A 115,343-nucleotide genomic window follows, 5' to 3' on the forward strand; every position below is an offset into this window, starting at 1 on the left:
GTGCAGATGCTGCTCGGCCACAGCGACCTCTCCACCACGCAAATCTATACCCACGTCGCCCGCGCCCGCCTGCAAGACCTGCACGCCAAACACAACCCACGCGGCTGACACATCTCTAATGTTGGAACACTAACCTGTGGCGAGGGGATTTATCCCCGTTCGGCTGCGCAGCAGTCGCAAACCCGGCTGGCTCGGTTTTGCGTGAAGATCGCGATGGATGGTTTTAGGGCTGCTTCGCAACCCAGCGGGGATAAATCCCCTCGCCACAATAATGTGTGTCAGCCATATATGGTTGTGGGTCAGTTGTACAAGCATGCAGCTGTGTCAGTTACACATGAATGTATGGCGACAGGCGCATTCGGCCACCGTGGCCTTATGTGTTAGGCTTTGCCGGTTTGCACGATGGACGGTTATGACCCGGTGTTCCGGCACGGGCGTTCTGATCGTTTCATTTGTCCGCCTTCAGGAGTTCTCATGCGTCTGACCCAGATTTTCGCCGCCGCAGCCATTGCGTTGGTCAGCACCTTTGCCGTCGCCGATGACGCGGCCGACAAAGCCATTCGTAAAAGCCTGGAAAATCTCCAGCTCGAAGTCCCGGTAGAGACCATCACCGCCAGTCCTTTGCCAGGCATGTACGAAGTCAAACTCAAAGGCAGCCGCGTGCTCTATGCCAGTGCCGATGGCCAGTACATCGTTCAGGGTTACCTGTTCCAGCTCAAGGACGGCAAACCGGTCAACCTGACCGAAAAAACCGAACGCCTGGGCGTCTCGAAACTGATCAATGCCATTCCGGTCGCCGAAACCGTGGTCTACCCGGCCATCGGCGAAACCAAATCGCACATCACCGTGTTTACCGACACCACCTGTCCGTACTGCCACAAGCTGCACGCCGAAGTGCCAGAGCTGAACAAGCGCGGCATCGAAGTGCGTTATGTCGCGTTCCCGCGCCAGGGTTTGAATTCGCCGGGTGACGAGCAGCTGCAAGCCGTGTGGTGCTCGAAAGACAAGAAAGCCGCCATGGACAAGATGGTCGATGGCAAGGAAATCAAGGCCGCCAAATGCGATAACCCGGTTTCCAAGCAGTTCGCCCTCGGTCAGTCGATCGGCGTGAACGGCACACCGGCCATCGTTTTGGCCGACGGACAAGTCATTCCGGGCTACCAGCCTGCGCCACAAGTCGCCAAACTGGCGCTGGGCGCGAAGTAATTCGCATCGTCACGGTCAGCCGTGACGATCATGGCCCGGCAGCGACATCGCCGGGCCATCAATAGAGAGCCGCGAGCACGCGGTTGTTTTCCGGCCGACCCCGCGTCGGCCGTTTTATGGGGAGTTCACAGTGAATCCGGTCAAAGTAGGCATCTGTGGGTTAGGGACCGTCGGTGGCGGTACCTTCAACGTACTTCAGCGCAACGCCGAGGAAATTGCTCGACGTGCCGGGCGTGGAATCGAAGTGGCACAAATTGCCATGCGCACGCCAAAGCCTCAGTTCCAGACGACCGGTATTGCGATTACCAACGATGTCTTCGAAGTGGCCACAAACCCTGAGATCGACATCGTCATAGAGCTGATGGGCGGCTACACCGTTGCCCGCGAGCTGGTACTCAAGGCCATCGAGAATGGCAAGCATGTGGTCACCGCGAACAAGGCTCTGATTGCCGTTCACGGTAATGAAATTTTCGCCAAGGCCCGCGAGAAGGGCGTGATCGTGGCGTTCGAAGCGGCCGTGGCCGGTGGCATTCCGGTGATCAAGGCGATCCGCGAAGGCCTGTCCGCCAACCGCATCAACTGGGTCGCCGGGATCATCAACGGCACCGGCAACTTCATCCTCACCGAAATGCGTGAGAAGGGTCGTACCTTCGAAGACGTGCTGGCCGAAGCGCAGGCACTGGGTTACGCCGAAGCCGATCCGACCTTCGACGTTGAAGGCATCGACGCCGCGCACAAGCTGACGATTCTGGCTTCCATCGCGTTCGGCATTCCGCTGCAATTCGACAAGGCTTACACCGAAGGCATCACCAAGCTGACCACCGCCGACGTCAATTACGCCGAAGCGCTGGGCTACCGCATCAAGCACCTCGGCGTGGCACGCAGCACTGCCGCCGGCATCGAGCTGCGCGTACACCCGACGCTGATCCCGGCCGATCGTCTGATCGCCAACGTCAACGGCGTGATGAACGCGGTGATGGTCAACGGTGACGCCGCCGGTTCGACGCTGTTCTACGGTGCTGGCGCCGGCATGGAGCCAACCGCTTCGTCGGTGATCGCCGATCTGGTTGACGTGGTTCGTGCCATGACTTCCGACCCGGAAAACCGCGTGCCGCACCTGGCCTTCCAGCCGGACTCGCTGTCGGCCCATCCGATCCTGCCGATCGAAGCCTGCGAAAGCGCCTACTACCTGCGTATTCAGGCCAAGGATCACCCAGGCGTGTTGGCGCAGGTGGCGAGCATCCTCTCGGAGCGCGGCATCAACATCGAGTCGATCATGCAGAAGGAAGTCGAGGAACACGACGGTCTGGTGCCGATGATCCTGCTGACCCACCGCGTGGTCGAGCAGCGCATCAACGACGCCATCGCCGCCCTCGAAGCGCTGGCCGGCGTGAATGGTCCGGTCGTACGGATCCGCGTCGAGCACTTGAACTAAGTCGTTGTCCTGCATCGGCCCCGTAAACGGGGCCGTTGTTGTGAACACTCTCCATTGGAGTCAGTCATGCGTTACATCAGTACCCGCGGCCAGGCACCGGCCCTGAATTTCGAAGACGTCCTGCTGGCTGGTCTGGCGACCGACGGCGGTCTGTACGTTCCGGAAAACCTGCCACGTTTCACCCAGGAAGAAATCGCTTCCTGGGCCGGCCTGCCGTATCACGAGCTGGCCTTCCGGGTGATGCGCCCGTTTGTCACCGGCAGCATTCCGGACGCCGATTTCAAAAAGATTCTCGAAGAAACCTACGGCGTGTTCTCGCACAGCGCCGTCGCGCCGCTGCGTCAGTTGAATGGCAACGAATGGGTGCTGGAGCTGTTCCACGGCCCGACCCTGGCGTTCAAGGACTTCGCCCTGCAACTGCTCGGTCGTCTGCTCGACTACGTGCTGGAAAAACGCGGCGAGCGCGTCGTAATCGTTGGCGCCACCTCCGGTGATACCGGTTCGGCCGCCATCGAAGGCTGCAAGCACTGCGAAAACGTCGACATCTTCATCTTGCACCCGCACAACCGTGTGTCGGAAGTGCAGCGTCGCCAGATGACCACGATTTTCGGCGAGAACATCCACAACATCGCCATCGAAGGCAACTTCGATGACTGCCAGGAAATGGTCAAGGCGAGCTTCGCCGACCAGAGCTTCCTCAAAGGCACGCGTCTGGTGGCGGTGAACTCGATCAACTGGGCGCGGATCATGGCCCAGATCGTTTACTACTTCCACGCCGCCCTGCAGTTGGGCGGTCCGGCGTGTTCGGTATCGTTCTCGGTGCCCACCGGTAACTTCGGCGACATCTTCGCCGGTTACCTGGCGCGCAACATGGGGCTGCCGATCAACCAGTTGATCGTCGCCACCAACCGCAACGACATCCTGCACCGCTTCATGAGCGGCAATCAGTACGTCAAGGAAACCCTGCACGCCACGCTGTCGCCGTCGATGGACATCATGGTCTCGTCGAACTTCGAACGCCTGTTGTTCGACCTGCACGGTCGCAACGGTGCCGCGATCGCCGGCCTGATGGATTCGTTCAAGCAGGGTGGCGGTTTCAGCGTCGAGCAAGAGCGCTGGACCGAAGCCCGCAAACTGTTCGATTCGCTGGCCGTGGATGACGCACAAACCTGCGAAACCATCGCAGAAGTCTACGAGCAGACCGGCGAAGTACTGGATCCGCACACCGCCATCGGTGTCAAAGCTGCGCGTGAATGCCGTCGCAGCCTGGATATCCCTATGGTCATCCTGGGCACCGCTCACCCGGTGAAATTCCCTGAGGCCGTAGAGAAAGCCGGTGTAGGAAAAGCGCTCGAACTACCTGCACATCTTTCTGATTTGTTTGAGCGAAACGAGCGCTGCACCGTTCTGCCAAACGAGCTGAAAGCCGTGCAAGCCTTTGTCAGCCAGCATGGCAACCGCGGCAAGCCGCTTTAAGCCTGCAAAAGCTGTCACATTTTGAAGCCCGTCTCCTGACGGGCTTTTTTGTTTCTGCTGCCACACTGCTCGGGTTTTCACCCACGAAGGACGGGTGAGTCGATCACGAAGGAAGTGGCAATGTGGTTTTTTCGAAATTTGAAGCCGGCGACGGTCGGGCTGTTTGTATTGGCAATGCTGGGGTTCATGCGCTGGGGAGTGGCGGCACAACTGATGCTGCACGATGTCGAGGGCAGCAAGTTTCTGCCCGTGGAACTCGACGCCAGGGAGCGCCAATGGATCCGCGACAACCCTCGGATCATCGTCGCATCGGTGCAATATCCGTTGTACCTGTTCCAGGATGAACATGCTCACTGGAGCGGCTTGAACAACGAAGTGCTCCAGCGCATCAGCGCCATGACGGGGCTGCAGTTCGTGCATCAGGAGTCGTTCTCCACCGATCACATGCTCGAGCGGCTTGAGAAGGCCGAAGCGGACATCAGCACGACGTTGGCGATGAGTGATGAACGCAAAGTGTTTCTGGATTTCAGCCACGCCTTTGGCGGCGCCGGTTGGGTGTTTGTCGGCCGAGTCGGTGAGCCGCCGGTGCAGTCGCTGGAACAATTGGCCAAACGCGTGCTGGTTCTGCCGAGCCGCCACGCACTAGAAGGCATCATTCGGCGCGACTATCCATCGATCGAGATCCGCTCGGTCAAAACCTACGCTGAAGCGCGGGCGTTGGTCGAAAGCGGCGAGGCGTACGCCACCATCGAAAACGAAATCGGCGCGCAATTGTTTCCCTCGGGATTGCTGCGCGTCGGCGAACTGCTGGAGGGTAAATGGGAAGCCGATCACCTGGCCGTGCGCAAAGGCCAGCCGGAGCTGTTGAGCATCCTCAACAAGGCGCTCGAGGCGTTTCCTGCGGCGGAGCTGCGTGCCATTCGGCTCAAGTGGCTGGACGGCGTCTCCCCGACCCCGGCACCTTCGATCTGGCAGCGGATCACGGGTTGGGGCTGTTGGGCAATGACCGTCATTGGCCTGTTTGGCGTGCTGTCGTTGATCTGGAATCGCCGCTTGAGCGCCGTGATCAAACAACGCTGCCAGGCCGAAAAAGACCTCGGCGATCAGTTAGCCTTTCAGCATGCGCTGATCGATTCGATGCCCGATCCGATATTTGTCCGCGACTTGCACGGGCGGTTGATCATGTGCAATCGCAGTTACGAAGAGGCGCTCCTGGTGCGATTCGATCAAGTGCAGGGGCGCTCGCTGCCGGAGGTCGATGCGCTGCCCAAGGCAACGGCGCTGATGTTGCACGATGAATTCATGCAGCAATTGCGCACGCGCAAGACACGCTTCAGTAATCGGCAGCTGCAGTTCAAGACCGGTCCTCGCGATGTCTATCAATGGACGGTGCCGTTTTACAGTGCTGATGGGCAGCTGCGCGGTCTGCTCGGAGGCTGGACCGATATTACTCATCGGCGGGTGAGCACGCCGGGTCGGCATCCTTGGTGAACTTGGGAAAAGTCCTATAAGACGCGACTACTTTTCCGATGGGAGGCTGAGGACGGCTGCCCTAGAGTGAACGGCATCTGCGGTGAGAGTCCGCACCTGCCGTTTCCGAGGTTGCTCATGCGCTCGCTCAAAGTCCTGATTCTTGAACACAACCCCTTTCAATTGATGGCGCTGCACCAGATGCTCAATGCCATCGGTATCTACAACGTGCTGACCGCGCCTTCGCTGGCCGCAGCCTTGTGTTCTCTGGGGCACCGAGGCGCGGTCGATATCGCGATCTGCGATCCGCAACTCAAGGGCGGTGATGGCGTCGCATTGATTCAGCATCTGGCGGTCGAGCGGCAAGCGCGAGCGCTGGTTCTTCTCGGTACGGTCGCACCCAGCCTGCAGAACGACCTCGAGCGCTTATTGCAGCAACACCCCCTGCAATTGCTCGGACGTTTGCAGACCCCGGTTTCAGCCGTACTCATGCGTGATTTGCTCGACCGCTACCTGAACGCCCTGCATCAGCCACTGGAGGTCTGAAGCGCGGCGTTATTTTTCTGTCATCTTCACCGTGCATGCTCTGCAAGACCGGTGACGCTCCACGGAAGGAGCCATTGGCAGGCAGAACTTTCTTCTCGGGCCGGTGGTCATTTATTGTGAACACGCCCCAGGCACTATGTTTTCGGACTAATGAGTGGAGATCGAGATGGAAAGTATCAGTCTATTGCTCGGTGAGGCTCTGAGCCCGTATCAAGTGACGTTGACCCCTCGTGGCAGCCATGGCGAATGCCTGGTGACCCTGAAGAACAGCAACGGCGCCATTGTGGTCGAACGCGAATTCAATCAGGCGCAGTTGAGCGACAAGCGCTTGCTGACTGATGTCGTCGACGGTTTGCACCGTGACGTGCTGATCGCCGAAGGGCGACTGGAACCCTGTGTGATTGCGGCATTGCGCAACGCGGCGCTGGATAAACGTGCGGCGCTGTAAAGATGAAATATTTTTTGTGGGAACCTTCCTGCATCCCTGTCAGTCAGACCCAGTAACAGCAGGATCAAGCATTGTGCTCCGGTGCTTGTCGCTTGCTGCTACTGGTCTTTATGTAGGCCACGTTTAACCCCGAGTCGTCTCCCCACTTCTCGGGGTTTCTTTTGTCCGGCGTTTGCCTATTGCGCGGCTTGATGCTCGAAAAATGTACGGGCTTCCTGCAAATAATCCTCACGTCGGTCGGGGTCCAGCCATGCGGCGTAGAGCTGATTCAAGTGTTCATGGGGCAGGGTGCGCAGCAGATGATTGATCTCGGTAATCGCCTGACGCCCCTGCGTAGTGTCGGAACAGGCGACATAACCTGACAGGTATTTGCCGTTGCCCTGGATCGGATAGAACTCCAGTTCATCTTCATTGATCTGCGCCTGTTTCGCCTGATAGCGAATCTCCGGCCAATAACCCAGCACCACCTGCAGCCGACCCAGGCGCTGCATCGATAGCAGATTGGTCAGGGCATCGTTGCCGTAATGTGCGGTCAGCGCGGCGCTGGGCGCTTGATGCAACAGGCTGTCGATGAATTCGCCATAGCTGCGTTCCGCCACCACCCCGACTTTGCGTTCGGTAGCGGCCAGCAGCGCCGACAGATTCACTTCACCGTTGACCAGGTACGGTTCGAGCACCGAGCGATCTTGCTGGCGCACCACCAGGCCGTTGCCGACAGCGCGAATCGCCGGGATCGAATACGCCACCCACTGCGCACGTTCCTTGTTCCACAACAGCGCGGGATCGCAGGCGAACGGGTTTTCGTGGAGCATTTGCAGACCACGGGCGCGGTTGACCCGCATCAGCGTGTGTTCGTATTGCGGCATGCCGGCGATCAGCAGCGGCATCAATTGGTCGATCACGCCCTGGCCCTTTTTCGGGCCTTCGAAAATCGTCAGGGGCGGCAGGTCGCGCAGCAACCAGATCAACGTCGGCTTAGCCTGTGCCCCGGTCGACAGGGCCAGCAGAAACAACAGGCCGAACAGCCGCCACGTCCACCAATGGTGGGCGCGGTTGGCGTGCGATGTCTGCCGGCGCTTCAGCTTAAATGGCTCCGTCTTCGCGCAGGCGAGCGATCTGTGTCTCGTCATAACCAAGATCGTTGAGTACCTGCGCATTGTGTTCACCGAGCTGCGGTCCGACCCATTCGGAGGAGCCCGGTGTCTCAGAGAGTTTCGGCACAATGCCGGGCATCTTGAAGTCCTTGCCGTCCGGCAGCTTGGCGTGCAGGAACATTTCCCGAGCCAGGTATTGCGGGTCATTGAACATGTCTTCGGCGCTAAAGATCCGGCTGACGGGCACATCGGCCTGATTGAGCAGGTCGAGCACCGTTTGCAGCGGTTGCGAATTGACCCAGCGATCGATCACGCCGTACAACTCGTCGCGGCGATTATCGCGGCCGTCGTTACTGGCCAGCGTCGGATCATTGGCCAGATCGTCGCGGCCGATGATCAGCATGAAGCGCTTGAAGATCGCATCGCCATTGGCGCCGATCTGCACATGCTTGCCGTCGGCGCTGGTGTGAATCGAGGAGGGGGTGATGCCGGGCATGATGTTGCCGGTGCGCTCGCGGATAAAACCGAACACGTCGAACTCCGGCACCATGCTTTCCATCATCGCGAAGATGGCTTCATACAAAGCGACATCAACCACCTGCCCAGTGCCGCCGTTGACCTCACGATGACGCAGCGCCATCAGCGCACCGATCACGCCCCACAGTGCGGCAATCGAGTCGCCGATGGAAATCCCGGTGCGCACCGGTGGGCGGTCTTCGAAACCGGTGATGTAGCGCAAGCCGCCCATGGATTCGCCAACCGCACCGAAGCCTGGCTGATCTTTCATCGGCCCGGTCTGGCCGAAGCCGGACAGGCGCACCATCACCAGTTTCGGGTTCAGCGCGTGCAGGGTTTCCCAACTCAGACCGAGTTTTTCCAGGACGCCGGGGCGGAAGTTTTCGATGAGAATGTCGGCTTCACTGAGCAGTTTTTTCAGGATCGCCAGGCCATCAGGATGCTTGAGGTTAAGCGTCAGCGACTTCTTGTTGCGCGCCTGCACGAACCACCACAGTGACGTGCCTTCATACAACTTGCGCCACTTGCGCAGCGGGTCACCGCCGTCCGGCGATTCGATCTTGATCACTTCGGCGCCGAACTCGCCGCAAATGCGCGAGGCAAACGGCCCGGCGATCAACGTACCCAATTCAATGACTTTCACGCCGCTGAGCGGCTTGTTGGCGAACGGCATACTGAATCCTGTAGGACAAGGCTGTGCGGATACAGCGTTTTAACATAGCCGGCTGTCAGACGCCGCAGGTTGATCGCCATCAATTCGATGATTGCCTACCGCATCGGTTAGACTTGCCGACTTTCCTCGTATCAAGAAGCCCGTTCATGGCCCAGCCGTCCACTACCTACAAATTTGAACTGAACCTCACCGACCTCGACCGCAGCGTCTACGAGAGCGTCAAGCAGACCATCGCCCGTCACCCTTCGGAAACCGAAGAACGCATGACCGTGCGGCTGCTGGCCTACGCGCTCTGGTACAACGAGCAGTTGTCGTTTGGTCGCGGTCTGTCAGACGTGGATGAACCTGCGCTGTGGGAAAAGAGCCTGGACGATCGCGTTCTGCACTGGATCGAAGTCGGCCAGCCAGACGCCGATCGCCTGACCTGGTGCTCGCGCCGCACCGAGCGCACCAGCCTGCTGGCCTACGGCAGCCTGCGCGTCTGGGAAACCAAGGTGATCCCGGCGATCAAGAACCTGAAAAACGTCAACATCGCTGCCGTCCCGCAGGAAGTGCTGGAAACCCTGGCCAAGGACATGCCCCGCGTTATCAAGTGGGACGTGATGATCAGCGAAGGGACGATCTTCGTCACCGACGACCGTGGTCAGCACGAAGTCCAGTTGCAGTGGCTGCAAGGTGAGCGCGGCTGATCCCGCGCCTGTAGCTGATTAATCCCACGTATTAAAGAGAAGTCTCCGTCACCCCATGCGTATCGAACCTCGTCAACTGCCTGCCACTCTGCCGTTTCTCGGTGATATTCCGCCGCTGCTGACCCGCCTGTATGCGGCGCGGGGCGTGCAGTCCGAGGCGGAGCTGGACAAGAGCCTGGCGCGGTTGATCCCGTTCCAGCAGCTCAAGGGCATTGATGCGGCAGTGGACTTGCTGGTGACGGCGCTGGAGCAACGCCAGCGCATCCTCATCGTCGGCGACTTCGATGCGGACGGTGCGACGGCCAGCACGGTTGGCATGCTTGGCTTGCGCTTGCTCGGTGCGGCGCACGTTGATTATCTGGTGCCGAACCGCTTTGAATATGGCTACGGCCTGACCCCGGAAATCGTCGAAGTCGCTTTGACTCGCGAGCCGCATTTGCTGGTCACCGTCGACAATGGTATCTCCAGCGTCGAGGGCGTGGCGGCGGCGAAAAAGGCCGGGCTCAAAGTGCTGATCACCGACCACCACTTGCCCGGCGAAGAATTGCCGCAGGCCGATGCGCTGGTCAACCCGAACCAGCCCGGTTGCGAATTCCCCAGTAAGGCACTGGCCGGCGTCGGGGTGATTTTTTATGTGTTGATGGCGTTGCGTGCGCGGTTGCGCAGCCTCGGCTGGTACGAGAACAAGCCGCAGCCGAACATCGGTGAACTGCTTGATCTGGTCGCGCTGGGCAGCGTTGCCGACGTGGTGCCGCTGGACGCCAACAACCGGATTCTGGTGCATCAAGGCCTGGAGCGAATTCGCGCCGGTCGCGCACGGCCGGGGATCAAAGCGATTCTTGAAGTGGCCAAGCGTGACGCCACCCGCATCACCTCCACCGATCTCGGTTTTATCGTCGGCCCGCGCCTGAACGCTGCCGGTCGTCTGGATGACATGAGCCTGGGCATCGAATGCCTGCTCACTGCCGACGCCAACGTTGCCCGGGAAATGGCCGCGCAACTGGACGGTATGAATCAGGATCGCAAATCCATCGAGCAGGGCATGCAGCGTGAAGCGCTGGCGCAGCTCAAGGACTTGCCGGTGGAGTCGATGCCGTTTGGTCTGTGCCTGTTCGATCCGGAGTGGCACCAAGGCGTGATCGGTATTCTCGCGTCGCGGATGAAAGAGCGTTATTTCCGTCCGACCATTGCCTTCGCCGATGCCGGTGATGGCTTGCTAAAGGGCTCGGGGCGCTCGGTGCAGGGCTTCCATATTCGTGACGCGCTGAGTGTGGTTGCGGCACAGCATCCGACCCTGATCGCCAAGTACGGTGGTCACGCGATGGCCGCCGGTCTGACCTTGCCGCAAGAGAATTTTCCGCTGTTCGCCGAGGCATTTGACGCTGAGGTGCGTAGGCAACTTCGCGAAGAAGACCTGACCGGGCGCATGCTCTCGGACGGCACGCTGGCGGTGGAGGAATTCCACCTCGAACTGGCCCGCGCCCTGCGCCATGCCGGGCCTTGGGGGCAGCACTTCCCTGAGCCGCTGTTTCATGGCGTGTTCCAGTTGGTTGAGCAGCGGGTGGTCGGTGAGCGGCACCTGAAAGTGGTGCTGAAGAGCGAGTGTGGCTCGGTGAAACTGGACGGTATTGCGTTTGGGATTGACCGGGATATCTGGCCGAATCCGACGATCAAGTGGGTTGAACTGGCTTATAAGCTCGACGTTAACGAGTTTCGGGGTAATGAGACCGTTCAACTGATGATTGCTCATATCGAACCGCGCTGAAGATCAAAAGATCGCAGCCTGCGGCAGCTCCTACATAGAAGTGCGCTCTGTAGGGGCTGCCGCAGGCTGCGATCTTTTCTTGAATTTCCCCCGATCCCCCGTTGTCGACTAGGCTCTAAGCACTGCTTGATTGGCCTTGTGACGTCTTGTCGAATTTTTTGCCCGCGGGGGCGGGTGCTGCACCTTTTTCCTGTCACTCGTCGACTATTCAAACAGAACCCTGGAGCCTGCCCACTGATTTGAGAGGTGCCCCATGAGTCTGCTGCTTGAACCCTTCACCCTTCGCCAACTGACCCTGCCCAACCGCATCGCCGTCTCGCCGATGTGCCAGTACTCCAGCGTCGACGGCCTGGCCAACGACTGGCACCTGGTACACCTCGGCAGCCGCGCGGTGGGCGGCGCCGGTCTGGTATTTACCGAAGCTACGGCGGTCACGGCCGACGGGCGGATCACCGCCGAAGACCTTGGCCTGTGGAACGACGAACAGATCGAACCGCTGCAACGCATCACTCGCTTCATTACCTCCCAAGGCGCGGTCGCCGGCATTCAACTGGCCCACGCCGGGCGCAAGGCCAGCACCCATCGGCCGTGGCTCGGCAAGCATGGCAGCGTTAAACCCGATGACGGCGGCTGGACTCCGGTCGGACCGTCGCCGATTGCCTTTGACCCGCAACACACGCAACCGAAACAGCTGGATGAAGGGCAGATTGCCGACGTCATTCAGGCGTTTGTCGATGCCGCGAAACGCGCGCTCAAGGCCGGCTTCAGTGTGGTTGAGGTGCATGCGGCGCATGGGTATCTGCTGCATCAGTTTCTCTCGCCGCTGAGCAACCAGCGCCGCGATCAGTACGGTGGTTCGTTTGAAAATCGTATTCGTCTGGTGCTGCAAGTGACTGAGGCAGTGAGGGCGGTTTGGCCGGAAGAGTTGCCGTTATTTGTTCGCGTATCGGCCACCGACTGGGTGGAGGACGGCTGGAATCCGGATGAAACCGTGGAGCTGGCGCGACGCCTGCACACGCTTGGCGCCGATCTGATCGACGTATCTTCGGGCGGCACCGCAGCGAATGCCGAAATCCCCGTCGGGCCGGGTTATCAGACGCGCTTCGCCGAGCGCGTACGCAAAGAGTCAGGCATCGCCACCGGCACTGTGGGAATGATTACCGAGCCGGCGCAGGCTGAGCATATTCTGCGCACCTGTCAGGCCGACATCATCTTCCTCGCCCGCGAGCTGCTGCGTGATCCGTACTGGCCGCTGCATGCCGACGATGATCTGGGTGGACGCAAAGCGGTGTGGCCGGCGCAGTATCAGCGTGCGACGCATCGGGATCAGCCGATTCATGAGTCTGATTTGCGCGATTGATTAAGTAGCGATGAAGCAAAAAGCCCCGGGCAGTGATGGCCGGGGCTTTGTTTTGTCTGATGGGCTTCTGTTGCCGCACTGCCGCCATCGCTGGCAAGCCAGCTCCCACAATGGTTGACGTTGAATACGGGTTTTGTGTATCGCACCGAACCTGTGGGAGCTGGCTTGCCAGCGATGAGGCCCGTCCAGGCGCCTCAACCCCTCAAGGGTATTTGCGCTTATCCGGCGCCGGCGGGAAGTACTGGTACAACCACGTCTCGCTCAACGTGCGATCGTTGGTGCGAATAAACAACCGCAGCTCCACCGGCTCCACACTGTCACTGGTCGGGTACCAGTCGAACAGAATCCGGTAACCCTTGATGTCATCCAGCACCAGCACGCTGAAGTCCTGCACCTTGCCGTTCGAGCACGTCACCACCGGCTCAATCCCGGTGCCCTGCGGCAATCGATCCAGGCCGCCACCCGTGAAATCCACAGCAAAACGACGCGCCCACACCGGCGGGTAATGCTCGCCCGGTGCCCAACCCTCAACAAAACCGCCCATCCCGGAACGAGTTGCCTGCACCCGCGCCAACGGCGTGCTCACCGGCGGCAAAGCGCTCCAGTAAAGCTTGTAGCCGTAGTTCAGCGAATCACCGGCAGCCACCGGTTTCTTCGGTGTCCAGAACGCCACGATGTTATCGAGCGTCTCGCCAGTCGTAGGGATTTCCAGCAGATCGATAGAGCCTTCGCCCCACGCAGTGGTCGGTTCTACCCACAGGCTCGGACGCTTGCTGTACCAGTCGACGGTGTCTTGATAGTTGGCGAACTCATGGTCGGTCTGCACCAGACCGAAACCTTTCGGATCGGTATCGGCAAACGCGTTGAATTGCAGAGTCGCCGGGTTGTTCAGCGGACGGCAGATCCACTCGCCGTTGCCGCGCCACATTGCCAGGCGATCCGAGTCGTGGATTTGCGGGTGAATGGTGTCGCACATGCGCCGTTCGTGGTTGCCGCAGCTGAACATGCTGGTCATCGGCGAGATGCCCAGTTGCTCGATGGCGGTGCGCGCATTGATGTGTGCGTCGATCTCCATCACCACGCGCTCGGCCTGGCAATCGATATCAAAACGGTAGGCGCCGGTGGCACTCGGCGAGTCGAGCAGGGCGTAGACCACAAAACGTGTGGCGTTCTGATCCGGCGTCTCGAACCAGAACTTGGTGAAGTCAGGGAATTCTTCGCGTTTCTTGGCGTAAGTGTCGATCGCCAGACCGCGTGCGGAGAGGCCATATTGGCCAGACGCATCCACTGCACGGAAATAGCTGGCGCCGAGGAACGACACTACGTCGTGGCGATCGAGTTCTGGCGCCTTGAACAGCTTGAAGCCGGCAAAACCCAGGTCGCCTTTCAACTGTTGAGTGTCAACCGAGGTGTTCTCGTAGTTGAACAGTGCCGGGCGGAAATGCACTTCGCGCGCAGTGCGGGTCTTCGGATCGACGCTGTACATGCGCACCGGCTGGCGGAAACCCATGCCAACGTGGAAGAACTGCACGTCGAGCTGGCCCTTATTCTCCTTCCACAACGAATGATTGCCGTCGTAGCGGATCGCGTTGAAATTCTGCGGCGTCATGGTCGCCAGCGTCGGCGGCAGCACCTGTTTAGTGTCCTGATAGGCACTGCCAGCCAGTTGCTTGGCCTGGCGCTTCAGCGCTTCGAAGTCAAACGCCTGCGCCTCGCCATCAGCGGCGCCACCACTGGCCGCCCATGCGCGGGTCGCCAGCAGGCCGGTGGCCGAAAGACCGGTGTAAGCCGCAATGGCCATGGACGCTTTGAGCAAATTCCTGCGGTGCATAAATACAACCTGTCGTGTGCAATCCCGCGCCGTTCCTGGCACGTGCTGGATCAGAAATAACGGTTCGGACAAGCCTTCGGCCAAACGCAACGGACTATAAACAGATGCCGGCTAGCTTAAACGGTTCGCTCGCAATGCAAAATTCGTTGCTTCACTGCGCCAGTGTGTCAATGAAACAAGACATGTCGGTTAAAAATCTGACAGGACGTTCTGATTTACACGGCATATCTGCTTTTCTTGACTAATTACTCTAAAAACCGCTTTTCAGCGGCGAATTTATTTCTATTCTATGGGCATGGCCGGCGCGATCCATTTGGCCGGCAGGGCACACGGCGCTGCTGTAAGGGGCAGGGCGATGTGGTGTTTAAGCAATTCTTTGCAGTACTAGAGAAGGACATCGTCCATGGCAAAAATACAAGGCATCACCGACATGCTGGGCATCTTCCCCTGCCTGGGCAGCGGACGCAGAAGGCGCCGGTTGAGCTCTGAGGAACTGAAACTGGTGGAGCGCTATCGGGAGCTTTCGGAAAGTGACCGGATCGCGATGCGGTATCTGGTGGATGCGATGCGGAGTGTTTCGCGGTTTTAACGCTGGGGTGGGCACCGTGAAAGCCATTTGGCTTTTACGGTGGCCTGATCAATCAACCTACTACTGAACCTGTGGCGAGGGAGCTTGCTCCCGCTGGACTGCGCAGCAGTATCCTGCTTTTTCAAGAGGGGCCGCTATGCGACTCAGCGGGACGATTCGACAACCTCCCTCGCCACAGGTTTTTTGTTCAACCGGGCCGCTGATTTCGCCGCCAAGAAGAAGCCTATCGGCTAGCCATCCAAGACGCCAAGTCAGCTCTGTCGACACCTGCTGTAGGAAAGCGGGCTTGTCTATGAAGGCAGCATCTGTAGGAAATGCCTGATTTTGCAGTGTCGGCGGCAACCGACCGCCCAAGCCGTAGTTTTTCCTTTATCTATTCGGATCCACGGAATGAACTGCAGGTTTCTCCATGTTGATCGAGTTTTCGGTGTCCAATTTCCGCTCATTCAGGGACAGGCAAACGCTCTCCATGGCGGCGAGCCCTCTTCTGAGCAAATCACGCAACACATTCAAAGCGTCCACGAATGCGGAGGAGCTTCCGGAACTGCTCAAGGTCGCTGCGATTTATGGCCCGAATGCGTCCGGCAAGTCATCGTTGATTCGAGCGATGGGCATCGTCGGGAGTTTATTGGCGATACCCGCTGACACGATGGATGCCGCGTTACCCGTTTCAGCGTTTCGCTTCGACGAAACATTGAAAGATGAGCCCAGTGCTTTTGAGTACGACTTTGTTCAAGGTGGTTTGCGCTATCGATTTGTCCTCGGTTTAACGGCGCAACGGATTGTTCACGAGCAATTGCTCTGCTTTCCACAAGGAAAAGAGACGTTGCTGTACAGACGTCAGGTTGATGCGCAAGGCGAGCATTATCTTTTCGGCGAAACCCTTGAGGGTGGCAAGGAAGTCCATCGCGCCTGGCAGCGTTTGACCAGCCCCAAGATGTTGTTTCTCGCACAAGCAGTGATTCACAGCAGTGAAGAACTGATGCAACTGCGCTTACCATTCTCCTGGTTTCAAAGTGGTCTGCTGGTGATTGAGCAGAACAACATGCCCGGTTTATCCACAGCGTCGATTCGTTTTTTGCAAATGGTTAAAAGCCATACGAGCGACTTGCGTGATTTTCTCTGCGCGCTGGATATTCCGGTATCAGCGATTCAACTCAGCCCGGATGATGCTGTTTCGGCTGCGGATAACAGAAAACTCACGCTGAAGGAGTTTATTGCCGCCGCGCAACGGGACAAGCTGACGCTCACGCACTCGAGTATGTCGAGTGAAGCCGAGTTTGATTTTTCGGAAGAGTCTTGCGGCACAAAGAACCTGATCGGTTTCTGGCTGCCGTGGTTCATGATGAATCAGGCCGGTGGCAGTGGCGTTCTCAGTGTCGATGAGTTGAGCAGCAGTCTGCACCCTGAAATCGTCGCCGATTTGATCGCCCGACATCTGGACAACGGGCTGAATACGCAACTGATCTTCACCACCCACGACACCCATCTGATGAATGAGAAAATTCTACGTCGTGATCAATTCTGGATTACAGAGCGCGATGCTCACGCTGCCACGCATCTGTTTTCCGTGCACGACTTTGAAGGTCAGGAAAGCGAGGACGTCGAGAAGCGCTACTTCGAAGGCCGCTACCGCGGATTGCCGCTGATAAGGCGGGGCTGACAATGGTGAGCTCGAATAAGTCGTTTGATCGAAAAGCCTCACGCTTCAAGCCGCAACCCAGTGTGTTGGTGCTCTGCGAAGACAGCAAATCGGGTAAGCGTTATCTGGAAGAGGCGGCACTGCACTTTCGTGCCCGGGCACAGGTTGAAGTCGTCCACTGCGGTGTGACCCACCCAAGCGGCATCGTCGATCGAGCGATGAAGCGACAAGAGTACTTCGACAAAGTCTTCTGCGTCTTGGATCGCGATACTCACCTGTGCTTTGAGCGTGCATTAAGTGAGGCGAAATCGCATCCAAAAATCACCGTCATTGCGTCGTATCCATGCTTTGAATTTTGGCTTCTTTTGCACTTTGGCTTTAGCCGAAAACCTTTCAGATCTGCCGGGAAAAACTCTCCGGGTGATCTAGTGAGCAAGAGTTTGAGGACTAAGCCTAATATGGCGAATTATGAGAAGGGTAAAGCCATCAGCTATTTTGCTCAGTTGCTGGGTGAGCCGTTTCATCGGGCAAGAACGCTGGCGCCGAAAGTACTAGAAGACGTGGTGGCCAGTGGCGAGCCTAATCCCAGTACCGAAATCCATTTGTTGATGGATGTATTTGAAGCGTTGTCCACGCCCCAACGGATCTAGCACCGTGAACCGTGCCCGCATCCCTGCGGGCACGTGAATCAATCTTAGCGACTCACCTTCCAAGCATCTCCAGCCGGCGCCTTGCCATGGTCATACGGCTTGCCAATCCACATATAAACCAAGCCCAATCCAATCACGATCGCCGTGCTCAACACCATCGCATAGTTCACATACCACGCCGCGTCCGGCGTGCGTGGCCAGGCCATGTTGATGATTGCGCCAACGCCGTACACCAGCGCGCCAATGTTCACCGGCCAGCCCCATGCGCCGAGGGTGAATTTGCCGCTCGGTTTCCAGCCTTTGCTGCGGGCATACAGCGCGGCCAGGACGATCATTTGGAACGCGAGGTAGATGCCGATGGCGGCGAAGCTGACGATGGTGGCCACCGCGTCTTGCAGGAAGAAACCGAGGGCGATGATCAGGGCCGGCAGGACGCCGGACACGAACAGTGCGGCAACCGGTACTTGGGTTGTAGGAGAAATCTTTTTCAGCAGTCGGCTGCCGATGACCATTTCGTCGCGAGCGTAGGAGTACAGCAGACGGCTCGCCGCTGCTTGTAGGCTGATGACGCAGGAGATGAAGGAAATCATCACCACGCCCATCACTACTTTCGAACCGACCGGGCCGAAGGCATTGTTGAGGATGGTAGTGACCGGGTCTTTGTCGGTGCCGTTGATCACTGCTTGCATGTCGGGCACAGCGAGGATCAGCGCCAGGCAGGCGAACATCGCCGCGATGCCGCCGATGTAGATGGTCATGCGCATGGCCACCGGGATTTTTGCGCTCGGGTTCGGGGTTTCTTCGGCGACGTCGCCGCAGGCCTCGAAGCCGTAGTAGAGGAACATCCCCGCCAACGACGCGGTGAGGAAGGCCGGCAGGTATGAGCCGTCGACGCTGATGTCGAAGGTGTTGAACAGCACGCTGAGCGGTTGATGGCGTTCGAACACCAGCAAGTAAACGCCAACGATCACCGCGCCAACCAGTTCGCAGAGGAAGCCGAACATGGCGATGCGCGCCAGCACTTTGGTGCCGCTGAGGTTGACCAGTGTGGCGAATAGGGTCAGCACCAGGGCGATGACGATGTTGGTGTTGTTGCTTGGCTCAAAACCAAGCATGGCGGCCAGGTACGGGCCGGCGCCGACCGCAACGGCAGCGATGGTCACGCAAAGGGCGATGGAGTAGATCCAGCCGACCATCCATGCCCATTTCTTACCGACCAATCGGCGTGCCCACGGGTAAACGCCGCCGGAAATCGGGAACTGCGAAACCACTTCGCCGAAGATCAGACATACCAGCAATTGGCCGCAACCAACCAGCAAGTAGGCCCAGAACATCGGTGGGCCGCCGGCGGCGAGGCACAGGCCGAAGAGGGTATAAACCCCTACGACCGGTGACAGATAAGTGAAGCCCAAGGCGAAGTTTTCCCACAGGCTCATGCTGCGGTTGAAGTTCGAGGTGTAGCCCAGTTTGCGCAGTTGTTCGGCATCGCTATCGGCAACGGCTGTGGCGAGATCGGGTGAGGAACTCATGTGTGTTTTGCTCCGTGAAATCGGCAGATTTCGGATGGCCGAGGCCGTGGCGGGGCCATGCAGGCGCCGTCCGGTTCGGTAGTTGTTGTTTTGGTTTCGGTGAAGCCTGGTGGTGAATCGCCGACATCATCCGTGTGTCGCGGAAAAGATCGCAGCCTGCGGCAGCTCCTACAGGGGAGCGGCGTCCATCATGTAGGAGCTGCCGCAGGCTGCGATCTTTTCGCCGTTAATGCTTGAACATCACATGCCGAACCGTGGTGTAGTCCTCCAGCCCATACATGGACATGTCCTTCCCGTAACCGGACAATTTCTGACCGCCATGCGGCATTTCGCTGACGAGCATGAAGTGCGTGTTCACCCACGTGCAACCGTACTGCAAGCGTGCCGACATGCGATGCGCGCGTCCTACATCCGCTGTCCACACCGAGGACGCGAGGCCGTAGTCCGAATCGTTGGCCCATTCCAGCGCCTGCGCTTCATCGGTGAATTTGGTCACCGAGACCACCGGGCCAAACACTTCGCGGCGAACGATTTCGTCGTCCTGCTGCGCATCGGCCAACACGGTTGGCTCGAAGAAGAAGCCGTTACCATCAACAGCCTTGCCGCCAGTGATCAAACGAATGTGCGACTGCGCCACAGCACGCTCGACAAACCCGGCAACACGATCGCGATGCTGTGCAGTGATCAACGGACCCAGCTCAGTCGAAGGATCGTCCTGCAAACCGTACTTTATGCTGCTGACCGCCGCGCCGAGCTTCTCGACGAACTTGTCGTAGATGCCTTGTTGCGCATAAATCCGGCACGCCGCCGTGCAATCCTGCCCGGCGTTGTAGAAACCAAACGTGCGAATTCCTTCCACCGCCGCATCGATATCGGCGTCGTCGAAGATGATCACTGGCGCCTTACCGCCCAGTTCCATGTGCATGCGTTTGACGCTGTCGGCAGTGCTGGAAATGATATTGGCGCCCGTAGCGATGGAGCCAGTCAGCGAAACCATGCGCACTTTCGGATGCGTAACCAGCGGACTACCAACGGTAGGCCCACGACCAAACACCAGATTGAGTACGCCAGCCGGGAAGATTTCCGACGCCAGTTCGGCCAGACGCAACGCGGTTAGCGGGGTTTGTTCCGAGGGCTTGAGCACCACGGTATTACCGGCGGCCAGCGCCGGGGCGATTTTCCAGGCGACCATCATCAGCGGGTAGTTCCACGGCGCGATGGAGGCGATCACGCCGACCGGGTCGCGACGGATCATCGAGGTGTGGCCGGGCAGGTATTCGCCACCGGCCGAACCGCTCATGCAACGGCTGGCACCGGCGAAGAAACGGAACACGTCGGCAATCGCCGGGATCTCGTCGTTGAGCGCGGCGCTGTAGGGTTTGCCGCAGTTGTCGGATTCGAGTTTGGCCAGCTCTTCGCCGTGGGCTTCGATGGCGTCGGCGAGTTTGAGCAGCAGCAGCGAGCGGTCTTTCGGCGCGGTTTGCGACCAGTTGGCGAAAGCGTTGTCGGCGGCGCGTACGGCAGCGTCAACCTGGGCTTCGCTGGCTTCGTTGATTTCTACCAGGACTTCGCCACGCGAAGGATTGAGCACCGGTTGCGCCGGGCCTTCGCCGGTGACCAGTTGGCCGTTGATCAAGAGTTTGGTTTGCATGTCTGTTGTCCTCTTTATTGTTCTGTCGAAACCGAACCCCCGTAGGAGCTGCCGAAGGCTGCGATCTTTTGATGTTGCTGTTGAAGATCAAGATCAAGATCAAGATCAAAAGATCGCAGCCTTCGGCAGCTCCTACATGGGGTTGGGTTTGTGGTTATTCGGTTATTTGCCGCCGCTGCCGGCGACGCTTTCGCCACCACGCGTCAGGTAGTACGCGCCGAGGATCGGCAGCATGGTCACCATCATCACCAGCATCGCGACGACGTTGGTCACCGGCACATCCCGTGGTCGGCTCAGTTGATTGAGCAGCCACAACGGCAGCGTGCGCTCATGCCCGGCGGTAAACGTGGTGACGATGATTTCGTCGAACGACAGCGCAAACGCCAACATGCCGCCGGCCAGTAACGCCGAGCCGAGGTTCGGCAGAATGATGTAGCGAAAGGTCTGCCAGCCATCGGCGCCGAGATCCATCGAGGCCTCGATCAAACTGTGCGAAGTGCGGCGCAGGCGGGCGATGACATTGTTGTAGACGATCACCACGCAGAAGGTCGCGTGGCCGACGATGATGGTGAACATCCCCGGCTCGATCCCCAGCGTCTTGAACGTCGCCAGCAGCGCGATCCCGGTGATGATCCCCGGCAGCGCAATCGGCAAGATCAGCATCAGCGAAATGCCCTGCTTGCCGAAGAAGTCACGGCGATACAGCGCTGCCGATGCGAGCGTGCCGAGCACCATCGCAATCAACGTGGCGATCGCTGCGATCTGCAATGAAAGCTTGATCGACTCCAGCACATCCGGCCGCGAAAAAGCCACGCTGAACCAGTGCAACGTGAAGCCTTTCGGCGGAAAGCTGAACGCGGCTTCTTCGGTGTTGAAGGCGTAAAGGAAGATGATCAGGATCGGAAAGTGCAGAAACACCAACCCGCCCCAGGCTGCGATTTTCAGGCCTAGAGAGGCATGCCCTTGTGATGAAGAGTCAGAGCGCATCGAAAGCCCCCAGTCGTTTGACGATGGACAGGTAAACCGCGATCAACACAATCGGCACCAGCGTGAACGCCGCCGCCATTGGCATATTGCCAATCGCACCTTGCTGCGCGTACACCATGCTGCCGACGAAGTACCCCGGCGGCCCGACCAGTTGCGGCACGATGAAGTCGCCCAAGGTCAGCGAAAACGTGAAGATCGAACCGGCGGCAATCCCCGGAATCGACAGCGGCAAAATCACCTGCATAAAGGTCTGACGCGGCTTCGCACCAAGGTCAGCGGAGGCCTGCAGCAGCGACGGCGGCAGACGTTCCAGCGACGCCTGAATCGGCAGGATCATGAACGGCAGCCAGATGTACACAAACACCATGAATCGCCCGAGGTGCGAGGTCGACAGAGTGCTTCCGCCCACCCCGGGAATCCCCAGAATGAACTGCAATACCGGCTCCAATCCCAAGTGCTGCACAAACCACTGCGCCACGCCGCCCTTGGCCAGCAGCAACGTCCACGCATAGGCCTTGACGATGTAACTGGCCCACATCGGCATCATCACCGCGATGTAGAAAAACGCCTTGGTCTTGCCCGTGGTGTAGCGCGCCATGTAGTAGGCGATCGGGAACGCGACGATGGCGCTGGCGATCGACACGACGATGGCCATGCTCAGCGTGCGCAGGATGATGTCGAAGTTCGATGGCTGAAACAGCGCGGCAAAATTCGCCAGGGTCAGGTCAGGAGTGACCGCCATGGTGAAGTCGTCGAAGGTGTAGAAACCCTGCCACAACAGCACCAGCAGCGAGCCGAGATAAATCGCGCCAAACCACAGCAGCGCCGGCACCAGCAGCATCGACAGATACAGGTTCGGCTTGCGGTAGAGCAGGTTGGAAAACCTGCGCAACGGCGGCGATGCAGTCATCGCGAGCGTGCTCATATCAAACCCCGCTCGCCACGGTGTCGTGCAGCGGAATCATCGCTTCCCGCGCCCAACGTGCGCTCAGGCGCTGGCCGGTCTGGTGTTGTGCGCTGCTGTCGATCCACTGGTTGTTGGCGTGACTGATGCTGAGGGTCTGGCCGTTCTCCAGCTTCAATTCATAACGGGTGGCGCTGCCTTGGTACTGGATGTCGTGGAGCAGGCCGCTGACTTCGATTTCGTGACTGGCGAGTGGGCCTTCGGCGAAACGCACGTGTTCCGGACGGATTGAAAACGGCTGCGGGTGACCGCTGATTTCACGCGCCAGATCGCCGCGAATCACGTTCGAAGTGCCGACGAATTCAGCCACGAATGTAGTGGTCGGCTTCATGTACAGATTGCGCGGCGTGTCGACCTGTTCGATGCGACCCTTGTTGAACACAGCGACGCGATCAGACATCGACAGGGCTTCGGTTTGATCGTGGGTGACGAAGATGAAAGTGATGCCGAGCTGGCGTTGCAGCTTCTTCAATTCGCTTTGCATTTGCTCGCGCAGTTTCAGATCGAGCGCACCCAAAGGCTCATCGAGCAACAGCACGCGCGGGCGATTGACCAAGGCGCGGGCGAGGGCGACGCGCTGGCGCTGACCGCCGGACAACTGCACCGGTTTGCGCGCGCCGTAACCGCCGAGGGCGACCATGTCCAAGGCTTCTTCGGCGCGTTCATGCCGTTCGGTTTTGCCGACGCCTTTGACCTTCAAACCGTAGGCGACGTTGTCGAGGACGTTCATGTGCGGGAACAGCGCGTAATCCTGAAACACCGTGTTGACGTCACGCTGGTACGGCGGCAGACCGGCTGCTTCAGCGCCGTGAATGCGGATCGAGCCGGCGCTCGGTTGTTCGAACCCGGCGATCAGGCGCAGGCAGGTGGTTTTGCCCGAGCCGGAGGGGCCGAGCATGGAAAAGAACTCGCCGTCCTCGATATCGATGGAAACCCGGTCAACGGCCTTCACTTCGCCGAACTGTCGGGAAACGTTGGTGAACTGGACTGCAAGCGTCATGGTGCGGTGCTCCGGTAAAGCGGGCTTTCAAAAAAAGTCGTGTGTGCGTCGAAAAGATCGCAGCCTGCGGCAGCTCCTACAGGAGAGCGGTGCCATTGATCGTTCCCACGCTCTGCGTGGGAATGCAGCCTGTGACGCTCTGCGTCATTTCATGCGAATGGACGCGGAGCGTCCGGTGATGCGTTCCCACGCAGAGCGTGGGAACGATCGGCACGTAGGCAGGTGTCAGCGGCCGCCCATGATCGCGATGTAGTCCTGCGTCCAGCGGCTATACGGCACAAATTTGCCACCTTCAGCCTGCGGGGTTTTCCAGAAGGCGATCTTGTCGAACTGGTCGAAACCGTTGGTCTTGCAACCCTCAGCGCCAAGCAATTCGCTCTCCTTGCACGCCGCTGGCACGGCTGGCAACGAACCAAACCACGCCGCCACATCGCCCTGGACTTTCGGTTTCAGCGACCAGTCCATCCACTTGTACGCGCAGTTCGGGTGCTTGGCCTCAGCGTGCAACATGGTGGTATCAGCCCAACCCGTGGCGCCTTCTTTCGGAATGGTCGACGCGATCGGCTGCTTTTCGTTCATCAAACCGTTGACCTGATACGGCCACGCGCTCGACGCCACCACGCCTTCGTTTTTGAAGTCGCTCATCTGCACCGTGGTGTCATGCCAGTAGCGGTGGATCAGCGGCTGCTGCGCGCGCAACAGATCGAGCACGGCTTTGTACTGGTCTTCGGTGAGTTGGTACGGGTCTTTGATGCCCAGTTCAGGCTTGGTCGACTTCAGATACAGCGCCGCGTCGGCGATGTAGATCGGGCCGTCATACGCCTGCACGCGGCCCTTGTTCGGCTTGCCATCGGGCAGATCCTGCGCGGCAAACACCACGTTCCAGCTGGTCGGCGCGGTTTTGAATACGTTGGTGTTGTACATCAACACGTTCGGGCCCCACTGGTACGGGGTGCCGTAAGTCTGGTTGTTGACCACGTACCACGGCGCGTCTTTGAGGCGCGGGTCGAGGGTGTTCCAGTTCGGGATCAACGCGGTGTTGATCGGTTGCACACGCTTGCCGACGATCAATCGCAGCGAGGCATCGCCCGACGCGGTGACCAGGTCGTAACCGCCCTTGGCCATCAGGCTGACCATTTCGTCAGAGGTGGCCGCTGTCTTCACGTTGACCTTGCAGCCGGTTTCCTGCTCGAAACCGGTCACCCAGTCATAGGCTTTATCGCTCTCGCCACGTTCGATGTAACCCGGCCACGCAACGATATCCAGCTGACCTTCGCCAGCACCGACAGCCTTAAGCGGCTCGGCAGCTTGCAGGCTGGCGCTGGCCAGCAGGGCCGTGGTGATTGCACTGAGCAGTGCGGTCTTGTGCACGAACATGGTTGAACCCTCTTCTTTAAATTATGGTCGGGGCAGTTGTGAACGCGGTGAAGCATGCCGTTGGCGGCTTGTTATTAGCGTAGTCAGAGATGCTGGCCGTGGCGGGCCATGATGTGCCGCACCACGCTGTAGTCCTGAAGCGAATCACTGGATAAGTCTTTGCCGTAACCGGAGCGTTTCAGCCCGCCGTGGGGCATTTCGCTGACCAGCATGAAATGGCTGTTGATCCACGTGCAGCCGTATTGCAGACGCGCGGCGACCTGCATCGCTTTGTCCAGATTCTGCGTCCACACCGACGAGGCGAGGCCGTACTCGGAATCGTTGGCCCAGTCGACGGCCTGCGCGAGTTCGTCGAAGCGAGTCACGGTAACCACCGGGCCGAACACTTCGCGCTGGACGATTTCATCGCTCTGTTTGCAACCGGCGAGCAAAGTCGGTTGATAGTAGAAACCGGCGCCGGAATGCACCGCCGCGCCGGTCACTCGCTCAATGTGCGGCTGGCCGAGGGCGCGTTCGACGAAACTGGCGACGCGGTCGCGCTGGCGGGTGCTGATCAGCGGGCCGATCTCATTGTCGGCGTCACGTTTGCCGGCGAAGCGCAGGCTGCTGACGGCGGCGCCAAGTTCGGCAACCAATTTGTCGTGAATCCCGGCCTGCGCGTAGATCCGGCAGGCGGCGGTGCAGTCCTGCCCGGCGTTGTAGTAACCGTACGTGCGTACGCCATCGACCACGGCTTGAATGTCGGCGTCGTTGCAGACGATCACCGGGGCTTTGCCGCCGAGTTCGAGGTGCGTACGTTTCAGGGTTTTGGCGGCGGCCTGGAGGATTTTCTGCCCGGTGACGATATCGCCGGTCAGCGAGACCATGCGCACCTTGGCGTGGCCGACCAAATGGCTGCCGACGCCTTCGCCGCCACCGCAGATGATATTGATCACCCCGCGCGGAAGGATTTCGGCCAACGCTGGCGCCAGTGCGAGAATCGACAGCGGCGTATGTTCGGACGGCTTGAACACCAGCGTGTTGCCGGCGGCGAGGGCCGGGGCGATTTTCCACGCGGCCATCATGATCGGGTAATTCCACGGCGCAATTGAGGCGACCACGCCAATCGGATCGCGACGCACCATGCTGGTGTAGCCCGGCAGGTATTCGCCGCTGAGCTGGCCGGTCTGGCAACGCACGGCGCCGGCGAAGAAACGGAACACATCCACGGTCGCGGTCAAATCATCCTGACGTGCCAGGTGCAACGGCTTGCCGCAGTTCAGCGATTCGAGGCGGGCGAGGTGATCGGCGTGTTTTTCGACGGCGTTGGCGATGTCGAGCAATAGGTTTGAACGTTGCTGCGGCGTGGTGCGCGACCATTCGGCGAAAGCGCGGTGGGCGGCGAGGATGGCGGCTTCGACTTGCTCGGTGCTGGCCTCGGCGATGTGCGTGAGAATTTCACCGGTGGCCGGGTTGATAATCGGCTCGACAAAACCTTCCCCAGCGACCAATTCGCCGTCGATCAACAACGCGGTACACATCGGGGTCTGCGCGCCAGCCATTTTCCGCGATCTCTTTTCTTGTGTGGCCATTGTTGCTCCCTGATATCGGGAGCCGACCGTCTTATAGATGCAGCAAGACTAGTGCGCGGCTCCGAGGTCGACAAATTCTAAATACTGAAGGCAGCATTCGATTAAATAGATGGCTTGCGCCCGCCGTGGGGTTGTTCGCGGGCGACGGTCAGGAATGGATCGACGAGAGCGGGGCGCGCGGTGCCACGGCGCCAGGCCAGGCCTACGTCGAGGGTCTGGTTGAGGTCGGCGATGGGCCGCGCTTCGATGATGTCGCCCTCCAGTGACCAGGGGCGATAAGTCATGTCTGGCTGGATCGATACGCCCAAACCCGCCGCTACAAGGCTCCGCACCGCTTCGGTTGAAGCGGTTCTCAGGGTGATCTTCGGTTGCAGTCCGGCGCCGCGCCACAGGCGTTGGGCGTTGCGATCCATTTCATCGACGTTGAGTTGAATCAACGGCTCGCGGGCGACGTCGGCGAGGTTGATGCTGTCGTGCTCCAGCAATGGATGCTGGGCCGGGAGCCACAAACGGTGCGGCGAGTGGGTCAATACTTCAGTTTGCAAGGCGTGGCGATCTTCGAGGTTGGAAAGAATCAAAACGCCAACGTCGATCTCGCCGCTGACCAGCAAATGCTCGATGTACGGGCGCTCGTCTTCCATTACGCGGATCTCGACATTGGGATACGCGCGCTGAAAACGGGTAAGCAGATCCGCCAGGTAGTAACCGGCAACCAGACTGGTCACGCCGACGATCAACTGCCCGGCGACCTGATCGGTGCTCTGCTGCAGGCTGCGTTTGGCGTTGTCCACCGTTGCAAGAATCAGGTGCGCCTGGCGCAGGAACTGATGACCTTGGTGCGTAAGAGTCATGCCTTTGGCGTGACGGCTGAACAGGCTGACGCCAATTTCCTCTTCCAGTTGCTGGATCGCCAAGGTCAGGGTCGATTGGGAAATGAATGCGGTTTGCGCGGCGGCGGAGATCGAGCCGGTCTCGGCCACAGCGATGAAGTGACGGATCTGACGCAGGGTCATCATGACGAGGCTACCCAGTGGGCGGTTTTTATAGATTGGCTTGAGTGTATATCTATTTTTACGAAGGATAGTCCGCTGCCGAGCAACATCTGGAAGCACACTCGAATTCAGGGCAGGGGCACTTTCGAACTAGGCTGAGGGCCTTATAGATCCGGATAACCCCTGTTTGGAGGCGGAACATGAACACCCGTGGATTGCTCGATCAACTGCTCAAGTCCGGTCAGGATCTGTTGCAGAACAAGGCCGGTGGCACGCAGAACAAACAGGCTACCGGTGGCCTGGGCGGTTTGCTTGGCGGCGCTTCTGGCTCCGGCGGTCTCGGCAGTCTGCTGTCAGGCGCAGGTGGCGGTGCGTTAGCGGCTGGCGCGATGGGCTTGTTGCTCGGTAACAAGAAAGTGCGCAAGGTCGGCGGCAAAGTCGCGATTTATGGCGGCCTCGCGGCGCTGGGCGTGCTGGCTTACAAGGCTTATGGCAACTACAACGCGCAAAAAGGCACCGCCCCACAAAGTGAACCGCAGACCCTCGATCGTTTGCCACCGGCGCAGGCCGAACAACACAGCCAGGCCATTCTCAAGGCGCTGGTTGCTGCCGCGAAGGCCGACGGCCACATTGATGACCGCGAACGCGAACTGATCGAAGGCGAATTCACCAAACTCGACAACGACCAGGAACTGCAACACTGGCTCCACGCCGAACTCAACAAACCCCTCGATCCCACAGACGTTGCTCGCGCTGCGAGTACGCCGGAGATGGCGGCAGAAATGTATATCGCCAGTGTGATGTTGGTGGATGAGGGAAACTTTATGGAGAAGAGCTACCTGGATGAACTGGCGCGGCAATTGAAGCTGGAGCCGGGGTTGAAGGTGGAGTTGGAGAAGCAGGTGCGACAGTCGAACTGAGGCGCTACATCATCCGGGCCGATGAACGTCATCAAAATCATCGGCCTTCGGAGTAGCAACTATGCCTTTCGCTTCTTGAGCGCGGTAATACGCCTCAATCGTCAACGATGGATCGATACGCGCTTTGACGATGCAAGCTTCCTTTTGCCATGGATACTCTTGCAGTTGCTTGGACAGAGTTTTCAGGCCGCCTGTGGCCCATCCTTTTTCTGACTGATCTCTCCATCGACGTGGGTTGCGGCCTGTTTTTACATCATGGGCCGCAGTCACGGGATCAAGATGGCGACTTTGCTCAAGCGCAGGCAGGTCAGGCAACGGCTGTGTGACATCCATGTAACGCTGCAGACAATCCCAAAACGCGAGTGCGTTCGACTGATCCAATCCCAGCGAGTGAACCTTGGTCGCCAAGCAAATTTTGTTATCCGTATAACGGTGATGCAACCACAGAGCATAGTCATGGGAGCCAAAGCCATTAGGAAGCAGTTGAAGCACTGGGTCAAACTCTTCAAACGGTGCAACGAATAGCTGACGGAAGCGCCTTTTGAATCTGAGCATGCCATCAGTTCGATTGAACTCGCTGCCATCATGCGTGCTGATTTTGCTATGAGTCCACAATAATGCGTCGGTGCCGAGAGAGGCTACGAAATATAGAAAGGCGCCTGCCCATAGGGCGATACACATTGAGTTTGCACTGAATAATGAGCCTTGCATCCAATAGGTAGTCATTGCACCGGCTACAAATCCCAAGATTTGCATGTAGTGAGCAAATTTATTTCCCTTCATGAATAACACGAGAGAGGTGAGCATCAAAATGGCGGTGGAAATACCAATGAACGCACCTCCTGCAGTGCCAGGGTTGCCATATCCTAGCTCTGCTCCTATAGAACCAAAGACCCCTAGAACCCACGGTGCCCAGATGAACGAATAGCAAACAAGCTTAAGTACGAAAAAAGAATGGGCGACTTTGCTGGAGTTTTGAAATTTCCAGCGTTTATTGCTGCAATAGGTTTCTTCGTCGTGATCGCTTTTTTTATCCCTGACCAAGAGTCTGATAGTTTCAAGTTGAGAACTGACTTCTACCTCCGGCTCTAAATTAGCGTAATTGCCAAACGCCAAGTGAGTGTTAAACATCCCGGTCCGGTTTGCATCTTCCGTGCTGCGAGGTGGTGGCAAAGGTTTTTTGCTGTTGCTTCGATATGCTCCATTCGCATAGATTTTATCTAGTTCAGTAATCATACTTTAGACTCGATTGTTTCAATCTGCCAATAAGCGGGTGCATCCTCGGGAGGAATGTTATCCGGAGGTGTTTGGCGATCTTTAATAGTAAATGCTTTCCATTTTTTTGGACTAGGTTGAGGCAGCACTAAAATATCTTCTGTTTCGTTAACGCTGAGTTCAAATTGCGCGCTGATTTTAAGCCCCTCAGTCATTTCGAAGCTGTAGCGTTGCAGTGGAGTGAGGTGCGCAACGGGAAGGCTAGGTGACAGAATGTACAGTACGCTGGTCGCATCGAGTGGTAAGGCAGAGATCTTTGGATTAACCGCCGGTACACGGTTATACCGTTTGACAGCTAATAATCCAGACCTCTCTAGTTTGCTTTGGAATTCCTGTGCGATTAATCGGAACTTTTTATCATTTTCAAACATTGACAATAGAGGTGAACTCAAAACTACAGCCCAGTCATTGTCATTCAGTAATTGCTTTTCAGGAAGCACGCATTCCAGTGCTGAGTCAGGCTTTTTTGACCGATTGTTATCTGCGCTTTGTAATGCGATTCGGTGAGCGGTAGGCGCCTTCTTGCGCCATTCAGATAAACGCTCAACAAAGATTTGGGGTCTCCCGATGATGCCAAGAAGTTGCTGGTAAGCTATTTTCTGGTCTTTTAAATGTGTAAAGATATCACTCTTGCCAATGAGGCTGTCTAACATTCCCGCCTCGGCAAATTGAACGCCAAAAGGGCCTTTTTTTACGATAATTTCAGTATCGCTGTCAGTGAATATATTCGCAGCAATTGTGCCGCCGATAGTCATTACTACGCCAGCAAGCAAGATGTATGGATTTACAATCAGGCCTAATCCATAAGCGCCCCACAGGCCACTGCCAACTGCAACAACTCCATACGCTGCGGCTGCATCAGTATCGCCTTGACTGAATGATCGGTAGCTGTCCCATCCACCAAGCACCGCTCCTCCAAGCGTTGCAATACCACCTACCGAGCGGAGTAATGGTAGTTTTGAACTACCCGTTTGATTTTTTAAGTTTCGCGCCCAGTTTGTAGAGATTTTTGCTATGTCAAATCGCGGCTTGGTTAACTTTCGCTCCATCGTTGAGCCGAATAGTAGCTTGCTGTGACTTCCCAGTGCTGCGGATAAATCCAGTGTTGCGCTGGCTATTCCTGCGCTGCCTCGAAGTGCCTCATTGCTGGCGCTAAGGTCTTTGTAAGCTTTTATCTGTGCCCAAATATTATATGTTGCAAACGCTACCATTAATGTTGGTATTGCTTTGTTTTTTTCCAGAGCTTGTGTTGTTGAGCTCATTTGTAAACGAAAGGCGCTGTAGCTTGCCAAGTCTGGATGGTCTTTTGGTATTGCAATTACAGTTAAATTCGGCAAGCTGGGACGTGACGAACGACCTGTTCGTGGACTTGTGCTACCTAAAATTTCACCTGATTGATTATGCAGCGTCGCATAGCGATAACTTTTTCTCGTTAATGCCTGGCGTTCGACTTCAGTGAGTCCGCCGCGCAAACCAGCGCCTTGTACACCAATAACGACATAATCCTGTGCGAGCGCTTGGCCTTGTTGCATCAGTTTTATTGTTGCTACTTTTGGGAGCAGTGCTGAAAGTGTCGAGAATGCGGGCGTGAATATCCGGTCAAGCTGAATTTTTGAGGCGTCTTGAGATATTCGGCTAATTTGCGCTACTACGCTTGCACCAAAATTATCGAATAAGTCAGCGAGAAAATAAATGAAACCCTTCCCCGCACTTGGCTGATCCACTGCCCCGGTCAACGTAGATGTCAGGATCAAAGTACTTAGCCCGGTCAATGCTGGGTCGGGCGCTTGGGGGGTTTTTCTAAGTTTGATAATTCGTTTTATCGTTTCTGGAAGCTGCTCCTGATTTTTTGCTAATAACAGTGAGCCAAGCGGGTGCTCACCTTTCAATATGGACTCGCAGATGCGATTTGAGGACGCAGTAATCTCTTTGTATCCTTGGCCGGTGTACATTGCATCGCAACGATTCGGTAATTGATTGAGCGCCTCAAGTATTTCGGTCATTAAGCTGTAAGGCTCTAAGAGACCCTCATCATTTCTATAACACCAGTCGAGAAGGACTGTATGCAATTTTTTGTTAGTTACGTCAATAAGGCGAGACAGTAGTGTTGCCAATTTATCTCGACATTTTTTTCGCTCGTTTTCGAATACCACACTCTGTAATTTGGGCAAATCGACCTTGTCTTTTAAATCGGCTAATGGCCCTGCGAGCGCGCTGTACAAAACCTGAGCATATTGTCCATGTTGCTGATGGGGAACAAGAGCATTCAGAGTCTGCAGATAATCAACACATTCGCGAATTTGCGCCGTCGCGTGGCGCACTTCGTATAACGGATCGTCGAGAATCATCCCAATCAGATGCGGGTAACCACGCAGTCCGTTTTGGGTTAGCAAATCCTCTCCTGCCTCTAGGGTCGGTAGAGCCGGCGGTGGCGTGCGTTTGATTTTTTGAGCAAGTTCTTCTTTGCGCTTTTGCAGCTTCATGATTAACGCATCGGGTTTAAAGGCTGCGAAGTCCGGCGTGAACTCCGCGGGATCTTCCATCGCTGCTTCAATGCTGAAATCCCGAGAGCGCAGACCCTTGGTCAGTTTTTTGATCGGAGTTGCGGGATGAATCTGAGTAGCTTTCCAGTGCGTGGTTTCACCCGCTGTTGCCGCCCAAGCGGAGGCCATATTTTGGCTACGGGCCTTTATGCGGTTTGGGTCTTCTTCCAGCCAGGTGATGTATTCCCACGTCCATGAGACTTCACTGAACGCCATGCTCAATTGTCGACCGACAAAGCGGCCTTGAAGGAACATCGGTACCAGTATCAGTTGCTGCTTGACGCCCACCGGCTCGCGGTTATCGGCGTTGCCTTTTTTTTCTGCGACTTTACGCCAATGGGTTAAATCGACTTCGGACAGTTGCCCTTTGCCGTCGGTGACCAGTTCACGCCACACCTTGTTGTTCTGAAAAACGTAGACGCGTCCCGCACGTGGTACACCGCCCTGAAGAGTTTCATTGAGCTTGTCGTGTCCCGGCAGGCGGGCGAGAGGTGTGATCGCAAGCAAGGTGTTTTGCTGGTACTTGTCCAGCTCTTCGGTGGTCTTCGCGTCCACCATGATCGGAATCTGCAGTTTGCCGCCATCGGTACGATCCACGCTAAGTGCCAGCCGCGATTTTTGATCGTTCTCGTAGTCGGTCTTCTTGCGCGTCCCTTCAGTGATGGACTTGTCCTTGAACTCACTCATGCCTTGTCCTCTGGCCCCAGCAATTGCAATTGGCTACCTAAATCGGGATCTCCCCACACATCGACGATGAGCGCTTCTTTGCCCTTTTCGCTGGTGGTTCTCGGTGCTGCCGTGTTGATAGGGGCATTCCCCAGCGTTTTCCCCACGGGCGCGGTGTCTGCCGGCTTGGGAGGGACAGGAAGTATTGCAGCAGCGCCTGTTCCGCTTCCGGGCCCACCTCCGGAGTTCAGGTTGATCACCGGCCCGCTCAGTGTAACGCCACCGGCATCGATCTTGATAAAGCTGCCCCCACCGATCAGCGTCAGCTCTGCTCCCGCTTCCAGCACGACCTTGATGCCACTATCAAGGTGAATTTCCTGCCCCGCATCCATGAACTGCCCGGTCCCAATCTTGATGTGCTGATTCACCCCCACCGTCAGGTGATCACTGGCCTGCGCCTCAACCTTGCGATCTTCATAAACCGTGTGATGTTCTTCAGCCTTGAACTCGCTGTAGCTGTTCTTTTCAACGGTGTCGTGCCGCTCGTTGCCCACCCGAATCTTCTGGTCGTGCTCAATGTTTTCATCCCAATCCCGCTGGGCGTGCAGATAAATCTGCTCCTGACCTTTTTTGTCTTCGATGCGCAGTTCGTTGTAACCGCCACCGCCCATCGAGCTCAGGGTCTTGAACGTGCTGCGCGTCTTGTTCGCCGGCAGTGCGTACGGGACGGTGTTTTCCTTGTGGTACAGGCAGCCGCTGATCAGCGGCTGGTCGGGGTCGCCTTCGAGGAAGGTGACCAGCACTTCCATGCCGATGCGCGGGATGGCGATGCCGCCGTATTGGGCGCCGGCCCAGGCGCTGGAGACGCGTAGCCAGCAGCTGGTTTTGTCGTCGGCCTGGCCTTCGCGGTCCCAGTGGAACTGGACTTTGACGCGGCCGTATTCGTCGCAGTGGATTTCTTCGCCTTTGGGGCCGGTGACCACGGCGCTCTGGCTGCCGAGGATTCTTGATTTGGCGTGGCGCAGAGGCGGGCGGTTGGGCACGTCCCACGGCGTGGCCTGGAAGCGGTTGCGGTAGCCCTGGTGGAAATCGTCTTTGAGGGCGGTGGTGTCGCTGGTCACCGATTCTTCCAGCACTTGCGGCTGTTTGCCTTCGTGGTGGACTTCGGTGAGCAGCCAGAGGTCGTTCCACTTGGCTTTCGGGTGTTGGGTCAGGGCGAGGAAATGGCCGCTGACCAGCAGCGGTTGGTCGCTTTTGCCTTCGGCCAACTGGAAGTCGCTGCGGTGGCGTTCGAGGGCGCGTTTGGCCAAGTGTTTGCCGCGCGCGCGGTCGATGAAACGGCCGGGGTAGTCGTAGTCCTCGAGGTCGGGCAGGGCGTCGCCACGCTGTTCGCTTTCGAGGGTGAGGCGCGGTTTTTCGAAGTCGTAATCGCGGCGCGTGGTGCGGCTGGTGCGGGTTTCCAGGCGCAGGTCGAAGCGCTTGATCACCGGGTCGCTGGCGACCATGCCGGAATCTTGCTGGTAGGCCACGGGCTGAAGTTTCGGGAACACCGTCTGGTCATCGCCGAAGATCAGTTTGTGCGCCGTGGCGCTGTGCTGGAAGTGGTAGTGAATGCCTTCTTCTTCGCACAGGCGCTGGATGAAGTCTAGGTCCGATTCGTCGTACTGCACGCAGTAGATGCGCTCAGGGTAGACCGCGCCGGTCTGGAAAGCGTAGGCATTGCTCTGGATGCCGTGTTCTTCCAGCACCTGGCTGATGATTTTCGGCACACTGAGGTTCTGGAAGATGCGCTGGTTGATGCGGTGCGCGAGGTACGCCAGTTGCGGGCGCAGGGTCAGCGAATAACGCGTCAGGCGTTTGCCCGAATCGCCCTGCGCGGCGCGGTAGATTTGGCCGTGGATGCCGCTGCCGTCGGGCGACAGTTGCAGAAAGGCCGGTTTGTGCAGGAGGGTTTCGAGGTCCAGCGACGGTTTTTCACTGACCAGTTCCACCTCGAACACGAAGGGCTGGCTGATGGCTTCCCGGCCTTGCAGGGTAAACACCTGAAAGTCGGCGGGGAGACCTTCGATGGTCAGGGCAAAGTGGGTTTCATTGGCCGGCGCGAACATCCGTTGTTCCTCGTGCTGTACAGCGGCGCTCGTCGACGGCCGCGAAAGCGGGTCAACGTACGCGAAATTCTGGAAGGCGAAAACAACATCGACCAGCAGAGCTGGCCGATGTGTGAAGCGATCAGCCGTAATTAAACGACTGGAGCACGCCAGTCATCGGAACCCGAAGTACCGGATACTTCGTGGGTCCAGGTGATTTTACGGTAGGTGAACTGCACTTCTTCCAGGTGGGTGAAGTGCGAGTTGCCTGGATCCTGGCAGTTGTGCATTTTGTTGTTGATGGCGACGATGATCGCGTCTTCCAGTTTGGTGGTGTAGTAGTGCTCTTGAGTACCTTGAGCCGAAGTACGGAACCACTGGATAACGATTTCGCTCATGCGCTCGCCCGAAGTCAGAGCAGCTTGCAGCAGCGGCGAAGCCTTGTCGTAGACCTTGGTGATCACAACTGGCTTGTGAACGCGTTGGCCGGTTGGCTGACCGGATTGCGGGTCACGCGGGATGATCACGTCGTGGCTGAAAGCCTGAACCATCACTTGGTCTTCGTGGCCTTCCTGGTAGGTGTTGCCTACGGAGTCAGCGGTGAATGCGCCTGCAGTGATCAGGCCTTGTTTTTCGCCGGTAACCGACATGTACGCTGGTGTTGCCATGGGGTGCTCTCCTTGCGGAATAATTTAAGGTGCCCGGGAGGCGAAATCGCCCGGTGGGTGCCTGACTGTTATCAAGGACCATGCCAGCTTTTGCCAAGTCCCCGGCAGCCGGGGGTTAGACTGCTCTAGCCTGCGGCTTTGCAGTTTTTTGGCAGGCGAAACAGGGTAAAAGTGCGCAAGAAGTTGCGCAGTACTGCGCAACTTCTTGCGCACTCGTCTGTAGGCCACGTGGGACGTGGGCTGTAGAGGAATTGATGGGTGAAAATTGAAAACAAGTGCGCAACTTCTTGCGCACAATGGCTCGTGGCCACCATCGCGAATAAACCGTCCGTTCAGAAATGACCGATCCAGCGCCCCTTTCTACCAGTCTGTCACTGGCCAGTTGACCTTCGCTTGCTGGAAAGTCCCAAGCCAGAGCCCGTGCCGGTTTAGCCGCGGCGGGTGCGAGGGTTAAAAAGCGTCTTATAAATGAAACACCGCCCTCGGCTATACTCCCCGCATTTCGACCTAGGCACGAGGAATCACTGTGAAGAACTGGACGTTGCGCCAACGCATTTTGGCGAGCTTTGCGGTGATTATCGCCATCATGTTGCTGATGGTGGTGCTGTCGTACTCGCGACTGTTGAAGATCGAAGCCAGTGAAAACAGTGTCCGCGACGATGCGATTCCCGGTGTCTATTACAGCTCGATGATTCGTGGTGCCTGGGTCGACAGCTATCTGCAGACTCAGGAATTGCTCGGCCTCAAGGAAGGTCAGGGCATCAGCAGCGAAGACGCTGCCGAGTACAAATCCTTTGAGAACCGTCTGCAGGAGCAGATGGAGAATTACCGCAAGACCATGGCGACCGACGAGGACCGTAGCGAATTCGCCGCCTTCGTGAAGTACCACGATAACTACATGCAGATTCAGGACGCGGTGCTTGATTTGCACAAGCGCAATCTGGAAGCCGATGCGGTGAAGCTGTTCCACGAGAAGCTCACGCCGGCGTGGTACAGCGGTCGTACGAAACTCAACGACATCATCGGCGAAAACAAGAAAGTTGCCGATCAGGCCATGGCCAATATCGACGATGCCGTGGCCGCGGCCAAAGTCAGCATGTTCGTTTCCCTGCTGGTTGCGGTCTTGGCTGCCGGTCTCTGCGGTTTGCTGCTGATGCGCGCGATCATGGCGCCGATGAACCGCATCGTGAAGATCCTCGAAACCATGCGCACCGGCGACCTCAGCTCGCGCCTGAATCTCGACCGCAAGGACGAATTCGGCGCCGTCGAAACCGGCTTCAACGACATGATGACCGAGCTGACCTCGCTGGTGTCCCAGGCCCAGCGCTCGTCGGTGCAAGTGACCACGTCGGTCACCGAAATCGCTGCCACCTCCAAGCAACAACAAGCCACCGCTACCGAAACTGCTGCGACCACCACTGAGATCGGCGCGACCTCCCGCGAGATTGCTGCCACCTCGCGCGATCTGGTGCGCACCATGACCGAAGTATCGACCGCCGCCGATCAGGCTTCGGTACTCGCCGGTTCCGGCCAGCAAGGCCTGGCGCGCATGGAAGACACCATGCACTCGGTGATGGGTGCCGCCGATCTGGTCAACGCCAAACTGGCCATTCTCAATGAGAAGGCCGGCAACATTAATCAGGTGGTGGTGACCATCGTCAAAGTCGCCGACCAGACCAACCTGCTCTCGCTCAACGCCGCGATCGAAGCGGAGAAGGCCGGTGAGTACGGTCGCGGTTTTGCCGTGGTCGCCACCGAAGTGCGACGTCTGGCGGATCAGACCGCTGTCGCCACCTATGACATCGAACAAATGGTTCGCGAGATTCAGTCGGCGGTATCGGCCGGTGTGATGGGCATGGACAAATTCTCCGAAGAAGTGCGCCGCGGCATGTCCGAAGTGCAGCAGGTCGGCGAGCAGCTGTCACAGATCATCCATCAAGTGCAGGCGCTGGCGCCGCGGGTGTTGATGGTCAATGAAGGCATGCAGGCCCAGGCCACTGGCGCCGAGCAGATCAACCATGCGCTGGTGCAGTTGGGCGATGCCAGCAGCCAGACCGTCGAGTCGCTGCGTCAGGCCAGTTTCGCCATCGACGAACTGAGCCAGGTGGCCGTCGGGCTGCGCAGCGGCGTTTCGCGATTCAAAGTCTGATGAGCGACATCATCGCCAAACGCGGTGCCGCGCCCGTGGCGAAGCCGGCGCTGTTCCTGCTGTTTCGCATCGGCAGCGAGCGTTACGCCTTGCGCGCCACCGAAGTAGCGGAAGTGCTGCCGCGCCTGCCATTGAAAGCGATTGCCCGCGCGCCTCAATGGGTCGCCGGAGTGTTCGCCTATCGCGGCGCGGTGGTGCCAGTGATCGACCTCAGCGCGCTGACGTTCGGCCAATCGGCCGAGGCGCGCACCAGCACGCGGCTGGTGCTGGTGAACTACCGCCCGGACGCCACGCAAGCGGCGCAATGGCTCGGGCTGATCCTCGAACAGGCCACCGATACCCTGCGCTGCCATCCGCAGGAATTTCAGCCTTACGGTCTCGATAACCGTGAGGCGCCGTACCTCGGCCCGGTGCGCGAAGATGCGCAAGGGCTGGTGCAATGGGTGCGGGTCAATGACTTGCTCGATGAGTCCGTGCGTACGCTGTTGTTCCCCAATCCACCGCTGGACCCGGCGCAGCTTGAGGCGCAGCCATGAGCAGTGATCAGCGCTTTTTCGACTTCCTCAAGGAACGCATCGGCCTTGATGTGACCTCGGTTGGCCCGGCGATCATCGAGCGCGCGGTGCGGCAGCGCACGACGCTCTCGCAGGCCGCGCATGCCGATGAGTATTGGCAACTGCTGCAAGGCTCGCGCGATGAACAGCAAGCGCTGATCGAAGCAGTGATCGTCCCGGAAACCTGGTTTTTCCGTTACCCGGAATCGTTCGCCACCCTGGGCAAGCTGGCGCGAAATCGCCTCAACGAGCTGAATAACATGCGCGCCTTGCGCATTCTCAGCCTGCCGTGTTCCACCGGCGAAGAACCCTATTCGATTGCCATGGCTTTGCTCGATGCCGGGCTCAAGCCGCATCAGTTCAAGGTCGATGGCATGGACGTCAGCCCGCTGTCGGTAGAAAAGGCGCGGCGGGCGCTGTACGGCAAGAACTCGTTTCGCGGCCAGGATCTGGACTATCGCGAACGGCATTTCAGCGCCGAGCAGGACGGCCATCGGGTCAATGAAAATGTCCGTGAGCAGGTGCGTCTGCAAGTCGGCAATGTGCTTGATCCGGCGCTGCTGGACAGCGAGCCGGCGTTCGATTTTGTGTTCTGCCGCAACCTGTTGATCTATTTCGATCAGCCCACGCAGAAGCAAGTGTTCGAAGTGCTCAAACGCCTGACGCATGTCGACGGCGTGCTGTTTATCGGCCCGGCCGAGGGCAGTCTGCTCGGGCGTCTGGGCATGCGTTCGATCGGCATCCCGCAGTCTTTTGCGTTCAGTCGTCATAGCGATCCGCATCCCGAGCCGCTGCCGACGCCAAAACCTGTCACGTTGCCGATCAGCCCAGCGCCACGCAGCCCGTCGCCGCCTCCGGTGCGCAATCGGCCGTTCAGCGCAGTAACGCCACTGCCGATCACCCGCAACAGCGCCAACCCGGACGCGGCAGCATTGCTGGCGAACATTGCCGCGCTGGCCAACGAAGGCAAAAGCGCCGAAGCACGCGCCGCGTGTGAACAGTATTTGCGCAGCCATGAGCCGGTGGCTCAGGTGTTTTACTGGCTCGGCCTGCTCAGCGATGTCGCCGGGCTGACCCTCGAAGCCCAGGGTTTCTACCGCAAGGCGCTGTACCTTGAACCGCAACACCCCGAAGCGTTGATGCACCTGGCCGCGTTGCTGCAGGCCCAGGGCGACAGCGCCGGTGCCAGACGATTGCAGGAGCGCGCTGCCCGCAGCGGCCGCACCGCCGACAGTGAGCGTAAACGATGATCGCGTCCGACACCTTGAACGTCACCCACGAAGACGCCCGGGCCATCGACGATTGCTGGAACCGCATCGGCATCCACGGTGACAAGTCCTGCCCGCTGCTCGAAGAACATATTCATTGCCGCAATTGCTCGGTGTATTCCGCCGCCGCCACGCGTCTGCTCGACCGTTACTCGTTGCAGCAGGATGAGCGCGATCCGGTGGCCAGCGCCGTCGAAACGGATGTGAAAACCCGTTCGCTGCTGATGTTTCGCCTCGGCGAAGAATGGCTGGGGCTGGCCACGCGCAGTCTGGTCGAGGTCGCGCCGCTGCAGGCCATTCATTCCTTGCCGCATCAGCGCTCACGGGCGTTGCTCGGCGTGGCCAATGTCCGCGGCGCGCTGGTGGCGTGTCTGTCGCTGGTTGAATTGCTTGATCTGGACGGCAGCGCTGCACCGGCCAGCAGTGGGCGAATCATGCCGCGCATGTTGATCATCGCCGCCCATGGCGGGCCGGTGGTGGTGCCGGTGGATGAGGTCGACGGCATACATGCCATCGACGAGCGCATCCTTGATGCCGCCTCGCAATCCGGTGAGCAAGCCAGTGCCAAATTCACCCGTGGCGTTTTGCAGTTTCGCGGTCGCAGCCTGCGTTGGCTGGATGAAGAACAGTTGTTGTCCGCCGTGACCCGGAGCCTTACATGACCCCCGAGCAAATGCGCGACGCCTCATTGCTGGAGCTGTTCAGCCTCGAAGCCGAAGCGCAGACCCAAGTGCTCAGCGCCGGGCTGCTGGCGCTGGAACGCAATCCGACCCAGGCCGATCAACTCGAATCGTGCATGCGTGCGGCGCACTCGCTCAAGGGCGCGGCGCGGATCGTTGGCATCGACAGCGGTGTCAGCGTCGCGCATGTGATGGAAGATTGCCTGGTCAGTGCGCAGGAAGGGCGGTTGTTGCTGCGCCCGGAACACATCGACGCGTTGTTGCAGGGCGCCGATTTGCTGATGCGCATCGCCACCCCTGGCAGTGCGCCGCAGCCGAGCGATATCGAAACGTACGTCGCGTTGATGGGGCGCCTGCTCGATCCATCAGCGCCGCCCGTGCCCGTGGCGGCACCGCTCATGGCCGAGTTGCAGCTTGAAGCGCCGCCCGCGTCTTCTATAGACGTGCCGGTCGAACCTTCCGAGCAGCCACCGTCACGCAAAGGCAAACGTACCACTGAGGGCGGCGAACGCGTTTTGCGCGTTACCGCCGAACGCCTCAACAGCCTGCTCGATCTGTCGAGTAAATCGCTGGTGGAAACCCAGCGCCTCAAGCCGCATCTGGCGACCATGCAGCGCCTCAAGCGCATGCAGAACAACGGCCTGCGCGCACTGGAAAACCTCAACGTGCACCTCAAGGAACACGCGCTGAGCCTTGAAGCGCTGGAGGCGCTGGAAGATGCGCGGCGCTTGCTCGCCGAGTCGCAACAACTGCTGAGCGAGAAAAACGCCGAGCTCGACGAGTTCGCCTGGCAGGCCAGCCAGCGCGCGCAGGTGCTTTACGACACCGCATTGGCCTGTCGCATGCGGCCGTTCGCCGATGTGCTCAGCGGCCAAGTGCGCATGGTCCGTGACCTCGGTCGCAGCCTCGGCAAACAGGTGCGCCTGGAGATCGAAGGCGAGAAGACTCAAGTCGATCGTGACGTGCTGGAGAAGCTCGAAGCGCCACTGACCCATTTGCTGCGCAACGCGGTCGATCACGGCATCGAAACCCCGGAGCAGCGACTGCTCAAGGGTAAGCCGGAAGAAGGCCTGATCCGCTTGCGCGCCTCGCACCAGGCCGGTTTGCTGGTGCTGGAGCTGAGCGATGACGGCAATGGCGTTGATCTGGAAAAGGTTCGCCGCAGCATCGTCGAGCGGCAGTTGTCCCCAGCGGAAACGGCGGCGCAGTTAAGCGAAGAAGAATTGCTGACGTTCCTGTTCCTGCCGGGTTTCAGCCTGCGCGATACGGTCACTGAAGTGTCCGGTCGCGGTGTCGGGCTCGATGCTGTGCAACACATGGTTCGGCAACTGCGCGGCGCCGTGGAGTTGGAGCAGACGGCGGGCGAGGGCAGTCGTTTCCATCTCGAAGTGCCGCTGACTTTGTCAGTGGTGCGCAGTCTGGTGGTGGAAGTCGGTGAAGAAGCCTATGCCTTCCCGCTGGCGCACATCGAACGCATGTGCGATCTGGCCCCTGAAGACATTGTCCAGGTCGAAGGTCGTCAGCATTTCTGGCACGAAGGTCAGCATGTCGGCCTGGTCGCGGCCAGCCAGTTGCTCAACCGCCCGGCGAGTCAGAACAGTGGCGAAACCCTCAAGGTCGTGGTGATCCGCGAGCGTGATGCCGTCTACGGCGTGGCAGTCGAGCGCTTCATCGGTGAGCGCACGCTGGTGGTCTTGCCACTCGACGAACGTCTGGGCAAAGTGCAGGACATCTCCGCCGGGGCCTTGCTCGACGACGGTTCGGTGGTATTGATTGTCGACGTCGAAGACATGCTGCGGTCGGTGGACAAATTGCTCAATACCGGTCGCCTCGAGCGCATCGCCCGTCACGGCAATCAAGCCGCCGAGGCCGCGCGCAAGCGGGTGCTGGTGGTCGACGACTCGCTGACCGTGCGCGAGTTGCAACGCAAGCTGCTGCTCAACCGTGGCTACGACGTCGCGGTGGCGGTGGACGGCATGGACGGTTGGAACGCATTGCGTTCGGAGGACTTCGATTTGCTGATCACCGACATCGATATGCCGCGCATGGACGGCATCGAACTGGTCACCTTGCTGCGCCGCGACAACCGTCTGCAATCGCTGCCGGTGATGGTCGTCTCGTACAAGGATCGTGAAGAGGATCGCCGCCGTGGCCTGGACGCCGGGGCGGACTATTATTTAGCCAAAGCCAGTTTTCATGACGACGCCCTGCTCGATGCAGTGGTCGAGCTCATCGGAGGAGCGCGGGCATGAAGATCGCAATCGTCAACGACATGCCAATGGCGGTGGAGGCCCTGCGTCGTGCATTGGCCTTCGAGCCGGCGCATCAGGTGGTCTGGGTCGCCCGCAATGGCGCCGAGGCGGTGCAACTGTGCGCCGAAAACACCCCGGACCTGATCCTGATGGATCTGATCATGCCGGTGATGGATGGCGTCGAAGCCACTCGCCGGATCATGGCCGAAACCCCGTGCGCCATCGTCATCGTAACCGTCGACCGCCAGCAGAACGTCCATCGCGTCTTCGAAGCCATGGGCCACGGCGCGCTGGATGTGGTCGACACCCCGGCCCTCGGTGCCGGCGACGCACGGGAAGCCGCCGCGCCGTTGCTGCGCAAGATCCTCAATATTGGCTGGCTGATCGGCGACAAGGCACCGCGCTCGCGCCCGGCACCGACACCGCAGCGCAGCTCGGGCTCGCGCCAGCGACTGGTGGCGATCGGTTCATCGGCGGGCGGCCCGGCAGCGCTGGAAGTGTTGCTCAAGGGTTTGCCCCGGGACTTCTCGGCGGCGATTGTGCTGGTGCAGCACGTCGATCAGGTCTTTGCCGCCGGCATGGCTGAATGGCTGGCCAGTGCCAGCGGCCTGGATGTACGTCTGGCCCGCGAAGGCGAGCCGCCGCAAGCCGGCGCGGTGCTGCTGGCCGGCACCAACCATCATATTCGTCTACTCAAGAACGGCACGCTGGCCTACACCGCCGAACCGGTCAATGAGATCTATCGGCCCTCCATCGACGTGTTTTTCGAAAGTGTCGCCAGTTACTGGAACGGTGATGCGGTCGGGGTTTTATTGACCGGGATGGGACGCGACGGCGCGCAAGGGCTTAAGCTCATGCGCCAACAGGGTTACCTGACGATCGCGCAGGATCAGCAGAGCAGTGCGGTGTATGGCATGCCCAAGGCCGCCGCTGCGATCGATGCCGCCGTAGAAATTCGCCCCTTGGAAAAGATAGCGCCACGATTGCTGGAGATTTTCCCCAAATGAACCGACTTATCCGCAATCCTGGCCCGCGCAGTACTCAGGTGACCGCCCATGAATGACTTACAGATCGACGACATTAAAACCGACGAAAACGCCGCCATGGTGTTGTTGGTGGACGATCAGGCGATGATCGGCGAAGCCGTGCGCCGTGGGCTGTCGAACGAAGAGAACATCGACTTCCACTTCTGCTCCGACCCGCATCAGGCCATTGCGCAAGCGGTGCGGATCAAGCCGACGGTAATCCTCCAGGATCTGGTGATGCCCGGCCTCGACGGCCTGAGCCTGGTGCGCGAATACCGCAATCACCCGGCGACCAAGGACATCCCGATCATCGTCCTGTCGACCAAGGAAGACCCGTTGATCAAGAGCGCGGCGTTCTCCGCAGGGGCCAACGATTATCTGGTGAAACTGCCGGACACCATCGAACTGGTGGCGCGCATCCGTTATCACTCGCGCTCGTACATGACGTTGTTGCAGCGGGATGCGGCGTACCGCGCGCTGCGGGTCAGTCAGCAGCAGTTGCTCGACACCAATCTGGTGCTGCAACGACTGATGAACTCCGATGGCCTCACCGGGTTGTCCAACCGCCGCCACTTCGATGAGTACCTGGAGCTGGAGTGGCGCCGTTCGCTGCGCGATCAGAGTCAGTTGTCGTTGCTGATGATCGATGTTGATTACTTCAAGTCCTACAACGACAGTTTTGGCCACGTTGAAGGCGATGAAGCGTTGCGCAAGGTCGCCACGGCGATCCGTGATGCCAGTGCGCGGCCGTCGGACTTGCCGGCGCGTTACGGCGGGGAAGAATTTGCGCTGGTGCTGCCGAACACCTCGCCGGGTGGTGCGCGGTTGGTCGCGGAGAAGCTGCGCCAGACCGTGGCCTCGCTGAAAATCCCGCACAACACCCCGGCGGATGGCGCGAGCCTGACCATCAGCATCGGCCTGGCAACCATGGTGCCGCAGTCGGGCAGCGATTGCCGCCTGCTGATCTCGGCCGCAGACCGGGGCCTGTACCTGGCCAAAAACAATGGCCGTAACCAGGTCGGCATCGAATAACCACCGCAATCCTCTGTAGGAGCTGCCGCAGGCTGCGATCTTTTGATCTGTTTTTAAAATCAAAGTCAAAAGATCGCAGCCTTCGGCAGCTCCTACAGGTGAAGTGTGTCAAGTGAATCACCCCCACAGCCGCCAGACGGGCTGCCGTCCCAGCCTGTTTACGGTATACTCGCCGGCTTTCAAAAGTTCGCCAACGAGTGCTGCCCGTCATGGAAATCAACCCGATCCTGAACACCATCAAGGACCTGTCCGAGCGCTCCGAAACTATTCGGGGGTATCTTTGACTACGATCAAAAGCATGAGCGTCTGACTGAAGTCAATCGCGAGCTTGAAGATCCGAGTGTCTGGAACAAACCTGAATACGCCCAGGAGCTGGGCCGCGAGCGTTCGGCGCTGGCGCAGATCGTCGATACCCTCGATGAACTGAACGCCGGCCTGGCCGATTGCCGCGATCTGCTGGACATGGCCGTCGAAGAAAACGACGAAGGCGCAGTGGGCGATGTCGTCGCCGAGCTGGCCCGTCTCGAGGAAAATCTGGCCAAGCTGGAATTCCGCCGCATGTTCAGCCATGAAATGGACCCGAACAACGCCTACCTGGACATCCAGGCCGGTTCCGGCGGCACCGAAGCCCAGGACTGGGCCAACATCCTGCTGCGCATGTACCTGCGCTGGGCGGATAAACGCGGTTTCGACGCGACCATCATGGAACTGTCGGCCGGTGAAGTCGCCGGTATCAAAGGTGCGACCGTGCACATCAAGGGCGAATACGCCTTTGGCTGGCTGCGTACCGAGATCGGCGTACACCGTCTGGTGCGCAAGAGCCCGTTCGACTCCGGCAACCGTCGCCACACCTCGTTCTCCGCGGTTTTCGTCTCGCCAGAGATCGATGACAAGGTGGAAATCGAAATCAACCCGGCAGACTTGCGGATCGACACCTATCGTTCCTCGGGTGCCGGTGGTCAGCACGTAAACACCACCGACTCGGCCGTACGTATCACTCACGTACCGACCAACACCGTGGTCAGCTGCCAGAACGAACGTTCCCAGCACGCCAACAAAGACACCGCCATGAAAATGCTGCGGGCCAAGTTGTACGAGCAGGAAATGCAGAAACGCAACGCCGCGTCGCAAGCGCTGGAAGACACCAAGTCCGACATCGGCTGGGGTCACCAGATTCGCTCGTACGTGCTCGATGCGTCGCGGATCAAGGATCTGCGCACCAACATCGAACGCAGCGACTGCGACAAGGTACTCGACGGCGACATCGACGAATACCTGTATGCCAGCCTGAAATCAGGGCTGTAAAAGACGCAATACAGGGCGACTGATTCACCTCGATCCCTGTAGGAGCCAGCCTGCTGGCGATCCCCGGGCCGCAAGGCCCGGAGGCAATGAACCTGATGGAATATCTAAAGACATGAGCGACCAACAACTCGACCCGCAAGCCCTGCAACAGGAAGAAAACTCCCTGATCGCCCTGCGCAAGGAAAAGCTGGCTGCCGAGCGCGCCAAGGGCAACGCCTTCCCGAACGACTTCCGCCGCGAAAACTACTGCGAAGATCTGCAGAAGAAATACGCGGACAAGACCAAGGAAGAGCTGGCAGAGGCTGCAATCCCGGTCAAGGTTGCCGGTCGCATCATGCTCAACCGTGGCTCGTTCATGGTGATCCAGGACATGACCGGTCGCATCCAGGTCTACGTCAACCGTAAAACCCTGTCGGAAGACACCCTGGCCGCGGTGAAAACCTGGGACATGGGCGACATCATTGCCGCCGAAGGCACCCTGGCGCGTTCCGGCAAGGGCGACCTGTACGTTGAAATGACCCACGTACGTCTGCTGACCAAATCGCTGCGTCCGCTGCCGGACAAGCACCACGGCCTGACCGACACCGAACAGCGCTACCGTCAGCGCTACGTTGACCTGATCGTCAACGACGAAGTGCGCCAGACCTTCCGCGTGCGTTCGCAAGTGATCGCGCACATCCGCAGCTTCCTGATGAAGCGCGACTTCCTCGAAGTCGAAACGCCGATGCTGCAGACCATTCCTGGCGGCGCCGCAGCCAAGCCGTTTGAAACCCACCACAATGCGCTGGACATGGAAATGTTCCTGCGTATCGCCCCGGAGCTTTATCTGAAGCGTCTGGTGGTTGGTGGTTTTGAAAAGGTTTTCGAGATCAACCGCAACTTCCGTAACGAAGGCGTTTCGACTCGTCACAACCCTGAGTTCACCATGTTGGAGTTCTATCAGGCGTACGCCGATTACGAAGACAACATGGACCTGACCGAAGAACTGTTCCGTGAACTGGCGCAGCTGGTTCTGGGCAGCACCGACGTGCCGTACGGCGACAAGGTGTTCCACTTCGGCGAGCCGTTCGTACGCCTGTCGGTGTTCGACTCGATCCTCAAGTACAACCCTGAGCTGACTGCCGATGATCTGAACGACATCGACAAGGCCCGCGCCATCGCCAAGAAGGCCGGTGCCAAGGTGCTGGGCTTCGAAGGTCTGGGCAAGCTGCAGGTGATGATTTTCGAAGAGCTGGTCGAGCACAAGCTGGAACAGCCGCACTTCATCACTCAATACCCGTTCGAAGTGTCGCCGCTGGCGCGTCGCAACGACGACAACCCGAACGTCACCGACCGTTTCGAGCTGTTCATCGGTGGCCGTGAAATCGCCAACGCCTACTCCGAGTTGAACGACGCGGAAGACCAGGCCGAGCGCTTCATGGCGCAGGTGGCCGACAAGGACGCCGGCGACGACGAAGCCATGCACTACGACGCCGACTTCGTTCGCGCGCTGGAGTACGGCATGCCGCCAACGGCCGGTGAAGGCATCGGCATCGACCGTCTGGTGATGTTGCTGACCAACTCGCCGTCGATCCGTGATGTGATCCTGTTCCCGCACATGCGACCGCAAGCGTAAACGTTTCAGTTAAAAAGCCGCCTAAAACAGGCGGCTTTTTATTGCCTGTCTGGTACAAATGTATCAATTGGTTAATTTCGCAATAGCAGAGGAAGTTCTGTCGTGATGGGTGCAATAGCTCAAGAAGGTGCAGCGGGTATCGCCACTGCGGTCGCTGAAAGCGTTCAGTACCAGGGCCGCAAGGCCAGCCGACAGGGCAGTGAGCAGCGTCGCCAGGACATTCTCGACGCGGCGATGAGGATTGTCGTGCGTGACGGCGTGCGTGCGGTGCGCCACCGTGCGGTGGCCGCCGAGGCCGGTGTGCCGCTGTCGGCGACGACCTACTACTTCAAGGACATCGATGACCTGCTCACCGATACCTTCGCCCAATACGTTGAGCGCAGCGCTGAATACATGGCCAAGTTGTGGGTCAACAACGAAGGCTTGTTGCGTGAGATGGTGGTCAGCGGCGACGGCAGCCCGGAGTCGCGCTCGCAACTGGCTGACGATATTGCGCGGCTGATGGCCGATTACGTGCACCGGCAATTGATTAACCGCCGCGAGCATTTGATGGCCGAGCAGGCTTTCCGTCAGGAAGCGCTGCTCAACCCGCGCCTGGCAATTCTGGTGCGTTCGCATCAGCAGATTCTGTTGCAGGGCACCTGCCAGTTGTTCCAGGTGCTGGGCTCGCGCGAACCGCAACAGGATGCCAAGGTGTTGACGGCGATTATCGGACGGATGGAATATCAGGGCCTGCTCAACGACGCCGAGCCTTTGGCCGAAGAGGACATGCTCGGCATTCTGACGCGCTACATGCACCTGGTGCTCGCATCGGTCTGACCACAAGATCGTTCCCACGCTCTGCGTGGGAATGCCGCCGGGGACGCTCCGCGTCCCTCCGTCGACATGACGCAGAGCGTCAGTGGATGCATTCCCACGCAGAGCGTGGGAACGATCGATCACCATGAGGGCGGCCAATGTTCATAGGGAGTATTGAATGAAAGCCTGGCGTGGCGTGCTGATCGCCTTGTCGTTCCTGCTGCTCAGTGGCTGTCTGGTGACGTTCAAGGAACCGCTGGCCGCCAGTGAACCGGCGCCCAAAGGCCTGCTCGGCAAATGGTCGAGCACCAATGCCTGGGGTGAGCCGATGAACCTTGAGCTGACGCGCCTGGGCAATGATCGCTATCAGGCGGTCACGTATTTCAAAGCCAAACCCCACGAACGCGAAGCCTATCCGTTCACCGTCTCGCGCCATGGCAGCCGCTGGTATCTGTCGGCGAAAGTCCCGGCGCAGTATGGCGGCCACTTCACCATCGCCGGTTTCGAACTCACCGATAAACACGAATTGGTGGTCTATAACCTCGATCTCGAACAGATCAATCAGGCGATCAAACAAAAAGCCCTCGACGGTCAGGCCTTCCAGACCGACGATGGCGACGGTGTGCAAGTCGACAGCAACCTCGACAAAGTCTTTGCTTACCTCGACGATCCGGCCAATTCCGATGTTTTCGTCGAAGCCGTGCGCTACCAGCGCCAGGCCCGCGCCCAATAATTCATTACGTCAGGTTTTCTACAGGAGTTTCGGGTGGACGATTACCAGCAGACGATACGCATGTTGTCCGACCGCATTGTGCTGGCGCAGACGCCGATCCGTGTCCTCGACGCGGTCAAGTGGGACGAGAACATCCGCAAGGGTTTTCTCAAGGCCAAAGGCAAGGAAATGCCGGCGATCGACCGCGACTACTACCTCAATCGACCACTGAGTTTCGATTCGAGCAAGGTCAAACTGGAATTCCAGAACATCGAGCGCGACATCACCCGCCAGCTCGGCCAGTTCAACCCGGTCGGGCAGATCATGCGGCGCATGTGCAAGGAATACCGCATGGTCGTGCGCATGCTCGAAGCGCGCGGCACCGAGGATTTTGGCCTGATCTCGCAAGAGTTGTATGGCGCCGCGTCCGATGCGTTCCACGCCGGCGACCCGACCCTGGCCGACCTTGGCCTGATGATGTCCGACTACCTCAACAACATCGACGGCCGTGGCGATCTGAAGGACGAGCCGAAAACCCTCACCGCCAAAGACGCCGTACACCTGCTGCAGACCCGTCTGAACAAAGTCTTCGGTGAGGCCGAGGAAACCATTCGCGTGTTCGAGTCCGACGGCATCGTTGCCGACGCGGCGGCGGGCGCCGACTACATCAAGATCCGCACCGACGCGATGTTCAACGATCGCGACGTGCGCGCGCTGGAAGTCCACGAAGGGCTGGTACATGTGGGCACCACGCTTAACGGCCTGAACCAGCCGATCTGCACATTCCTGTCGAAAGGCCCGCCGTCGTCGACGGTAACGCAGGAAGGCCTGGCGATTCTGATGGAAATCATCACCTTCGCCTCTTATCCGAGCCGCCTGCGCAAACTGACTAACCGCACCCGCGCCATTCACATGGTCGAGGAGGGCGCCGATTTCTTGCAGATTTTCGAGTTCTTCCGCGAGCAGGGCTTTGAAATGGCGGAAAGCTACGGCAATGCCAGTCGGGTGTTCCGTGGATCGACGCCGACGGGGCTGCCATTCACCAAAGACTTGTCCTATCTCAAGGGCTTTATCATGGTTTACAACTACATTCAGTTGGCCGTGCGTAAGGGCAAGCTTGAGCAGATCCCGCTGTTGTTCTGCGGCAAGACCACGCTGGAAGACATGCGTACCTTGCGCCAGTTGGTGGATGAAGGATTGGTGGTGGCACCGAAATATCTGCCGGATCAGTTCCGCGATTTGAATGCGTTGTCGGCGTGGATGTGCTTCTCCAACTTCCTCAATCACTTGAGCCTGGACCGGATCGAAGCCGACTACTCCAACATCCTTTGAGCAACTGATATTCCCTGTGGGAGCTGGCTTGCCAGCGATTGCAATCTGTCAGTCAATATTGATGCTGGCTGATCCGCCGCCATCGCTGGCAAGCCAGCTCCCACAGGGTTATTCGTTGTTCCCTGAATCGTTTTGCCAATTTCCTTTGCGAGGTTTCACCGGATGAGAATCCTCGGCATTTTCTGCCTGCTCCTGACCCTCGGCGGTTGCAGCTCGTTATTGTTCTACCCCGAATCGGGCCAGATCTTCACCCCGGAAAAAGCCAAGCTCGAATTCCGCACCGTCACGCTGGTCACCGCCGATGGCCTGAAGCTCAATGCCTGGTGGCTGCCGGCCAAACCCGGTGTCGAGGTCAAGGGCACCGTCCTGCACCTGCACGGCAATGGCGGCAATTTGCCGATGCATCTCGGCGGCAGTTGGTGGTTGCCAAAAAACGGCTATCAGGTGCTGTTGGTGGACTATCGCGGTTATGGCCTGTCCGAGGGCAAGCCGAGTTTGCCGGCGATCTATCAGGACATCGACGCCGCGTTCGCCTGGCTCGACAAGGCGCCGGAAGTCAAAGGCAAACCGCTGGTGCTGCTCGGCCAGAGCCTTGGCGGTTCGATGGCAGTGCATTGGCTGGTGCAACATCCGGAGCGGCAGAAGCAGCTGAAAGCGCTGGTGCTCGACGGCGTACCCGCCAGCTATCGCAGCGTCGGCCAATATGCGCTGAGCACCGCGTGGCTGACCTGGCCATTCCAGGTGCCGCTGTCGTGGCTGGTGCCGGACGGCGACAGCGCAATCAACTCGATGCCGCAGCTCAACGGTGTGCCAAAGCTGATCTTCCACAGTCTCGACGATCCGCTGGTACCGCTTTCCAACGGCATCCGTCTGTATCAAGCTGCGCCGCCACCGCGCGTGCTGCAACTGACTCGCGGCGGCCACGTGCAGACCTTCGGCGACCCGGTGTGGCGCCAGGTGATGCTGCGCTACCTCGATGATCCCGAGCATTTCAACGGCCTGCGCCGTCTCGGCGAAATCCCCAATTACCCGACACCCCCGAATTCTGAAGATGAGAGTCCGCAATGACTGAAGAACGCAACGCCATCCCGCTGATCATCACCGGTATCTGCAGCATCCTCGGCACCGTCGGGGCGCTGTGGTATTACGGCTACCTGCACTTCGCCAAACCCGAGGATGCGCTGCTGCTCAACGAATTCACCATGCTCAAGACTGTGCCGGGCGAAGACTACAAAGTCTCGCTCGACCCGGCGCCGCAAGTGGCGCAGTGCATTGATGGGGTGTTGGTGTTGTTTGATACCGAGCAGAAGGGCCTGACGGGCGTACTGATCAATGCGCAGAAAAAAGCCGTGCGCTGCATGGGCGAAGAGACCCCGCAAAAACTCCAGCCATAAACGCAAAAGATCGCAGCCTTCGGCAGCTCCTACAGGAAACGCATTCCAATGTAGGAGCTGCCGAAGGCTGCGATCTTTTGATCTAAAAAAGCCCCGCGTGACTCAGTCAGGCGGGGCTTTCGCGTTACAGCAGGACGCTTAGTTCGAGCTGACTGCCGAACGCGGCACAACCGGCTGGTTGTCGTTGGAAATGGTCACTTCCACACGACGGTTCATCGCACGACCCGACACGCTGCCGTTCTCGGCAACCGGGTATTCCTTGCCGTAGCCCTGGGCAACGATGCGCGCTGGATCAACGCCCATTTTCACCAGAGCAGTACGCACGGAATTGGCACGACGCTCAGACAGCGTCTGGTTGTGGCTCGCAGTACCGGTGCTGTCGGTGTAACCCTCGACAATCACTTTGCGATCCGGGTTTTCCTGGAGGAACTGCGCCAGTTTGTTGATGTTGACCAGACCGCTGGATTTCAGGTCAGCACGGTCGGTGGCGAACAGTACGTCACCGAAAGTCACCAGCGTACCGCGATCGGTCTGCTTGGCGTTCAGGCTGTCCTGCAGCTGTTTGATCTGCTGATCGCGAGCATCCAGACGTGCCTGGGCACGTTGGGCAGCGGCGTTCTTCAGATTGTTTTCAGCGGTGCGCAGGGCGATGGTCTGCTTGGCCACTTCTACGCGCTGATTGGTCAGGTAAGCCAGTTGGTCAACCTTGGCCGCGTCCTGCTTGTCCAGATAAGCCTTGTCGGCCTTGTCCAGGTAATCACTGGCGTCTTTGGTTTCCAGCGCTGCGACTTTGCTCGCTTGCGGGTTGGCTTGCAGACCAGAGTAGTTGGTGCGCGCGTTTTCCAGATTCGGGTTAGGTGGGGTCGAGCAGGCAGCCAGAGCGACACTTGCGGCCAGAAGAGCGGGGATCATCAGTTGCTTACGCATAATTTTTCGTCCTTTCTATCGATAAAAGTTTCAGCGTTGCGATCGGGATGCGCGCTTACTGCACAGTGCGCTGACTTTCCTGACGCAGTTCCTGAACACCTTTCTGGGAATCCTTGACAGCCTGTTCGGCTTTCATCGCCTGAGCCTTGCGTTCAGCGACGCGAGCGTCCCATTCGGCTTGCTCGGCGAGGGTGCGCGCTTCGTCATACTTCTTGTCGTGCATGGCGATTTCGGCTTGTTTCAGTTTGTCCTGCGCTTGCTTCATTTCGACCGCCGCGAACTCGGTACCGCCAGCGCTGACTGCGCTGTTGACTGCCGATTGGGTCACGGCGTACTGCTCGGTCGGCGGGTTACCGGCGCAACCGGCCAGTACAAAGCTGGTACCGATTGCCAGGGCAGCCAGTTTCAGACCGCGCAGGTGGGTAAACGAGGTTTGGTTTTTCATGGTCTTCAACTCCATTAGGCATCTCCTGAAAACAACTAAATCCATCCTGGTCGAGGAGCCGAAAGCGTCGTATCCAAGCGCGTTTTTGAAACGCTCGTTCCAGGCGTGGTTACAGCTTCCGACCGGAGGCGTTTTTCAAAAGTTCAGAAAAGATGGCCTATCGCCTAAATAATTTTTGACCGAATGGACAAGGCTCTGGGACGGGAACTTTGGCGGGCTGAAGCGGTACGCGCGGGGAGAAATCAGACAATTCCAGATGGAAACATAACCCTGTAGGAGTGAGCCTGCTCGCGATAGCGTCATGTCAGACGACAACAATATTGAATGAAAAACCGCTATCGCGAGCAGGCTCACTCCTACAGTTTGATCTGTGTTGGGTCAGTGTTTTTGCTTGCCGGCAGCGGCCGAGAGGTCATGCAAATGGCGGCGCGACAGCGCGAGAAACCGTGGCGTAGGCCCGACGTCTTCGTACAGCGGATCACCTTCCTCATCCGTCGCCACCACCGTCGAACCCTTCACATACGGCAGGCTCGCTTCAAACTCTTCAAGGGCGGCGCCGATCAGTTCGCCGAGCAGTTCTTCGGCATGCCGTTTAGGGTACATCTCGGCAATCGCTGCCAGTCGCGCAGCCGCTTCAACGTCCAGATGAATCGTGTAGCCAGTGTCAGTCAGGCGACCTTTGGCGTTTTCTTCCCAATGCTGGGCGAGTTCACGAATTTTCATGATGACCTCATTTCGCACCTGCTCATGGCAGGTCTGGGTGAGTGTCCGCCGGGGCCGGCGGCAAGCCGTTGTACGGCTTACTGTTGAGACTAGCTTTCGGCCACAAGGTTTAAAGTCCCTTGGTCGGATGCTTGTAAGAAGCGCCGTAGAGCGGCACTCTCTAGGTCATGCACTCGTTTCTAAGCCGTCCGGATTACTGCTGGGGAATTGCTGATGACCGATATTGATGCACGCTTGCGCGAAGACGTTCACCTGCTCGGAGAGCTGTTGGGCAACACCATTCGAGACCAGTACGGCGAGGCGTTCCTCGACAAGATCGAGCAGATTCGCAAGGGCGCCAAGGCCGATCGCCGTGGCTCGATGGACGCTGAACTGAGCGCCAGCCTCAATCAATTGAGCGAAGACGAACTGCTCCCGGTGGCGCGTGCGTTCAACCAGTTTCTCAATCTGGCGAACATCGCCGAGCAGTACCAGTTGATCCATCGGCGCGAAGAGTCGCAGCCGGCGCCGTTCGAGTCCCGCGTGCTGCCTGAGTTGCTCGCGCGTTTGCGCAACGAAGGCCACAGTGCCGAATCGCTGGCGCGGCAACTGGCGCGACTGGAGATCGAACTGGTGCTGACTGCGCACCCGACCGAAGTCGCACGCCGCACGCTGATCCAGAAGTACGACGCGATCGCCGCGCAACTCGCCGCCCAGGATCATCGCGACCTGACCAGCACCGAACGCGAACAGATTCAAAACACCCTGCAACGCTTGATTGCCGAAGCCTGGCACACCGAAGAAATCCGCCGCACACGACCGACGCCGGTCGATGAAGCCAAATGGGGTTTCGCCGTGATCGAGCATTCGCTGTGGCAGGCGATTCCCAACCATATGCGCAAGGCCGACAAGGCCTTGTTTGAAGCGACCGGCCTGCGCTTGCCGCTCGAAGCTGCGCCGATTCGCTTCGCGTCGTGGATGGGTGGCGACCGTGATGGCAACCCTAACGTCACCGCTGCGGTAACCCGCGAAGTGTTGCTGCTGGCGCGCTGGATGGCCGCCGATTTGTACCTGCGTGATGTCGACCATCTCGCCGCCGAATTGTCGATGCAGCAGGCCAGCGAGGCCCTGAAAGCCAAGGCTGGCGACAGCGCCGAACCGTATCGGGCGGTGCTCAAGCAATTGCGCGAGCGCCTGCGTGCCACACGTAACTGGGCGCACGCCTCACTGGCGGCGAACACCCCGGCGCCGGCCGATGTGCTGCACAACAATCGCGACCTGCTCGATCCGCTGGAGCTGTGTTTCAACTCGCTGCACGAGTGCGGCATGGGCGTGATCGCTGACGGCCCGCTGCTCGATTGCTTGCGCAGGGCGGTGACCTTCGGCCTGTTCCTCGTGCGCCTCGATGTGCGCCAGGATTCGTCTCGACACAGCTCGGCGATGACTGAAATCACCGACTACCTCGGCCTCGGTCGCTACGAAGACTGGGACGAAGAGCAACGCATCACTTTCCTGACCCGCGAGCTGAGCAATCGTCGGCCGTTGCTGCCGGCGCATTTCAAGCCGTCGGCCGACACCGCCGAAGTGCTCAACACCTGCAAGGAAATTGCTGCGGCGCCGGGCGCCTCGCTCGGTTCCTACGTGATCTCGATGGCCGGCGCCGCTTCCGATGTGCTCGCCGTGCAACTATTGCTCAAAGAGTCCGGCGTACTGCGACCGATGCGCGTGGTGCCACTGTTCGAAACCCTCGCCGACCTCGACAACGCCGGGCCAGTGATGGAGCGGTTGTTGTTGCTGCCGGGTTACCGCGCACGGCTGCAAGGCCCGCAGGAAGTGATGATCGGCTACTCCGACTCGGCCAAGGACGCCGGCACCACAGCCGCGGCCTGGGCGCAATATCGCGCGCAGGAGCGCTTGGTGGAAATCTGCCGTGAGCAGCAAGTCGAACTGCTGCTGTTCCACGGTCGCGGCGGCACCGTAGGGCGTGGCGGCGGTCCGGCGCACGCGGCGATTCTGTCGCAGCCACCGGGTTCGGTGGCGGGGCGTTTCCGTACCACCGAGCAGGGAGAAATGATTCGATTCAAATTCGGCCTGCCGGACATTGCCGAGCAAAACCTCAATCTGTATCTGGCGGCGGTGCTTGAAGCGACCTTGCTGCCACCACCGCCACCGACCCCGGAATGGCGCCATCTGATGGATGAATTGGCGGCCGATGGTGTCAGTGCTTACCGTCAGGTGGTGCGGGAAAATCCGCAGTTCGTTGAGTATTTCCGCCAGTCGACACCGGAGCAGGAGTTGGGCCGTTTGCCGCTCGGCAGTCGTCCGGCCAAACGTCGCGCGGGCGGTATCGAGAGTCTGCGAGCAATTCCGTGGATCTTCGGCTGGACGCAAACGCGGCTGATGCTGCCGGCGTGGCTCGGCTGGGAATCGGCGTTGAGCAAAGCGCTGGAACGTGGCGAAGGCGAGTTGCTCGGGCAGATGCGCGAGCAGTGGCCGTTCTTCCGCACGCGTATCGATATGTTGGAAATGGTGCTGGCCAAGGCTGACGCGGATATTGCGCTGTCCTACGATCAGCGTCTGGTCGAGCCGGACCTGCTGCCGTTGGGCGCGCAGTTACGCGACCTATTGTCGCAGGCGTGCGCGGTGGTGCTTGGTCTGACTGGCCAGTCGCAGCTGCTGGCACATAGCCCGGACACCCTCGAATTCATCCGTTTGCGCAACACCTACCTCGACCCGCTGCATCTATTGCAGGCCGAGTTGCTGGCGCGTTCGCGGCAGCAGGAGGTCGAGCAGGGCAGCCCGGTGGAACAGGCGCTGCTGGTGTCTGTGGCGGGGATTGCCGCCGGTTTGCGTAACACCGGCTAAGGTTTCTGTCGTGGCGCGCGGCACCGGTCACAAACGCCGAATGCCGCTTTGCCTGCCCGGCGAAAGTGCCGTCAGGCGACAGTTAATGATGGGGTTGCGACTTGGGTTACCGCGTCGCAAGGTCGCGGGGGGCGTCGGTTTCTCCGACTTTTGGCGTCTTGTGTGGGCGCAGCCTGCTGTGTATCTTGATCAGCCTTTGGCCGTTTGTGCGGCCACGACCCGTATTTTCAGGATTCGTCCCAAGAGGCGAATCCTTTGTTTTGTAAAAGCTTTTTATAAAAAAATTGAGGAGCACATCTAATGCGCGTCATTCTGCTGGGAGCTCCCGGGGCCGGTAAAGGTACTCAGGCTAAGTTCATCACCGAAAAATTCGGCATTCCACAAATTTCCACTGGCGACATGCTGCGTGCAGCGGTCAAGGCCGGTACTCCACTGGGCGTGCAAGCCAAGAGCATCATGGATGCCGGTGGCCTGGTGTCGGATGACCTGATCATCGCACTGGTTCAGGACCGTATCGCTCAGCCAGACTGCGCCAACGGTTTCCTGTTCGACGGCTTCCCGCGCACCATTCCGCAGGCTGAAGCACTGGTCACCGCCGGTGTCGAGCTGGACGCTGTGGTTGAAATCGCTGTTGAAGACGAAGAAATCGTTCAACGCATCGCCGGCCGTCGTGTTCACGAAGCCAGTGGCCGCGTTTACCACATCGTCTACAACCCGCCGAAAATCGCTGGCAAAGACGACATCACCGGCGAAGAGCTGGTACAGCGCAAGGACGACACCGAAGAAACCGTGCGTCATCGCCTGTCGGTCTACCATTCGCAGACCAAGCCGCTGGTGGAGTTCTATCAGAGCCTGTCCGCGAAAAACGCTGGCAAGCCGAAGTACAGCCACATCCCGGGCGTTGGTTCGGTCGATGCGATCACCGCCAAGGTGCTGGCAGCGCTGAGCTGAAAAGTCTGAATCGCAGCATCATCCACGGCCCGCTTGCGGGCCGTAGTTGTTTATACTGACGCACTTTTTCCCACCCCTGTTTTGGAAACATCGATGAGCACCTTGCTGGCCCTGGACACCGCGACTGAAGCTTGCTCCGTTGCCTTGCTGCATGACGGCAAGGTCACGAGCCATTACGAGGTGATCCCGCGCCTGCACGCGCAGAAGCTGTTGCCGATGATTCAGCAACTGCTGGCCGACGCCGGCACTACGTTGCAAGCGGTCGACGCGATCGCGTTCGGTCGTGGGCCGGGCGCGTTTACCGGTGTGCGGATTGCCATTGGTGTAGTGCAGGGGCTGGCATTTGCGCTGGAGCGGCCGGTGTTGCCGGTGTCCAACCTGGCGGTGCTGGCCCAGCGCGCGTTGCGTGAGCATGGCGTGAGCCAGGTCGCGGCGGCCATCGATGCGCGCATGGATGAAGTGTATTGGGGCTGCTACCGCGAGACGGCGGGGGAGATGCGCCTGATGGGCGCCGAAGCGGTGCTGCCGCCGGAAGTGGTCGCGTTGCCGGCGGATGCCAGTGGCGAGTGGTTCGGTGCCGGCACCGGTTGGGGTTATGCCGAGCGCATCGCCGTCCAACTGACGGGCTCCGACGCCGGCATGCTGCCCCACGCCGAAGACCTGCTGACCCTGGCGCGCTTCGCCTGGGAACGCGGCGAATCGATCCCGGCGGACGACGCACAACCGGTTTACCTGCGCGACAAAGTCGCCACCCCCAAAGCTCGATAGTCCATCCGGAAATTCCCTCTGGTGAGGGGTTTTTTGTGGCTAAGGGGTTTTTGCAGTGAGGACATTTTGTGGCGAGGGGATTTATCCCCGATGGGCTGCGAAGCGGCCCCAAAACCTGTTACCCGGTGTATCAGGTACACCGCATCGTACGGATCTACGACTGCTGCGCAGCCGGTCGGGGATAAATCCCCTCACCACAAAAAACTCACCCAAGGCCTCCACCAAGCTTCCCGCCAAAACCCAGTGCGACATTCCGCAAACCCTGCCAATCGTCAGTTTCCACCCTCCGGTTTTAAACCTTTTGCGCTTTATGTGTTCTAGTTATCACTCGGCGATTTGCTAAGTCGGTCAGGTGCCGCTAAATTGCCATCATCGATACCGAGCATGAATTTATGCGTATAGACGGCCTCTCCTCTCAGTCCTATCCCATCAAGCGCAAGCCTCGCAAAGGCAATGTGACCGTGGATGAATCCGTCGACGATATCGACGGTGAGCTGGAATTTCCGACCGAAGAGCAACTGGCCGCCCGAGCTGCCAAAGCCTCTGCGCAACGCCTGAGCAATCTGCCTGCCCGTCAGCAAGACATGATCTACCACCGTGCGATGAAAAAGAGCGTGGCCATGGCCCTCGCCAGCTACCTGAGCACGGCCGGTTTTGTCGATTGGGATGCGGACGTGCTGGGCCTCGATCTGTACATCTGATGGCGCTGCCTTACTACCTCGGTTGCCCGTCCTGGAGCGAAAACGCCTGGCGCGAGTACCTCTATCCGCAAGACGCCAAAACCTCTGACTTCCTCAGCCTGTATTGCCAGGTGTTCAACGCTGTTGAAGGCAACACGACCTTCTACGCCAGCCCGTCGCCCGCCACGGTGCAGCGTTGGGCCGAGGTCATGCCCGCGCACTTTCGGTTCACCGCCAAATTCCCTGGCGATATCAGCCACAGTGGTGACCTGCGCGAACAACTGACCGCCGCCGAGACTTTCCTGCACTTGCTCAAGCCGCTGGGTGAACGCGTGTCGCCGCTGTGGCTGCAACTGTCGAAAAGCTTCACGCCGCATCGGCTGCCGGAACTGGCGGCGTTCATCGATGCGCTGGATTGCCCGCTGGCGGTGGAAGTGCGCCATGAACAGTTCTTCGCCAAAGGCGAGAGCGAACGCCTGCTCAATCGCTTGTTGCTCGACCGTGGCGTCGAGCGCATCTGCCTTGATCCGCGCGCGCTGTTCAGTTGCCTGTCGACCGAGTCTTCGGTGATCCACGCGCAATCGAAAAAGCCCCGCGTGCCGACGCGTCCGGCGGCGTTCACACAATTCCCGCAGGTACGTTTCATCGGCCATCCCGAGCTTGAGGCCAACGACACGTTCCTCGTGCCGTGGGTGGCGAAAATCGCCGAGTGGATCGAAGAGGGGCGCACGCCGTACATCTTCCTGCACACCGCCGACAACTTGCTGGCGGCGAAGCTGGCGCAACGTTTTCATGCACAACTGATGCAACGTTTGCCTGGCTTGCCGTCCCTGCCTGAGCTATACAGAGAACCCGCCGCCGAGCAACTTGGCCTGCTCTGAGGCGGTTTTTTTTGCCCTGGAGTCTGCCGATGGACGCGCAAACCGTTAAAGCCCACGCCTTCAAAGCGCTGCATGAGCGTTCGCAGATTTTCGTCATTCCCAATCCATGGGATGCCGGTTCAGCGAAGATGCTCGCCAGCCTCGGCTATCAAGCCTTGGCAACGACCAGCGCCGGTTATGCGTTTTCCCAAGGCAAGGCCGATGGTGCGTTGAGTCTCGATGAGACCTTGGCCAACGTCCGCGCGATTGTCGCCGCGACCGATTTGCCGGTGGCGGTGGATCTGGAAAACGGTTTTGCCGATGATCCGGCCGAGTCCGCAAAAAGCCTGTTGCGCGCTGCCGAAGCGGGCGCAGTCGGTGGCTCGATCGAAGATGCGACGGGCCGACCGGACGCACCAATCTACTGTTTCGAACACGCGGTGGCGCGCATCGAAGCCGCCGTCGCCGCGGTGCGTACGCTGCCGTTTCCCTTCATCCTCACCGCCCGTGCGGAGAATTATCTGCACGGCAATCCCGACATCAACGACACCATTCGCCGGCTAAAGGCTTTCGCTGACGCGGGCGCCGACGTGCTGTACGCGCCGGGTTTGCGCAATGCCGAAGAAGTGCGGGCGGTGGTGCGCGCGGTGGCGCCGAAACCGGTCAACGTGTTGATGTCTGGCGGTTTGAAACTGACCGTGCAGGAACTGCAGGACATGGGCGTGCGCCGTATCAGCACAGGTTCGGCACTGGCGCTGGCGGCGTTCGGCGAGTTCTTCCGCGCTGCCGAAGAGATTCAGCAATCGGGCACGTTCGGGTTCACCTCGCAGTCGATGCCGTACGCCAAAGCCAATCAGTTCTTCAAGGACTGAGCATGGGGCGATGGATTGCCCTGACGGTGCTGCTGCTCATCGGCGGCGCTGTCGTCAGCGTCTGGCGCGGCTGGCTGGAGGTGCCGCCACAGTGGAATCCGTGGGCACCGCTGGACGTCAAAGCCGCGCCCAACTGGCTGACCGGTTACAAGCTGATGCGTTTGCGCAGCGACCCGCAACTTTGTGCTCAGGCCTTGAGCAGCTCCGATCTGCGCGTCACGCGACAATCCGACAGCCCCGACGCCAAGTGCCCGCTGATCGGCGCTTTGCGCGTGCAGGGCGGTGAGGTGGCGCTGAGCAGCAGTTTCCTCGCCAGTTGTCCGCTGGCAGTCGCCTACGCCATGTTCGAACACCACACCCTGCAACCCGCTGCGCAAGCCGTCTACGGCGAAAACGTCGTGCGTTTAGACCACCTCGGCAGCTTCGCCTGCCGCAATATCTACAACCGCGAGAGCGGCGCACTCAGTCGTCACGCCAGCGCCGATGCGCTGGACATCGCCGGGTTTCGTCTGGCCGACGGCCGCAGCATCAGCGTGCTCAAGGATTGGCCCAAGCAAAACCAGCACGCGCAGTTTCTGCGCCAGGTGCGCGACGGCGCCTGCGAGGCGTTCAGTGTGGTGTTGAGCCCGGATTACAACGCCGCCCATCGCAATCATTTTCATGTCGATGTCGGGCGTTGGAGCGTGTGTCGCTGAGGCTTAAGCGGCGATGCGCAGGTTCTGCAGAACGATCGGGCGTGCCCAGCCGTTATCGAAGTCCAGCGCCTTCTGTTGCTCGACGATTTCTTCCGGCGGGAACGGCGGATAAGGTTTTTGCAGCAGATCGAGGTCGAACTCGGCAATCGGCAGGTACAGCGGTTTCTTCTGCGGCGCGGCACCTGGCTCGGGTACTGGCTGGCCGTTGTTGATCACGATTGGCCGTACCCAGCTGCTGTCGAAATCCTGCTGTTCTTGCTGAGCTTTCAGTTCTTCTGCCGGGAACGGTGGGAAAGGCTTGTCCAGCAGTTCCGTTTCGAACTCGGCGATCGGCAGGAACAATGGCTCCGGCGGGCGCACTTCGGTTTCCACCACATCGCATTCGCGCTGGCTGACGATGTGCGCGTGCAGGTCGCTGCCGATGGTCGGCTCTTCAGTGCTGCTCAGATCAACCGGTGGAAATGTGCCGCAGGCCGGCACCACATCACTCGACTGCTCGGCCATCGCCTGGGCAAAGAAATCCTGCCACAGATGACTGACGCCGCTCAGTGCTTGAGTGTTTTGACGGCTAAAGTCGCCATGGGGCGAGATGTAGCCAATCGATGTGGGAAGAATGCCTGACATTTTTTTCGGTTGACGCTCAGCTCTGGCAAAATGCGCGTTGAATGAGTTATCGGCGGTTTTTGCCGCTCCTTGAATTTTTGAGCGTGTTTTCCATGATTGAGCAACCCGCGGCCTGCCGCATTTATGTTCAGGCCCTCGGCCCGACGTTTGAAGCGCAAGCCGAGCAGTGGGCCGAGCGTCTCGGTCTGCCGCGTGAGGTGGCGGACGGCGAGTTTGCCTTGCAGGTCGGCGAGCAGGGTTTGCAGCTGCAACAGCTGGGCCCGGACGCACCGGGGCCGGTGCGGGTCGACTTTGTTGAGGGCGGCGCGGCGCATCGGCGTTTATACGGTGGCGGCAGCGGGCAGATGATCGCCAAGGCTGTCGGCGTCGCGCAAGGCGTGCGCCCGCGCGTGCTGGATGCCACGGCGGGGCTGGGCAAGGATGCGTTTGTGCTGGCCAGTCTAGGTTGCGAGATGAGCCTGATCGAGCGTCAGCCGTTGATTGGCGCGCTACTTGAGGATGGTCTGGCGCGCGGTGCTGAAGATTTCGAGGTCGCGCCGATCGTGGCGCGGATGAAGCTGCTCAAGGGCAATTCCATCGAGGTCATGCAGAACTGGGAAGGTGAGGCGCCGCAGGTGATCTACCTCGACCCGATGTTTCCGCACCGTGAGAAGACGGCGCTGGTGAAGAAGGAAATGCGCCTGTTCCGGCCGCTGGTGGGCGATGATCCGGATGCGCCGGCGCTGTTGCAGGCGGCTTTGGCCCTGGCGACGCACCGGGTGGTGGTCAAGCGACCGCGCAAGGCGCCGTGCATTGAAGGGCCGAAGCCGAGTCATGCACTGGATGGCAAATCGAGCCGCTACGATATCTACCCGAAGAAAGCGCTCAAGCCTTAAACCGAGTCGCTGCTATCGCGAGCAGGCTCACTCCTACAGTGGATCTATGGTGTACACACATCCACTGTAGGAGTGAGCCTGCTCGCGATAGGGCCAGCCCAAACAGCGCAAAAGCTAGGGTTTGTATGCGCGCATAAACAGCCCCACCACTTCCTCGATATGGCTCTGCGAAGCCTCTTCGCTCAACGGCTCCCCACAGCCATACAACAACCGAAAATTCCCCGCACCTTTGATCAGGCAAAAGAAATGCTCGGCCGCATTACGCGGCAGGTCGATATTCAGCGCGCCCGTCTCATGGATGCGCGTCAGCAGCCGCTCCATCCCCAGCACCATGCGTTGCGGCCCCGCCTCGAAGAAGATCAGCGACAACTTCGGATCCTGACTGCCCAGCGCCATGATCAAACGGTGCAAATTCACCGATTCATCGCTGTTGATCAGGTGATGAAAGCCTCTGGCAATGTTCAGCAACACATTTTCCACGGCGATGCCTTCGGGCAATTCGAAGAACAGCGGCGGTAATTGTTCCTCGCATTTGGCCACCACGGCGGCGGAGAACAGCGTCTCCTTGTCGTTGAAATGGCTGTAAACCGTCAGCTTCGACACGCCGGCCTCGCTGGCGACCGCGTCCATGCTGGTGTTGGCATAACCATGACTCAGAAACAGAGTTTTCGCTGCGTTGAGGATCGCCTGGCGCTTGGCCAGATCCTTGGGGCGGCCCGGGCCGTTTGGAGCTGCAAGATTGTTCGACATTCTTCGCTTTTATTACTGGACTGGTGAGTTTGCTATTAATAACATACCGGCCAGTATAATTATTCCAAGCACCATTAGCGAAAGGTCCGTCACCATGTTCCGTCATGCACTGCATTTCACGTGGCCATTTGCATTGCCAGTGAGTCTGGCGTTGTTATTGTCCGCATGCGGTCAGGATGAGGCGACGCAAGTCACCGTGCGACCGGCCATGGTGGTGCAGCCAGAGCCTTCGGCGCAGGCGATGGAAAGTTATCCGGGCGAGGTGCGCGCCCGCTACGAGCCTGATCTGGCGTTCCGCATCGGCGGCAAAGTCAGCCGACGACTGGTCGATGAAGGTCAGCGCGTGAAGGCTGACCAAGCGCTCGCCGAACTCGATCCGCAGGACGTGCGCCTGCAACTCGAAGCCACCCGCGCACAGGTCGCTGCCGCCGAAGCCAATCTCAATCTGGTGCGCGCCGAGCGCGATCGCTACAAGACCCTGATGGACCGGCAGATGGTCAGCCGTTCGGCCTACGACAATGCCGAAAACCTTTACCGTTCCGGTGAAGCCCGCCTTAAACAAATCAAAGCTGAATTCAACGTTTCGACCAATCAGGCCAGTTACGCGGTGCTGCGTGCGCCGCAGGATGGCGTGGTGGCCAAACGTTCGGTGGAAGTCGGGCAAGTGGTGGCCGCCGGGCAAACCGTGTTCACCCTCGCCACTGATGGCGAACGTGAAGTGCTGATCAGCCTGCCGGAGCAGAGCTTCGGCCGTTTCAAGGTCGGTCAGCCGGTCACCGTCGAGCTGTGGACGCAGCAGAATCAGCGCTTCGCCGGGCAGATCCGTGAACTGTCGCCCGCCGCCGATCCACGCTCGCGCACCTTCGCCGCACGCATCTCTTTCACCAGTGGCAAAGTCCCGGCGGAGTTGGGCCAGAGCGCTCGCGTGTTCGTGCAATCGGCCGATGCCGTGTCGCTGTCGGTGCCGCTTTCGGCACTCACCGCTGAAAACGGCGCGACGTACGTCTGGGTCGTCAACGGCAACAACACGGTGAAGAAAACCCCGGTGCGCATCGGCCCATTCGGCGAAAAAACCGTGCCAGTGCTGGAAGGCCTGAACGCCAGCGACTGGGTAGTGGCGGCTGGCGTGCATGTATTGCTCGAAGGGCAGCAGGTGCGTCCGGTGGATCGCTCCAACCGTGTGGTCAATCTGGCGGACAAGGAGTAAGCCCCGATGCGCTTCAACCTTTCCGAATGGGCGCTGCGTAATCGCCAGATCGTACTGTTCCTGATGCTTTTGCTGGCCATTGTCGGCGCGTTGTCCTACACCAAACTCGGCCAGAGTGAAGACCCACCGTTCACCTTCAAGGCCATGGTCATCCAGACTCGCTGGCCGGGCGCGACGGCTCAGGAAGTCTCGCGCCAGGTCACCGAACGCATCGAAAAGAAACTGATGGAAACCGGCGAGTACGAGCGCATCGTCTCGTTTTCACGTCCCGGTGAATCGCAGGTGATGTTTATCGCCCGCGACTCGATGCATTCCAAGGAAATTCCCGACCTCTGGTACCAAGTGCGCAAGAAGGTCAGCGATATCCGCCAGACCTTGCCGCCGGACATTCAGGGGCCGTTCTTCAACGATGAATTCGGCACCACGTTCGGCAATATCTATGCGCTGACCGGCGATGGTTTCGATTACGCAGTGCTCAAGGATTACGCCGATCGCATCCAGATCCAGCTGCAACGGGTCAAGGACGTCGGCAAGGTCGAACTGCTCGGTTTGCAGGACGAAAAAATCTGGGTCGAACTGTCCAACGTCAAACTGGCAACCCTCGGATTACCACTGGCGGCGGTGCAACAGGCGCTGCAAGAACAGAACGCCGTGTCGACCGCCGGGTTCTTTGAAACTGGTAGCGAGCGATTGCAGCTACGGGTCTCGGGGAATTTTCAGACAGTCGATGAGATAAGAAACTTCCCGATCCGCGTCGGTGATCGTACGTTCCGCATCTCCGATGTCGCTGATGTGCGGCGCGGTTTCAATGATCCTCCGGCACCGCGCATGCGCTTCATGGGCGAAGACGCGCTGGGTCTGGCGGTCGCGATGAAGGATGGCGGCGATATTCTCGTGCTCGGTAAAGCGCTGGAAGTCGAGTTCTCGCGCATCCAGAAAAACCTGCCGGCCGGCATGCAGTTGCGCAAGGTCTCCGATCAGCCGGCAGCAGTGAAAACCGGGGTTGGCGAGTTCGTCCAGGTGTTGGTCGAAGCGCTGGCGATCGTGTTGCTGGTGAGCTTCTTCTCCCTCGGCGTGCGCACCGGGATGGTCGTCGCGCTGACCATTCCGCTGGTGCTGGCGATGACCTTTGCCTGCATGTATTACCTGGGCATCGGCCTGCACAAGATTTCCCTCGGCGCGCTGGTGCTGGCGCTGGGTCTGTTGGTGGACGACGCGATCATTGCTGTGGAAATGATGGCGATCAAAATGGAGCAGGGCTTCGATCGCATCCGCGCCGCGAGTTACGCCTGGACCAGCACGGCGTTCCCGATGCTCACCGGTACGTTGATCACCGCTGCCGGTTTCTTGCCGATTGCCACCGCGCAATCGGGCACTGGCGAATACACGCGCTCGATCTTTCAGGTGGTGACCATTGCGCTGCTCGCGTCATGGGTGGCGGCGGTGGTGTTTGTGCCGTATCTGGGGGAAAAGCTCCTGCCGGATCTGGCGAAAATTCACGCGGCCAAACATGGCTCCGGCGATGGTCAACCCGATCCGTATGGCACGCCGTTTTATCAGCGGGTTCGGCGTCTGGTCGAGTGGTGTGTGGTTCACCGCAAGACTGTGATTGTGTTGACGGTAGGACTGTTTATCGCCTCGGTGATGTTGTTCCGCTTCGTGCCGCAGCAGTTCTTCCCGGCCTCCAACCGGCTGGAGCTGATGGTTGATCTGAAGTTGGCCGAAGGTGCCTCGCTGGCCAATACCGCCGCAGAGGTCAAACGACTGGAAGCGATGCTCAAGGAACACGCCGGCATCGACAACTATGTGGCCTATATCGGCACCGGTTCGCCGCGTTTCTACTTGCCGCTGGATCAGCAATTACCGGCCGTAAGCTTTGCGCAGTTTGTGGTGTTGGCCAAGACCATCGAAGAGCGTGAGGCGCTGCGCAGCTGGTTGATCGCGACGCTTGATGAACAATTCCCGGCCATGCGCTCACGGGTTACGCGCCTGGAAAACGGCCCGCCGGTAGGTTATCCGGTGCAGTTCCGGGTGACCGGTGAACACATCGAAGAAGTCCGCGCGCTGGCGCGAAAAGTTGCGGCGAGGGTTCGCGAGAATCCGCATGTGGTCAATGTGCATCTGGATTGGGAAGAGCCGAGCAAAGTCGTGTACCTGAACATCGATCAGGACCGCGCGCGGGCGCTGGGCGTGAGCACGGCCAATCTGGCGAAATTCCTGCAGAGTTCGTTGACCGGGTCGAGTGTCAGTCAGTATCGCGAAGACAATGAGTTGATCGAGATTCTGCTGCGCGGCACGGTGCATGAGCGTACTGAGTTGTCGCTGTTACCGAGTCTGGCGGTACCGACGGATAACGGTCGCAGCGTGGCTTTATCGCAGATTGCGACGCTGGAGTACGGTTTCGAAGAGGGGATTATCTGGAGCCGCAATCGTCTGCCGACGGTGACGGTGCGGGCGGATATTTATGGCAAGGAGCAGCCGGCGACGCTGGTGAAGCAGATCATGCCGACGCTGGACCCGGTGCGGGCTGAATTGCCTGACGGCTATTTGCTGGAGGTCGGTGGCACGGTGGAGGATTCCGAGCGTGGGCAGAAGTCGGTGAATGCCGGGGTGCCGATGTTCATCGTCGTGGTGCTGACATTGCTGATGGTGCAGTTGCGCAGTTTTTCGCGCACGGCGATGGTGTTTTTGACGGCGCCGCTGGGGTTGATCGGGGTGGTGTTGTTTTTGCTGGTGTTCCGTCAGCCGTTCGGGTTTGTGGCGATGTTGGGGACGATTGCGTTGTCCGGGATGATCATGCGCAATTCGGTGATTCTGGTGGATCAGATCGAGCAGGATATTGCCTCGGGACTGAGGCCTTGGCAGGCGATTATCGAGGCGACGGTGCGGCGGTTTCGGCCGATTGTGTTGACGGCGCTGGCGGCGGTGCTGGCGATGATTCCGTTGTCGCGCAGTGTGTTTTTCGGGCCGATGGCGGTGGCGATCATGGGCGGGTTGATTGTTGCTACGGCTTTGACGCTGTTGTTTTTGCCGGCGTTGTATGCGGCTTGGTTCAGGGTTCGGCGGGAATCCGTTTGAGCTTGGCGGCCTTTGGGCCGACCATGCTCTGGGTGTTCTTTGTGAATATCCGTTTCTGCGGGGGTTGCCGCTGGCGGTTTCGCTTTTACAGCGAGTCCCTTTGGCAAACGCCCCAAAGGAACCAAAGGTCTGTGCCCTGACGTCCGGCCCTCGCTAAGGCTCGGGTTCCTTCGCTCCGGGTTCATCCGGGGGCATCGTCTACGGTTTGCTGCGCTGCACCTCCCTCGATGCTTTCCCCGTATGAATCCCTCCTCTCAGCCTCCCGACGGGCTCCAAGATCAAAAGCAGGCGAGCTGACACTCGGCCTGATTGTGGGTGCGGGTTCGCCACGATTCCATGTAGGAGCTGCCGAAGGCTGCGATCTTTTGATCTTGCTTTTGCAGGAGCCGAGCTTGCTCGCGAAGGCGGCCTGACAGCCAACTTGTTTCTGCCCGGATGTACACGATCCAATTGTAGGAGTGAGCCTGCTCGCGATGACGGCCTGACAGCCAACCATGCTCTGTCTGATTCAACACCATCCAACTGCGGGAGCGGGCTTGCTAGCGATGACGGCCTGACAGACGACCAATCTCAGCCTGAATTGACTCTACTTCCTTCCTACATCTTTTTCAGAAACCTCTGATATTGAGCCTGTCGCCCTCGGGTGTTGTACTCCAGCATCTGTTTTCAGCAGCCTCGAGTCCTCGCTTTCATGAAAACCCCGCCAGTCTTCAAAGGCCGATCCGATCCCGTGTTCAACCTTCTGCTGCGCTCGCCGCACAAGCAGCGTCTGGCGGATTATCTGGCGTTGCTCAAGCCGCTGGATGATCAGGGCCGCTATCTGCCTTTCGAGGCGTTGCGTTATCGCTGGGCGTCCGGGTTGGATGTGAATGTGTGCTGGGCGTTGGTCAAGAAGGCGCGGGTGGCGCAGTACGTCAATCTGTTGCCGCTTGGCGAGCCGGTGCAGTGGGGCAAATATGTGCTGACGCCGCTGGCGCAGATCACGCTGTTGTTGGTGGATCGGCAGACGACTTCTGCCGCTCTGGATTACATGACCCGTCAGATCGGAGAGCAGGCGCATTGCAGTTATTTGCTTAATGATTTGATTGAGGATGAGGCCATCGCCAGTAGTCAGTTGGAGGGCGCCGCGACTACTACGCGTGTGGCCAAGGACATGCTCAGGCACCGGTGTCAGCCGCGTACGCCGGATGAGCGGATGGTGATGGGCAATTACAGGATGATGAATTTTGCGTGGGAAAAACGCTTTGAAGCCATGAGTGTGGATTTGATCGCAGCGATGCATCGGGTGGGTGTGGAGGGGATTGCTGACGAGCAATATTCTCCGGGTGTTTTCAGGAAGAATGATGAGGTGGTCGTTCAGGACGGGGCGGGTAATACGGTGCATCGTCCTCCGCCTGCTGCCGGGCTGGTTTTGCGGCTGGAGAGGTTGTCGGACTGGATCAATTTGCCTGAGGGATCACCTCAGGAGAAGGGGGATGTGCATCCGCTGATCAAGGCGATCACACTGCATTTTGCCTTGGGCTACGAGCATCCTTTTCGCGACGGTAACGGGCGGGTCGCGCGGGCGTTGTTTTACTGGTTCATGTTCAAGAATGAATTTGCGGCGTTTCGCTACATTGCGATCAGTTTGCTGCTGCGCAATGCGCCGGTGAAGTATGGGCGGTCTTATTTGCATAGCGAAGCGGATGAGCTGGATCTGACGTACTTCATCGAGTTTCAGTTTTCGGTGATTCAGCGAGCGGTGAGTCGGTTCACGGACGTGTACCGCAAGAGCGTGGTCTACAAGACCCATGCAGCCTGACAGAAAACCCTGTAGGAGCTGCCGAAGGCTGCGATCTTTTGATCTGTCTTTGATACAGATACTCAAGATCAAAAGATCGCAGCCTGCGGCAGCTCCTACAGGTGACGTTACAACGTGCCGAAGACTTTCTTCGCCAGACTCGTCGCCGCAGCGGCCGGGTTCTGGCGGATGGTTTCTTCCTGTTTGCCGATCATTTCGAACAAGCCATTCAGCGCCTGCTCGGTCACGTAGTTTTCGACGTTCGCGCTCTTCGCATCGACCACACCGAACGCTGCGGCCTGGCCGGCGAACGAGTTGTACTTCTGCGCCACGCCAACCTTGTCGGTCGCTTGCTTGACGATTGGCAGGAACTTGGCGCGGATTTGTTCGCGGCTGGATTTGTCGAGGTATTGCGTGGCCGAATCCTGGCCGCCGCTGAGGATGCCTTTCGCGTCGGCGACGCTCATTTTCTTCACGGCGTCGACGAGGATTGGCTGGGCCTGGGTCACCGCGCTTTCCGCCGCTTTGTTCATCGCGGTTTCGAGTTCTTCAACCTGGGCGCCCATGCCGAAGGCTTTCATTTTGCTGGCAGCTTTGCCGAGTTTGCCCGGCAGTTCGATTTTCACCTCCGGGTTGTTGCTGAAGCCGCCCGGGGTGCCGAGTTGTTTGACGGCGATTTGCGCGCCTTGAGTCAAGGCATCCTTGAGGCCTCCGGTGGCGTCTTTTTGCGACAGGTCACTGAGCGACAGGGCCATGGCGTTGGCGCAAATCATCAAGCCCGCGCAGAGGCCGGCGAAGCGAAGGGTAGGGCGGAGCATGGCGGCTTCCTTGTACGTTAAAAGCGATTAGCGAATGGCGTCGACGCGGATTTTCAGCGGCTGCGGATCGTTGCCGTCGAGTTGTACGGCGTGGTTTTCGGTGGTGATAAACATCAGCTCACCGTTGACTTCAATGCGCGCGCTGACCGAATAACGATGGCCGGGTTTGACCTGCGCCGGATCGTAGCTCAAGTGGAAGGGCAGTGGCACCTGGCCTTTGACCGGGCCTTTTTGCTCGTCCAGCACTACTGCTGGCGCATCGGCCAGTGAGACGTCTTGCAAGCTGACGCTGAGGGTTGCGCTCGGTGGCAGGGCGATGCGCTGCAGGTAGAACACTTCACCGTCGAGGCCGACCTTGCCGGCAGGTGTGGTCGATTGGCAGGCGCTCAACAGCGTGGCAGCGGCGAGCAGGGTGAGTTTTTTCATTGGAGCCTCTAATGCTTTGCGCCGGAAGAATCCCGGCGTTAAAGGGAAATCTAGTGGATTTTGCCATCAGCGTCAGTGAACAAACGTAACGGTTTCTCCAGCCACTGCGAGATTTTCTGCAGTAACCGCGAGCGCAGGTTTTGCGAATCCGGCGCCAGTTCAACGTGCCGGGGCGTCACCTCAATGGATTGGTGGTAGCGATTTTCAATGCCGCTCAATGTATAGCGTTTACCGGGTATGACGCTTTGCGGGTCATATTGCAGATAGAACGAAGTGGCCGTTTGTTCGTCGTGAGTGACGCGGGCAAGTTCTGTTGCGAGGGCAGTATCGTGCAAGCTGATTGAGACCGCTTCGTGCGCAGAGATCGAGCGAGCCTCCTGCACTTCGACGTAGAGAAAACCGATCGGGCTCAGGTGTAGCGTTTGACGGTGCGGAGCCTTGTTGACGATCACAAAGTAGTCCTGTTCAACCAGCAAGGGGCGTTGGTTATGGAACATCTGGATATTGATTTGATACTTAACGCCAACCTCGCTGTAGTGATGCGGGAAAGAGAACTTCCAGTCGACATCGAAGACTGAAGAGTGTCGCCAGTCTTTGATGGTAATCGGAGAAGTTAAAGTAATGGCTTTGACGCTGACCACCGTTTCATTTTCGCCGCCAGCGGGCGCGCGGAAATCGGTGGGCAGACGGAAGTCGACGGTGACGATGGGAGTTTGGTCGTGTAACAGGCTCATCTCGATATCCTTATCGCGATTATTAAAGTGAGCCTATTTATTCACGAATCAACTAACGGGAGAACCCGGCCGGCGCTCCGTTAGTTATCAGCAAGTTTCAGCCTTCGGCAGTGACTGCCGTTTCAGCCGCATCTTCACTGCGATGCAAAGCAACCTGGCGAATCGACAAACGAATATCCGCCGGCAACACACGTTTGGCCGCACCTTCGGCCAATTCACCGAGCAGTTCGTGGTAGCTGAGCTTGCCGGCCTCGTCGCGACGCAGCACGTCGAGGTCGAGCAGGGTCTGGATGAAGTGACGGAACAAGCTCTTGTCGAAAAACTCCGGGGCGTTGAGGCCATGGAGGATCGACAGGCGCTGGGCCATGACCGTGCAGAGGTCTTCCAGCTCTTCGGCGCTGATACTGTTCTGACCGCTGTTGAGCAGCAAGGACACGGTCATGTAGAAACGCTGCAAGGTCTGGGCGATGCTTTTCGACAGCAGTGTCAGCAACACAAAATGCCGCGAACTCGGTGCCGGACGCAGGTACACATCCTTCTCGAAACGCAGCAAACCTTGCTCGACGAACGCCTCCAGCCATTGATCGACCACACCGTCGAGTTCGTCCAGCGTCCAGCGAATGAACAGCTCCGACTGCAAGTACGGGTACAGCGCGCGGGTGTAGCGCAGGATCTGTTCGCGGCTCATGCGCGACGCACTCTGAAAGAAGCTCGCCAGCAGCGCCGGCAGGGCGAAGATGTGCAGCACGTTGTTGCGGTAGTAAGTCATCAGGACGGCGTTCTGCTCGTCCAGATAGAGAATCTTGCCCAGCGCATCGTTCTGCTCGGCGAGCAGGTCCATGTCTTTTACATGCTCGATCAACGCGCGGCCGTCGCCTTCCGGCAGCGTGGTGTGCGGCGAATACGGGACTTTGCGCAGCAGCGCCAGATACAGATCCAGCACTCGCGCCATGGCGCGATCATCGAGCGCCAGACGCGTAGTCGACAGTAGCGCCAGCGCTACCAGATTGACCGGGTTGATCGCCGCCGCTTCGTTCAAATGCTGCGCGACTTTCTCACCGAGGCGGTTGGTGGTTTCGTTGAGCCACGCCGGTTTGTACTGCGGGCCGAATTCCTGTTGGCGCCAATCCGGTTGCTCGGCGTCGAGGAATTCCGCCAGCTTGATCGGCTCGCCGAAGTTCACCGCGACCTGACCGAAACGCTGCTTGAGCGCGCCAATGACTTTGAAAATATCGAAGATCGATTCTTTCTTCTTGCTCGCCCCGCGCAATTCGCCGAGGTAGGTGCGACCTTCCAGCACGCGCTCGTAACCGATGTACACCGGTACAAACACGATAGGCATGCGCGACGAACGCAGGAAGCTGCGCAGGGTGATCGCGAGCATGCCGGTTTTCGGTTGCAGCATGCGCCCGGTGCGCGAGCGGCCGCCCTCGACGAAGTACTCGACCGGGAAGCCTTTGGTGAACAGGGTGTGCAGGTATTCGTTGAACACCGAGGTGTACAGCGGATTGCCCTTGAAGGTGCGGCGCATGAAAAACGCGCCGCCGCGCCGCAGCAGGCTGCCGATTACCGGCATGTTCAAGTTGATCCCGGCGGCGATGTGCGGCGGGGTCAGGCCATTGCGGAACAGCAAATACGAGAGCAGCAGGTAATCGATGTGGCTGCGGTGGCACGGCACGTAGATCACTTCGTGACCCTGGGCGACCTTCTGCACGCCTTCGATGTGGTTGACCTTGATGCCGTCGTAAATCTTGTTCCAGAACCAGCTCAGTACCACCTCCAGAAAGCGGATCGCGGTGTAGGTGTAATCCGAGGCGATCTCGTTGCCGTAGCGCAGGGCCTGGGCCTTGGCTTTCTCCGGGGAGATGTTCTCGCGCTCGGCTTCGTCGAGGATCGCTTGTTTGACCAGTGGCTGGTTGAGCAGACCTTTGACCAGGTTACGGCGGTGGGAAATGTCCGGGCCGATCACTGCTGCTTTGAGGTTGCGGAAGTGCACGCGCAGGATCCGCTGGGCCATGCGCACAGTGCGTTCGTGACCCTTGTTGTGCTCGATCAGCTCGCGCAGGTGAATCGGTGCGGAGAATTGCACGCGGGTTTTGCGGCCGAGGACGATGATGCTCAGCAGCCGACGCAGACGTCCGGTAACTGCCCAGCTGTCGGCGAACAGCAACTTCCACGGACTGTTTTCGCTGTCCGGCGACTGACCCCAGAACACGCTGACCGGAATGATCTGTGCGTCTTCAGCAGCGTTCTGCGTGAGCGCACTAACCAGTCGGGTCAGGGTCGGCGGCGCACCGCGCTTGTCCTGACGACCGAGCCAGTCGGGATCCGGCGTCAGGTAGAAAAACGCCGCCGGTTCAATCAGCGAACCCACCGACACCGGCAGCACCGGACGCGGCAGGCCGGCCTTGGTGCACTCGGTGTCGACCACCGCCAGATCGGTCAGCGAAGGGTTTTGCAGGACGTAGAACACCGGACGACTGCGGTCGAGGTTGAGGGTGAACGACGACTGGTTGATCGTCTCCGAGCGAACCCAGAGGTACAACAGTCGGCGCAAGGTGCCAAACACAAGACGACGGAACGGGGAGCGGGTCATACGGCTTCTGCGTGAGTGGATAAAACCGAGCGTTTGCTCGGGCGGTCGATAGTGTGCCGTATTGGACGAAAATCGGCAAAAAAGCGGCGAAGTAATCTCCTGTTGAGACTTTTCGCGCCTGTCATATACTCGGCGGTCTGTCGCCGGGGCCCTTTTATGGACGTCGGACGCAGGTTGATGTTCCGCAAAGGCTTTCCTGCGAAAAGCCTGTTCAATAATAAAAAAGGAGTATGAACAGATGGCAACCCGTGAAACCGGCAACGTGAAGTGGTTCAACGACGCCAAGGGCTACGGCTTTATCCAGCGCGAAGACGGGGTGGACGTGTTCGTGCACTACCGCGCGATCCGCGGCGAAGGGCACCGGTCGCTGACTGAAGGTCAGCAGGTCGAGTACGCGGTGATTACTGGCGAGAAGGGTTTGCAGGCTGAGGATGTTGTAGGCCTGTAACCTTGAAGATCAAAAGATCGCAGCCTTCGGCAGCTCCTACAGGTGTACACATGACCCTGTAGGAGCTGCCGAAGGCTGCGATCTTTTGTGTTTAAGCGGTTTTCCAGGTGATTTCTTCTTCACCGTCTTCGCTGATGCGCATCCAGCGATCTGCCGTCTCTTCACCTTCTTCCTCGACCCATGTGCCCGGCGCGCAACGCACTTCGACGTTCAGCGCGGCAAACGCTGCACGTGCGCAGGCGATGTCGTCGTCCCATGGGGTCTGGTCGCTTTCCAGGTACAGGCTGTTCCACTTGCCCACGGCTTTCGGCAGCCAGGTCACCGGCACATTGCCGGCCTTGCACTTGTAGGTCTGACCTTTCTGAACCCAGTCGGTGCATGGGCCCAATGCGGCGCCCAGCCAAGCGGAAATGGCCTTGTGGTCGACGTCGGCGTCTTTCAGGTAAATCTCGATATCCGGTTGGCGCATGGATGTCCTCACTGCGGGTCTGAAAAATCCACTCGCGGATTTAGCCGGCCCCGGGCACTCGCCCGAGGCCAAAAGTTTATTGAAGAACGAAATAATCGTAGCGCATCGACACGGTGGTCTCGAACGGCTCGGCCTGTTCGATCACCGCCGCGCGACGCTCGGTACTGGCGCGCCAGCCGTGGGGTGTCATCGCCAACAGGTTGGCGCGATCCTCGGGCTTGTTCAGGGTCAGTTTGAATTCCAGGGTTTCACTGTGCGCCAGCGCCATGCCTTCCGGCACGAGGGCCAGATGCTTGTCGTCGGTGTACTCGCGCACTTCGTCGTACAGGCGTTCGCGCAGTTCCATCAGATGGCCGCTGGTCGGGCCGACTTTCATCAGACCGCCGCCGACGCTGAGCAATCGCTTGGCTTCTTCCCAATCCAGCGGGCTGAAAACGCTGGCGAGAAACTGGCAACTGCCCGACGCCAACGGCACACGGGCCATGCTGGCGATCAACCAGCTAATCGCCGGGTTACGTTTGCACGCGCGTTTGACCGCTTCACGGGAGATGTCCAGCGCGTAGCCATCGGCGTTCGGCAAGGCCTCGGCGATTTGCGCGGTGTAATAACCCTCGCCACAACCGATGTCGACCCAGCGCCCCGGCGCATAACTCGCCGCCAGCTCGGCCAGGCGCTTGGCCACCGGCGCGTAATGGCCGGCGTTCAAAAAGTCGCGGCGCGCCTCGACCATGGCCTGGTTGTCGCCAGGGTCGCGGCTGTTTTTGTGCTGCACCGGCAGCAGGTTCAGGTAACCCTGCCGCGCACGGTCGAAGCGGTGGCCGGCGGGGCAGACCACGCCGTTATCCACCGCATTCAGCGGCTCACTGCAGATCGGGCAAGCAAGCATCAGGCGAGCAACTTGATCAGGGTCTGGTAGTAGATCTCGGTCAGTACGTCGAGATCTGCCGCCAATACGCGCTCGTTGACTTGGTGAATGGTCGCGTTGACCGGGCCCAGTTCAACCACTTGTGTGCCCATGGTCGCGATGAAACGGCCATCGGAAGTCCCGCCGCTGGTCGACGCTTTGGTCTCGCGGCCGGTGATGTCCTTGATGCTCGCCGACACCGCGTCGAGCAGCGCGCCCGGTTCGGTAAGGAACGGCAGGCCGGACAGCGCCCAGTCGATGTGCCAGTCCAGATCGTGTTTGTCGAGGATGTCGGCCACGCGTTTCTGCAGGCCTTCGACGGTCGATTCGGTGGAGAAACGGAAGTTGAATACCGCCACCAGATCGCCCGGAATCACGTTGGTCGCGCCGGTGCCGGAGTTGACGTTGGAGATCTGGAAACTGGTCGGCGGGAAGAAATCGTTGCCGTGATCCCAATGCTCGGCGGCCAGTTCGGCCAGCGCTGGAGCGGCGAGGTGGATCGGGTTCTTCGCCAGATGCGGATAGGCCACATGACCCTGGATGCCTTTGACGGTGAGCTTGGCACCGAGCGAGCCGCGACGGCCGTTTTTCACCACGTCGCCGACCAGCGCGGTGCTCGACGGTTCGCCGACGATGCACCAGTCCAGACGCTCGTTACGCGCGGCCAAACGCTCGACCACCGCTTTAGTGCCGTGGTGCGCCGGGCCTTCTTCATCGCTGGTGATCAGAAACGCGACTTTACCCTTGTGATTCGGGTAGTCGGCGACAAAACGCTCGGCGGCGACGGTCATCGACGCCAGGCTGCCTTTCATGTCTGCCGCGCCACGGCCGCAGAGCATGCCGTGTTCATCGATCAGGGCGTTGAACGGGTCGATCTGCCACGCGGTGACCGGGCCGGTCGGCACCACGTCGGTGTGGCCGGCAAAGCACAGCACCGGGCCGTCGTTGGTGCCGTGGGTGGCCCAGAAGTTATCCACATCTTCGATGCGCATCGGCTCGAGGCTGAAACCGGCATCGCCCAGGCGCTGCATCATCTGCTTCTGGCAATCGGCGTCGACCGGCGTCACGGACGGACGGCGGATCAGGTCGATGGCGAGTTGAAGGGTCGGCGAAAGGTCGGCGTGGGCCGTCATGTAATAACTCCGGGGTGCGCACGGTAAACCTGTAGGAGCTGCCGCAGGCTGCGATCTTTTGATTTTGTTTCTTGAAATCAACAGCGAGATCAAAAGATCGCAGCCTGCGGCAGCTCCTACCGAGTTTGTTGGCATTGAAAAAGGCGACCATTCTAATGCAAAACGGCGACCCGAAGGCCGCCGTTTGACGTTATGCAACAACCAATCAAGCGGCGGCAGGCTCAGGTTTGGCCGCAGGTTTCGGCAGCGACGACAGGAACGCCATGATCAGCGCCGCCAGATACGGCAGCGATTGCACCAGCAGCATCACCACCCAGAAACGCATGTCGTTGCTCGGGATGCCGTTGACCAGATAGATCCCCAGCGCCGCGCCCCACAACAGCAGCATGATGAACAGCTCTTCACGCGCTTCGGAAATCGCCACCCAGAAACCATGGTTGTCGGCGTTTTTCGGTGTGCGGAAGAACGGAATGCTGGTGGTGAAGAAGCCGTACAGCACCGCTTTGGCGATGGTGTGCGACAACGCCAGCCCGGCCAATGCCGCGCAGAAGGCATCTTTCAGGTTCACGCCGACGGCGCGACGGTAGAGGAAGATTATCTTGCCGACCTTGAACACGAACAGCGCCAACGGCGGGATTGCGAAGATCAGCAGCGGCGGATCGACCCGCTGCGGCACGATGATCATCGCCGCCGACCACAACAGCGCGCCGACGGTGAAGAAGATGTTCATCCCGTCCGCGACCCACGGCAACCAGCCCGCGAGGAAGTGGTAACGCTGGCCGCGCGTCAGTTCGGTGTCCTTGCCGCGCAGCAGGCTGCGGGTGTGGCGCTTGATGATCTGAATCGCACCGTAAGCCCAGCGGAAGCGCTGCTTTTTGAAGTCGATAAACGTATCCGGCATCAGACCCTTGCCGTAGCTGTCGTGGTAATACGCCGCCGACAGGCCTTTTTCGAACACGCGCAGACCGAGTTCGGCGTCTTCACAGATGCACCAGTCAGCCCAACCCAATTCTTCCAGAACCGAACGACGGGTCATGGTCATGGTGCCGTGCTGAATGATCGCGTCACGGTCGTTACGGGTGACCATGCCGATGTGGAAGAAGCCTTTGTATTCCGCGTAGCAGAGCTTCTTGAAGGTGCTTTCGTTCTGGTCGCGATAATCCTGCGGCGACTGCACCACGGCGATTTTCGGGTCGGCGAAGTGCGGCACCATGTGCTTCAGCCATTTCGGGTGCACGCAGTAATCGGAGTCGATCACGGCGATCACTTCGGCGTCTTTGGCGGTGTGCGGAATCAGGTAGTTCAGCGCGCCGCCCTTGAAACCGGCCAGGGGCGAGACGTGGAAGAACTTGAAGCGCGGGCCGAGGGTTGCGCAGTAGTCACGCACCGGTTCCCACACAGCCGGGTCCTTGGTGTTGTTGTCGATGATCAGGACTTCATAGTCCGGATAATCGAGTGCGGCGAGGGCGTCGAGGGTCTGTTTGACCATCTCCGGCGGCTCGTTGTAGCACGGCACATGAATCGAGACTTTCGGGCGGTAGTTGGAGTCGCCCTCGACCGGCAGGAATTCGCGCCGGCGTTTGTGAATCCACACCGCTTCGGCCAGTTCATGCGCTTCGGTGAGCAACACAATGAACACCCCGAGCGCGCCGAGCGCCAAGAGGAAGCCGACCGTCAAACTGAACCACGTGCTGTATTGCAGGCTGTAGTCGTAGCCGATCCACACCAGCACCGAACCGCAAAGGAAGGCGATAAAGGTCAGAAAGATCCGCCCACGCTGACGCAGGGCCGAGCCGTCGATCATCAGCAAAGTCAGCGACAACAGCGCCAGCACCACCGAACCGATCGCCAGCACGCGCCATTGCGGAATCGCCACGACCGGGCCTTCGAAGTTGAATTTCTGCTGACGCGCGGCGTTGAACACGCCCCAGTACGCGCCGACCGAACCTTCGTCGCTGGCCTTCCACGGCTGGTCAAATGCTTCGATCACGAAGTAGTTGAAGCCTTGGCGGTTAAGCTTGTTGACCAGCGTACGCAGGTAAATCGCTTGATCCGCCGGCGATGCATCGGCGCCACCGCGCATGCGACCGTTGCTCGGCCAGCCAACCTCTGAGAGCAGCAGCGGTTTCTTCGGGAAGAGTTTTTTCAAGTCGCGGGCACGGTCGAAAACGAACTGCCCAGCCTTGTCGACCGGAATGAATTCCCAATAAGGCAGAACGTGCGCAGCGATCAGGTCAACGTGCTTGGCCAGCTCCGGGTGTTCTTCCCAGACGTGCCATTGCTCGGAGGTGGTCACCGGCACTTTCACCGCCGCGCGCACACGATCGAGCAACACGCTCAGCTCTTGCGCAGTGATTTCCTTACGGAAGATCGCTTCGTTCCCGACCACCACGCGAACCACGCTGCGCGAGGTGTTGGCCAGTTCGATGGCGCGCTGGATTTCCCGTTCGTTGCGTTCCTGATCGGGGCTGATCCAGATCCCCAGCGTCACGCGCAGGCCGAATTCTTCAGCCAGTTTCGGGATGTCTTGCAGCGAACCGTCGACCGAGTAGATGCGGATGTTGTCCGTCAGCTTGCTCATGATCTCCAGGTCGCGGCGCATTTCTTCGTCAGACGGATACTGATCCTTCTGCGGATATTGTCCCTGCTGGAATGGCGAATAGGAGAAACCGGAGATCTGCTCCGGCCAGTTCGGCGCGGAAACCGGGCGATTGATCAGCGCCCAGAAACCGGTGAACAGGGCAGCGATTGCCAGAACCACCACCAGGTTGAGTCCAAATTTACGCGATGACATAGCTATTTCGGGTTCCAAAGGCTGTGGAACGAAGGAGTCGGTTGGCGTTGCGCCTTTCTTATTGCAAAAGGGCGCGCATCCTACACCGGCAGTCCGCCAGTCGTACATCTGACAGGGAAATGCCCGACATTGGGCAGCCGACTTTGACTTAAGTTCTTACACTTGTAGCTCGAAGCTTAAAACTTGTCGCTGTGTAGCCCTATAATGCGCGCCGGTTTTTGGGGTAATGGTCATGAGTACAGAAGATCCGCGGTTTGCAGGCATCGCCCGTTTGTATGGCATCGAAGGCCTGGCGCGTTTGCGCGCGGCGCATGTGGCGATCGTCGGCGTCGGTGGCGTCGGTTCCTGGGCGGCGGAAGCCATGGCCCGTTGTGGCGTCGGCGAGATTTCGCTGTTCGACTTAGATGACGTCTGCGTCAGCAACGCCAATCGCCAGTTGCACGCGCTGGACAGCACCGTCGGCAAACCCAAGGTCGAGGTGATGGCCGAGCGTCTGCGCGGGATCAACCCGGATTGCACCGTGCACGCGGTCGCCGACTTCGTCACCCGCGACACGATGGCCGAATACATCACGCCGAACATCGATTGCGTGATCGACTGCATCGACGCGGTCAACGCCAAAGCTGCGCTGATTGCCTGGTGCAAACGCCGCAAGATTCAGATCATCACCACCGGCGGCGCGGGCGGGCAGATTGATCCGACGCTGATTCAGGTGTGTGACCTCAACCGCACGTTCAACGACCCGCTGGCCTCGAAAGTGCGCTCGACGTTGCGTCGCGATTACGGTTTTTCGCGCACCGTGACCCGTCATTACAGCGTGCCGTGTGTGTTTTCTACGGAGCAACTGCGTTATCCGAAGCCGGATGGCAGCATTTGTTTGCAGAAGAGTTTTGTGGGAGACGGCGTGAAGTTGGACTGCGCGGGTGGGTTTGGCGCGGTGATGATGGTCACGGCGACGTTCGGCATGGTCGCGGCGACCAAGGCTGTGGACAAGATTGTCGCGGGTGTTCGGCGCCCGGCGGAGCGGGTCAAACCTCAGGTTTGATGCTGGGGCTTATGGCCTCATCGCGAGCAGGCTCACTCCTACAATTGGAATGCATTCCCCTGTAGGAGTTGTCGAGTGAAACGAGGCTGCGATCTTTTGATCCTGTTTTCAAGATCAAAAGATCGCAGCCTGCGGCAGCTCCTACAGGGTGGAGGCCAGCTCATTCATTCGCTGGAGCACGGCATTCAGGCCATTGCTGCGCGAGGGCGATAGCTGGCGCGAAAGGCCGAGCTGATTGAACCAGTCCGGCAGATCAACTTGCTGCAACTCAGCCGCCGATAAGCCGTTAACCCGCAACAGCAACAGCGCCACCAACCCACGAATCATCCGCGCATCGCTGCTGGCGCTGAACTGCCAGTGACCGTCACGCAATTCCCCCACCAGCCATACCTGACTCTCACAGCCATGTACCCGGTTGGCCTCGCACTTGTCCGCGTCATCCAGCGGCGGCAAACGATCACCAAACTGCATCAACAACCGCGCGCGCTGTTCCCAGCCAGCGGCATTCTGAAAAGTCTGTAGTGCCTCGGCAGCCTCGACCGGCAAGCTCATCGCAACAGCTCCAGCGCCTGATCCAGCGCTTCAAAGAACCGTTCCAGATCCTCGGAATCGTTGTACAACGCCAGCGACACCCGAATCGCCCCGGCCAGCTCAAAGCTTTTCAGCAACGGCATCGCGCAATGATGCCCGGCGCGCACGGCAATGCCTTGTTCGGTCAGCAAGTGCGCCAGATCGGCGTTATGCACACCTTCGACGACAAAACTCGCCAGCGCCAATTGCGGCTTGCCGAGCAGGCGAATGCCGTTGCGAGCGGCGAGGCCTCGCAGCAGATAATCATGCAGCGCGGCTTCATGCGCCGACACTGCGTCCTGATCGAGCCCGGTCAGATAATCGAGCGTCGCGCCGAGGCCGATCACACTGGCAATCGGTGGCGTGCCGGCCTCGAAACCCAATGGCGCCGGGCGGAAACGAGCGTCGTGGTAGTTGGCTTCCAGCACCATTTCGCCGCCAAACTGCCAAGGCTTTAGTTGTTCAAGCGCAGCATTGCGCCCGAACAGAACACCCAAACCATCCGGCCCATACAGCTTGTGGCTGGAAAACACATAAAAGTCGCAACCCAGCGCCTGCACATCGTGCCGACCATGAACCACGCCTTGCGCGCCATCGACCACGGTCAACGCGTTCTGCGCCTTGGCCATGCCCAGCAGCGCCGGCAATGGCTGCCATGCGCCGAGCACGTTGGACAACTGACTGACCGCCAGCAATCGCGTGCGCGGGCCAATCAAATGCACAGCCGCAGCGAGGTCGATCAAGCCGTCGGCATCCAGCGGCAAAATCACCAGTTTCAGGTTGCGCCGTTGTGCCAGTTGCTGCCACGGCAGCAGGTTGGCGTGATGCTCCAGGGCGCTGATGACAATTTCATCGCCCGGGTGGAAAAGATGTTCCAGGCCATAGGCCAGGAGATTCAGCGCACTGGTGGCGCCGTGGGTGAAGATGATTTGTCCGTTGTCACCGGCATTCAGCCACTGGGCGACCTTCAGCCGACTGTCCTCGAACGCCTGCGTGGCATGGGCGCCGGGCAGGTGTTGCGCACGATGCACATTGGCCGCGCCGTTGGCGTAGTAATGCGTCAGCGCGTCGAGCAGGGCTAGGGGTTTTTGCGTGGTGGCGGCGTTGTCCAGATAGGTCTGGTCTTGCCGTTGCAGCGCGGCGATGGCCGGAAAATCGGCACGCCAGGGGGAGGGAATCATCACAGTTTTTAGCCCTGGTGAAGAGGGGCGGGATGTACGCCAGACCCTGTAGGAGTGAGCCTGCTCGCGATGGCGTCTGTGAGGGCGCTAAAAGCATCGCGAGCAGGCTCACTCCTACAATGGATCGTCTAACGCTTAGTTGTGAGCGTGCAGCGCTTCGTTCAGTTCGATCGCCGATTTGTGGGTTTTGCATTCCACAGCGCCGGTTTCCGAATTGCGGCGGAACAGCAAGTCAGTCTGACCGGCCAGCTCACGCGCCTTCACGACTTTAACCAGGTTGTTGTTTTCGTCGAGCAGCGCCACCTTGGTGCCGGCGGTCACGTACAGGCCCGACTCCACAGTGTTGCGGTCGCCCAATGGAATACCAATACCGGCGTTGGCGCCGATCAGGCAGCCTTCGCCGACCTTGATGACGATGTTGCCGCCGCCCGACAGGGTGCCCATGGTCGAGCAACCGCCGCCCAGATCGGAACCTTTGCCGACGAATACGCCAGCGGAAACGCGGCCTTCGATCATGCCCGGGCCTTCGGTGCCGGCGTTGAAGTTGATGAAACCTTCGTGCATCACGGTGGTGCCTTCACCGACGTAAGCGCCCAGACGCAGACGTGCCGCGTCAGCGATACGCACGCCGGCCGGAACCACGTAGTCGGTCATTTTCGGGAACTTGTCCACCGAGAACACTTCCAGCAGGTCGCCGCGCAGACGGGCTTCCAGTTGCAGTTCGGCCAGTTCGCTCAGGTCGATGGCGCCCTGGCTGGTCCACGCTACGTTCGGCAGCAGCGGGAAGATCCCGGCCAGGCTCACGCCGTGCGGCTTGACCAGACGGTGCGACAGCAGGTGCAGCTTGAGGTAAGCCTCAGGCGTCGAGGTCAGCTGTGCATCTTCGGCCAACAGGGTGGCGACCAGCGGCTTGTGGCTCTCGGCCAGACGGGTCAGCAGCTTGCCTTGTACGGCGTCGATGCCTTTCACGGCTTCAGCCAGTTGCGCCGCCTGAGCGGTGGTGAAGGTGATGGCCTGGTTGCCTTCGGTGTAACCGAGGATCGGCGCGACAGCGGCGACCAGTTCGGCCGATGGGTTGAGCAGTGGCTGTGCGTAGAACACTTCCAGCCACGCGCCTTGACGGTTCTGAGTGCCGACACCAAAGGCGATGCTGAACAGGGAATTGGACATGTAAATACACCTCTACAAAGAGTGACGGGCTGCTTACTTCAGAGCGGCCGCGTAGATATCTGGCTTGAAGCCAATCAGGGTTCGGTCACCGAGATCGAGCACCGGGCGCTTGATCATCGAGGGTTGAGCGAGCATCAGCTCAATGGCTTTCGACTGGTCGAGATCGGCTTTGCGTTCGTCGTCGAGTTTGCGAAAGGTCGTGCCTGCGCGGTTCAACACCGTTTGCCAGCCGTGCTCGTCACACCATTGGGTCAGGTGCTCACGGTCAATGCCGGCGGTCTTGTAGTCGTGAAAGTCGTAGCTGACAGCGTGTTCATCAAGCCAGGTGCGCGCCTTTTTCATGGTGTCGCAGGCTTTGATGCCGAAAAGGTGCAACGTTTTACTTGAAACGGTCAAGGAATTGCCCCCTTTACAGGTGCTGGAGAAAAATGGTGACGGATTATGCCATGACCCTTCGGCGAATACGCAAAACCCTGTAGGAGCTGTCGAGTGAAACGAGGCTGCGATCTTTTGATTGTGTCTTCAAAGATCAAAAAATCGCAGCGTGCCGCAGCTCCTACACATTGTTTGGCGGACATCATTTGGGGCGTGTGCGACATAGGTGCAAACGCCAGACGCATGCTAAGCGGCTAATATGGCAGTTCAACGCTGTCGATTGTCTGAGATTTTCGCTTTATGCAAACTGCTTATACCGTCCTGATCCTGCTGATGCTGGTCAGCGTTTCGCGTCTGGTCGGACGGGTCATTCCGCTGCCGCTGCCTTTGGTGCAAATCGCCGCTGGCGCCTTGCTGGCATGGCCGACGCTGGGTCTGCACGTCGCCCTCGACCCCGAACTCTTCCTGTTTCTGTTCCTGCCGCCGCTGCTGTTTTCCGATGGCTGGCGCATGCCCAAACGCGAATTCTGGCATCTGCGCGGGCCGATTTTGACGCTGGCGGTCGGGTTAGTGCTGTTCACCGTGGTCGGTGCGGGCTATTTCATTCACTGGTTATTGCCGGCGATTCCGTTGCCGGTGGCTTTCGCCCTGGCCGCTGTGCTGTCACCGACCGACGCCGTGGCGGTTTCGGCAATTTCGCAGAATCGCTTGCCGACGCCGCTGATGCACATCCTGCAGGGCGAGGCGTTGATGAACGACGCCTCTGGCCTGGTGACGTTCAAGTTCGCCTTGGCCGCAGCCATCACTGGCGTGTTCTCGCTGACCAACGCGAGCCTGACCTTTGTCGTGGTGGCGCTCGGTGGTCTGGCGGTCGGCGTGGCGTTGAGCTGGCTGGTCGGGCGCCTGCGCTCGTGGATGATCGCGCGCGGCTGGGACGATCCGGCGACCCACGTGGTGTTCATGTTGCTGCTGCCGTTCGCTGCTTATGTATTGGCTGAACGCCTCGGCGTCTCCGGCATTCTGTCGGCAGTGGCGGCAGGGATGATGCAGAGCTGGCTCGACTTGTTGCCACGCCAGACCAGCACCCGCCTGCTCAATCGCAGCGTCTGGTCACTGTTGGAATTCGCCTTCAACGGCTTGATTTTCCTGCTGCTCGGTCTGCAATTGCCGGACATCATCAAAGCCGTGGTCAGCCACGAACCGACGTTGTGGCCGACATTGTTCTATCGCTGCCTCGACGTCGTGGCGATTTTCCTCGCGTTGGTATTGCTGCGGTTTATCTGGGTGCAGAGCATCTGGCGTTTGTCAGTGTTGCTGCGGCGTTTGCGCGGTAAAGGCGAGCTGACTCAAGTGCCGACCGCACGTTCCTGCTGGCTGCTGACGGTCGGTGGCGTGCGCGGAGCGGTGACGCTGGCGGGTGTGATGTCGGTGCCGATGTTGATGGGCGGCGACGTCTTTCCTGAACGGGACTTGCTGATCTTCATCGCCGCCGGGGTAATTCTGCTGTCACTGGTGTCGGCGTGCATCGCGCTGCCGCTATTGCTGCGCGGCATCGAAAAGAGTCCGGACGACAAGCGTCGTCAGGAAGTCCGCGATGCCTGGCGCAAAACCGCCGAAGCGGCGATTCACTCTCTGGAAACTGAAGAGTTACCGCCGCAAGATGCTGCACAAGCAGCGCTGGCGGCAGAACTCAAGGCGCGGATCATGTCCGAATATCGCCATCAACTTGACGTGTTCAACGACTCCGCCGAAGCGCAGGCGATGGCGTTTCAGATGGATCTGCTGGAGCGACGTTTACGTTTGAAGGCGCTGCGCGCGCAGCGCCTCGAACTCTATAGTCTCAGCCGTCATCACCAGATTGGTGATGACGTGTTACGTGAAGTGTTGGGTGAACTTGATTTGAGCGAGGCAAATCTGGGACAGGTGAAATAACCAGGCCCGGGTTTACACCGGGCAGGGGTAAGCCTTCGCCATGAAGGCTTTATCTTTTTCGCTGAGCTCCAGATTAAGAAAGTTCTGAAAATCGCCTGTGGTCCAGGATTGGTAGATGACGTAGTGCATGATCGACTTGCGGTCGTAGTCCGAGCAAATGCTGTCTTCGGTGGCTGCCCGATCAAGATACTCACGGTGTAGCCATTGGCGCTTCCTGTTCGCCTCGTAGTTATCCTCATCAGGATTATCGGTAATGCCGTGTCTTTCGTAGATGGCGGGCACATTCCATGGAATTGCGGCTGCCGGGTGGATCTGTTCGTGTTCCGCACCCAGCATATGGCCGAACTCATGCATCACATTCGCGGCGAAATAACGCGCGTGAATGGCCGGGTGAGGCCAGAGCTGCATCGTCGCTGTATGGGTATTGAGTAATGCGTCAGTGCCAATATTGGACGAGAAAACGCCATCGTTGCTAAGTATGCGGATATCCCCCTCGACACCCTCAACGAAATCAAACTTCAAGTTGATGTGTGGCAACCAATTGCTGGCTGCCGCGATGGTCGCGTCTTTGAACTCTTGCGTGCCATTGAGGAAGGCGATACGAAGAATACGGCCGGGAGTCCACAGTTTCGATGGATTTTTTTTAGCCCACATCAGTAATGCACTCCACACGAATTTGTCTGGGACAGGGCGGGGGCGTAAGTTGAATTGGATAACATGGTTTAACTTCCTTGTTTTTGCGAGATTGCTTATTGGGGATAGAGCAAGCTCATCATCTTGATGTCTTTCTTGCTGATCTCGCGATTGATCGGGTTCTCCCAGTCGCCTAAAGTCAAATCGTTAGATACCGGATGATGCATGATCGATTTACGGTCGTACTCGGTGTAAATCGCTTCGAGGGTGTTGAATGGCGTGAACAGGTTGAAGTCCACTTGCTCCGGGGTCAGCGGCCCCATCTCGCGGTTCTGGTAATAGTCGTACACTTTCGGTTTGTCCCAAGGGATGTCGGCCTGCGGGTGCTGGTGTTCGTGCATGGCGCCCAGAGCATGGCCAAACTCGTGGGTGACAATGGTTTCAAAGTCTTCATGATCCGGTTTGACGCCCAGGTTCATCGTTGGCCAATCAGGATGAATCAGCAGCGCGTCTGTGCCGAGCATGGAACTGTTGTAATTATTCTTTGTGGCGATGCGAATATCACCTTGCAGGTCATCGACAAACTCGAAACTCAGATTAACGTATGGAATCCAGCGAACAGCTGCCTCCATGATTTTGCGTTTGTGATCAGGATCGACGTCGTCGATGAAGGCGATGGTCAGCGTTCGACCATTGGCCCACAGTTTTGAATAGTTGATCAGCGAGCGTTTGCGTCGACCGCCGCTGGCGGAAGTTACGTTCGCCGGATTCTCTTTAATGGCCGCCTCATAACCAGCGAGATCATCCGGCCACTGTAGGAGTTTGCAATCCTGGAGATCATTCATCTTTATCTTCTTCCCTGAAGTTGTAATTAATGTTGAATTTTATGCGATGAAATTCGCGACTCAAGAGTAAGTCGTGAGGGCCGAAAGAGGGAGTGATCAGTTGTTTTGAAGTGTAACTTGCAAGCGCAAGTTACCGTGCCAGATTGCCTGGCACGGTTTTCAGCTATTTATTTCTGACGGGTAAAAAACGCACGAATTCGTTCCGCCGCTTCAACACATTCAGCCAACGGCGCAACCAGCGCCATACGCACACGGCCGGCACCCGGATTAACGCCATCGACATCTCGGGACAGATAAGAACCCGGCACGACAGTGACATGCTCTTGTTCGAACAAATCACGGCAGAACGCCGCGTCATCACCGTTCACATTCGGCCACAAATAAAAGCTGCCATCCGGACGCTGCACGTCCATCACCGGACTGAGAATTTCCAGTACCGCGTCAAACTTCTCACGGTACAGCGCACGGTTGGCGCGCACGTGTTCTTCGTCGTTCCACGCGGCAACGCTGGCCAGTTGCGTTTGCACCGGCATCGCGCAGCCGTGATAGGTGCGGTACAGCAGAAAGCCTTTGAGGATGTCGGCATCGCCAGCAACAAAACCGGAGCGCAGGCCTGGCAGGTTGGAGCGCTTGGACAGGCTGTGGAAGACCACGCAACGTTTGAAATCCTTGCGGCCCAGTTCGACGCATGCGGTGAGCAGGCCGGGCGGTGGTGTTTGTTCGTCGAAGTACAGCTCGCTGTAGCACTCGTCCGCAGCAATCACGAAATCGTATTCGTCGGCCAGGGCGATGAGTTTTTTCAGCACATCGACCGGGATCAGCGCACCGGTCGGGTTACCCGGCGAGCACAGGAACAGGATCTGGCAGCGCTTCCAGATGTCCGGCGACACCGCGTCGAAATCCGGGTTGAAGCCGTTTTCGTCGAGGCATGGCAGGTAGTGCGGCTTGGCCCCGGCAAGGAACGCGGCGCCTTCATAGATTTGATAGAACGGGTTCGGGCTGACGACCAGAGCGTCATCGCCGCGATTGACCACGGTCTGAGTGAAGGCGAACAGCGCTTCACGGGTGCCGTTGACCGGCAGCACGTTGCGCGCCGGATCGATCCAGCCGCTCGGCACGCCAAAACGCCGCTCGCACCAGCTGGCAATGGCTTCGCGCAGGGCTGGGATGCCCAGGGTGGTCGGATAGACCGCCATCTGATCCAGACTGTTCGCCAGTGCTTCGGCGACAAAACCTGGCGAGCGGTGTTTCGGCTCGCCAATCGACAGGGCGATCGGGCGTTTGTCCGGGCTCGGCGTGACGGTGCCGAGCAGGGCACGGAGCTTCTCGAACGGGTAGGGCTGGAGCTGGTTCAGAGCGTTGTTCATTGGGGCCTCGTTGAATGTGGGAGGGATTGCCTCAATACCCGCCATCCACAAAACCTGTAGGAGTGAGCCTGCTCGCGATGAGGAAGGCTCATTCAATATCCATGCAACTGATGAACCGCTATCGCGAGCAGGCTCACTCCTACAAGGGGTTTGTTGAACAGGCTGGTATCGGAGTCTTCCTTCCCACAGGAGTAATAGTTACTTCAATTCAAATACTGATACGCGAAAGCTTGATATCCGGTTCCTGATTGACGCTCAACTGCTCAACAATCGCGTCCTGCAAACGGCTGCACAGCAGCGGATCGGACAGCGGCTGATTGTGTGCGTCGGTGATAAAGAACACGTCTTCCACCCGCTCGCCCAAGGTCGCAATCTTGGCGTTCTGCAGCGACAGGTCGAACTCGAGGAAGATCCCGCCGATTCGCGCCAGCAGGCCCGGCCGATCCGGTGCGGTCAACTCCAGCACAGTCACCGGGCGCTGCGCATCGTTATGGATCGTCACTTGCGGTGCAAAGGCGAAATGCTTGAGCTGGCGCGGTACCCGGCGCTGAATGATCGTCGGATAGTCGTCCGGGTTGCGCAGCGCTTCGGTCAGGCCTTCACGGATCTGTTTGACCCGCGTCGGGTTGTCGCCGATCGACTCGCCCTCGTTATCGAGCACGATGTAAGTGTCGAGGGTGAACTGGCTGCTCGAGGTGATAACCCGGGCGTCATGAATGTTCAGGTTGAGCTGATCCATCGCCGCTACGGTCACCGCGAAGAAGTCGTGCTGGTCCGGTGCATAAATGAAGATCTGCGTGCCGCCCTCGAACTCGCGCTGGGTGGTTTCCTTGATCAACACCAGCGGCCCGCCATCGACCGGTTGCTGCAGGATCGCATCACTGTGCCAGGCCACGTCGCCAGCGGTATGGCGCAAGAAATAGTCATCGCCCAACTGCGCCCACAACTGCTCGACATCGTCCGGGTCGGTGCCGCCGCGCACCAGAATATCCAGTGCGGCGCTCTGGGTCTGGCGGATCTGTTCTTCGCGATCCACCGGGTTTTCCAGGCCACGACGCAAGGCGCGCTTGGTTTCGGTGTAGAGCTGGCGCAACAGACTGGCGCGCCACGAATTCCACAGCGTCGGGTTGGTTGCGTTGATGTCGGCCACGGTCAGCACGTACAGATAGTCGAGGCGGGTTTCGTCGCCGACAGCCTGAGCGAAATCGTGGATCACCTGTGGGTCGGACAAGTCCTTGCGTTGGGCGGTGGTCGACATCACCAGATGGTTCTGCACCAGCCAGACGATCAGGCGGCTGTCCCACACCGGCAACTGGTGACGCTGGCAGAACGCTTCGGCATCGACCGCGCCGATCTCCGAGTGATCGCCATGCCGGCCCTTGCCGATGTCGTGGTACAGACCGGCCATGTAGATCAGTTCGGGCTTGGGCAGCTTGGCCATCAGCTTGGCGGCCAGCGGGAATTTTTCCGAGACCTGCGTGTACTGCAATTTGCGCAGGTGCTTGATCAGGTTCAGCGTGTGCGCATCGACGGTATAGATGTGGAACAGGTCGTGCTGCATTTGCCCGACGATAAAACCGAATTCCGGCAGATAACGCCCGAGAATGCCGTATCGGTTCATCCGGCGCAGGTTGCGATGGATGCCGATCTTGCACTTGAACAGCTCGATGAACAGGCTGGTGTTGCGTATGTCGTTGCGGAAGTTGTCGTCGATCAGATGACGGTGCTCGCGCAGCAGGCGAATGGTGTCGGCGCGCACGCCTTTGATTTCCGGCTGCTGGGCCATCAGCACGAAGATTTCGAGCATGGCGAATGGCGTGCGGCGGAATACGTTGTCGTTGCGCGCTTCGATGTAACCGTCATGCAGTTGAAAGCGTGCATTGATCGGCTGTGGCGGCGCCTCGTCTTCCGGCGCGAGGATGACTTCTTCGAAGTGCTGGATGATCAGGTCGCTGAGCTGGGCAATGCTCATTACTACGCGGAAATACTGTTGCATGAAGTTTTCGACGGCCTGTTTGGCGTCGTCACCTTCAAACCCGAGCAGCCCGGCAATGGTGCGCTGATGGTCGAACAGCAAGCGGTCTTCGGAACGGCCCGCGAGCATGTGCAGGGCGTAACGCACTTTCCAGAGGAATTCCTGGGAGGAGGCGAGCAGGGCGTTTTCGCTCTCAACGAGGAAACCTTCGCCAGCGAGGGCGCGCAGGTTCAGCGTGCCGTATTGGCGACGCGCAACCCACAGAATCGTCTGAATATCCCGCAGGCCGCCGGGCGAGCCTTTGACGTTGGGTTCCAGGTTGTATTCGGTGTCGTTGTATTTGTGGTGGCGGGCCTTCTGCTCGGCGCGCTTGGCCAGGAAAAACTCCTTGGCCGGCCACATGTGGGCGGTGCTGGTGACATCGAGCATGCGCTGGCGCAGATGCTCGGGGCCGCAAATGGTCCGGCTTTCCATCAGGTTGGTGACCACGGTCAGGTCGGCGCGGGCTTCTTGGGCGCATTCATCGACCGAGCGCACGCTCTGGCCGACTTCCAGGCCGATGTCCCACAGCAAGGTCAGAAACCGCTCGATGGAATCGCGGAAAACTTCGTGGTCGGCGCTGTCCAGCAGGATCAGCAGGTCGATGTCGGAATACGGGTGCAGCTCACCGCGGCCATAGCCGCCGACCGCGACCAGCGCGATGTCGGCGTCTTCACTCCAGTTGAACTGCTCCCAGGCCTTTTGCAGGATGTTGTCGACGAACCAGGCACGGTCTTCGATCAGGCGGCGGATGTCGCGGCCTTGGCGAAAACGCGTGTCGAGAACCTCGCGAGCCTGACGGATCGCCTTCTTGAACGCCGCGATAGGACTCGCTTTCAGAGCCAGTTCAGCCTGGAACTGGCCGCGGTCGAAGAGTTCGGGATCCACCTGCGGCATCGATTGGCTTTCCTTCTATAAGGCTGGGAGCGTTTGCTGGATCAGGCCGAGATGCGCGCGATAGTGTCGTCGGCGCGCAGGGTGAAGATCTCGTAGCCGGTGTCGGTGACCAGCAGGGTGTGTTCCCACTGTGCCGACAGCTTGCGGTCTTTGGTGATCGCGGTCCAACCGTCGCCCAATACTTTGGTGTCGGCCTTGCCCTGGTTGATCATCGGCTCGATGGTAAAGGTCATGCCAGCCTTCAGCTCCATGCCGGTGCCGGCGCGGCCGTAGTGGAGGATCTGCGGCTCTTCGTGGAAAACCTTGCCGATACCGTGACCGCAGAATTCGCGGACCACCGAGAAGCCGTTCTTTTCAGCGTGCTTCTGGATGACTTCACCGATGTCGCCGAGGCGGCAGCCAGGTTTGACGATTTCGATCGCCTTGTACATGCATTCCTGGGTGATCTGCGACAGACGTTCAGCCCAGACCGGCACTTCGCCGACGTGGAACATGCGGCTGGTGTCGCCGTGGTAGCCGTCTTTGATCACGGTCACATCGATGTTCAGGGTGTCGCCGTTTTTCAGCGGCTTGTCGTTCGGGATGCCGTGGCAAACCACGTGGTTGATCGAAGTGCAGATCGACTTCGGGTAACCCTTGTAGTTGAGCGGCGCAGGGATGGCTTGCTGCACATTGACGATGTAGTCGTGGCAGATCTGGTTCAGCTCATCGGTGGTAACGCCCGGTTTGACATGTTCGGCAATCATTTCCAGCACATCGGCGGCCAGTTTGCCGGCGACACGCATGCCAGCGATGTCCTCGGGGGTTTTGAGGTTGACGGTCATACAGGCTCTCTCTGCGCTCGGCGGCGCTTGCTGATACAAATAGGGCGACAGGTGTGCGTTTTGCGACCCTGAAAAACGCGATTCTAACAGACGCACGGCGCAAATCCGCGCCTGCGTGCATCGCTTCTCTCTATACAATGGTGCGTTCGAAGCCGATTCCAAGGGGGCTGCGCCCATGTCCTTGGTGCGAATACAGATTTCGGGTTCCGTTTCTGCGCACCCTGTGGTATAAAATGCGCCGCTTTCCGGGGATACCCCGAAAGGCTTAAATCCACACACGTGTCGACACGATGACCTGGGTGCTTTTGGCTATATGCCACTGGTTGGTCATTGGGATACGTGGAGGCCAAACCCGACTTATTAAGGAACTATCATGTCCCAAGTCAATATGCGCGATATGCTGAAGGCCGGTGTGCACTTCGGTCACCAAACCCGTTACTGGAATCCGAAAATGGGTAAGTACATTTTCGGCGCGCGTAACAAGATTCACATCATCAACCTTGAAAAAACCCTGCCAATGTTCAACGAAGCTCTGACTTTCGTAGAGCGTCTGGCCCAGGGCAAAAACAAGATTCTGTTCGTCGGCACCAAGCGTTCCGCTGGCAAGATCGTTGCTGAAGAAGCAGCACGTTGCGGTTCGCCGTACGTCGATCACCGCTGGTTGGGCGGCATGCTGACCAACTTCAAAACCATTCGTGCTTCCATCAAGCGTCTGCGTGACCTTGAAGTTCAAGCCGAAGACGGTACTTTCGCCAAGCTGACCAAGAAAGAAGCGCTGATGCGCTCCCGTGATCTTGAGAAGCTGGATCGTTCGCTGGGCGGCATCAAGGACATGGGCGGTCTGCCAGACGCACTGTTCGTGATCGACGTTGACCACGAGCGCATCGCGATCACCGAAGCCAACAAGCTGGGCATCCCGGTTATCGGCGTTGTCGATACCAACAGCAGCCCGGAAGGCGTTGACTACATCATCCCAGGCAACGATGACGCAATCCGCGCTATCCAGCTGTACATGGGTTCGATGGCTGACGCTGTTATCCGTGGTCGCAACAATGTTGGCGGCGGCACTGTAGAATTCGCAGCTGAAGAAGCTCCGGCAGCTGCAGCTGAGTAATTGACGCCCTGGCGTTGACTCAGTAAGCAAAAAGGGGGCTTGGCCCCCTTTTTGCCACCTCGAAAACCAATTGTTGGCGCCCACTTGTGGCAGCGCCCGCCCTGTATTTGTAACGTGCAGCGGCTACAAACGGGTTCGGGAAGAATTGAACGCCCGTTCGATCGGGTGGAATGGTTGAAAACCTATCCAAGAGGAATTTGAAAATGGCAGCAATTACTGCAGCGTTGGTTAAAGAACTGCGTGAGCGTACTGGCGAAGGCATGATGGACTGCAAGAAAGCCCTGGAAAAGGCTGACGGCGACATCGAAAAAGCCATTGATGACATGCGTGCTTCGGGCGCAATCAAGGCTGCCAAAAAAGCAGGCAACGTAGCTGCTGAAGGCGCGATCGCTCTGAAAGAAGACGGCAAATCTGCTGTTCTGCTGGAAGTGAACTCGCAGACCGACTTCCTGGCTCTGCAGGACGACTTCAAGGCATTCGTTGCTGAAAGCATTGAAAAAGCCTTCGCTGACAAGCTGACTGATGTTGCTCCGCTGATCGAAGCCCAAGAAGCTGCTCGCCTGGTACTGGTCGGCAAGGTTGGCGAAAACGTCAACATCCGTCGTCTGGTTCGCGTAGAAGGCGACGTTGTTGGTGGCTACCTGCACGGCAACAAGATCGGTGTTGCAGTTGTTCTGAAAGGCGGCAACGTTGAACTGGCCAAAGACATCGCTATGCACGTAGCGGCCAGCAACCCTGAGTTCCTGCTGCCATCGGAAGTTTCGGCTGAAGCGATCGAGCGTGAAAAAGCTGTGTTCCTGCAGCTGAACGAAGAAAAAATCAAAGGCAAGCCAGAAAACATTGTTGAAAATATGGTCAAAGGCCGTATCAGCAAGTTCCTGGCCGAAGCAAGCCTGGTTGAGCAGGCGTTCGTCAAGAACCCTGAAATCAAGGTTGGCGAACTGGCCAAGAAAGCCGGTGCTGAAATCGTTTCCTTCACTTACTTCAAAGTAGGCGAAGGCATCGAGAAGCCGGTCGACAACTTCGCTGAAGAAGTTGCTGCCCAGCTGGCTGCCGCCAAGCAATAAGACAGTTTTCAACTGTCGCCCGAAAGAGGCTGCCCGCTTACGCGCGCAGCCTCTTTTCAGATGGGGGAGCCAATTTTTATTGGTTTCCGCTTGGAACTGACTTACAAAGCCATGTTCCGATGGCGCTGAAGCAGCGCCAAGCTAGAGTGAACGCCAGCTGTAAACAGCTCGCAAAGAATTTTTTAATACGCCGCAGGAGAGATTCGCAATGGCTCAGCAGGGCAGTGGTTATCAGGCTCGCTATAAACGCATTCTACTCAAGCTTAGCGGCGAGGCCCTGATGGGCTCGGAAGAGTTCGGGATCGATCCGAAAGTACTGGATCGCATGGCGCTGGAAGTCGGCCAACTGGTTGGCATCGGCGTTCAGGTCGGTCTGGTGATCGGTGGCGGCAACCTGTTCCGTGGCGAAGCCCTGAGCAAAGCCGGTATGGATCGGGTCACAGGCGACCACATGGGCATGCTGGCCACTGTGATGAACGCCCTGGCCATGCGCGATGCGCTGGAACGTGCCAATATCTCGGCCATCGTCATGTCGGCCATTTCCATGGTTGGCGTCACCGATCACTACGATCGCCGCAAAGCCATGCGTCACCTGAACTCCAAAGACGTCGTGATCTTCGCGGCCGGTACTGGCAATCCGTTCTTCACCACGGATTCGGCAGCCTGCCTGCGTGCAATCGAAATCGACGCCGACGTCGTGCTGAAAGCGACCAAGGTTGATGGCGTTTACACCGCAGACCCGTTCAAAGACCCGCATGCCGAGAAGTTCGATCATCTGACTTATGATGAAGTACTGGATCGCAAGCTGGGCGTGATGGATCTGACCGCTATCTGCCTGTGCCGCGACCACAAGATGCCGTTGCGCGTATTCAATATGAACAAGCCTGGTGCCCTGCTGAACATCGTCCATGGCGGCGCTGAAGGCACCCTGATCGAGGAAGGTCAACAATGATCAACGAAATCAAAAAAGACGCTCAAGAGCGCATGCAAAAATCCCTGGACTCTCTGTCCCATGCTTTTGGCCAGATTCGTACCGGCAAGGCTCACCCAAGCATTCTGGGCAGCGTGATGGTGCCGTACTACGGCGCAGACACCTCCATCACTCAAGTGGCCAACATCACTGTGAAGGACTCGCGCACCCTGCAAGTCGTTGCCTTCGAGCGCAACATGCTCGCGGCAGTCGATAAGGCAATCCAGAGCGCTGGCCTGAACCTCAACCCGACCAACCTGGGCGAGTTGTTGCTGATCTCCATGCCTGCCCTGACTGAAGAAACCCGCAAGGGCTTCACCAAGCAGGCGCGCAGTGCCGCCGAAGATGCTCGTGTTGCCGTGCGCAACATTCGTCGTGACGCCTTGGGCGAGCTGAAAAAGCTGGTCAAGGACAAAGAAATCAGCGAAGACGAAGAGCGTCGTGCTGCTGCCGATATCCAGAAGCTGACCGACAAGGCCGAAGCTGATATCGATACAGCTACCAAGCAAAAAGAAGCGGATCTGATGGCCGTATAAGGGTCGAGTTTTTAATGGACAAGACCAAGCAGACTGCGCCGTCCGCGGTGCCGCGCCATGTCGCGATCATCATGGATGGTAACAATCGCTGGGCTAAAAAACGCTTTATGCCAGGTGTCGCCGGGCATAAAGCGGGCGTGGATGCTGTGCGGGCAGTGATCGAGGTGTGCGCTGAGGCCAAGGTCGAAGTGTTGACCTTGTTCGCCTTCTCCAGTGAAAACTGGCAGCGTCCGGCCGATGAAGTCAGTGCCTTGATGGATCTGTTCTTCAAGGCGCTGCGTCGTGAGGCCAAGCGCCTCAACGACAACAACATCAGCCTGCGCATCATTGGTGATCGTTCGCGCTTTCATCCTGAGCTTCAGGCCGCCATGCGTGAAGCTGAAACGATGACGGCAGGTGCCAATCGCTTCATTCTGCAGATCGCCGCCAATTACGGCGGTCAGTGGGATATCGCGCAAGCTGCACAGCGTCTGGCGCGTGAAGTCCAGGCCGGGCATCTGCGCCCTGAAGACATCACTCCTGATCTGTTGCAAACCTGTCTGGCCACCGGCGATCTGCCGCTGCCGGACCTGTGCATTCGCACGGGTGGCGAACATCGCATCAGCAACTTCCTGCTTTGGCAGCTGGCTTACGCCGAGTTGTATTTCTCCGACCTGTTCTGGCCGGACTTCAAACACGATGCCATGCGCAATGCGCTGGCCGATTTCGCTTCGCGTCAGCGTCGCTTCGGTAAAACGAGTGAACAGGTCGAAGCTGGAGCCCGGGTTTAATGCTTAAACAACGAATCATCACTGCGCTGATCCTGCTGCCGATCGCCTTGTGCGGTTTTTTCCTGCTCGAAGGTTCGGGTTTTGCCCTGTTCATCGGTCTGGTCGTGAGCCTGGGTGCCTGGGAATGGGCACGTCTGGCGGGCTTTACCGCACAATCGTTCCGCGTCGGCTATGCCGCGGTCGTCGCATTGATGTTGTTCGTCATGTATGTGTTGCCAGGCTTGGCGCCTTGGGTGCTGGGGGCTTCGGTGCTCTGGTGGGCGGTGGCGACGTACCTGGTACTGACCTATCCGCGTTCCAGCGAACATTGGTCCACGGCTGCCACCAAATTGGTCATTGGCTTGCTGATTCTCTTGCCCGCCTGGCAGGGTTTGGTACAGATCAAGCAGTATCCGCTGGGCAACTGGCTGATCATGGCGGTCATGGTGCTGGTGTGGGGCGCGGACATTGGCGCCTATTTCTCTGGCCGAAAATTCGGCAAGCGCAAACTGGCGCCCCAAGTCAGTCCGGGTAAAAGCTGGGAAGGCGTTTATGGCGGTCTGGCATTGAGTCTGGTGATCACTGCCGTCGTCGGGCTGGTGCGTGACTGGACGGTTGCCGAATTGCTCAAAGGCTTGATTGGCGCCGCGCTGATCGTTTTCATCTCCGTTGTCGGCGACCTGACCGAAAGCATGTTCAAGCGTCAGTCCGGCATCAAGGACAGCAGTAATCTGCTGCCGGGTCATGGTGGTGTTCTGGATCGCATCGATAGCTTGACCGCCGCCATCCCCGTCTTCGCTGTATTGCTGTGGATGGCTGCGCCGTGAGTCGTCCTCAACAGATTACCGTTCTTGGGGCGACAGGCTCGATTGGCCTGAGCACCCTCGACGTCATTGCTCGTCATCCTGAGCGTTATCAAGTTTTCGCCTTGAGTGGTTTCACTCGCCTGAGTGAGTTGCTGGCCCTTTGCGTGCGTCACGTGCCGCAGTTTGCAGTGGTGCCGGAAGCGATCGCCGCGCGTGGTCTGCAGGACGACTTGCGTGCTGCCGGCTTGCCGACCCGTGTTCTGGTGGGGGAGGAGGGCTTGTGTCAGGTCGCCTCTGCTCCGGAAGTCGATGCGGTCATGGCGGCGATTGTTGGCGCTGCGGGCCTGCGTCCGACGCTGGCTGCGGTCGAGGCGGGCAAGAAAATCCTGCTGGCCAATAAGGAGGCGCTGGTGATGTCCGGCGCCTTGTTCATGCAAGCCGTGCGCAAGAGTGGTTCGGTCCTGCTGCCGATCGACAGCGAACACAATGCGATTTTCCAGTGCATGCCACAGGATTTCGCCCGTGGCTTGAGCTCGGTGGGCGTGCGACGGATCTTGCTGACAGCCTCTGGCGGCCCCTTCCGGCAGACGCCGATGGCTGAGCTGGCGCATGTTTCACCTGATCAGGCCTGTGCGCACCCGAACTGGTCCATGGGGCGCAAGATCTCCGTGGATTCAGCCAGCATGATGAATAAAGGGCTTGAGTTGATCGAGGCCTGCTGGTTGTTCGATGCAAAGCCTGCGCAGGTCGAGGTGGTGATCCATCCGCAGAGTGTGATCCACTCGTTGGTCGATTACGTCGATGGCTCGGTGCTGGCGCAATTGGGCAACCCTGATATGCGCACGCCGATCGCCAACGCCCTGGCTTGGCCGGAGCGCATCGATTCGGGTGTGGCGCCGCTGGATCTGTTTGCAGTCGCGCGGCTGGACTTCGAAGCCCCGGATGAACAGCGTTTTCCTTGCTTGCGTCTGGCCCGTCAAGCGGCTGAAGCGGGCGACAGCGCGCCGGCGATGTTGAATGCGGCCAATGAAGTGGCGGTGGCAGCGTTTCTCGATGGGCGGGTTCGCTACCTGGAAATCGCGAGTATCATCGAAGAAGTCTTGAGTCTTGAGCCGGTTGTTGCGCTGGATGATCTCGATGCGGTGTTTACCGCCGACGCAAAAGCCCGGATTCTGGCTGAGCAATGGCTGAGCCGGCACGGCCGATAGATTTTGCAACACAATGGCTACACGCGACACTGAACAGGATTGCGGAGAAAGTAGATGAGCGCGCTCTATATGATTGCCGGCACCCTGATCGCCTTGGGTGTGCTGGTCACCTTTCACGAATTCGGCCACTTCTGGGTCGCGCGACGCTGTGGCGTCAAGGTTCTGCGTTTCTCCGTAGGCTTTGGCATGCCCCTGCTGCGCTGGCACGACAAGCAAGGCACCGAGTTCGTGGTTGCCGCGATTCCGCTCGGTGGTTACGTCAAGATGCTCGATGAGCGCGAAGGCGAAGTCCCGTTCGAGCAGCTTGATCAGTCGTTCAATCGCAAGTCCGTGCGTCAGCGTATCGCCATTGTGGCCGCGGGTCCGATTGCCAATTTCCTGCTGGCCCTGGTGTTTTTCTGGGTGCTGGCGATGCTGGGCAGCGAGCAGGTGCGCCCGGTCATCGGTGCGGTCGAGTCCGGTAGTATCGCCGCCAAGGCTGGTCTGACGGCGGGTCAGGAGATTGTCGCAATTGATGGCGAGCCGACTTCGGGCTGGGCAGCGGTCAATTTGCAATTAGTGCGTCGTCTGGGTGAAAGCGGTTCACTGCAGTTATTAGTGCGTGAGCAGGGTTCTACTGCGGATTCGCCGCGCGAACTGGCGCTGGATCATTGGCTCAAGGGGGCCGACGAGCCGGATCCGATTCGTTCGTTGGGTATTCGTCCATGGCGCCCGGCCTTGCCGCCGGTGCTGGCTGAGCTCGATCCAAAAGGCCCGGCGCAAGCTGCTGGCCTGAAAACCGGCGACCGTCTGCTGTCGCTCGACGGTCTGGCGCTGAACGACTGGCAGCAAGTGGTCGATACCGTTCGTACGCGTCCTGATACCAAAATCATGCTGCGTGTCGAGCGTGATGGTGCTCAAATCGACGTCCCGGTGACGCTGGCGGCTCGCGGCGAAAGCAAGGCGCCAAGCGGTTATCTGGGCGCTGGCGTCAAAGCGATCGACTGGCCGCCGGAAATGATCCGCGAGGTCAGCTATGGGCCTTTGGCCGCGATTGGCGAGGGTGCTCGTCGCACTTGGACCATGAGCGTCCTGACCCTCGATTCGCTAAAGAAAATGCTGTTCGGCGAGCTCTCGGTAAAAAACTTGAGTGGACCGATAACCATTGCTAAAGTGGCGGGCGCTTCTGCCCAGTCGGGCGTCGCTGATTTCCTGAATTTCCTTGCTTATCTGAGTATTAGCCTGGGTGTTCTGAATTTGCTGCCCATTCCTGTACTGGATGGGGGGCATTTGTTGTTTTATCTGATCGAGTGGGCGCGTGGTCGTCCCTTGTCGGATCGGGTGCAAGGTTGGGGGATACAGATCGGTATCAGTTTGGTGGTCGGGGTGATGTTGCTTGCTCTGGTCAACGATCTGGGTCGACTGTAACGCTTCGCTGAATTGCGAATCTGCCGCATTTTGCGGCAGTTTGTTTATTGCCAGTTGGAATAAGAAAGGACTTCATGAAACGTCTGCTGCTAACTGCGGTTCTCACCGTATTGATGATCGCCGAAGTTCACGCCGAGTCCTTCACTATCTCTGATATTCGCGTCAATGGCCTCCAGCGGGTCTCCGCGGGTAGTGTCTTTGGTGCCTTGCCGTTGAACGTCGGCGAGCAGGCGGATGATCGTCGCCTGGTGGAATCCACTCGTGCGTTGTTCAAAACCGGTTTCTTTCAAGATATCCAGCTGGGCCGCGAAGGCAACGTTCTGGTAATCACGGTTGTCGAGCGCCCATCCGTCGCCAGTATCGAAATCGAAGGCAACAAGGCGATTTCCACTGAAGACCTGATGAAGGGCCTCAAGCAATCCGGTCTGGCCGAAGGCGAGATCTTCCAGCGTGCCACCCTCGAAGGCGTGCGTAACGAACTGCAGCGCCAGTACGTCGCGCAGGGCCGCTATTCGGCTACCGTCGATACCGAAGTGGTCTCGCAGCCGCGTAACCGTGTTGGTCTGAAAGTGAAGATCAACGAAGGCACCGTTGCCGCCATTCAGCACATCAACGTGGTGGGCAACACGGTTTTCCCTGAGGAAGACCTGACCGACCTGTTCGAACTGAAAACCACCAACTGGCTGTCGTTCTTCAAGAACGATGACAAGTACGCCCGTGAAAAGCTTTCCGGTGACCTGGAGCGTCTGCGTTCCTACTACCTGGACCGTGGCTATATCAACATGGATATCGCTTCGACCCAGGTGTCCATTACCCCGGACAAGAAACACGTCTACATCACCGTCAACGTGACCGAAGGCGAGAAGTACACCGTTCGTGACGTCAAACTCAGCGGTGACCTGAAAGTCCCTGAAGACCAGGTCAAATCGCTGTTGCTGGTGCAGAAGGGCCAGGTGTTCTCGCGCAAGCTGATGACCACCACCTCCGAACTGATCACCCGTCGTCTGGGCAACGAGGGTTACACCTTCGCCAACGTCAACGGCGTGCCTCAGCCGCACGATGACGACCACACTGTCGACATCCTGTTTGCTGTCGATCCAGGCAAGCGCGCTTACGTCAACCGCATCAACTTCCGTGGCAACACCAAGTCCGAGGACGAAGTGCTGCGTCGTGAAATGCGCCAGATGGAAGGCGGCTGGGCTTCGACCTACCTGATCGACCAATCCAAGACCCGTCTTGAGCGTCTGGGCTTCTTTAAAGAAGTCAACGTTGAAACCCCGGCCGTGCCGGGTGTCGACGACCAGGTCGACGTGAACTACGCGGTTGAAGAACAGGCTTCCGGTTCGATCACCGCCAGCGTCGGTTTCGCCCAGAGCGCCGGTCTGATCCTCGGTGGTTCGATCACCCAGAACAACTTCCTCGGTACCGGTAACCGTGTCAGCGTCGGTCTGACCCGAAGCGAATACCAGAGCCGCTACAACTTCGGTTACGTTGACCCGTACTGGACCGCCGATGGCGTGAGCCTGGGTTACAACGCGTTCTATCGCACCACTGACTACAAAGACCTCGACGTCGACGTAGCGAGCTATGCGGTAGACAGCCTGGGTGCCGGCGTCAACGTTGGCTACCCGATCAGCGAGACTTCGCGTCTGACCTTTGGTCTGTCCGCACAACAAGACAAGATCAAGACCGGTACTTATACCGTTGACGAGATTTTCGACTTCGTTAAGAAGGAAGGCGATCAATACCTGAACTTCAAGGCGTCGGCCGGCTGGTCCGAATCCACTTTGAACAAAGGCGTATTGCCGACCCGTGGCCGTTCCCAGAGCCTGACGCTGGAAACCACTATTCCAGGCAGCGACCTGTCGTTCTTCAAGCTTGATTACCGTGGCCAGTTGTTCCAGCCACTGAGCGAGAACTACACCATGCGTCTGCACACCGAATTGGGTTATGGCGACGGTTACGGTTCGACTGACGGCTTGCCGTTCTATGAAAACTACTATGCTGGTGGTTTCAACTCGGTTCGTGGCTTCAAGGACAGTACGCTGGGTCCGCGCAGTACGCCTAGCCGAGGTGCAGGTGTGACCGGCAACACCGGTACGCTTGCCGACCCGGATCAGGATCCGCTGCCGTTCGGCGGTAACGTGTTGATCCAGGGTGGTGTCGAGGTGCTGTTCCCGCTGCCGTTTGTCAAAGATCAGCGCTCCCTGCGTACTTCGGTATTCTGGGATGTCGGTAACGTGTTTGACTCCAAGTGCGAGAAGACTACCAACGCTACCGTCGGTTCGACTTCCAGCACTCAGTGCAACGATATCAGCCTCAGCAACATGGCGAGCTCCGTCGGTGTGGGTGTGACCTGGGTCACCGCACTGGGTCCTCTGAGCTTCGCGTTGGCCATGCCGATCAAGAAACCGGATGACGCTGAAACTCAAGTGTTCCAATTCTCCCTCGGCCAGACGTTCTAAGCGTCTGACCCAAGATAACGACAATGGATTTTGTAGGAGTGCATCGTGCGTAAGTTGACTCAATTGGTTCTCCTGGCCTCCTTGATGGTGGCAGGCCCGGCATTTGCCGACATGAAAATCGCTGTTCTGAACTATCAGATGGCGCTGCTGGAATCCGACGCGGCCAAGAAGTACGCCGTGGATGCCGAGAAGAAGTTCGGTCCGCAACTGACCAAACTGAAAACTCTGGAAAGCAGCGCCAAAGGCATTCAGGACCGTCTGATGGCCGGTGGCGACAAAATGCAGCAAGGCGAGCGTGAGCGTCTGGAGCTGGAATTCAAGCAAAAAGCCCGTGACTTCCAGTTCCAGTCCAAAGAGCTGAACGAAGCCAAAGCTGTTGCCGACCGCGAAATGCTCAAGCAACTGAAGCCGAAACTGGATAGCGCAGTGGAAGAAGTCATCAAGAAAGGTGGTTTTGACCTGGTGTTCGAGCGTGGCGCAGTAATCGATGTCAAGCCTCAGTACGACATCACGCGCCAGGTTATCGAGCGCATGAATCAGCTGAAGTAACCCATGACCGTGACTATCAAACTCGGCCAGTTGGCCGAGTTCCTCGGCGCCACCCTGCGTGGCGACCCGGAGAAGCAAATTACTGGGCTAGCCACTTTGCAAGAGGCTGGCCCAGCTCAGTTGAGCTTTCTGGCAAATCCTCAATATCGCAAATACCTGGCAGGCTCGCAGGCAGCGGCGCTATTGCTCAAAGAAGCTGATGCTGAAGGCTTTGCCGGGAATGCGCTGGTGGTGCCGGATCCTTATCTGGCCTACGCACGTATTTCGCACTTGTTCGATCCCAAACCAAAAGCTGCGGCGGGTATCCATCCATCGGCAGTGATTGCGGACGACGCTGTGGTTGATCCAACCGCCAGCGTCGGCCCGTTTGTGGTTGTCGAAGCCGGTGCGCGGATCGCTGCTCAGGTGACCTTGGGCGCACATTGCTTTATCGGCGCGCGCAGTGAAATTGGTGAAGGCGGCTGGCTCGCGCCCCGCGTGACCCTGTATCACGACGTGCGCATCGGCAAACGTGTGGTGATTCAGTCCGGTGCGGTACTCGGTGGTGAAGGCTTCGGCTTTGCCAACGAGAAGGGTATCTGGCAGAAAATCGCCCAGATCGGTGGCGTGACCATCGGCGATGATGTCGAGATTGGCGTGAATACCGCCATCGACCGTGGTGCGCTGGCCGACACCGTTATCGGTAATGGTGTGAAGCTCGACAACCAGATCCAGATTGCGCACAACGTCCAGGTCGGTGATCACACCGCCATGGCCGCCTGTGTCGGCATTTCTGGCAGCACCAAGATTGGCAAGCATTGCATGCTCGCTGGCGGTGTCGGTCTGGTTGGCCACATTGATATTTGCGACAACGTTTTCCTCACCGGGATGACCATGGTGACTCACTCGATTACCGAGCCGGGTGCCTATTCTTCCGGTACAGCCATGCAACCGGCGGCCGAATGGCGCAAAAGCGCGGCCCGCATCCGTCAGCTCGATGACATCGCGCGACGTTTGAAACAGCTGGAAAAGCGCGTAGGGGAAGTGACCCCTGACGGCAATGCTTCATCAGATGGCTGATACCATTTCCATATCAAGTGTGCACAGCCTCTAGACTGCCTCCTTGATTTGCTAGAGGAGTGCGCGTCAGTCGCGCTCCCAATCTTTACATAGGCTTCCCCCCGAAATGATGGACATCAACGAGATTCGCGAATACCTGCCTCACCGTTACCCGTTCCTGCTGGTGGACCGGGTGGTGGAACTGGACACTGAAGGCAAGCGCATTCGCGCCTACAAGAATGTCAGCATCAATGAACCGTTCTTCAATGGTCACTTCCCGGCGCATCCAATCATGCCGGGCGTACTGATCATCGAAGCGATGGCTCAGGCTGCCGGGATCCTCGGTTTCAAAATGCTTGATGTGAAGCCTGCCGACGGCACGCTTTACTACTTCGTCGGTTCCGACAAGCTGCGCTTCCGTCAGCCTGTGTTGCCGGGCGACCAGTTGATCCTTGAAGCCAAGTTCATCAGCTGCAAGCGCCAGATCTGGAAGTTCGAATGCCAGGCTTCGGTGGACGGCAAGCCGGTCTGCTCGGCTGAAATCATCTGCGCGGAACGCAAGCTATGAGTTTGATTGACCCTCGCGCAATCATCGATCCGTCGGCCGTACTGGCTGACGGCGTCGAGGTCGGCCCGTGGTCGATCATCGGCGCAGGTGTGGAAATCGGCGAGGGTACCGTGATCGGGCCGCATGTAATCCTCAAAGGCCCGACGCGCATCGGCAAGCATAATCGCATCTACCAGTTTTCCTCGGTAGGCGAAGACACGCCGGATCTGAAGTACAAAGGTGAAGAAACCCGTCTTGTGATTGGTGACCACAACGTCATCCGCGAAGGCGTGACCATCCACCGTGGCACCGTTCAGGATCGCTCGGAAACCACGCTGGGCGATCACAACCTGATCATGGCCTATGCCCACATCGGTCACGACAGCGTTATCGGCAACCACTGCATTCTGGTCAACAACACCGCGTTGGCCGGCCATGTACACGTTGATGACTGGGCGATCCTCTCCGGTTTCACCCTCGTACATCAGTATTGCCACATCGGCGCCCACAGCTTTTCCGGCATGGGCACGGCGATCGGCAAGGACGTTCCGGCGTTCGTCACCGTGTTCGGCAACCCGGCCGAAGCGCGCAGCATGAACTTCGAAGGCATGCGCCGTCGTGGTTTTAGCGAAGACGCGATCCACACCTTGCGTCGCGCCTACAAAACCGTCTACCGCCAAGGCCTGACGGTCGAGCAGGCTCTAGCGGAGCTGGCAGAGCCGGCGGCGCAATTCCCGGAAGTTGCTATTTTCCGCGACTCGATCCAGTCGTCGACTCGCGGCATCACTCGCTGATCATGGCTAATTTGCGTATTGCGCTGGTGGCGGGTGAGGCTTCCGGTGACATTCTCGGCGCCGGTCTCATGCGCGCCCTCAAGGCGCAGCATCCGGCGGTCGAGTTCATCGGCGTCGGCGGGCCGCTGATGCAGGCTGAAGGCCTGACGTCGTACTTTCCCATGGAACGCTTGTCGGTCATGGGCTTGGTGGAAGTGCTCGGTCGCCTGCGCGAGTTGCTCAAACGCCGCAAGGACCTGATCGCCACATTGATCGCCGAGAAGCCGGACGTGTTCATCGGTATCGATGCTCCGGATTTCAACCTCAATATCGAACTGAAGCTGCGTCAGGCCGGGATCAAGACCGTGCATTACGTCAGCCCGTCGGTGTGGGCATGGCGGCAGAAACGCGTGCTGAAGATTCGCGAAGGCTGCGACCTGATGCTGACGCTGCTGCCGTTCGAAGCGAAATTCTACGAAGAGAAGGGCGTGCCGGTGCGGTTCGTCGGCCACACGCTGGCCGATACCATTCCGCTGGAGGCGGATCGCGCGGCGGCGCGTGCCGAGTTGGGCCTGCCCGACGGCCCGCTGGTGGCGTTGATGCCCGGCAGCCGTGGTGGCGAAGTGTCGCGTTTGGGTGGGCTTTTCCTCGACACCGCTGAACGATTGCGCGCCGTGCGCCCAGGTGTGCGCTTTGTCATTCCGTGCGCCAATCCCGAACGCCGCGCGCAGCTTGAAGAGCTGCTCGCCGGCCGTGATCTGCCGGTGACCTTGCTCGACGGTAAATCCCATCTGGCCCTCGCCGCGTGTAACGCCGTGTTGATCGCTTCCGGCACCGCGACCCTCGAAGCGCTGCTGTACAAGCGCCCAATGGTAGTGGCCTACCGTCTGGCGCCGCTGACGTTCTGGATTCTCAAGCGCATGGTCAAGAGCCCGTACGTGTCTTTGCCGAACCTGCTCGCCCAGCGCTTGCTGGTGCCAGAACTGTTGCAGGATGATGCGACGGTCGAAGCGCTGGCGCAGACCCTGTCGCCGCTGATCGACGGTGGCGAAGAGCAGACCCGTGGCTTCGACGAGATCCACCGCACGCTGCGGCTGGACGCTTCCAATCAGGCGGCGGACGCCGTCCTTAACCTGATCGGTCAAACACGATGAGCAAGACAAGCATGCAGATGGGCCTGGATTTCACCCTGGTCGCCGAAGTCGAAGAACTGGTCGCCGGCGTCGATGAGGTTGGTCGTGGCCCGTTGTGCGGTGCCGTGGTGACGGCAGCGGTAATCCTCGATCCGAACCGGCCGATCCTCGGTCTCAACGACTCGAAAAAACTCACCGAAGCCAAGCGTGAAAAGCTCTACGACGAGATCATCGAGAAGTCGCTGAGCTGGTGCATCGCCCGCGCCGAAGTCGAAGAAATCGACGAGCTGAACATCCTCCACGCGACCATGCTCGCCATGCAGCGCGCGGTCGCCGGCCTGCATATTCAGCCGAAACTGGCGATGATCGACGGCAACCGCTGCCCACACTTGCCGATGCGCGCCGAAGCGGTGGTGCAGGGCGACGGCAAGGTGCCGGCCATTGCTGCCGCGTCGATTCTGGCCAAGGTCAGTCGTGACCGTGAAATGGCCGCATTCGAATTGATCTACCCGGGTTACGGCATCGGTGGCCATAAAGGCTACCCGACGCCCGTTCATCTGGAAGCGTTAGTGCGGCTCGGCCCGACGCCGATTCACCGGCGCTCCTTCGCCCCGGTGCGTCTGGCTTATGAAGCGCTGGAAGGCCTGACGCAGGTTTAGTCGCAAGGCTGATGTTTTGTTCGAGGCCCGGTACAATCCGGGCCTTGTTGTCTCTATGTAACTGGACAGGATCACTATGCCGGCTTCATTCGTTCATCTACGCCTGCACACTGAATACTCGCTGGTCGACGGGCTGGTACGGATCAAGCCGCTGGTCAAGGCGCTGACGGCCATGAACATGCCGGCGGTCGCGGTCACCGACCAGAACAACATGTGTTCCCTGGTCAAATTCTATAAAAACACCATGGGCGCCGGCATCAAGCCGATCTGCGGCGCCGACCTGTGGCTGTCGAACAAAGACCCGGACGCACCGCTGAGCCGGCTCAGCCTGTTGGTGATGAACGCCAAGGGCTATCGCAACCTCACCGAGTTGATCTCGCGCGGCTTCATCGAAGGCCAGCGCAACGGCATGATCATCATCGAGCGTGAGTGGGTCGCTGAAGCCAACGAAGGACTGATCATGCTGTCCGCCGCCAAAGAGGGCGAGATCGGCATGGCCTTGATCAGTGGCAACCCGGCTGAAGCCGAGGCCTTGGCGCGCGAATGGATGACGGTGTTCCCGGATCGCTTCTATCTGGAAATCCAGCGCACCAACCGCCCCAACGATGAAGAGCAACTGCACGGCGCCGTCGCCCTTGCCGACAAGCTCGGCGCGCCACTGGTGGCGAGCAACGACGTGCGCTTCATCAAGCAGGAAGACTTCGCCGCCCACGAAACCCGCGTGTGCATCGGTGAGGGCCGCGCCCTCGACGACCCGCGCCGTTCGAAGAATTACAGCGATCAGCAATACCTGAAAAGCGCCGAGGAAATGATCGAGCTGTTCAGCGATATTCCCGATGCGATTGAAAATACCGTCGAGATCGCCAAGCGCTGCAACATTGAAGTGAAACTGGGCACGCACTTCCTGCCCAACTTCCCGATTCCCGATGGCATGACCATCGACGAATATTTCCGCAAAGTCTCCTTCGACGGTCTCGAAGAACGACTGGCGGTGCTGCTGCCCAAGGACACCACCGAAGACTACGAAGCCAAGCGTCAGGTCTATGTAGATCGCTTGAATTTCGAGCTGGATATCATCATCCAGATGGGCTTCCCCGGTTACTTCCTGATCGTTATGGACTTTATCCAGTGGGCCAAGAGCAACGGCGTACCGGTAGGTCCGGGCCGTGGTTCGGGTGCCGGTTCGCTGGTGGCTTACGTTCAAAAGATCACCGACCTCGACCCGCTGGAATACGACCTGCTGTTCGAACGTTTCCTTAACCCGGAACGGGTCTCGATGCCCGACTTCGACGTCGACTTCTGCATGGACGGTCGTGACCGCGTAATTGATTACGTGGCCGAGAAATACGGGCGCAACGCGGTAAGCCAGATCATCACCTTCGGTTCCATGGCCGCCAAGGCTGTGGTGCGCGACGTGGCGCGGGTGCAGGGCAAGTCCTACGGTTTGGCGGATCGTCTGTCGAAGATGATTCCGTTCGAAGTCGGCATGACCCTGGAAAAAGCCTACGAGCAGGAAGAAATCCTGCGTGACTTCATCAAGGTCGATGAAGAAGCCGCAGAAATCTGGGAGATGGCGCGCAAGCTCGAAGGCGTTGTGCGTAACGTCGGTAAACACGCCGGTGGTGTGGTTATCGCGCCGACCAAGCTGACTGACTTCTCGCCGATCTATTGCGACGAGGCCGGTGACGGTCTGGTAACCCAGTTCGACAAGGACGACGTTGAAGCGGCCGGTCTGGTGAAGTTCGACTTCCTCGGTCTGCGGACGTTGACGGTGATCGACTGGGCGCTGAAGACCATCAACCGCGACCGCGCCAAGGTCGACGAGCCGCCGCTGGACATCGCGTTCATCCCGCTCGACGACAAACCGACGTACACGCTGTTGCAAAAAGCTGAAACCACCGCGGTGTTCCAGCTTGAATCCCGCGGCATGAAAGAGCTGATCAAAAAGCTCAAGCCCGACTGCCTGGAAGACTTGATCGCACTGGTGGCCCTGTTCCGTCCGGGCCCGCTGCAATCGGGCATGGTTGATGACTTTATCAACCGTAAGCACGGTCGCGCCGAGCTGGCGTATCCGCACTCCGACTATCAATACGAAGGCCTCAAGCCAGTATTGGCGCCGACCTACGGCATCATCCTGTATCAGGAACAGGTGATGCAGATTGCTCAGGTCATGGCCGGTTACACCCTCGGCGGTGCAGACATGCTGCGTCGGGCTATGGGTAAGAAAAAACCCGAAGAGATGGCCAAGCAGCGCGGCGGTTTTATTGAGGGTTGCAAGACCAACAATATCGAAGCCGACCTCGCCGGTAACATTTTCGACCTGGTGGAAAAATTCGCCGGTTACGGCTTCAACAAGTCTCACTCGGCTGCTTACGGTCTGGTTTCGTACCAGACCGCCTGGCTGAAGACCCACTACCCGGCGCCGTTCATGGCCGCGGTACTGTCGGCGGACATGCACAACACCGACAAGGTCGTGACCTTGATCGAAGAAATTCGCACCATGAAGCTGCGTCTCGACGCGCCGGATGTGAATACTTCGGAATTCAAGTTCACGGTGAACGACGAAGGCCGCATCATTTATGGCCTCGGCGCGATCAAGGGGGTGGGCGAGGGGCCAGTCGAGGCGATCACTGAGGCGCGCGCGGACGGGCCTTTCAAGGATCTGTTCGATTTCTGCGCCCGCGTCGACCTCAAACGCATCAACAAACGCACCCTCGACGGTTTGATCCGCAGCGGTGCGCTGGATCGTCTCGGCCCGTTCTTCCATGAAGAGCAAAAGGCTTATCAGGCCAACATCGACCGCAACCGTGCGGTGCTGCTGGCCGCGATGGAAGAAGCGATCAAATCCGCCGAGCAGACTGCGCGCACCCATGACAGCGGTCACGCCGACCTGTTTGGCGGCTTGTTCGTCGAGGAAGATGCAGACGTTTACGCGGTGCATCGCAAGGCCAAAGAGCTGACCCTCAAGGAACGCCTCAAGGGTGAAAAAGACACTCTGGGCCTGTACCTGACCGGTCACCCGATCGACGAATACGAAGGTGAGATCCGTCGTTTCGCCCGCCAGCGCATCATCGACCTGAAACCGGCCCGCGATACGCAGACCGTCGCCGGGATGATCATTGCGCTGCGGGTGATGAAGAACAAGAAGGGCGACAAGATGGGCTTCATCACCCTCGACGACCGCTCCGGGCGGATCGAGGCGTCGTTGTTTGCCGATGCGTTCCACTCCGCGCAGTCGCTGTTGCAGACCGACGCGATGGTGGTGGTTGAAGGCGAAGTCAGCAACGACGACTTCTCCGGCGGCCTGCGCCTGCGGGTCAAGCGCGTGATGAGCATGGAAGATGCGCGCACCAACCTTGCCGAGAGCCTGCGCCTGAAGCTGCAAACCCAGGACCTGAAAGGCGATCAGCTACGCTGGTTGGGTGATTTGCTCAAGCGTCATCGCGGCGCATGCCCGGTGACCATGGAGTACACCAGCCCCGATGCGAAGACCTTGCTGCAGTTTGGCGAGACCTGGCGGATCGACCCGGCAGATGCGTTGATTCAAGCACTGCGTGACCAGTTCGGGCGAGACAACGTCTTCCTCCAATACCGTTGACCGGCGAGTGCCATCATTGCGCTCGCCCGCCACCTGAATTTTTAATCTCGACCTCAGCGCGCCTCTCCCTTAAGGTAGGGCGCGAATAGACAACCGGCCGACCCAAGCTCATTTGGGACACGACCCAAGACGGACGCCTATGAACCCGAATTTTCTAGATTTCGAACAGCCGATCGCCGACCTGCAAGCCAAGATCGAAGAGTTGCGCTTGGTCGGTAATGACAATTCGCTGAATATCGGCGATGAGATCTCCCGCCTGCAGGACAAGAGCAAAACGCTGACCGAAGACATCTTCGGCAAGCTGACCAGTTGGCAGATCGCACGCCTGGCGCGTCACCCGAAACGCCCGTACACCCTGGACTACATCCAGCACATCTTCACCGAGTTCGACGAACTGCACGGCGACCGTCACTTCTCTGACGACGCTGCGATCGTTGGCGGTATCGCCCGTCTGGACGACCAGCCGGTGATGATCATCGGTCACCAGAAGGGCCGTGAAGTGCGTGAGAAGGTGCGCCGCAACTTCGGCATGCCGCGTCCGGAAGGCTACCGCAAGGCTTGCCGTCTGATGGAGATGGCCGAGCGTTTCAAAATGCCGATCCTGACCTTCATCGACACCCCGGGTGCTTACCCTGGTATTGACGCTGAAGAGCGCAACCAGAGCGAAGCGATCGCCTGGAACCTGCGTGTGATGTCGCGCCTGAAAACCCCGATCATCGCCACCGTTATCGGTGAAGGTGGTTCCGGCGGTGCATTGGCGATCGGTGTTTGCGATCAGTTGAACATGCTGCAGTACTCGACCTACGCGGTGATCTCGCCGGAAGGTTGCGCATCTATTTTGTGGAAAACCGCCGAAAAAGCGCCGGATGCTGCTGAAGCGATGGGCATCACCGCTGAGCGTCTGAAAGGCCTGGGCATTGTCGACAAGGTGATTGGCGAGCCTCTGGGCGGCGCACACCGTGATCCGGCCACCGCGGCTGCCTCGATTCGTGCCGAGCTGAGCTCGCAACTGGCGATGCTGAAGACGTTCGATAACGAAGCGCTGCTCAAGCGCCGTTATGATCGACTGATGAGCTACGGCCTCTAAGTCGAACGCAGTACCCCTGTAGGAGCTGCCGAAGGCTGCGATCTTTCAAGATCAAAAGATCGCAGCCTTCGGCAGCTCCTACAGGATCTTTGAGAAGCGACCCTCTCTATGAATTCTTCGAAGAGTGATTTGCCGTCGCGGCTTCTGCTGAACCTTGAGCCTTGGCGCAATGCCGCTCATTGGCGTATCGCCTTCTCTGGTGGACTCGATTCCACTGTTCTGCTGCATCTGCTTGCCTCTCTGGCGAAATTCGAATCCCTCCCTCCGCTAAGCGCTATTCATATCCATCACGGCCTCCAGGCTGCGGCTGATGCGTGGCCGCAACATTGTCAGTCCGTTTGCGATGCGTTGGGTGTGCCGTTGCTTATCGAGCGGGTGAAGGTGCAACCGGGCGCGAGTCTGGAGCGAGCAGCACGGGATGCGCGTTATGCGGTGTTCAGTTCGCTGACGCAGACCGATAATGTGTTGCTGACCGGTCAGCATCGCGATGATCAGGCGGAAACGCTGTTGTTCCGGTTATTGCGCGGTGCGGGTGTGCGCGGATTGTCCGGGATGCTCGCCCAGCGGCCGGTGGGGCAGGGCACTCTGATTCGTCCGTTGCTGGATATTTCTCGGGCCGAGCTGGAAGAGTATGCGCAGGCTCATCAATTGCGCTGGATCGAAGACCCGTCCAATCAGGATCGGCAATTCTCGCGCAACTATCTGCGCCATCAGGTCATGCCGCTGCTGAGCGCTCGCTGGCCGCAAGCGCAGGCAAGCATGGCCCGCAGCGCCGCGCATCTGCGTGAGGCGCAGGGGCTGCTAGACGAACTGGCGCAGATCGATCTGGCGCAAGCTGCGACTGCCCATGATTACGCATGGTTGGGCTTACCGTCGCTGGAACTGGCGCCGCTCGCGGCACTGTCTGCCGCCCGGCAACGAAACGCGATCAGCCATTGGCTCGAACCCTTCACGCAACTGCCCGACAGCGACCATTGGTCGGGTTGGACGGATCTGTGCAAAGCCGCTCCCGATGCATCACCCGTCTGGCGGCTGGCTGAGGGCGAGTTGCACCGTAGCGCCGGTCGTGTGTGGTGGCTGAGCGGTAACTGGTTGCGCGCGCCGGTGATCGGCGCCGACTGGCAAGTGCCATCGTCAGCGCTACGCTTGGCCGATAACGGCCGTGTCATGTTCAGCGGGCAGACGCCTTGCGGGCCATTGCGCATCGCCTATCGTCAGGGTGGCGAAGTGATGCATCTGGCGGATCGCGGTCATCGTGATCTCAAGCGCCTGCTCAACGAGCGCGCGGTACCGGGCTTCGTGCGTGGCAGATTGCCGCTGCTGTTTCGCGGCGACAAACTGCTCGCGGTGGCGAACCTGCCGGGGCTTGATGGCAATGGGCAAGACGGCTGGCAATTGCATTGGCAGCCAACAGACGAAGATCAAGGTTTGAGCTGAAAGGAGCATTCCGGTAGACTACGCTCCCTTCTTGATACAACTTCTGTGGATTCGCCTGAATTGCAGGAGTTGCCGATTACCAAGCAGTCTTTGCTGGGCGATTCCAAAAAATGTGTAGCGAGCAACGTACCGGTGTTTCATCTGCCGGTCTGTCCCAACGCGGCGGTTTTTTTGAAAGGTGCACTGTGATTAATGCAGGTGATCGGGGGCTTCGGCCTTCCTTCGCTTTCCCCGGCGGCTCGGACCGCTTTAACGCAGACTTCTAGGGTTTTTCATGACGCGCTACATATTCGTCACGGGCGGTGTTGTTTCTTCTTTGGGGAAAGGCATTGCATCGGCTTCATTGGCAGCCATCCTGGAGGCGCGGGGACTTAAGGTCACCATGCTCAAGCTGGATCCGTACATCAACGTTGACCCGGGCACCATGAGCCCGTTCCAGCACGGCGAAGTGTTCGTCACCCACGACGGCGCCGAGACCGACCTGGACCTGGGCCACTACGAGCGGTTCATCCGCACGACCATGACCCAGAACAACAACTTCACCACTGGCCGTGTCTACGAACACGTGCTGCGCAAAGAGCGCCGTGGTGACTACCTGGGTGCAACCATCCAGGTGATTCCGCACATCACCGACGAAATCAAGCGCCGCATCATCAAGGGTGCTGGCGATGCTGACGTGGCCATGGTCGAAATCGGTGGCACCGTCGGTGACATCGAGTCGCAACCGTTCCTCGAAGCCATCCGTCAACTGCGTTTCGAAGTCGGCGCCAAGCGCGCGATGTTGATGCACCTGACTCTGGTTCCGTACATCGCCACCGCTGGCGAGACCAAGACCAAGCCAACTCAGCACTCGGTCAAAGAATTGCGCTCGATCGGCCTGCAGCCAGACGTACTGGTGTGCCGTTCCGATCACCCGATCGACATCTCGTCGCGTCGCAAGATCGCTCAGTTCACCAACGTTGAAGAACGTGCGGTGATCGCGCTGGAAGACGCCGACACCATCTACAAGATCCCGGGCATCCTGCACTCGCAGGGTCTGGACGATTTCGTTGTTGAGCGTTTCGGTCTGCAGTGCGGCAGCGCTGATCTGTCCGAGTGGGAAGCGGTGGTTGACGCCAAGCTGAACCCGGAACACGAAGTGACCATCGCCATGGTCGGCAAGTACATGGAATTGCTGGACGCCTACAAGTCGCTGATCGAAGCGATGAGC

General features: G+C 58.9%; 96 protein-coding genes and 2 pseudogenes (1 of these 98 running past the window's edge). 61 read left to right on the plus strand and 37 right to left on the minus strand.

Translation table 11 applies throughout. The features are described from left to right. The 7 genes and pseudogenes from ACQ4MY_RS01825 to ACQ4MY_RS01855 all read left to right on the plus strand — a co-directional run. Positions 1 to 108 (plus strand): annotated as a pseudogene (locus tag ACQ4MY_RS01825) (site-specific tyrosine recombinase XerD); the annotation flags it as partial. A 366-nt stretch (positions 109 to 474) separates the two neighbouring features. Continuing rightward, positions 475 to 1,206, plus strand: a complete 732-nt coding sequence (gene dsbC / locus ACQ4MY_RS01830; protein ID WP_008081624.1) for a bifunctional protein-disulfide isomerase/oxidoreductase DsbC — start codon at positions 475 to 477, stop codon at positions 1,204 to 1,206. Between the two features lie 130 nt (positions 1,207 to 1,336). Then, the gene (locus ACQ4MY_RS01835; RefSeq protein WP_007908972.1) at positions 1,337 to 2,641 is read left to right on the plus strand and encodes a homoserine dehydrogenase; all 1,305 of its coding nucleotides are present in this window, start codon (positions 1,337 to 1,339) and stop codon (positions 2,639 to 2,641) included. A 66-nt stretch (positions 2,642 to 2,707) separates the two neighbouring features. After that, positions 2,708 to 4,117: a threonine synthase gene (gene thrC, locus ACQ4MY_RS01840; protein ID WP_440093402.1), complete on the plus strand. Its 1,410-nt coding sequence runs from the start codon at positions 2,708 to 2,710 to the stop codon at positions 4,115 to 4,117. Between the two features lie 120 nt (positions 4,118 to 4,237). Beyond that, a complete protein-coding gene (locus tag ACQ4MY_RS01845; RefSeq protein ID WP_440093404.1) occupies positions 4,238 to 5,608 on the plus strand; it encodes a transporter substrate-binding domain-containing protein in 1,371 nt (456 codons plus the stop codon). 117 nt (positions 5,609 to 5,725) lie between these two features. Continuing rightward, the gene (locus ACQ4MY_RS01850) at positions 5,726 to 6,133 is read left to right on the plus strand and encodes a response regulator (protein ID WP_440093405.1); all 408 of its coding nucleotides are present in this window, start codon (positions 5,726 to 5,728) and stop codon (positions 6,131 to 6,133) included. 166 nt (positions 6,134 to 6,299) lie between these two features. Next, complete coding sequence (locus ACQ4MY_RS01855; protein WP_008081618.1) at positions 6,300 to 6,581, plus strand: DUF3509 domain-containing protein; 282 nt, start codon at positions 6,300 to 6,302, stop codon at positions 6,579 to 6,581. A gap of 176 nt (positions 6,582 to 6,757) precedes the next feature. On the opposite strand, the gene ACQ4MY_RS01860 is transcribed toward ACQ4MY_RS01855, so the two are convergent. Together ACQ4MY_RS01860 and ACQ4MY_RS01865 are read right to left on the minus strand one after the other, a co-directional pair. Next, entirely contained in the window at positions 6,758 to 7,711 is a 954-nt protein-coding gene (locus tag ACQ4MY_RS01860) for a TIGR02285 family protein (RefSeq protein ID WP_008081615.1), read from the minus strand. Then, positions 7,665 to 8,864 carry a CaiB/BaiF CoA transferase family protein gene (locus ACQ4MY_RS01865; protein WP_440093407.1) on the minus strand — a complete coding sequence of 400 codons (1,200 nt, stop codon included), beginning with the start codon at positions 8,862 to 8,864 and terminating at the stop codon, positions 7,665 to 7,667. Before ACQ4MY_RS01865 ends, ACQ4MY_RS01860 begins: the two co-directional genes overlap by 47 nt. 146 nt (positions 8,865 to 9,010) lie before the next feature. On the opposite strand from ACQ4MY_RS01865, the gene ACQ4MY_RS01870 reads away from it, so the two are divergent. From ACQ4MY_RS01870 to ACQ4MY_RS01880, 3 genes are all read left to right on the plus strand, one after another. Beyond that, positions 9,011 to 9,553, plus strand: a complete 543-nt coding sequence (locus ACQ4MY_RS01870) for a YaeQ family protein (protein WP_007908961.1) — start codon at positions 9,011 to 9,013, stop codon at positions 9,551 to 9,553. Between the two features lie 55 nt (positions 9,554 to 9,608). After that, complete coding sequence (recJ, locus tag ACQ4MY_RS01875) at positions 9,609 to 11,318, plus strand: single-stranded-DNA-specific exonuclease RecJ (protein ID WP_282357716.1); 1,710 nt, start codon at positions 9,609 to 9,611, stop codon at positions 11,316 to 11,318. Between the two features lie 253 nt (positions 11,319 to 11,571). Next, a complete protein-coding gene (locus ACQ4MY_RS01880; RefSeq protein ID WP_008081610.1) occupies positions 11,572 to 12,678 on the plus strand; it encodes an NADH:flavin oxidoreductase/NADH oxidase in 1,107 nt (368 codons plus the stop codon). A 202-nt stretch (positions 12,679 to 12,880) separates the two neighbouring features. On the opposite strand, the gene ACQ4MY_RS01885 is transcribed toward ACQ4MY_RS01880, so the two are convergent. Continuing rightward, the gene (locus tag ACQ4MY_RS01885) at positions 12,881 to 14,509 is read right to left on the minus strand and encodes a glucan biosynthesis protein D (protein WP_440093410.1); all 1,629 of its coding nucleotides are present in this window, start codon (positions 14,507 to 14,509) and stop codon (positions 12,881 to 12,883) included. A 403-nt stretch (positions 14,510 to 14,912) separates the two neighbouring features. Here ACQ4MY_RS01885 and ACQ4MY_RS01890 point away from each other — a divergent pair, with 403 nt between their 5' ends. From ACQ4MY_RS01890 to ACQ4MY_RS01900, 3 genes are all read left to right on the plus strand, one after another. Next, a complete protein-coding gene (locus ACQ4MY_RS01890; RefSeq protein ID WP_008081608.1) occupies positions 14,913 to 15,098 on the plus strand; it encodes a hypothetical protein in 186 nt (61 codons plus the stop codon). 409 nt (positions 15,099 to 15,507) lie between these two features. Then, positions 15,508 to 16,761 carry an AAA family ATPase gene (locus tag ACQ4MY_RS01895; protein WP_008081607.1) on the plus strand — a complete coding sequence of 418 codons (1,254 nt, stop codon included), beginning with the start codon at positions 15,508 to 15,510 and terminating at the stop codon, positions 16,759 to 16,761. 2 nt (positions 16,762 to 16,763) lie between these two features. Next, positions 16,764 to 17,390: an RloB family protein gene (locus ACQ4MY_RS01900; protein ID WP_440093413.1), complete on the plus strand. Its 627-nt coding sequence runs from the start codon at positions 16,764 to 16,766 to the stop codon at positions 17,388 to 17,390. Positions 17,391 to 17,434: 44 nt separating this feature from the next. Here the strand turns inward: ACQ4MY_RS01900 and ACQ4MY_RS01905 are convergent, their stop codons facing one another. The 8 genes from ACQ4MY_RS01905 to ACQ4MY_RS01940 all read right to left on the minus strand — a co-directional run bounded on the left by ACQ4MY_RS01905 (position 17,435) and on the right by ACQ4MY_RS01940 (position 27,485). After that, entirely contained in the window at positions 17,435 to 18,919 is a 1,485-nt protein-coding gene (locus tag ACQ4MY_RS01905) for an APC family permease (RefSeq protein ID WP_007908950.1), read from the minus strand. 226 nt (positions 18,920 to 19,145) lie between these two features. Continuing rightward, positions 19,146 to 20,570 carry a gamma-aminobutyraldehyde dehydrogenase gene (locus ACQ4MY_RS01910; RefSeq protein WP_440093415.1) on the minus strand — a complete coding sequence of 475 codons (1,425 nt, stop codon included), beginning with the start codon at positions 20,568 to 20,570 and terminating at the stop codon, positions 19,146 to 19,148. A 162-nt stretch (positions 20,571 to 20,732) separates the two neighbouring features. Further along, the gene (locus ACQ4MY_RS01915) at positions 20,733 to 21,557 is read right to left on the minus strand and encodes an ABC transporter permease (RefSeq protein ID WP_016986393.1); all 825 of its coding nucleotides are present in this window, start codon (positions 21,555 to 21,557) and stop codon (positions 20,733 to 20,735) included. Beyond that, positions 21,547 to 22,467 carry an ABC transporter permease gene (locus tag ACQ4MY_RS01920; RefSeq protein WP_440093650.1) on the minus strand — a complete coding sequence of 307 codons (921 nt, stop codon included), beginning with the start codon at positions 22,465 to 22,467 and terminating at the stop codon, positions 21,547 to 21,549. Before ACQ4MY_RS01920 ends, ACQ4MY_RS01915 begins: the two co-directional genes overlap by 11 nt. A gap of 16 nt (positions 22,468 to 22,483) precedes the next feature. Further along, a complete protein-coding gene (locus ACQ4MY_RS01925) occupies positions 22,484 to 23,521 on the minus strand; it encodes an ABC transporter ATP-binding protein (protein WP_440093417.1) in 1,038 nt (345 codons plus the stop codon). A gap of 225 nt (positions 23,522 to 23,746) precedes the next feature. Beyond that, positions 23,747 to 24,898 carry a putative ABC transporter substrate-binding protein YdcS gene (gene ydcS, locus ACQ4MY_RS01930; RefSeq protein WP_158829609.1) on the minus strand — a complete coding sequence of 384 codons (1,152 nt, stop codon included), beginning with the start codon at positions 24,896 to 24,898 and terminating at the stop codon, positions 23,747 to 23,749. Between the two features lie 83 nt (positions 24,899 to 24,981). Beyond that, the gene (locus ACQ4MY_RS01935) at positions 24,982 to 26,439 is read right to left on the minus strand and encodes a gamma-aminobutyraldehyde dehydrogenase (protein WP_440093419.1); all 1,458 of its coding nucleotides are present in this window, start codon (positions 26,437 to 26,439) and stop codon (positions 24,982 to 24,984) included. Between the two features lie 131 nt (positions 26,440 to 26,570). Continuing rightward, the gene (locus tag ACQ4MY_RS01940; protein WP_007967749.1) at positions 26,571 to 27,485 is read right to left on the minus strand and encodes a LysR family transcriptional regulator; all 915 of its coding nucleotides are present in this window, start codon (positions 27,483 to 27,485) and stop codon (positions 26,571 to 26,573) included. Positions 27,486 to 27,661: 176 nt separating this feature from the next. On the opposite strand from ACQ4MY_RS01940, the gene ACQ4MY_RS01945 reads away from it, so the two are divergent. Continuing rightward, complete coding sequence (locus ACQ4MY_RS01945) at positions 27,662 to 28,381, plus strand: tellurite resistance TerB family protein (protein ID WP_440093421.1); 720 nt, start codon at positions 27,662 to 27,664, stop codon at positions 28,379 to 28,381. Between the two features lie 9 nt (positions 28,382 to 28,390). Here the strand turns inward: ACQ4MY_RS01945 and ACQ4MY_RS01950 are convergent, their stop codons facing one another. The 4 genes from ACQ4MY_RS01950 to ACQ4MY_RS01965 all read right to left on the minus strand — a co-directional run bounded on the left by ACQ4MY_RS01950 (position 28,391) and on the right by ACQ4MY_RS01965 (position 35,620). Next, positions 28,391 to 29,062, minus strand: a complete 672-nt coding sequence (locus ACQ4MY_RS01950) for a hypothetical protein (RefSeq protein WP_440093651.1) — start codon at positions 29,060 to 29,062, stop codon at positions 28,391 to 28,393. Between the two features lie 551 nt (positions 29,063 to 29,613). Then, positions 29,614 to 32,886, minus strand: coding sequence for a hypothetical protein (locus ACQ4MY_RS01955; RefSeq protein WP_440093423.1), 3,273 nt, complete (start codon positions 32,884 to 32,886; stop codon positions 29,614 to 29,616). After that, the gene (gene tssI, locus ACQ4MY_RS01960; RefSeq protein ID WP_440093424.1) at positions 32,883 to 34,973 is read right to left on the minus strand and encodes a type VI secretion system tip protein TssI/VgrG; all 2,091 of its coding nucleotides are present in this window, start codon (positions 34,971 to 34,973) and stop codon (positions 32,883 to 32,885) included. Before tssI ends, ACQ4MY_RS01955 begins: the two co-directional genes overlap by 4 nt. Positions 34,974 to 35,104: 131 nt before the next feature. Then, a complete protein-coding gene (locus tag ACQ4MY_RS01965; protein ID WP_007919523.1) occupies positions 35,105 to 35,620 on the minus strand; it encodes an Hcp family type VI secretion system effector in 516 nt (171 codons plus the stop codon). Positions 35,621 to 36,146: 526 nt separating this feature from the next. On the opposite strand from ACQ4MY_RS01965, the gene ACQ4MY_RS01970 reads away from it, so the two are divergent. The 14 genes from ACQ4MY_RS01970 to ACQ4MY_RS02035 all read left to right on the plus strand — a co-directional run bounded on the left by ACQ4MY_RS01970 (position 36,147) and on the right by ACQ4MY_RS02035 (position 51,736). Beyond that, the gene (locus tag ACQ4MY_RS01970) at positions 36,147 to 37,769 is read left to right on the plus strand and encodes a methyl-accepting chemotaxis protein (RefSeq protein WP_008086589.1); all 1,623 of its coding nucleotides are present in this window, start codon (positions 36,147 to 36,149) and stop codon (positions 37,767 to 37,769) included. Continuing rightward, complete coding sequence (locus ACQ4MY_RS01975) at positions 37,769 to 38,305, plus strand: chemotaxis protein CheW (protein WP_150646943.1); 537 nt, start codon at positions 37,769 to 37,771, stop codon at positions 38,303 to 38,305. Before ACQ4MY_RS01970 ends, ACQ4MY_RS01975 begins: the two co-directional genes overlap by 1 nt. Beyond that, positions 38,302 to 39,573, plus strand: coding sequence for a CheR family methyltransferase (locus ACQ4MY_RS01980; protein ID WP_440093426.1), 1,272 nt, complete (start codon positions 38,302 to 38,304; stop codon positions 39,571 to 39,573). Before ACQ4MY_RS01975 ends, ACQ4MY_RS01980 begins: the two co-directional genes overlap by 4 nt. Further along, positions 39,570 to 40,253, plus strand: coding sequence for a chemotaxis protein CheW (locus tag ACQ4MY_RS01985; protein ID WP_008086595.1), 684 nt, complete (start codon positions 39,570 to 39,572; stop codon positions 40,251 to 40,253). Before ACQ4MY_RS01980 ends, ACQ4MY_RS01985 begins: the two co-directional genes overlap by 4 nt. Continuing rightward, positions 40,250 to 42,523: a hybrid sensor histidine kinase/response regulator gene (locus tag ACQ4MY_RS01990; RefSeq protein ID WP_440093428.1), complete on the plus strand. Its 2,274-nt coding sequence runs from the start codon at positions 40,250 to 40,252 to the stop codon at positions 42,521 to 42,523. Before ACQ4MY_RS01985 ends, ACQ4MY_RS01990 begins: the two co-directional genes overlap by 4 nt. Further along, the gene (locus ACQ4MY_RS01995; protein ID WP_008086599.1) at positions 42,520 to 43,530 is read left to right on the plus strand and encodes a chemotaxis response regulator protein-glutamate methylesterase; all 1,011 of its coding nucleotides are present in this window, start codon (positions 42,520 to 42,522) and stop codon (positions 43,528 to 43,530) included. The genes ACQ4MY_RS01990 and ACQ4MY_RS01995 overlap by 4 nt, the downstream gene beginning before the upstream one ends. Before the next feature lie 48 nt (positions 43,531 to 43,578). Next, complete coding sequence (locus ACQ4MY_RS02000) at positions 43,579 to 44,580, plus strand: response regulator (RefSeq protein ID WP_008086602.1); 1,002 nt, start codon at positions 43,579 to 43,581, stop codon at positions 44,578 to 44,580. Positions 44,581 to 44,789: 209 nt separating this feature from the next. Beyond that, positions 44,790 to 45,885, plus strand: a protein-coding gene (prfB, locus tag ACQ4MY_RS02005) for a peptide chain release factor 2 (protein ID WP_102358477.1) whose coding sequence is annotated in 2 segments (ribosomal slippage) — positions 44,790 to 44,861 and positions 44,863 to 45,885 — 1,095 coding nt in all. Because the reading frame shifts where the segments join, the coding sequence is not laid out codon by codon here. A gap of 112 nt (positions 45,886 to 45,997) precedes the next feature. Then, positions 45,998 to 47,500, plus strand: coding sequence for a lysine--tRNA ligase (gene lysS / locus ACQ4MY_RS02010; RefSeq protein ID WP_008078360.1), 1,503 nt, complete (start codon positions 45,998 to 46,000; stop codon positions 47,498 to 47,500). Positions 47,501 to 47,605: 105 nt separating this feature from the next. Continuing rightward, a complete protein-coding gene (locus tag ACQ4MY_RS02015) occupies positions 47,606 to 48,319 on the plus strand; it encodes a TetR/AcrR family transcriptional regulator (protein WP_008078361.1) in 714 nt (237 codons plus the stop codon). 157 nt (positions 48,320 to 48,476) lie between these two features. Further along, the gene (locus ACQ4MY_RS02020; protein WP_440093431.1) at positions 48,477 to 49,031 is read left to right on the plus strand and encodes a hypothetical protein; all 555 of its coding nucleotides are present in this window, start codon (positions 48,477 to 48,479) and stop codon (positions 49,029 to 49,031) included. A gap of 60 nt (positions 49,032 to 49,091) precedes the next feature. Continuing rightward, entirely contained in the window at positions 49,092 to 50,342 is a 1,251-nt protein-coding gene (locus ACQ4MY_RS02025) for a flavohemoglobin expression-modulating QEGLA motif protein (protein ID WP_177323295.1), read from the plus strand. A 162-nt stretch (positions 50,343 to 50,504) separates the two neighbouring features. Beyond that, positions 50,505 to 51,410 (plus strand): alpha/beta hydrolase, encoded by a 906-nt coding sequence (locus ACQ4MY_RS02030; protein ID WP_440093433.1) that lies wholly within the window; start codon positions 50,505 to 50,507, stop codon positions 51,408 to 51,410. Then, positions 51,407 to 51,736: a hypothetical protein gene (locus ACQ4MY_RS02035; RefSeq protein WP_008078367.1), complete on the plus strand. Its 330-nt coding sequence runs from the start codon at positions 51,407 to 51,409 to the stop codon at positions 51,734 to 51,736. Before ACQ4MY_RS02030 ends, ACQ4MY_RS02035 begins: the two co-directional genes overlap by 4 nt. A gap of 138 nt (positions 51,737 to 51,874) precedes the next feature. Here ACQ4MY_RS02035 and ACQ4MY_RS02040 read toward each other — a convergent pair whose 3' ends face one another. From ACQ4MY_RS02040 to ACQ4MY_RS02050, 3 genes are all read right to left on the minus strand, one after another. Then, a complete protein-coding gene (locus tag ACQ4MY_RS02040) occupies positions 51,875 to 52,663 on the minus strand; it encodes an OmpA family protein (RefSeq protein ID WP_008078369.1) in 789 nt (262 codons plus the stop codon). 55 nt (positions 52,664 to 52,718) lie between these two features. Then, complete coding sequence (locus ACQ4MY_RS02045) at positions 52,719 to 53,123, minus strand: DUF4398 domain-containing protein (RefSeq protein WP_440093435.1); 405 nt, start codon at positions 53,121 to 53,123, stop codon at positions 52,719 to 52,721. Positions 53,124 to 53,486: 363 nt separating this feature from the next. Then, positions 53,487 to 53,831, minus strand: a complete 345-nt coding sequence (locus ACQ4MY_RS02050; protein ID WP_008078374.1) for a hypothetical protein — start codon at positions 53,829 to 53,831, stop codon at positions 53,487 to 53,489. Positions 53,832 to 54,044: 213 nt separating this feature from the next. Between ACQ4MY_RS02050 and ppc the strand changes: the two genes are divergently transcribed. The 7 genes from ppc (at position 54,045) to ACQ4MY_RS02085 (ending at position 61,501) form a co-directional block, all read left to right on the plus strand. Next, positions 54,045 to 56,675 carry a phosphoenolpyruvate carboxylase gene (gene ppc / locus ACQ4MY_RS02055; protein ID WP_008078376.1) on the plus strand — a complete coding sequence of 877 codons (2,631 nt, stop codon included), beginning with the start codon at positions 54,045 to 54,047 and terminating at the stop codon, positions 56,673 to 56,675. 300 nt (positions 56,676 to 56,975) lie between these two features. Further along, on the plus strand, positions 56,976 to 57,626 hold the full coding sequence (gene adk, locus ACQ4MY_RS02060) for an adenylate kinase (protein WP_008078383.1): 651 nt from the start codon (positions 56,976 to 56,978) through the stop codon (positions 57,624 to 57,626). Positions 57,627 to 57,719: 93 nt separating this feature from the next. Continuing rightward, positions 57,720 to 58,394 carry a tRNA (adenosine(37)-N6)-threonylcarbamoyltransferase complex dimerization subunit type 1 TsaB gene (gene tsaB, locus ACQ4MY_RS02065; RefSeq protein WP_440093438.1) on the plus strand — a complete coding sequence of 225 codons (675 nt, stop codon included), beginning with the start codon at positions 57,720 to 57,722 and terminating at the stop codon, positions 58,392 to 58,394. 392 nt (positions 58,395 to 58,786) lie between these two features. After that, positions 58,787 to 59,095 carry a hypothetical protein gene (locus ACQ4MY_RS02070; RefSeq protein ID WP_008078387.1) on the plus strand — a complete coding sequence of 103 codons (309 nt, stop codon included), beginning with the start codon at positions 58,787 to 58,789 and terminating at the stop codon, positions 59,093 to 59,095. Continuing rightward, a complete protein-coding gene (locus tag ACQ4MY_RS02075; protein ID WP_440093439.1) occupies positions 59,095 to 59,955 on the plus strand; it encodes a DUF72 domain-containing protein in 861 nt (286 codons plus the stop codon). Before ACQ4MY_RS02070 ends, ACQ4MY_RS02075 begins: the two co-directional genes overlap by 1 nt. Before the next feature lie 29 nt (positions 59,956 to 59,984). After that, positions 59,985 to 60,806 carry an isocitrate lyase/PEP mutase family protein gene (locus tag ACQ4MY_RS02080; RefSeq protein WP_440093441.1) on the plus strand — a complete coding sequence of 274 codons (822 nt, stop codon included), beginning with the start codon at positions 59,985 to 59,987 and terminating at the stop codon, positions 60,804 to 60,806. Between the two features lie 2 nt (positions 60,807 to 60,808). Beyond that, a complete protein-coding gene (locus ACQ4MY_RS02085; RefSeq protein ID WP_440093443.1) occupies positions 60,809 to 61,501 on the plus strand; it encodes an extensin-like domain-containing protein in 693 nt (230 codons plus the stop codon). 3 nt (positions 61,502 to 61,504) lie between these two features. Here the strand turns inward: ACQ4MY_RS02085 and ACQ4MY_RS02090 are convergent, their stop codons facing one another. Beyond that, positions 61,505 to 62,125 (minus strand): hypothetical protein, encoded by a 621-nt coding sequence (locus ACQ4MY_RS02090; RefSeq protein ID WP_008078403.1) that lies wholly within the window; start codon positions 62,123 to 62,125, stop codon positions 61,505 to 61,507. Positions 62,126 to 62,217: 92 nt separating this feature from the next. On the opposite strand from ACQ4MY_RS02090, the gene ACQ4MY_RS02095 reads away from it, so the two are divergent. Continuing rightward, positions 62,218 to 63,000, plus strand: a complete 783-nt coding sequence (locus ACQ4MY_RS02095) for a class I SAM-dependent methyltransferase (RefSeq protein WP_008078404.1) — start codon at positions 62,218 to 62,220, stop codon at positions 62,998 to 63,000. 114 nt (positions 63,001 to 63,114) lie between these two features. On the opposite strand, the gene ACQ4MY_RS02100 is transcribed toward ACQ4MY_RS02095, so the two are convergent. Next, positions 63,115 to 63,750, minus strand: coding sequence for a TetR/AcrR family transcriptional regulator (locus ACQ4MY_RS02100; RefSeq protein WP_008078406.1), 636 nt, complete (start codon positions 63,748 to 63,750; stop codon positions 63,115 to 63,117). 94 nt (positions 63,751 to 63,844) lie between these two features. Here ACQ4MY_RS02100 and ACQ4MY_RS02105 point away from each other — a divergent pair, with 94 nt between their 5' ends. The 3 genes and pseudogenes from ACQ4MY_RS02105 to ACQ4MY_RS02115 form a co-directional block, all read left to right on the plus strand. Then, entirely contained in the window at positions 63,845 to 64,957 is a 1,113-nt protein-coding gene (locus ACQ4MY_RS02105; protein WP_440093446.1) for an efflux RND transporter periplasmic adaptor subunit, read from the plus strand. Between the two features lie 6 nt (positions 64,958 to 64,963). Beyond that, on the plus strand, positions 64,964 to 68,035 hold the full coding sequence (locus tag ACQ4MY_RS02110; RefSeq protein ID WP_440093448.1) for an efflux RND transporter permease subunit: 3,072 nt from the start codon (positions 64,964 to 64,966) through the stop codon (positions 68,033 to 68,035). Positions 68,036 to 68,726: 691 nt separating this feature from the next. After that, positions 68,727 to 69,818, plus strand: a pseudogene (locus ACQ4MY_RS02115) (Fic family protein); the annotation flags it as partial. Between the two features lie 125 nt (positions 69,819 to 69,943). Here ACQ4MY_RS02115 and ACQ4MY_RS02120 read toward each other — a convergent pair. From ACQ4MY_RS02120 to plsB, 4 genes are all read right to left on the minus strand, one after another. Then, positions 69,944 to 70,633: a DUF4197 domain-containing protein gene (locus ACQ4MY_RS02120; RefSeq protein ID WP_008078422.1), complete on the minus strand. Its 690-nt coding sequence runs from the start codon at positions 70,631 to 70,633 to the stop codon at positions 69,944 to 69,946. Positions 70,634 to 70,660: 27 nt separating this feature from the next. After that, positions 70,661 to 71,059, minus strand: a complete 399-nt coding sequence (locus ACQ4MY_RS02125) for a YbaY family lipoprotein (RefSeq protein ID WP_003222082.1) — start codon at positions 71,057 to 71,059, stop codon at positions 70,661 to 70,663. Between the two features lie 50 nt (positions 71,060 to 71,109). Next, a complete protein-coding gene (locus ACQ4MY_RS02130) occupies positions 71,110 to 71,793 on the minus strand; it encodes a hypothetical protein (RefSeq protein ID WP_008078423.1) in 684 nt (227 codons plus the stop codon). 97 nt (positions 71,794 to 71,890) lie between these two features. Next, positions 71,891 to 74,389 carry a glycerol-3-phosphate 1-O-acyltransferase PlsB gene (plsB, locus tag ACQ4MY_RS02135; protein ID WP_440093450.1) on the minus strand — a complete coding sequence of 833 codons (2,499 nt, stop codon included), beginning with the start codon at positions 74,387 to 74,389 and terminating at the stop codon, positions 71,891 to 71,893. A gap of 238 nt (positions 74,390 to 74,627) precedes the next feature. Between plsB and ACQ4MY_RS02140 the strand changes: the two genes are divergently transcribed. Beyond that, on the plus strand, positions 74,628 to 74,837 hold the full coding sequence (locus ACQ4MY_RS02140) for a cold-shock protein (protein ID WP_007908870.1): 210 nt from the start codon (positions 74,628 to 74,630) through the stop codon (positions 74,835 to 74,837). A gap of 91 nt (positions 74,838 to 74,928) precedes the next feature. On the opposite strand, the gene ACQ4MY_RS02145 is transcribed toward ACQ4MY_RS02140, so the two are convergent. The 4 genes from ACQ4MY_RS02145 to ACQ4MY_RS02160 form a co-directional block, all read right to left on the minus strand. Further along, positions 74,929 to 75,306: a hypothetical protein gene (locus ACQ4MY_RS02145; protein WP_150594540.1), complete on the minus strand. Its 378-nt coding sequence runs from the start codon at positions 75,304 to 75,306 to the stop codon at positions 74,929 to 74,931. A gap of 76 nt (positions 75,307 to 75,382) precedes the next feature. Continuing rightward, complete coding sequence (locus ACQ4MY_RS02150) at positions 75,383 to 76,192, minus strand: putative RNA methyltransferase (RefSeq protein WP_440093452.1); 810 nt, start codon at positions 76,190 to 76,192, stop codon at positions 75,383 to 75,385. Beyond that, positions 76,192 to 77,343 (minus strand): succinyl-diaminopimelate desuccinylase, encoded by a 1,152-nt coding sequence (dapE, locus tag ACQ4MY_RS02155; RefSeq protein ID WP_440093454.1) that lies wholly within the window; start codon positions 77,341 to 77,343, stop codon positions 76,192 to 76,194. Before dapE ends, ACQ4MY_RS02150 begins: the two co-directional genes overlap by 1 nt. A gap of 205 nt (positions 77,344 to 77,548) precedes the next feature. After that, the gene (locus tag ACQ4MY_RS02160; RefSeq protein ID WP_440093456.1) at positions 77,549 to 80,137 is read right to left on the minus strand and encodes a glycosyltransferase; all 2,589 of its coding nucleotides are present in this window, start codon (positions 80,135 to 80,137) and stop codon (positions 77,549 to 77,551) included. Between the two features lie 226 nt (positions 80,138 to 80,363). On the opposite strand from ACQ4MY_RS02160, the gene tcdA reads away from it, so the two are divergent. Continuing rightward, complete coding sequence (gene tcdA, locus ACQ4MY_RS02165; protein WP_008078446.1) at positions 80,364 to 81,182, plus strand: tRNA cyclic N6-threonylcarbamoyladenosine(37) synthase TcdA; 819 nt, start codon at positions 80,364 to 80,366, stop codon at positions 81,180 to 81,182. 141 nt (positions 81,183 to 81,323) lie between these two features. Here the strand turns inward: tcdA and ACQ4MY_RS02170 are convergent, their stop codons facing one another. The 4 genes from ACQ4MY_RS02170 to ACQ4MY_RS02185 all read right to left on the minus strand — a co-directional run bounded on the left by ACQ4MY_RS02170 (position 81,324) and on the right by ACQ4MY_RS02185 (position 84,499). Beyond that, positions 81,324 to 81,734, minus strand: a complete 411-nt coding sequence (locus ACQ4MY_RS02170; RefSeq protein WP_440093458.1) for a SufE family protein — start codon at positions 81,732 to 81,734, stop codon at positions 81,324 to 81,326. Continuing rightward, positions 81,731 to 82,936, minus strand: a complete 1,206-nt coding sequence (locus tag ACQ4MY_RS02175) for an aminotransferase class V-fold PLP-dependent enzyme (RefSeq protein WP_440093460.1) — start codon at positions 82,934 to 82,936, stop codon at positions 81,731 to 81,733. The genes ACQ4MY_RS02170 and ACQ4MY_RS02175 overlap by 4 nt, the downstream gene beginning before the upstream one ends. A 132-nt stretch (positions 82,937 to 83,068) precedes the next feature. Next, positions 83,069 to 84,103 carry a 2,3,4,5-tetrahydropyridine-2,6-dicarboxylate N-succinyltransferase gene (gene dapD / locus ACQ4MY_RS02180; RefSeq protein ID WP_008078452.1) on the minus strand — a complete coding sequence of 345 codons (1,035 nt, stop codon included), beginning with the start codon at positions 84,101 to 84,103 and terminating at the stop codon, positions 83,069 to 83,071. A 33-nt stretch (positions 84,104 to 84,136) separates the two neighbouring features. Continuing rightward, the gene (locus ACQ4MY_RS02185; protein ID WP_003222107.1) at positions 84,137 to 84,499 is read right to left on the minus strand and encodes an ArsC family reductase; all 363 of its coding nucleotides are present in this window, start codon (positions 84,497 to 84,499) and stop codon (positions 84,137 to 84,139) included. Positions 84,500 to 84,778: 279 nt separating this feature from the next. Between ACQ4MY_RS02185 and ACQ4MY_RS02190 the strand changes: the two genes are divergently transcribed. Beyond that, positions 84,779 to 86,410, plus strand: a complete 1,632-nt coding sequence (locus ACQ4MY_RS02190) for a Na+/H+ antiporter (protein ID WP_440093462.1) — start codon at positions 84,779 to 84,781, stop codon at positions 86,408 to 86,410. Positions 86,411 to 86,422: 12 nt separating this feature from the next. Here the strand turns inward: ACQ4MY_RS02190 and ACQ4MY_RS02195 are convergent, their stop codons facing one another. The 5 genes from ACQ4MY_RS02195 to map form a co-directional block, all read right to left on the minus strand. Further along, a complete protein-coding gene (locus ACQ4MY_RS02195) occupies positions 86,423 to 87,064 on the minus strand; it encodes a hypothetical protein (protein WP_008081688.1) in 642 nt (213 codons plus the stop codon). Positions 87,065 to 87,159: 95 nt separating this feature from the next. Beyond that, positions 87,160 to 87,888 (minus strand): M12 family metallopeptidase, encoded by a 729-nt coding sequence (locus ACQ4MY_RS02200; RefSeq protein ID WP_440093464.1) that lies wholly within the window; start codon positions 87,886 to 87,888, stop codon positions 87,160 to 87,162. A gap of 167 nt (positions 87,889 to 88,055) precedes the next feature. Further along, entirely contained in the window at positions 88,056 to 89,255 is a 1,200-nt protein-coding gene (dapC, locus tag ACQ4MY_RS02205; RefSeq protein ID WP_440093465.1) for a succinyldiaminopimelate transaminase, read from the minus strand. Between the two features lie 208 nt (positions 89,256 to 89,463). Next, the gene (locus ACQ4MY_RS02210) at positions 89,464 to 92,166 is read right to left on the minus strand and encodes a [protein-PII] uridylyltransferase (protein ID WP_158830729.1); all 2,703 of its coding nucleotides are present in this window, start codon (positions 92,164 to 92,166) and stop codon (positions 89,464 to 89,466) included. 41 nt (positions 92,167 to 92,207) lie between these two features. Further along, positions 92,208 to 92,990, minus strand: a complete 783-nt coding sequence (gene map, locus ACQ4MY_RS02215; protein WP_008081693.1) for a type I methionyl aminopeptidase — start codon at positions 92,988 to 92,990, stop codon at positions 92,208 to 92,210. Positions 92,991 to 93,363: 373 nt separating this feature from the next. Between map and rpsB the strand changes: the two genes are divergently transcribed. The 19 genes from rpsB to ACQ4MY_RS02310 all read left to right on the plus strand — a co-directional run. Next, positions 93,364 to 94,104, plus strand: coding sequence for a 30S ribosomal protein S2 (gene rpsB / locus ACQ4MY_RS02220; RefSeq protein ID WP_008081695.1), 741 nt, complete (start codon positions 93,364 to 93,366; stop codon positions 94,102 to 94,104). Between the two features lie 203 nt (positions 94,105 to 94,307). After that, on the plus strand, positions 94,308 to 95,171 hold the full coding sequence (gene tsf, locus ACQ4MY_RS02225; RefSeq protein WP_007908856.1) for a translation elongation factor Ts: 864 nt from the start codon (positions 94,308 to 94,310) through the stop codon (positions 95,169 to 95,171). Between the two features lie 208 nt (positions 95,172 to 95,379). Next, the gene (gene pyrH / locus ACQ4MY_RS02230) at positions 95,380 to 96,123 is read left to right on the plus strand and encodes a UMP kinase (protein ID WP_003222124.1); all 744 of its coding nucleotides are present in this window, start codon (positions 95,380 to 95,382) and stop codon (positions 96,121 to 96,123) included. Continuing rightward, positions 96,120 to 96,677: a ribosome recycling factor gene (frr, locus tag ACQ4MY_RS02235; protein WP_008081697.1), complete on the plus strand. Its 558-nt coding sequence runs from the start codon at positions 96,120 to 96,122 to the stop codon at positions 96,675 to 96,677. The genes pyrH and frr overlap by 4 nt, the downstream gene beginning before the upstream one ends. Before the next feature lie 14 nt (positions 96,678 to 96,691). Continuing rightward, positions 96,692 to 97,447: a polyprenyl diphosphate synthase gene (gene uppS, locus ACQ4MY_RS02240; RefSeq protein ID WP_008081700.1), complete on the plus strand. Its 756-nt coding sequence runs from the start codon at positions 96,692 to 96,694 to the stop codon at positions 97,445 to 97,447. Further along, the gene (locus tag ACQ4MY_RS02245) at positions 97,447 to 98,253 is read left to right on the plus strand and encodes a phosphatidate cytidylyltransferase (protein WP_008081702.1); all 807 of its coding nucleotides are present in this window, start codon (positions 97,447 to 97,449) and stop codon (positions 98,251 to 98,253) included. The genes uppS and ACQ4MY_RS02245 overlap by 1 nt, the downstream gene beginning before the upstream one ends. Beyond that, positions 98,250 to 99,440, plus strand: coding sequence for a 1-deoxy-D-xylulose-5-phosphate reductoisomerase (gene ispC / locus ACQ4MY_RS02250; RefSeq protein WP_008081704.1), 1,191 nt, complete (start codon positions 98,250 to 98,252; stop codon positions 99,438 to 99,440). The genes ACQ4MY_RS02245 and ispC overlap by 4 nt, the downstream gene beginning before the upstream one ends. 54 nt (positions 99,441 to 99,494) lie before the next feature. Continuing rightward, a complete protein-coding gene (rseP, locus tag ACQ4MY_RS02255; RefSeq protein ID WP_440093469.1) occupies positions 99,495 to 100,847 on the plus strand; it encodes a sigma E protease regulator RseP in 1,353 nt (450 codons plus the stop codon). 74 nt (positions 100,848 to 100,921) lie between these two features. Next, complete coding sequence (gene bamA / locus ACQ4MY_RS02260; protein ID WP_008081708.1) at positions 100,922 to 103,312, plus strand: outer membrane protein assembly factor BamA; 2,391 nt, start codon at positions 100,922 to 100,924, stop codon at positions 103,310 to 103,312. Between the two features lie 45 nt (positions 103,313 to 103,357). Further along, positions 103,358 to 103,861, plus strand: coding sequence for an OmpH family outer membrane protein (locus tag ACQ4MY_RS02265; RefSeq protein ID WP_007908849.1), 504 nt, complete (start codon positions 103,358 to 103,360; stop codon positions 103,859 to 103,861). 3 nt (positions 103,862 to 103,864) lie between these two features. Continuing rightward, a complete protein-coding gene (gene lpxD / locus ACQ4MY_RS02270; protein ID WP_008081709.1) occupies positions 103,865 to 104,920 on the plus strand; it encodes a UDP-3-O-(3-hydroxymyristoyl)glucosamine N-acyltransferase in 1,056 nt (351 codons plus the stop codon). 106 nt (positions 104,921 to 105,026) lie between these two features. Continuing rightward, positions 105,027 to 105,467, plus strand: coding sequence for a 3-hydroxyacyl-ACP dehydratase FabZ (fabZ, locus tag ACQ4MY_RS02275; protein ID WP_003222142.1), 441 nt, complete (start codon positions 105,027 to 105,029; stop codon positions 105,465 to 105,467). Beyond that, complete coding sequence (lpxA, locus tag ACQ4MY_RS02280) at positions 105,464 to 106,240, plus strand: acyl-ACP--UDP-N-acetylglucosamine O-acyltransferase (protein ID WP_007908847.1); 777 nt, start codon at positions 105,464 to 105,466, stop codon at positions 106,238 to 106,240. Before fabZ ends, lpxA begins: the two co-directional genes overlap by 4 nt. A 2-nt stretch (positions 106,241 to 106,242) precedes the next feature. Beyond that, positions 106,243 to 107,373 (plus strand): lipid-A-disaccharide synthase, encoded by a 1,131-nt coding sequence (lpxB, locus tag ACQ4MY_RS02285; RefSeq protein WP_440093473.1) that lies wholly within the window; start codon positions 106,243 to 106,245, stop codon positions 107,371 to 107,373. 11 nt (positions 107,374 to 107,384) lie between these two features. Continuing rightward, entirely contained in the window at positions 107,385 to 108,011 is a 627-nt protein-coding gene (gene rnhB, locus ACQ4MY_RS02290; protein WP_159813170.1) for a ribonuclease HII, read from the plus strand. A gap of 76 nt (positions 108,012 to 108,087) precedes the next feature. Continuing rightward, entirely contained in the window at positions 108,088 to 111,609 is a 3,522-nt protein-coding gene (dnaE, locus tag ACQ4MY_RS02295; protein WP_440093474.1) for a DNA polymerase III subunit alpha, read from the plus strand. A gap of 139 nt (positions 111,610 to 111,748) precedes the next feature. Further along, positions 111,749 to 112,696: an acetyl-CoA carboxylase carboxyltransferase subunit alpha gene (locus tag ACQ4MY_RS02300; protein ID WP_008081717.1), complete on the plus strand. Its 948-nt coding sequence runs from the start codon at positions 111,749 to 111,751 to the stop codon at positions 112,694 to 112,696. A gap of 108 nt (positions 112,697 to 112,804) precedes the next feature. Continuing rightward, positions 112,805 to 114,133, plus strand: coding sequence for a tRNA lysidine(34) synthetase TilS (gene tilS / locus ACQ4MY_RS02305; RefSeq protein WP_440093476.1), 1,329 nt, complete (start codon positions 112,805 to 112,807; stop codon positions 114,131 to 114,133). A 274-nt stretch (positions 114,134 to 114,407) separates the two neighbouring features. Continuing rightward, positions 114,408 to 115,343: the 5' portion of a CTP synthase gene (locus tag ACQ4MY_RS02310; protein WP_008081719.1), read on the plus strand. The gene runs 696 nt beyond the window's last position; 936 of the gene's 1,632 nt are visible here — the first part of the coding sequence; it begins with the start codon at positions 114,408 to 114,410; its stop codon lies off the right edge, out of view.

Origin of the sequence: Pseudomonas sp. SM4, from assembly GCF_051913165.1 — a bacterium.
In the GTDB taxonomy this organism is placed as follows: domain Bacteria; phylum Pseudomonadota; class Gammaproteobacteria; order Pseudomonadales; family Pseudomonadaceae; genus Aquipseudomonas.

Coding starts and splice junctions, on each gene's coding strand:
- dsbC (WP_008081624.1), top strand. CDS start 475: ATGCGTCTGACCCAGATTTTCGCCGCCGCAGCCATTGCGTTGGTCAGC.
- thrC (WP_440093402.1), top strand. CDS start 2,708: ATGCGTTACATCAGTACCCGCGGCCAGGCACCGGCCCTGAATTTCGAA.
- ACQ4MY_RS01845 (WP_440093404.1), top strand. CDS start 4,238: ATGTGGTTTTTTCGAAATTTGAAGCCGGCGACGGTCGGGCTGTTTGTA.
- ACQ4MY_RS01850 (WP_440093405.1), top strand. CDS start 5,726: ATGCGCTCGCTCAAAGTCCTGATTCTTGAACACAACCCCTTTCAATTG.
- ACQ4MY_RS01855 (WP_008081618.1), top strand. CDS start 6,300: ATGGAAAGTATCAGTCTATTGCTCGGTGAGGCTCTGAGCCCGTATCAA.
- ACQ4MY_RS01860 (WP_008081615.1), bottom strand. CDS start 7,711: ATGACGAGACACAGATCGCTCGCCTGCGCGAAGACGGAGCCATTTAAG.
- ACQ4MY_RS01865 (WP_440093407.1), bottom strand. CDS start 8,864: ATGCCGTTCGCCAACAAGCCGCTCAGCGGCGTGAAAGTCATTGAATTG.
- ACQ4MY_RS01870 (WP_007908961.1), top strand. CDS start 9,011: ATGGCCCAGCCGTCCACTACCTACAAATTTGAACTGAACCTCACCGAC.
- recJ (WP_282357716.1), top strand. CDS start 9,609: ATGCGTATCGAACCTCGTCAACTGCCTGCCACTCTGCCGTTTCTCGGT.
- ACQ4MY_RS01880 (WP_008081610.1), top strand. CDS start 11,572: ATGAGTCTGCTGCTTGAACCCTTCACCCTTCGCCAACTGACCCTGCCC.
- ACQ4MY_RS01885 (WP_440093410.1), bottom strand. CDS start 14,509: ATGCACCGCAGGAATTTGCTCAAAGCGTCCATGGCCATTGCGGCTTAC.
- ACQ4MY_RS01890 (WP_008081608.1), top strand. CDS start 14,913: ATGGCAAAAATACAAGGCATCACCGACATGCTGGGCATCTTCCCCTGC.
- ACQ4MY_RS01895 (WP_008081607.1), top strand. CDS start 15,508: ATGTTGATCGAGTTTTCGGTGTCCAATTTCCGCTCATTCAGGGACAGG.
- ACQ4MY_RS01900 (WP_440093413.1), top strand. CDS start 16,764: ATGGTGAGCTCGAATAAGTCGTTTGATCGAAAAGCCTCACGCTTCAAG.
- ACQ4MY_RS01905 (WP_007908950.1), bottom strand. CDS start 18,919: ATGAGTTCCTCACCCGATCTCGCCACAGCCGTTGCCGATAGCGATGCC.
- ACQ4MY_RS01910 (WP_440093415.1), bottom strand. CDS start 20,570: ATGCAAACCAAACTCTTGATCAACGGCCAACTGGTCACCGGCGAAGGC.
- ACQ4MY_RS01915 (WP_016986393.1), bottom strand. CDS start 21,557: ATGCGCTCTGACTCTTCATCACAAGGGCATGCCTCTCTAGGCCTGAAA.
- ACQ4MY_RS01920 (WP_440093650.1), bottom strand. CDS start 22,467: ATGACTGCATCGCCGCCGTTGCGCAGGTTTTCCAACCTGCTCTACCGC.
- ACQ4MY_RS01925 (WP_440093417.1), bottom strand. CDS start 23,521: ATGACGCTTGCAGTCCAGTTCACCAACGTTTCCCGACAGTTCGGCGAA.
- ydcS (WP_158829609.1), bottom strand. CDS start 24,898: ATGTTCGTGCACAAGACCGCACTGCTCAGTGCAATCACCACGGCCCTG.
- ACQ4MY_RS01935 (WP_440093419.1), bottom strand. CDS start 26,439: ATGGCTGGCGCGCAGACCCCGATGTGTACCGCGTTGTTGATCGACGGC.
- ACQ4MY_RS01940 (WP_007967749.1), bottom strand. CDS start 27,485: ATGATGACCCTGCGTCAGATCCGTCACTTCATCGCTGTGGCCGAGACC.
- ACQ4MY_RS01945 (WP_440093421.1), top strand. CDS start 27,662: ATGAACACCCGTGGATTGCTCGATCAACTGCTCAAGTCCGGTCAGGAT.
- ACQ4MY_RS01950 (WP_440093651.1), bottom strand. CDS start 29,062: ATGTGTATCGCCCTATGGGCAGGCGCCTTTCTATATTTCGTAGCCTCT.
- ACQ4MY_RS01955 (WP_440093423.1), bottom strand. CDS start 32,886: ATGAGTGAGTTCAAGGACAAGTCCATCACTGAAGGGACGCGCAAGAAG.
- tssI (WP_440093424.1), bottom strand. CDS start 34,973: ATGTTCGCGCCGGCCAATGAAACCCACTTTGCCCTGACCATCGAAGGT.
- ACQ4MY_RS01965 (WP_007919523.1), bottom strand. CDS start 35,620: ATGGCAACACCAGCGTACATGTCGGTTACCGGCGAAAAACAAGGCCTG.
- ACQ4MY_RS01975 (WP_150646943.1), top strand. CDS start 37,769: ATGAGCGACATCATCGCCAAACGCGGTGCCGCGCCCGTGGCGAAGCCG.
- ACQ4MY_RS01980 (WP_440093426.1), top strand. CDS start 38,302: ATGAGCAGTGATCAGCGCTTTTTCGACTTCCTCAAGGAACGCATCGGC.
- ACQ4MY_RS01985 (WP_008086595.1), top strand. CDS start 39,570: ATGATCGCGTCCGACACCTTGAACGTCACCCACGAAGACGCCCGGGCC.
- ACQ4MY_RS01990 (WP_440093428.1), top strand. CDS start 40,250: ATGACCCCCGAGCAAATGCGCGACGCCTCATTGCTGGAGCTGTTCAGC.
- ACQ4MY_RS01995 (WP_008086599.1), top strand. CDS start 42,520: ATGAAGATCGCAATCGTCAACGACATGCCAATGGCGGTGGAGGCCCTG.
- ACQ4MY_RS02000 (WP_008086602.1), top strand. CDS start 43,579: ATGAATGACTTACAGATCGACGACATTAAAACCGACGAAAACGCCGCC.
- lysS (WP_008078360.1), top strand. CDS start 45,998: ATGAGCGACCAACAACTCGACCCGCAAGCCCTGCAACAGGAAGAAAAC.
- ACQ4MY_RS02015 (WP_008078361.1), top strand. CDS start 47,606: ATGGGTGCAATAGCTCAAGAAGGTGCAGCGGGTATCGCCACTGCGGTC.
- ACQ4MY_RS02020 (WP_440093431.1), top strand. CDS start 48,477: ATGAAAGCCTGGCGTGGCGTGCTGATCGCCTTGTCGTTCCTGCTGCTC.
- ACQ4MY_RS02025 (WP_177323295.1), top strand. CDS start 49,092: ATGTTGTCCGACCGCATTGTGCTGGCGCAGACGCCGATCCGTGTCCTC.
- ACQ4MY_RS02030 (WP_440093433.1), top strand. CDS start 50,505: ATGAGAATCCTCGGCATTTTCTGCCTGCTCCTGACCCTCGGCGGTTGC.
- ACQ4MY_RS02035 (WP_008078367.1), top strand. CDS start 51,407: ATGACTGAAGAACGCAACGCCATCCCGCTGATCATCACCGGTATCTGC.
- ACQ4MY_RS02040 (WP_008078369.1), bottom strand. CDS start 52,663: ATGCGTAAGCAACTGATGATCCCCGCTCTTCTGGCCGCAAGTGTCGCT.
- ACQ4MY_RS02045 (WP_440093435.1), bottom strand. CDS start 53,123: ATGGAGTTGAAGACCATGAAAAACCAAACCTCGTTTACCCACCTGCGC.
- ACQ4MY_RS02050 (WP_008078374.1), bottom strand. CDS start 53,831: ATGAAAATTCGTGAACTCGCCCAGCATTGGGAAGAAAACGCCAAAGGT.
- ppc (WP_008078376.1), top strand. CDS start 54,045: ATGACCGATATTGATGCACGCTTGCGCGAAGACGTTCACCTGCTCGGA.
- adk (WP_008078383.1), top strand. CDS start 56,976: ATGCGCGTCATTCTGCTGGGAGCTCCCGGGGCCGGTAAAGGTACTCAG.
- tsaB (WP_440093438.1), top strand. CDS start 57,720: ATGAGCACCTTGCTGGCCCTGGACACCGCGACTGAAGCTTGCTCCGTT.
- ACQ4MY_RS02070 (WP_008078387.1), top strand. CDS start 58,787: ATGCGTATAGACGGCCTCTCCTCTCAGTCCTATCCCATCAAGCGCAAG.
- ACQ4MY_RS02075 (WP_440093439.1), top strand. CDS start 59,095: ATGGCGCTGCCTTACTACCTCGGTTGCCCGTCCTGGAGCGAAAACGCC.
- ACQ4MY_RS02080 (WP_440093441.1), top strand. CDS start 59,985: ATGGACGCGCAAACCGTTAAAGCCCACGCCTTCAAAGCGCTGCATGAG.
- ACQ4MY_RS02085 (WP_440093443.1), top strand. CDS start 60,809: ATGGGGCGATGGATTGCCCTGACGGTGCTGCTGCTCATCGGCGGCGCT.
- ACQ4MY_RS02090 (WP_008078403.1), bottom strand. CDS start 62,125: ATGTCAGGCATTCTTCCCACATCGATTGGCTACATCTCGCCCCATGGC.
- ACQ4MY_RS02095 (WP_008078404.1), top strand. CDS start 62,218: ATGATTGAGCAACCCGCGGCCTGCCGCATTTATGTTCAGGCCCTCGGC.
- ACQ4MY_RS02100 (WP_008078406.1), bottom strand. CDS start 63,750: ATGTCGAACAATCTTGCAGCTCCAAACGGCCCGGGCCGCCCCAAGGAT.
- ACQ4MY_RS02105 (WP_440093446.1), top strand. CDS start 63,845: ATGTTCCGTCATGCACTGCATTTCACGTGGCCATTTGCATTGCCAGTG.
- ACQ4MY_RS02110 (WP_440093448.1), top strand. CDS start 64,964: ATGCGCTTCAACCTTTCCGAATGGGCGCTGCGTAATCGCCAGATCGTA.
- ACQ4MY_RS02120 (WP_008078422.1), bottom strand. CDS start 70,633: ATGCTCCGCCCTACCCTTCGCTTCGCCGGCCTCTGCGCGGGCTTGATG.
- ACQ4MY_RS02125 (WP_003222082.1), bottom strand. CDS start 71,059: ATGAAAAAACTCACCCTGCTCGCCGCTGCCACGCTGTTGAGCGCCTGC.
- ACQ4MY_RS02130 (WP_008078423.1), bottom strand. CDS start 71,793: ATGAGCCTGTTACACGACCAAACTCCCATCGTCACCGTCGACTTCCGT.
- plsB (WP_440093450.1), bottom strand. CDS start 74,389: ATGACCCGCTCCCCGTTCCGTCGTCTTGTGTTTGGCACCTTGCGCCGA.
- ACQ4MY_RS02140 (WP_007908870.1), top strand. CDS start 74,628: ATGGCAACCCGTGAAACCGGCAACGTGAAGTGGTTCAACGACGCCAAG.
- ACQ4MY_RS02145 (WP_150594540.1), bottom strand. CDS start 75,306: ATGCGCCAACCGGATATCGAGATTTACCTGAAAGACGCCGACGTCGAC.
- ACQ4MY_RS02150 (WP_440093452.1), bottom strand. CDS start 76,192: ATGCTTGCTTGCCCGATCTGCAGTGAGCCGCTGAATGCGGTGGATAAC.
- dapE (WP_440093454.1), bottom strand. CDS start 77,343: ATGACGGCCCACGCCGACCTTTCGCCGACCCTTCAACTCGCCATCGAC.
- ACQ4MY_RS02160 (WP_440093456.1), bottom strand. CDS start 80,137: ATGTCATCGCGTAAATTTGGACTCAACCTGGTGGTGGTTCTGGCAATC.
- tcdA (WP_008078446.1), top strand. CDS start 80,364: ATGGTCATGAGTACAGAAGATCCGCGGTTTGCAGGCATCGCCCGTTTG.
- ACQ4MY_RS02170 (WP_440093458.1), bottom strand. CDS start 81,734: ATGAGCTTGCCGGTCGAGGCTGCCGAGGCACTACAGACTTTTCAGAAT.
- dapD (WP_008078452.1), bottom strand. CDS start 84,103: ATGTCCAATTCCCTGTTCAGCATCGCCTTTGGTGTCGGCACTCAGAAC.
- ACQ4MY_RS02190 (WP_440093462.1), top strand. CDS start 84,779: ATGCAAACTGCTTATACCGTCCTGATCCTGCTGATGCTGGTCAGCGTT.
- ACQ4MY_RS02195 (WP_008081688.1), bottom strand. CDS start 87,064: ATGTGGGCTAAAAAAAATCCATCGAAACTGTGGACTCCCGGCCGTATT.
- ACQ4MY_RS02200 (WP_440093464.1), bottom strand. CDS start 87,888: ATGAATGATCTCCAGGATTGCAAACTCCTACAGTGGCCGGATGATCTC.
- dapC (WP_440093465.1), bottom strand. CDS start 89,255: ATGAACAACGCTCTGAACCAGCTCCAGCCCTACCCGTTCGAGAAGCTC.
- ACQ4MY_RS02210 (WP_158830729.1), bottom strand. CDS start 92,166: ATGCCGCAGGTGGATCCCGAACTCTTCGACCGCGGCCAGTTCCAGGCT.
- map (WP_008081693.1), bottom strand. CDS start 92,990: ATGACCGTCAACCTCAAAACCCCCGAGGACATCGCTGGCATGCGTGTC.
- rpsB (WP_008081695.1), top strand. CDS start 93,364: ATGTCCCAAGTCAATATGCGCGATATGCTGAAGGCCGGTGTGCACTTC.
- tsf (WP_007908856.1), top strand. CDS start 94,308: ATGGCAGCAATTACTGCAGCGTTGGTTAAAGAACTGCGTGAGCGTACT.
- pyrH (WP_003222124.1), top strand. CDS start 95,380: ATGGCTCAGCAGGGCAGTGGTTATCAGGCTCGCTATAAACGCATTCTA.
- frr (WP_008081697.1), top strand. CDS start 96,120: ATGATCAACGAAATCAAAAAAGACGCTCAAGAGCGCATGCAAAAATCC.
- uppS (WP_008081700.1), top strand. CDS start 96,692: ATGGACAAGACCAAGCAGACTGCGCCGTCCGCGGTGCCGCGCCATGTC.
- ACQ4MY_RS02245 (WP_008081702.1), top strand. CDS start 97,447: ATGCTTAAACAACGAATCATCACTGCGCTGATCCTGCTGCCGATCGCC.
- rseP (WP_440093469.1), top strand. CDS start 99,495: ATGAGCGCGCTCTATATGATTGCCGGCACCCTGATCGCCTTGGGTGTG.
- bamA (WP_008081708.1), top strand. CDS start 100,922: ATGAAACGTCTGCTGCTAACTGCGGTTCTCACCGTATTGATGATCGCC.
- lpxD (WP_008081709.1), top strand. CDS start 103,865: ATGACCGTGACTATCAAACTCGGCCAGTTGGCCGAGTTCCTCGGCGCC.
- fabZ (WP_003222142.1), top strand. CDS start 105,027: ATGATGGACATCAACGAGATTCGCGAATACCTGCCTCACCGTTACCCG.
- lpxA (WP_007908847.1), top strand. CDS start 105,464: ATGAGTTTGATTGACCCTCGCGCAATCATCGATCCGTCGGCCGTACTG.
- lpxB (WP_440093473.1), top strand. CDS start 106,243: ATGGCTAATTTGCGTATTGCGCTGGTGGCGGGTGAGGCTTCCGGTGAC.
- rnhB (WP_159813170.1), top strand. CDS start 107,385: ATGCAGATGGGCCTGGATTTCACCCTGGTCGCCGAAGTCGAAGAACTG.
- dnaE (WP_440093474.1), top strand. CDS start 108,088: ATGCCGGCTTCATTCGTTCATCTACGCCTGCACACTGAATACTCGCTG.
- ACQ4MY_RS02300 (WP_008081717.1), top strand. CDS start 111,749: ATGAACCCGAATTTTCTAGATTTCGAACAGCCGATCGCCGACCTGCAA.
- tilS (WP_440093476.1), top strand. CDS start 112,805: ATGAATTCTTCGAAGAGTGATTTGCCGTCGCGGCTTCTGCTGAACCTT.